At 62.2% G+C, this 115,343-nt stretch carries 103 protein-coding genes, 1 pseudogene and 1 riboswitch (2 of these 105 only partly in view); of the genes and pseudogenes, 48 read left to right on the top strand and 56 right to left on the bottom strand.

Annotation, left to right across the window (positions count from 1 at the left end):
• From QMN23_RS14290 to QMN23_RS14365, 16 genes are all read right to left on the bottom strand, one after another.
• Positions 1–3,997, bottom strand: partial view of a CxxxxCH/CxxCH domain c-type cytochrome gene (locus tag QMN23_RS14290; protein ID WP_282000007.1) — the 5' portion only. It extends 1,052 nt beyond the left edge of the window; the window shows 3,997 of its 5,049 coding nt (coding positions 1–3,997); it begins with the start codon at positions 3,995–3,997; its stop codon lies off the left edge, out of view.
• A 440-nt stretch (positions 3,998–4,437) separates the two neighbouring features.
• The gene (lpxC, locus tag QMN23_RS14295) at positions 4,438–5,352 is read right to left on the bottom strand and encodes a UDP-3-O-acyl-N-acetylglucosamine deacetylase (protein WP_282000008.1); all 915 of its coding nucleotides are present in this window, start codon (positions 5,350–5,352) and stop codon (positions 4,438–4,440) included.
• 215 nt (positions 5,353–5,567) lie between these two features.
• Positions 5,568–7,253, bottom strand: coding sequence for a 2-polyprenylphenol 6-hydroxylase (ubiB, locus tag QMN23_RS14300; protein WP_282000009.1), 1,686 nt, complete (start codon positions 7,251–7,253; stop codon positions 5,568–5,570).
• Positions 7,247–7,564 (bottom strand): phasin family protein, encoded by a 318-nt coding sequence (locus QMN23_RS14305; RefSeq protein WP_282000010.1) that lies wholly within the window; start codon positions 7,562–7,564, stop codon positions 7,247–7,249. Before QMN23_RS14305 ends, ubiB begins: the two co-directional genes overlap by 7 nt.
• A gap of 96 nt (positions 7,565–7,660) precedes the next feature.
• Complete coding sequence (locus tag QMN23_RS14310; protein WP_282000011.1) at positions 7,661–8,311, bottom strand: hypothetical protein; 651 nt, start codon at positions 8,309–8,311, stop codon at positions 7,661–7,663.
• Entirely contained in the window at positions 8,304–9,281 is a 978-nt protein-coding gene (locus tag QMN23_RS14315) for a hypothetical protein (RefSeq protein ID WP_282000012.1), read from the bottom strand. Before QMN23_RS14315 ends, QMN23_RS14310 begins: the two co-directional genes overlap by 8 nt.
• On the bottom strand, positions 9,282–10,001 hold the full coding sequence (locus tag QMN23_RS14320; RefSeq protein WP_282000013.1) for a hypothetical protein: 720 nt from the start codon (positions 9,999–10,001) through the stop codon (positions 9,282–9,284).
• Positions 10,002–10,005: 4 nt separating this feature from the next.
• On the bottom strand, positions 10,006–11,058 hold the full coding sequence (locus QMN23_RS14325) for an SPFH domain-containing protein (protein WP_282000014.1): 1,053 nt from the start codon (positions 11,056–11,058) through the stop codon (positions 10,006–10,008).
• A 94-nt stretch (positions 11,059–11,152) separates the two neighbouring features.
• Positions 11,153–11,365: a DUF2905 domain-containing protein gene (locus tag QMN23_RS14330; protein ID WP_282000015.1), complete on the bottom strand. Its 213-nt coding sequence runs from the start codon at positions 11,363–11,365 to the stop codon at positions 11,153–11,155.
• Positions 11,362–11,907 (bottom strand): epoxyqueuosine reductase QueH, encoded by a 546-nt coding sequence (locus QMN23_RS14335; protein WP_282000016.1) that lies wholly within the window; start codon positions 11,905–11,907, stop codon positions 11,362–11,364. Before QMN23_RS14335 ends, QMN23_RS14330 begins: the two co-directional genes overlap by 4 nt.
• 179 nt (positions 11,908–12,086) lie before the next feature.
• Entirely contained in the window at positions 12,087–12,881 is a 795-nt protein-coding gene (locus tag QMN23_RS14340) for a choice-of-anchor N protein (RefSeq protein ID WP_282000017.1), read from the bottom strand.
• Between the two features lie 179 nt (positions 12,882–13,060).
• Complete coding sequence (locus tag QMN23_RS14345; RefSeq protein ID WP_282000018.1) at positions 13,061–13,801, bottom strand: DnaA/Hda family protein; 741 nt, start codon at positions 13,799–13,801, stop codon at positions 13,061–13,063.
• Positions 13,802–13,803: 2 nt separating this feature from the next.
• Positions 13,804–14,820: a Holliday junction branch migration DNA helicase RuvB gene (ruvB, locus tag QMN23_RS14350; protein WP_282000019.1), complete on the bottom strand. Its 1,017-nt coding sequence runs from the start codon at positions 14,818–14,820 to the stop codon at positions 13,804–13,806.
• A gap of 37 nt (positions 14,821–14,857) precedes the next feature.
• Entirely contained in the window at positions 14,858–15,460 is a 603-nt protein-coding gene (gene ruvA / locus QMN23_RS14355) for a Holliday junction branch migration protein RuvA (RefSeq protein WP_282000020.1), read from the bottom strand.
• Entirely contained in the window at positions 15,457–15,951 is a 495-nt protein-coding gene (gene ruvC, locus QMN23_RS14360) for a crossover junction endodeoxyribonuclease RuvC (protein WP_282000021.1), read from the bottom strand. Before ruvC ends, ruvA begins: the two co-directional genes overlap by 4 nt.
• Before the next feature lie 72 nt (positions 15,952–16,023).
• Positions 16,024–16,767 carry a YebC/PmpR family DNA-binding transcriptional regulator gene (locus QMN23_RS14365; RefSeq protein WP_282000022.1) on the bottom strand — a complete coding sequence of 248 codons (744 nt, stop codon included), beginning with the start codon at positions 16,765–16,767 and terminating at the stop codon, positions 16,024–16,026.
• A 152-nt stretch (positions 16,768–16,919) separates the two neighbouring features.
• Between QMN23_RS14365 and QMN23_RS14370 the strand changes: the two genes are divergently transcribed.
• The 10 genes from QMN23_RS14370 (at position 16,920) to QMN23_RS14415 (ending at position 27,508) form a co-directional block, all read left to right on the top strand.
• The gene (locus QMN23_RS14370; protein ID WP_282000023.1) at positions 16,920–17,291 is read left to right on the top strand and encodes a hypothetical protein; all 372 of its coding nucleotides are present in this window, start codon (positions 16,920–16,922) and stop codon (positions 17,289–17,291) included.
• Positions 17,292–17,632: 341 nt separating this feature from the next.
• Positions 17,633–18,403, top strand: coding sequence for an IclR family transcriptional regulator (locus tag QMN23_RS14375; RefSeq protein WP_282000024.1), 771 nt, complete (start codon positions 17,633–17,635; stop codon positions 18,401–18,403).
• A 118-nt stretch (positions 18,404–18,521) separates the two neighbouring features.
• A complete protein-coding gene (locus QMN23_RS14380; RefSeq protein WP_282000025.1) occupies positions 18,522–18,830 on the top strand; it encodes a DUF485 domain-containing protein in 309 nt (102 codons plus the stop codon).
• 12 nt (positions 18,831–18,842) lie between these two features.
• Positions 18,843–20,813 carry a solute symporter family protein gene (locus QMN23_RS14385; RefSeq protein ID WP_282000026.1) on the top strand — a complete coding sequence of 657 codons (1,971 nt, stop codon included), beginning with the start codon at positions 18,843–18,845 and terminating at the stop codon, positions 20,811–20,813.
• Positions 20,814–21,193: 380 nt separating this feature from the next.
• Positions 21,194–21,511, top strand: coding sequence for a hypothetical protein (locus tag QMN23_RS14390; protein ID WP_282000027.1), 318 nt, complete (start codon positions 21,194–21,196; stop codon positions 21,509–21,511).
• Positions 21,512–21,708: 197 nt separating this feature from the next.
• On the top strand, positions 21,709–22,476 hold the full coding sequence (locus QMN23_RS14395) for an IclR family transcriptional regulator (RefSeq protein WP_282003910.1): 768 nt from the start codon (positions 21,709–21,711) through the stop codon (positions 22,474–22,476).
• 114 nt (positions 22,477–22,590) lie between these two features.
• Positions 22,591–22,899: a DUF485 domain-containing protein gene (locus QMN23_RS14400; protein ID WP_282000025.1), complete on the top strand. Its 309-nt coding sequence runs from the start codon at positions 22,591–22,593 to the stop codon at positions 22,897–22,899.
• Between the two features lie 12 nt (positions 22,900–22,911).
• A complete protein-coding gene (locus QMN23_RS14405; RefSeq protein ID WP_282000026.1) occupies positions 22,912–24,882 on the top strand; it encodes a solute symporter family protein in 1,971 nt (656 codons plus the stop codon).
• Between the two features lie 104 nt (positions 24,883–24,986).
• Positions 24,987–26,198, top strand: coding sequence for a putative nucleotidyltransferase substrate binding domain-containing protein (locus QMN23_RS14410; protein WP_282000028.1), 1,212 nt, complete (start codon positions 24,987–24,989; stop codon positions 26,196–26,198).
• Positions 26,199–26,314: 116 nt separating this feature from the next.
• A complete protein-coding gene (locus QMN23_RS14415; RefSeq protein WP_282000029.1) occupies positions 26,315–27,508 on the top strand; it encodes a pyridoxal phosphate-dependent aminotransferase in 1,194 nt (397 codons plus the stop codon).
• Positions 27,509–27,512: 4 nt separating this feature from the next.
• On the opposite strand, the gene QMN23_RS14420 is transcribed toward QMN23_RS14415, so the two are convergent.
• The 3 genes from QMN23_RS14420 to sucC all read right to left on the bottom strand — a co-directional run bounded on the left by QMN23_RS14420 (position 27,513) and on the right by sucC (position 30,970).
• Positions 27,513–28,838: a glycerate kinase type-2 family protein gene (locus QMN23_RS14420; protein ID WP_282000030.1), complete on the bottom strand. Its 1,326-nt coding sequence runs from the start codon at positions 28,836–28,838 to the stop codon at positions 27,513–27,515.
• Between the two features lie 66 nt (positions 28,839–28,904).
• The gene (sucD, locus tag QMN23_RS14425) at positions 28,905–29,777 is read right to left on the bottom strand and encodes a succinate--CoA ligase subunit alpha (protein ID WP_282000031.1); all 873 of its coding nucleotides are present in this window, start codon (positions 29,775–29,777) and stop codon (positions 28,905–28,907) included.
• Positions 29,778–29,812: 35 nt separating this feature from the next.
• A complete protein-coding gene (gene sucC / locus QMN23_RS14430; protein WP_282000032.1) occupies positions 29,813–30,970 on the bottom strand; it encodes an ADP-forming succinate--CoA ligase subunit beta in 1,158 nt (385 codons plus the stop codon).
• A 195-nt stretch (positions 30,971–31,165) separates the two neighbouring features.
• On the opposite strand from sucC, the gene QMN23_RS14435 reads away from it, so the two are divergent.
• The 6 genes from QMN23_RS14435 to QMN23_RS14460 all read left to right on the top strand — a co-directional run bounded on the left by QMN23_RS14435 (position 31,166) and on the right by QMN23_RS14460 (position 35,618).
• Positions 31,166–31,609 (top strand): tetratricopeptide repeat protein, encoded by a 444-nt coding sequence (locus QMN23_RS14435; RefSeq protein ID WP_282000033.1) that lies wholly within the window; start codon positions 31,166–31,168, stop codon positions 31,607–31,609.
• Positions 31,610–31,633: 24 nt separating this feature from the next.
• Complete coding sequence (locus tag QMN23_RS14440) at positions 31,634–32,035, top strand: secondary thiamine-phosphate synthase enzyme YjbQ (protein WP_282000034.1); 402 nt, start codon at positions 31,634–31,636, stop codon at positions 32,033–32,035.
• A gap of 132 nt (positions 32,036–32,167) precedes the next feature.
• Positions 32,168–33,286, top strand: a complete 1,119-nt coding sequence (locus QMN23_RS14445; protein WP_282000035.1) for a YeeE/YedE family protein — start codon at positions 32,168–32,170, stop codon at positions 33,284–33,286.
• A gap of 93 nt (positions 33,287–33,379) precedes the next feature.
• Positions 33,380–33,619: a sulfurtransferase TusA family protein gene (locus QMN23_RS14450; protein WP_282000036.1), complete on the top strand. Its 240-nt coding sequence runs from the start codon at positions 33,380–33,382 to the stop codon at positions 33,617–33,619.
• 28 nt (positions 33,620–33,647) lie between these two features.
• The gene (locus QMN23_RS14455) at positions 33,648–34,703 is read left to right on the top strand and encodes a PAS domain-containing protein (protein WP_282000037.1); all 1,056 of its coding nucleotides are present in this window, start codon (positions 33,648–33,650) and stop codon (positions 34,701–34,703) included.
• 9 nt (positions 34,704–34,712) lie between these two features.
• A complete protein-coding gene (locus QMN23_RS14460) occupies positions 34,713–35,618 on the top strand; it encodes an alpha/beta fold hydrolase (RefSeq protein ID WP_282000038.1) in 906 nt (301 codons plus the stop codon).
• A gap of 3 nt (positions 35,619–35,621) precedes the next feature.
• Here QMN23_RS14460 and QMN23_RS14465 read toward each other — a convergent pair whose 3' ends face one another.
• Positions 35,622–35,963, bottom strand: a complete 342-nt coding sequence (locus tag QMN23_RS14465; protein ID WP_282000039.1) for a PilZ domain-containing protein — start codon at positions 35,961–35,963, stop codon at positions 35,622–35,624.
• A 125-nt stretch (positions 35,964–36,088) separates the two neighbouring features.
• Here QMN23_RS14465 and QMN23_RS14470 point away from each other — a divergent pair, with 125 nt between their 5' ends.
• Positions 36,089–36,880 (top strand): NRDE family protein, encoded by a 792-nt coding sequence (locus QMN23_RS14470; RefSeq protein ID WP_282000040.1) that lies wholly within the window; start codon positions 36,089–36,091, stop codon positions 36,878–36,880.
• 15 nt (positions 36,881–36,895) lie between these two features.
• Here QMN23_RS14470 and QMN23_RS14475 read toward each other — a convergent pair.
• Positions 36,896–38,617 (bottom strand): annotated as a pseudogene (locus QMN23_RS14475) (sensor histidine kinase); the annotation flags it as partial.
• Between QMN23_RS14475 and QMN23_RS14480 the strand changes: the two are divergent.
• Positions 38,616–39,683 (top strand): ribonuclease Z, encoded by a 1,068-nt coding sequence (locus tag QMN23_RS14480; protein ID WP_282000041.1) that lies wholly within the window; start codon positions 38,616–38,618, stop codon positions 39,681–39,683. The pseudogene QMN23_RS14475 and the gene QMN23_RS14480 overlap by 2 nt on opposite strands.
• Here QMN23_RS14480 and QMN23_RS14485 read toward each other — a convergent pair.
• The 7 genes from QMN23_RS14485 to QMN23_RS14515 form a co-directional block, all read right to left on the bottom strand.
• Positions 39,643–40,041, bottom strand: a complete 399-nt coding sequence (locus QMN23_RS14485; protein WP_282000042.1) for a DUF309 domain-containing protein — start codon at positions 40,039–40,041, stop codon at positions 39,643–39,645. The two genes, QMN23_RS14480 and QMN23_RS14485, sit on opposite strands and share 41 nt — an antisense overlap.
• Positions 40,042–40,126: 85 nt before the next feature.
• Positions 40,127–40,612: a YchJ family protein gene (locus QMN23_RS14490; protein ID WP_282000043.1), complete on the bottom strand. Its 486-nt coding sequence runs from the start codon at positions 40,610–40,612 to the stop codon at positions 40,127–40,129.
• 119 nt (positions 40,613–40,731) lie between these two features.
• Positions 40,732–41,817, bottom strand: a complete 1,086-nt coding sequence (locus tag QMN23_RS14495; RefSeq protein ID WP_282000044.1) for a class I SAM-dependent methyltransferase — start codon at positions 41,815–41,817, stop codon at positions 40,732–40,734.
• A gap of 37 nt (positions 41,818–41,854) precedes the next feature.
• A complete protein-coding gene (locus tag QMN23_RS14500; protein ID WP_282000045.1) occupies positions 41,855–42,736 on the bottom strand; it encodes a DUF2156 domain-containing protein in 882 nt (293 codons plus the stop codon).
• Between the two features lie 212 nt (positions 42,737–42,948).
• A complete protein-coding gene (locus tag QMN23_RS14505; RefSeq protein WP_282000046.1) occupies positions 42,949–44,364 on the bottom strand; it encodes a tetratricopeptide repeat protein in 1,416 nt (471 codons plus the stop codon).
• A 417-nt stretch (positions 44,365–44,781) separates the two neighbouring features.
• Positions 44,782–46,146, bottom strand: a complete 1,365-nt coding sequence (locus QMN23_RS14510; RefSeq protein ID WP_282000047.1) for a multiheme c-type cytochrome — start codon at positions 46,144–46,146, stop codon at positions 44,782–44,784.
• Positions 46,147–46,557: 411 nt separating this feature from the next.
• Positions 46,558–48,561 (bottom strand): hypothetical protein, encoded by a 2,004-nt coding sequence (locus QMN23_RS14515; protein ID WP_282000048.1) that lies wholly within the window; start codon positions 48,559–48,561, stop codon positions 46,558–46,560.
• Positions 48,562–48,984: 423 nt separating this feature from the next.
• Positions 48,985–49,083, top strand: a riboswitch (cyclic di-GMP riboswitch).
• Between the two features lie 176 nt (positions 49,084–49,259).
• Here QMN23_RS14515 and QMN23_RS14520 point away from each other — a divergent pair.
• Positions 49,260–49,808 carry a hypothetical protein gene (locus tag QMN23_RS14520; RefSeq protein WP_282000049.1) on the top strand — a complete coding sequence of 183 codons (549 nt, stop codon included), beginning with the start codon at positions 49,260–49,262 and terminating at the stop codon, positions 49,806–49,808.
• Positions 49,809–49,983: 175 nt separating this feature from the next.
• On the opposite strand, the gene QMN23_RS14525 is transcribed toward QMN23_RS14520, so the two are convergent.
• The 25 genes from QMN23_RS14525 to QMN23_RS14645 all read right to left on the bottom strand — a co-directional run bounded on the left by QMN23_RS14525 (position 49,984) and on the right by QMN23_RS14645 (position 84,015).
• Positions 49,984–50,886, bottom strand: coding sequence for an SLATT domain-containing protein (locus QMN23_RS14525; RefSeq protein WP_282000050.1), 903 nt, complete (start codon positions 50,884–50,886; stop codon positions 49,984–49,986).
• 368 nt (positions 50,887–51,254) lie between these two features.
• Positions 51,255–53,120 (bottom strand): hypothetical protein, encoded by a 1,866-nt coding sequence (locus tag QMN23_RS14530; RefSeq protein WP_282000051.1) that lies wholly within the window; start codon positions 53,118–53,120, stop codon positions 51,255–51,257.
• A gap of 401 nt (positions 53,121–53,521) precedes the next feature.
• Positions 53,522–53,962, bottom strand: a complete 441-nt coding sequence (locus QMN23_RS14535) for a DUF4149 domain-containing protein (RefSeq protein ID WP_282000052.1) — start codon at positions 53,960–53,962, stop codon at positions 53,522–53,524.
• Entirely contained in the window at positions 53,959–54,825 is an 867-nt protein-coding gene (gene nudC, locus QMN23_RS14540; RefSeq protein ID WP_282000053.1) for an NAD(+) diphosphatase, read from the bottom strand. The genes QMN23_RS14535 and nudC overlap by 4 nt, the downstream gene beginning before the upstream one ends.
• A 173-nt stretch (positions 54,826–54,998) precedes the next feature.
• Positions 54,999–55,448, bottom strand: a complete 450-nt coding sequence (locus QMN23_RS14545; protein ID WP_282000054.1) for a hemerythrin family protein — start codon at positions 55,446–55,448, stop codon at positions 54,999–55,001.
• A 181-nt stretch (positions 55,449–55,629) separates the two neighbouring features.
• On the bottom strand, positions 55,630–57,237 hold the full coding sequence (locus tag QMN23_RS14550; protein ID WP_282003912.1) for a methyl-accepting chemotaxis protein: 1,608 nt from the start codon (positions 57,235–57,237) through the stop codon (positions 55,630–55,632).
• A gap of 234 nt (positions 57,238–57,471) precedes the next feature.
• A complete protein-coding gene (locus QMN23_RS14555) occupies positions 57,472–59,103 on the bottom strand; it encodes a methyl-accepting chemotaxis protein (RefSeq protein ID WP_282000055.1) in 1,632 nt (543 codons plus the stop codon).
• 234 nt (positions 59,104–59,337) lie between these two features.
• The gene (locus QMN23_RS14560; RefSeq protein ID WP_282000056.1) at positions 59,338–61,563 is read right to left on the bottom strand and encodes a sensor domain-containing protein; all 2,226 of its coding nucleotides are present in this window, start codon (positions 61,561–61,563) and stop codon (positions 59,338–59,340) included.
• Positions 61,564–61,644: 81 nt separating this feature from the next.
• Positions 61,645–63,606, bottom strand: a complete 1,962-nt coding sequence (locus QMN23_RS14565) for a methyl-accepting chemotaxis protein (protein ID WP_282000057.1) — start codon at positions 63,604–63,606, stop codon at positions 61,645–61,647.
• A gap of 267 nt (positions 63,607–63,873) precedes the next feature.
• On the bottom strand, positions 63,874–66,237 hold the full coding sequence (locus QMN23_RS14570; RefSeq protein WP_282000058.1) for a cytochrome c3 family protein: 2,364 nt from the start codon (positions 66,235–66,237) through the stop codon (positions 63,874–63,876).
• Positions 66,238–66,267: 30 nt separating this feature from the next.
• The gene (locus QMN23_RS14575; RefSeq protein ID WP_282000059.1) at positions 66,268–66,969 is read right to left on the bottom strand and encodes a cytochrome C; all 702 of its coding nucleotides are present in this window, start codon (positions 66,967–66,969) and stop codon (positions 66,268–66,270) included.
• Positions 66,970–66,984: 15 nt separating this feature from the next.
• Positions 66,985–68,196 carry a hypothetical protein gene (locus QMN23_RS14580; protein ID WP_282000060.1) on the bottom strand — a complete coding sequence of 404 codons (1,212 nt, stop codon included), beginning with the start codon at positions 68,194–68,196 and terminating at the stop codon, positions 66,985–66,987.
• A 602-nt stretch (positions 68,197–68,798) separates the two neighbouring features.
• Positions 68,799–69,941, bottom strand: a complete 1,143-nt coding sequence (locus tag QMN23_RS14585) for a DUF3108 domain-containing protein (RefSeq protein ID WP_282000061.1) — start codon at positions 69,939–69,941, stop codon at positions 68,799–68,801.
• A 114-nt stretch (positions 69,942–70,055) separates the two neighbouring features.
• Complete coding sequence (locus QMN23_RS14590) at positions 70,056–72,275, bottom strand: multiheme c-type cytochrome (RefSeq protein WP_282000062.1); 2,220 nt, start codon at positions 72,273–72,275, stop codon at positions 70,056–70,058.
• 30 nt (positions 72,276–72,305) lie between these two features.
• Complete coding sequence (locus QMN23_RS14595; protein ID WP_282000059.1) at positions 72,306–73,007, bottom strand: cytochrome C; 702 nt, start codon at positions 73,005–73,007, stop codon at positions 72,306–72,308.
• A 15-nt stretch (positions 73,008–73,022) separates the two neighbouring features.
• Positions 73,023–74,237 carry a hypothetical protein gene (locus QMN23_RS14600; RefSeq protein WP_282000063.1) on the bottom strand — a complete coding sequence of 405 codons (1,215 nt, stop codon included), beginning with the start codon at positions 74,235–74,237 and terminating at the stop codon, positions 73,023–73,025.
• Positions 74,238–74,347: 110 nt separating this feature from the next.
• Complete coding sequence (locus QMN23_RS14605; RefSeq protein ID WP_282000064.1) at positions 74,348–74,995, bottom strand: TetR/AcrR family transcriptional regulator; 648 nt, start codon at positions 74,993–74,995, stop codon at positions 74,348–74,350.
• Between the two features lie 1,086 nt (positions 74,996–76,081).
• Entirely contained in the window at positions 76,082–77,536 is a 1,455-nt protein-coding gene (locus QMN23_RS14610) for an OmpA family protein (protein ID WP_282000065.1), read from the bottom strand.
• An 82-nt stretch (positions 77,537–77,618) separates the two neighbouring features.
• Positions 77,619–78,011 carry a hypothetical protein gene (locus QMN23_RS14615; RefSeq protein WP_282000066.1) on the bottom strand — a complete coding sequence of 131 codons (393 nt, stop codon included), beginning with the start codon at positions 78,009–78,011 and terminating at the stop codon, positions 77,619–77,621.
• Positions 78,012–78,152: 141 nt separating this feature from the next.
• Positions 78,153–79,130, bottom strand: a complete 978-nt coding sequence (locus QMN23_RS14620) for a methyltransferase (protein WP_282000067.1) — start codon at positions 79,128–79,130, stop codon at positions 78,153–78,155.
• Positions 79,131–79,161: 31 nt separating this feature from the next.
• Positions 79,162–79,602: a surface-adhesin E family protein gene (locus tag QMN23_RS14625; protein WP_282000068.1), complete on the bottom strand. Its 441-nt coding sequence runs from the start codon at positions 79,600–79,602 to the stop codon at positions 79,162–79,164.
• A gap of 115 nt (positions 79,603–79,717) precedes the next feature.
• Positions 79,718–80,047, bottom strand: a complete 330-nt coding sequence (locus QMN23_RS14630) for a c-type cytochrome (RefSeq protein WP_282000069.1) — start codon at positions 80,045–80,047, stop codon at positions 79,718–79,720.
• Positions 80,048–80,143: 96 nt separating this feature from the next.
• The gene (locus tag QMN23_RS14635) at positions 80,144–81,328 is read right to left on the bottom strand and encodes an MFS transporter (protein ID WP_282003914.1); all 1,185 of its coding nucleotides are present in this window, start codon (positions 81,326–81,328) and stop codon (positions 80,144–80,146) included.
• Between the two features lie 85 nt (positions 81,329–81,413).
• The gene (locus QMN23_RS14640; protein ID WP_282000070.1) at positions 81,414–82,907 is read right to left on the bottom strand and encodes an AAA family ATPase; all 1,494 of its coding nucleotides are present in this window, start codon (positions 82,905–82,907) and stop codon (positions 81,414–81,416) included.
• Positions 82,908–83,253: 346 nt separating this feature from the next.
• Positions 83,254–84,015, bottom strand: a complete 762-nt coding sequence (locus tag QMN23_RS14645; protein ID WP_282000071.1) for a DUF5131 family protein — start codon at positions 84,013–84,015, stop codon at positions 83,254–83,256.
• Between the two features lie 212 nt (positions 84,016–84,227).
• Between QMN23_RS14645 and QMN23_RS14650 the strand changes: the two genes are divergently transcribed.
• From QMN23_RS14650 to QMN23_RS14685, 8 genes are all read left to right on the top strand, one after another.
• Complete coding sequence (locus QMN23_RS14650) at positions 84,228–84,851, top strand: TetR/AcrR family transcriptional regulator (RefSeq protein ID WP_282000072.1); 624 nt, start codon at positions 84,228–84,230, stop codon at positions 84,849–84,851.
• Positions 84,848–85,444 carry a DNA-3-methyladenine glycosylase I gene (locus QMN23_RS14655; protein ID WP_282000073.1) on the top strand — a complete coding sequence of 199 codons (597 nt, stop codon included), beginning with the start codon at positions 84,848–84,850 and terminating at the stop codon, positions 85,442–85,444. Before QMN23_RS14650 ends, QMN23_RS14655 begins: the two co-directional genes overlap by 4 nt.
• 59 nt (positions 85,445–85,503) lie before the next feature.
• On the top strand, positions 85,504–87,129 hold the full coding sequence (locus QMN23_RS14660) for an NADP-dependent glyceraldehyde-3-phosphate dehydrogenase (RefSeq protein ID WP_282000074.1): 1,626 nt from the start codon (positions 85,504–85,506) through the stop codon (positions 87,127–87,129).
• Positions 87,130–87,225: 96 nt separating this feature from the next.
• On the top strand, positions 87,226–87,999 hold the full coding sequence (locus tag QMN23_RS14665; RefSeq protein WP_282000075.1) for an MlaE family ABC transporter permease: 774 nt from the start codon (positions 87,226–87,228) through the stop codon (positions 87,997–87,999).
• Between the two features lie 27 nt (positions 88,000–88,026).
• Positions 88,027–88,773, top strand: a complete 747-nt coding sequence (locus QMN23_RS14670) for an ABC transporter ATP-binding protein (RefSeq protein ID WP_282000076.1) — start codon at positions 88,027–88,029, stop codon at positions 88,771–88,773.
• A 57-nt stretch (positions 88,774–88,830) separates the two neighbouring features.
• On the top strand, positions 88,831–89,280 hold the full coding sequence (mlaD, locus tag QMN23_RS14675) for an outer membrane lipid asymmetry maintenance protein MlaD (RefSeq protein WP_282000077.1): 450 nt from the start codon (positions 88,831–88,833) through the stop codon (positions 89,278–89,280).
• A gap of 83 nt (positions 89,281–89,363) precedes the next feature.
• A complete protein-coding gene (locus QMN23_RS14680) occupies positions 89,364–90,728 on the top strand; it encodes a TolC family protein (protein ID WP_282000078.1) in 1,365 nt (454 codons plus the stop codon).
• Between the two features lie 15 nt (positions 90,729–90,743).
• Entirely contained in the window at positions 90,744–91,346 is a 603-nt protein-coding gene (locus tag QMN23_RS14685; protein ID WP_282000079.1) for an MlaC/ttg2D family ABC transporter substrate-binding protein, read from the top strand.
• A 95-nt stretch (positions 91,347–91,441) separates the two neighbouring features.
• Here QMN23_RS14685 and QMN23_RS14690 read toward each other — a convergent pair whose 3' ends face one another.
• The gene (locus QMN23_RS14690) at positions 91,442–93,070 is read right to left on the bottom strand and encodes a TIGR00341 family protein (RefSeq protein ID WP_282000080.1); all 1,629 of its coding nucleotides are present in this window, start codon (positions 93,068–93,070) and stop codon (positions 91,442–91,444) included.
• A gap of 257 nt (positions 93,071–93,327) precedes the next feature.
• Here QMN23_RS14690 and QMN23_RS14695 point away from each other — a divergent pair, with 257 nt between their 5' ends.
• Positions 93,328–93,771, top strand: coding sequence for a cohesin domain-containing protein (locus tag QMN23_RS14695; RefSeq protein WP_282000081.1), 444 nt, complete (start codon positions 93,328–93,330; stop codon positions 93,769–93,771).
• Positions 93,772–93,845: 74 nt separating this feature from the next.
• Positions 93,846–94,742, top strand: coding sequence for a PhzF family phenazine biosynthesis protein (locus QMN23_RS14700; RefSeq protein WP_282000082.1), 897 nt, complete (start codon positions 93,846–93,848; stop codon positions 94,740–94,742).
• Between the two features lie 14 nt (positions 94,743–94,756).
• On the opposite strand, the gene QMN23_RS14705 is transcribed toward QMN23_RS14700, so the two are convergent.
• Positions 94,757–95,611 (bottom strand): 4Fe-4S dicluster domain-containing protein, encoded by an 855-nt coding sequence (locus tag QMN23_RS14705; RefSeq protein WP_282000083.1) that lies wholly within the window; start codon positions 95,609–95,611, stop codon positions 94,757–94,759.
• 318 nt (positions 95,612–95,929) lie between these two features.
• On the opposite strand from QMN23_RS14705, the gene QMN23_RS14710 reads away from it, so the two are divergent.
• The 9 genes from QMN23_RS14710 (at position 95,930) to QMN23_RS14750 (ending at position 104,504) form a co-directional block, all read left to right on the top strand.
• Positions 95,930–96,496 (top strand): RNA polymerase sigma factor, encoded by a 567-nt coding sequence (locus QMN23_RS14710; protein ID WP_282000084.1) that lies wholly within the window; start codon positions 95,930–95,932, stop codon positions 96,494–96,496.
• Positions 96,480–96,659 carry a hypothetical protein gene (locus tag QMN23_RS14715; RefSeq protein WP_282000085.1) on the top strand — a complete coding sequence of 60 codons (180 nt, stop codon included), beginning with the start codon at positions 96,480–96,482 and terminating at the stop codon, positions 96,657–96,659. Before QMN23_RS14710 ends, QMN23_RS14715 begins: the two co-directional genes overlap by 17 nt.
• A gap of 43 nt (positions 96,660–96,702) precedes the next feature.
• A complete protein-coding gene (lepB, locus tag QMN23_RS14720) occupies positions 96,703–97,353 on the top strand; it encodes a signal peptidase I (protein WP_282000086.1) in 651 nt (216 codons plus the stop codon).
• A 259-nt stretch (positions 97,354–97,612) separates the two neighbouring features.
• Positions 97,613–98,224, top strand: coding sequence for a tetratricopeptide repeat protein (locus QMN23_RS14725; protein ID WP_282000087.1), 612 nt, complete (start codon positions 97,613–97,615; stop codon positions 98,222–98,224).
• A 119-nt stretch (positions 98,225–98,343) separates the two neighbouring features.
• Positions 98,344–98,745 (top strand): SET domain-containing protein-lysine N-methyltransferase, encoded by a 402-nt coding sequence (locus tag QMN23_RS14730; protein ID WP_282000088.1) that lies wholly within the window; start codon positions 98,344–98,346, stop codon positions 98,743–98,745.
• A 164-nt stretch (positions 98,746–98,909) separates the two neighbouring features.
• On the top strand, positions 98,910–99,815 hold the full coding sequence (locus tag QMN23_RS14735; protein ID WP_282000089.1) for an MBL fold metallo-hydrolase: 906 nt from the start codon (positions 98,910–98,912) through the stop codon (positions 99,813–99,815).
• Positions 99,812–100,336 (top strand): aminoacyl-tRNA deacylase, encoded by a 525-nt coding sequence (locus QMN23_RS14740; RefSeq protein WP_282000090.1) that lies wholly within the window; start codon positions 99,812–99,814, stop codon positions 100,334–100,336. The genes QMN23_RS14735 and QMN23_RS14740 overlap by 4 nt, the downstream gene beginning before the upstream one ends.
• Before the next feature lie 147 nt (positions 100,337–100,483).
• Positions 100,484–101,281 (top strand): 4Fe-4S binding protein, encoded by a 798-nt coding sequence (locus QMN23_RS14745; protein WP_282000091.1) that lies wholly within the window; start codon positions 100,484–100,486, stop codon positions 101,279–101,281.
• Between the two features lie 442 nt (positions 101,282–101,723).
• A complete protein-coding gene (locus QMN23_RS14750; protein ID WP_282000092.1) occupies positions 101,724–104,504 on the top strand; it encodes a CxxxxCH/CxxCH domain c-type cytochrome in 2,781 nt (926 codons plus the stop codon).
• A gap of 270 nt (positions 104,505–104,774) precedes the next feature.
• On the opposite strand, the gene QMN23_RS14755 is transcribed toward QMN23_RS14750, so the two are convergent.
• A complete protein-coding gene (locus tag QMN23_RS14755; RefSeq protein ID WP_348835282.1) occupies positions 104,775–105,146 on the bottom strand; it encodes a pyridoxamine 5'-phosphate oxidase family protein in 372 nt (123 codons plus the stop codon).
• 60 nt (positions 105,147–105,206) lie between these two features.
• On the opposite strand from QMN23_RS14755, the gene QMN23_RS14760 reads away from it, so the two are divergent.
• From QMN23_RS14760 to QMN23_RS14805, 10 genes are all read left to right on the top strand, one after another.
• Entirely contained in the window at positions 105,207–106,601 is a 1,395-nt protein-coding gene (locus tag QMN23_RS14760; protein ID WP_282000094.1) for a PLP-dependent aminotransferase family protein, read from the top strand.
• 501 nt (positions 106,602–107,102) lie between these two features.
• Complete coding sequence (locus QMN23_RS14765; RefSeq protein WP_282000095.1) at positions 107,103–107,741, top strand: SatD family protein; 639 nt, start codon at positions 107,103–107,105, stop codon at positions 107,739–107,741.
• A complete protein-coding gene (locus tag QMN23_RS14770; protein ID WP_282000096.1) occupies positions 107,738–108,079 on the top strand; it encodes a hypothetical protein in 342 nt (113 codons plus the stop codon). Before QMN23_RS14765 ends, QMN23_RS14770 begins: the two co-directional genes overlap by 4 nt.
• Positions 108,080–108,131: 52 nt before the next feature.
• Complete coding sequence (locus QMN23_RS14775) at positions 108,132–108,449, top strand: hypothetical protein (protein ID WP_282000097.1); 318 nt, start codon at positions 108,132–108,134, stop codon at positions 108,447–108,449.
• Positions 108,450–109,218: 769 nt separating this feature from the next.
• On the top strand, positions 109,219–109,491 hold the full coding sequence (locus QMN23_RS14780) for a transposase (RefSeq protein ID WP_282000098.1): 273 nt from the start codon (positions 109,219–109,221) through the stop codon (positions 109,489–109,491).
• Between the two features lie 571 nt (positions 109,492–110,062).
• Positions 110,063–111,490, top strand: a complete 1,428-nt coding sequence (locus QMN23_RS14785) for a hypothetical protein (protein ID WP_282000099.1) — start codon at positions 110,063–110,065, stop codon at positions 111,488–111,490.
• A gap of 104 nt (positions 111,491–111,594) precedes the next feature.
• Complete coding sequence (locus tag QMN23_RS14790; RefSeq protein ID WP_282000100.1) at positions 111,595–112,341, top strand: SAM-dependent methyltransferase; 747 nt, start codon at positions 111,595–111,597, stop codon at positions 112,339–112,341.
• Between the two features lie 141 nt (positions 112,342–112,482).
• Positions 112,483–113,568, top strand: a complete 1,086-nt coding sequence (gene rsgA, locus QMN23_RS14795; RefSeq protein WP_282000101.1) for a ribosome small subunit-dependent GTPase A — start codon at positions 112,483–112,485, stop codon at positions 113,566–113,568.
• A 100-nt stretch (positions 113,569–113,668) separates the two neighbouring features.
• Positions 113,669–114,955 (top strand): DUF4403 family protein, encoded by a 1,287-nt coding sequence (locus QMN23_RS14800; RefSeq protein ID WP_282000102.1) that lies wholly within the window; start codon positions 113,669–113,671, stop codon positions 114,953–114,955.
• 38 nt (positions 114,956–114,993) lie between these two features.
• On the top strand, positions 114,994–115,343 hold the 5' end (the start) of the coding sequence (locus QMN23_RS14805; RefSeq protein ID WP_282000103.1) for a class I SAM-dependent methyltransferase. It continues 379 nt past the right edge of the window; 350 of the gene's 729 nt are visible here — the first part of the coding sequence; the start codon lies at positions 114,994–114,996; its stop codon lies beyond the right edge, outside the window.

Here is a 115,343-nt window from a genome sequence, read left to right on the forward strand (position 1 = left end):
CGGTCACCGCGGCGAGGACATCCCGCCCGTCCCGGTCGCGGGCACTCAGCGGCAGCAGCGGCTCCTTCACCGTGTAAATCCGGAACGGCTCGGCATAACCGTAGGGATAGGTATTTTCCGCCCCCGAGCTGACAATGGCGTAACCGGCCGGGTAATCGACCACCAGCAGTTTAAGCTCGTCGGCATAGGTGATCTCGGGGAGCGGTTCGCGGATCTTCAGGCGGTAGTGCCCCCGCTTGTCGGCCCGCAGCCGGTCGAGGACGACATGTCCCGCCTGGTAGTGGGGAATCCCCTTGATCAGCGCCCGGTGGGTCGGGATGCCGATGAAGGTCCCGGCGATGTCCGTTTGATAGCGGTAGCCGCTGCCGTCCCAGACGAAGATGTAGGGGCAGCTGCTCTGGTAGCACATCCCCAGATCCTGGAAGGTGTCGACCGCCGACCAGCCCGATTCGGCATCGGGGTGGACCGCATCCCGCGCCTTGACCTGCCAGGTGTAGTAGCCGTCGGGAACGGTCGTGGCGTTCCAGCTCGTCCCGCTGATCCAGCCGGAGGTGACGCCGTTGATGGTGACGTAGTACTGGAGCGCGTCGCCGTCCGGCGCCATCGCCGCCTGCCACTGGAGGGTGGCCGTGCCGTTGTTGATGCAGTCGCTCGTGTAGTCGGGCTGGGCGAGCAGCGTCGGCGCCGCCGGCGGCGAGGCGGTGGTCAGGCGGAAGGAATCGATCGTCGACCAGGCGGAAACCGCCTCCGGATGATTGGCATCCCGGGAACGGACCCGCCAGTTCCAGGTGGTGGCGGTCGGCAGGGTCACCTGCCAGCTGGCGGCGCTCATCCAGCCGGAGCTGTAATTGGGGCTGCCGAAGGCGGCATCGTCGTCGACCTCGACGGAATACTCCACCGGACCGCCGTCCGGATCGGTGACGGCGCTCCAGGCGAGAGTGACGGCCAGCGGCGCGGCGCTGGCGGCATCGGGTTCCGCGGTGGGCGTCGGCACCGGCGGCGCCACCGAAATGGCAAACGTCGCATCGCCGGAAACCATCTCGGTATTGAACGAGCCGAGCGAGCGGACACGATAATGGTAGGTGGTGTGGTTCACCAGGCCGGTCAGCAGTACGCTGTGGCTGATCACCTTGGCGGCGGAACCGGCGGTGGCACCGTAGGCGGTGGTGGCGCCGTAATCGACAGAGGAGCTGCTCAGATCGGTGCCGGTGCTCCAGGTGATCGTCGCCCGGACGTCGCTCCCCACCGCCGTGAAACTGCCGGCGGCCGGCCCGGCCGAGATGGCCTGGACGTCGTCCGACCACTGGGTGACCACGTTCCAGCTCTGGTCGGCGGCATTGCTCTCGTGACAGGCCAGGATGTTGCTGCCGGCGGAGACGCCGGGAGGCGGGTAGTCGGCGATATTGTTCGCCCAGCTGCCGGGGAAGGTCCCCCACCCCGAGCCCACTTCCGAATAGCTGGTCCCGAGCCGGGGAGACGGGTTGTAGGCCACCCGCCCCTTGTGCACCGGGTTGAGACAGTTGCAGATCATCAGCCGCGGCAGGTTGGAGTTGTGCGGCGCGTGACACTTGGAGCAGCTGTAATTGTGCTTGATGGTTGCGTCGGCGGTCTTCCACCCCTTGACCGCCTCGTGAATCCGGTTCTTCCCTTTCCAGGTATGGGTAACGCCGTCGGTCAGCCGCTCCTTCGGATGGCAGCCGAGACAGAGGCCGGCAAACTGGCTGTCGGTTTCGGTGATCCCGCCGGCGGTGAAAGTATTCTGGTCGATATGATAGCCAACCCCTTCGCCGCCGTTGTTGGTGTAATAGGCGTTGACCGCCGGGGCCGCGTCTTCCCGGTAGGGGGACGACAGCCAGGTTCCCTTGAGCAGCGGCACCCCGTACTTCATGTTCGTGCCGAGGGTCGGGCTGACGCCATGGGGGTCGTGGCAGGGCGTACAGAGGCCGTTGATCGCCCCGGTGGCGCCGGAGGCAAGCGGCGACGACACCCCGAAGTGTCCCCCCTTGTTCGGCAGGGTCTTGTACGGGTAGCGAAGCTGGGGACCGAAGGCACCGGCGCCGAAGTGATCCGAATCCCAGTATCCCATGATCGGCTGCGTTTCGCCGTAGGTGCCGGCATACCCCCAGGGGGTCGTGCCGGCATTCGCCGTCAGATGGCAGTCGAAGCAGAGACCGGCACCGGCATTGTAACTGTTCTTGTCGGCCGGCGCGCCGCCGGACGCCGGGCGGTAGCTCATCCCGTAACCGCCGGCCCCCGCCTGGGTATCCTTGAGGATGCCGCCGTTGGTCGTGGCGCTGGCGTAGCTGGTAGTCGTGCCGACCGCCCCGGAGCCGTGAGCGTTGTGGCAGTCGAAGCAGAGCACCGCCTCGCTGCCGTTGCGGGTATTGCTCCAGGTTTCGGCGGTATCCCAGCCGCCCTGGTTGGCAGTGGCGTTGCCGTGGGCCGAATACGCCTTGCGCTGGGCGTACTTGCGGGTAACCCGCCCGCCGCTGTAATTCTCCCAGCGGGTGGTGAGCAGGCTGCCGTATTTCTCGGCGACACTGGTCGCGTCCCAGGCGTACTGGCGGGGGGTCTTGCCGTCGCCGAACGGCATTGTGGCGTTGTTCTGCGCGCTATGACAGCCGAGGCAGTGATCGTTGATCTTCCGCAGCTCCGAGCGGCTGCCGTCGGCCGTATAGGCGACGGCGGTGCTGCCGGCGGCGTAGGCGGCCGGCCGGCTCCCGGCACCGTAAATCACCAGGTCGACCACCGCCCCGGGCGAGGCGGCGCCGCCATGGTAGAGGGGATTGATGGTACCGTCGGCATTGGCCTCCCAATGGCACTGGTAGCACTGGCCGTCGGAAAGCGTCCCCTGGATGTGGTGGGAATTGGCGCCGAACTGGGGAGTGATCGCCGCCCGGCTCCCCTGGACGGAGGCGTGACAGCCGAGGCAGGAAGTCGACCCCCAGCGGGCGGACGAGCCGCCGTGGCAGCTGATGCCGCTGCAGGTGCCGCCGCCGGCGTCATAGCTGTAGCTGAACGAAATCCCGCTGCCGGGGGCAAGATCGTAGCTCCGGTTAAGATGGAGCGAGCGGTCGGCGATGGTCGATCCGTTGGCCGTCGTCCCGGCATGGCACTTGGCGCAGGCGTTGGGATGCCGGGCGTGGCTGTTCGCCTTGGGGGCGCCGTTGGCATAGGCCGGCGGATAGCCGTGGCAGGACGAGCAGGACGAAACGCCCGCGCCCCAGCTGTCGGAGGCGACGGCCGGCACCGTTCCGGTGGCCACCGCCGTGCCGTCACTGTGGCAGTAGACGCCCGAACAGCTACCGTTGCGCGGCGGATTGGCGCTCGGCAGGTAGGCCGGGTAGCCGACGGTGCCCGAATAGCTGCCGCCGCCGTTCGGCGCACCGGTAAAGCCGACGGCCAGCGAACGTTTGCCAACGCTGGTGGCATGGGCGAACGGCGCCGCCTCGGCGGTATGGTCGGGGTGGCACCGCCCGCATGAACCGGTACCGGTGCCGTAGTAATCGCCATGTCCTTTGCCCGGACCGGCGACCGCCGCCGGATGGCTGCCGTCGGCCGGCGGCGCGCCATGGCAGGTGGCACAGCCGGTGGCTGCGGGATCGCTCCCCCAGGTGGGGGTGGCGCTCTCGAAGTGGCAGTTGACATTGCTGCAACCGCCGAGAGCCGGTGCCGGCGACCAGGGAAGGGAGGTAACGTTCCGGTAGCGGGCAGTCAACGGTGAATTGTTGAGCGACGAGACGAAATCGACCCGGCGGTTCAGGTGGGCGACGGAGGCGTTGGGCTTGTGGCAGGCGGTGCAGTTGACCGCCGTGGCATGGGTGGAGTGGCTGCCGGGAAAACGGCCGGTGGAGATGTTGCGGTAGACGGCATCCTGCGGCGGGTCGCCATGGCAACTGTTGCAGGTCAGCGCCAGGCAGCGGGGGGCAAGCGCCAGCAGGACCAGGAGCGGGGCCAGAACCGGTTTCAGCGGAATTCTCCTCGTGAGACGCACCATTGCCACCTCGAATTCGGGAGTTCACCACAGCTAAAGCACCTGCTCAGAGCCTGTCCGGCACATTCCCGACACGGCTTGCACTGTGTCCGTCCGGAGCTTCCAGATGAGATTCTTCTAAGCACAAGCGATGCCAGATGCGGTATACCGTTCGGCAGGGGACGACCCATGCCGCACCAAGACCGCCCCACGCCGGCAACAGCAGCGCAACGTTTCTGAATAAATCAATAATTATCGGTGCCTGGGGAAAAGAGTGTCAGTCCGGCTCGACGGGAGCCGGTTGCCGGCGGCCGGCAGCGGCTTGGCGGAAACGTGATTAATTAAAAATGTGTTGGCTATTTGGCGGAACGGCACGACAAATCTGGTCAATTGCCTGAAAAACAAACAAAAAAAGAGGGCGGTCGCCATGACCGCCCTCTTCCGGCAGCTATTTCCGTCGTCGTTCAGGCTTTCGCCCAGGCCAGCTCGGGAGCAGCCAGCGGCAGCCGCTCGGGCCGCCCCTCGCGGTCGCCCGCCTCCACCAGCTCCCAGCAGTCGCGACGGGCCAGCAGTTCCTGGACGAAACGGTGGTTGAGCTCGTGCCCCGACTTACGGGACTTGACGTGACCGATGATCGGTATCCCGGCCAGGGTGAGGTCGCCGATGGTATCAAGGATCTTGTGCCGGACGAACTCGTCGGCATAGCGCAGCCCCTCCGGATTGAGCACCCCCTCGTCGCCGATCACCACCACGTTCTCCAGCGAGCCGCCCCGGGCGAGCCCGTTGGCCTTGAGGGTTTCCACCTCGGCCAGGAAGCCGAAGGTCCGGGCCGGGGCGAAGCCGCCGATGAACTCCTCCTCGCTGAACCTGATCGTCTGCGACTGGCTGCTGACCGCCGGATGGCTGAACTGCAGGTCGAAGGAAATGCGGAAGGAGCGGGACGGCACCACGGTAACCTGCTTGTCGCCGTCGCTGACCGTGAAGGATTTTTTCACCACCAGGCATTTCCGCGGCCGACCGAGCGATTGGCGGCCGGCCTGCAGCAGTCCCGCAACGAAGGGGGCGGCGCTGCCGTCCATGATCGGCACTTCGGGACCGTCGATGTCGATGTGGGCGTTGTCGATGCCGAGGCCGCGCAACGCCGCCACCAGGTGTTCGATCGTCGAGACGGTCGCCCCGGCCCGGCCGATGGTGGTGGAGAGGCGGGTATTGACCACCGTCGCGGCGTTCGCTTCGATGGAAACAGGCGGCACAAGGTCGATCCGGTGAAAGACGATGCCGGTCCCCGCCGCAGCCGGCCGGATAGTGACCGAGGTTTCGCGGCCGGTATGGACGCCGACGCCGGTGAAGGATATTTTGCTATTCAGGGTCTGTTGCATGGCTGGCTTGTCCTCCAAAAAAACTCATCAGTACACAGATAATCATTCTAGTGAGCAATTTGCAGGCCAAACCGGGCGACGTCGCAATATTGTGTAAATTCGGCTAGTTACAACAGAGCAACGAACAGCTACCCCGGCCAGACTGTAGCGGATTCGTTACAACGGCGCAAAAACTGTGGCAAACGCGCAACAGTCAGTACCCAGCGGGACGGCGGTCAGAGCCGGCCGGAGCGGATGATGGCGATCACCCACCAGAAGCCGATCAGCCCGGCGATGGTGTAGCCAAGGAAGGCGAAAACGGGGAAATCGAGGAGCTTCGGCCCTTTGTCGGTCTGCATGACAATCGAGGAACCGACGATCAGCGCAGCGACGATCAGGCTGGAGGAGAGGCGATTGATCGACCGGTCGAAGTCGCGGAGCGCCCGGTCGAGCCCCCGGTGCTCCAGGTCGATCTTGAACTTGTTCCGGTTGACCCGGTTGATGAACTCCTTCAGGTCCCGCGGCAGGTTGCGGGCCAGGGTGATGTACGACATGACGTTGCCGCCCATGTCCCGAAACAGCTGGCGGGGCGAGAAGCGGTCGCGGAGCGCCTTCTGCATGAACGGGCGCAGGTGTTCGACCATGTCGAAGGAAGGGTCCAGTTCCCGCCCCATCCCCTCGATCGCCACCAGTGCCTTGGCCAGGAGCATCAGGTCGGGCTGGAACTTGATGTGGTAGGTGGTGATGATCTCCAGGAATTCGAGGAGCATCCGCCCGACCTCGATCTCCTGCAGCGGCAGTTCGTAATAGCTGTCGATGAAGCTGGAGAGGTCGCGGCGCAACGCCCGGGTATCGAGGGTGTCGGCGATCTCCCCCGAGTAGAGGAGGAGCGAGATCACCTCGTCAACGTCCCGCTGGACGATGGCCAGGAGGATGTCGGTCAGGTAACCCTTGAGCTGGTTGTCGAGCCGACCGACCATTCCGTAGTCGAGCAGGCAGATTATGTTGTCCGGCAGGATCAGCACGTTCCCCGGATGGGGATCACCATGGAAGAAGCCGTGGTTGAGCACCATCTGGAGAAAAGCATCGGCGCCGCGGCGGGCAATCAGCTGCCGGTCGAGGCCTGCCGCCTCCAGCGCCGGCAGATCGGAAACCTTGATCCCGTCGATGTATTCCAGGGTCAGGACGCCGCGGGCGGTATAATCCCAGTAGACCTTGGGGAAATAGAGCGTCGGGTCGCCGGCGAAATTTTCGGCGAACTTCTCGATGGTATGCCCTTCGCGGGAAAAATCCATCTCCCGGCGGATGGTCCGGGCAAACTCCTTGACCAGTCCCACCGGATCATAGATGTCACTGCCCGGCAGATGGCGATCGGCAAGGATCGCCAGCCCCATCATCGCGTCGATATCGGTCTCCACCAGTTCGACGACGCCGGGACGGCGCACCTTGATCACCACCTCATCCCCCGACAGCAGCCGGGCACGGTGAACCTGGGCAATGGAGGCAGCGGCCAGCGGCTCGGGGTCGATGAACGAGAAGCACTCCTCGGCATCCCGTTCGAGTTCGGCCAGCACCTGCTCGCGCACCCCCTCGAAGGGGAACGACGGCACCCGGTCCTGGAGCTTGGCGAACTCGTGGATGAATGTCCGCGGGATCACGTCGGGGCGGGTGGAGAGGATCTGGCCGAGCTTGACGAAGGTCGGGCCGAGTTCCTCCAGGGCCAGGCGCATCCGCTCCGCCGGCGACAGGAAGGCCAGGGCCGGCTCGGGGCGGCGGAACAGCTTCCGCCCCCGGGCCACCATCTGCGACAACCCCATCAGCTCCAGCACATGCTCGAAGCCATACTTGATCAGCACCCGGATGATTTGCCGGTAGCGCCGCAGGCTTCTGATGTTGCGGTTGATCTGCCAGAAACTCAGCATTCGGTCCCCGGGTCGGTGACGTTGAGTTTCGCTTCCAGCGCCTCCACCCGCTTGAGCAGCCGGTCGTACTCGTCGCGGGGAACCAGGCCGAACCGGTCGATGGCCTTCTTCACTTCCTCGTCTGCCATCTCCTGGACCCGCTCCCGCGTCTCGCTGGCCATTTTCTGCAGCTTCTCCAACAAGGCCTTCCCCTCGTCCTCGCCGACCTTGTATTTGTCCTTGAGATCGGCGACGAACTCCTCGGCCTTCTTCTGGGACAGGGAAACCACCCCGAGGCCGGTCAGGAACGCTTTTTCGAACAGTTCGATCATGGTGCATCCTCCTTGGACAATGAAATATCCGCCTTTTAAGTAGTAGCAGGAAACCGGGAAAAGACAAGGGATCACGCCGGGATGGCCGGGGCGAGATCAGAACTCCAGGTTGAGCTCGGGGAGCAGGAATCGCCCCTCCAGCGCCTGCAGGGGGACCGTCAGCAGCCGCCCCGGACCGGTCCGGACCGAAAAGGCATCGAGAAACTGGGGCGACAGCCGGCGCTCCTCGGTGACCGTCGCCAGAACGATCGTCTCGGCCAGCACCCGGGCATCCTCCTCGCGAAAGACGACGGGCGCCAGTCGCGGCGGCAGGCCGGTCCCGGGCCGGAAGGCCGCCCCGCGGATGGTCAGCAGGCGCCCGGCCCGCAGGAGTTGGGCCGGCAACAGGGCAAAGGCCGGCACGAACACCAGCGGCGGTTTTTCCCCGCCGCCGGCGGTGAATTGCCGCGGATTGCCGACCAGGGTGAAATAATCGGCCATGGTCCGTACCTCGCCGGCCGCGGTGGCGGCGCGGAACGGAAAGACCCAGAAAGCAACCCGCCGGAACGGCTCGCCCGGCGACATCCCGCTCAGGTCGGCGCCCGCCCCGTGCAGCATCGGCCGTTCGGTCAGCCGGTCGCCGGTCAGCTCCCAGAGCGCCCCGCAAGGGGGGCAGTGGTAGAGAACGGCGTCGCCGGCAACCGGCATCGCGGCGCCGCAGCGGGGACAGCGGAGGGGGATGACCCAGAGGTCGCGGCGGTCAGCCAATCTCCACCTCCTTTCCCGGCTCCACCAGGAGAAAGAACCAAGCGAGGAGCCGCTCCGCCGACAGGCCGCCGTTGCCGGCCAGCCAGCCGAAGAAGGCAAGGAGCGCCGTGACCCCGACTGCGGCATGGAGAGAAAAGGCGAAAACGAGCAGCGTCACCGTCAGGAGCGGTTCGAGCAGTCGGAAGCGGACAGTGCCGGGAAAACGCCCCTTCAGCACCCGGCCGTTCACCCCGTCGATCGTCAGCGGATAGAGCCGTTCCCCACGACTGAAGGTCAGGCTCCAGACCGGGTAGGAGATCAGCGCCAGCTGCTCGCCGCAAAGGTCAAGCCGCCCCGCCTGCCGCAACACGCCGTTGCCGCCGAGCCGGCCGCGGGCCTGGGCGAGGGCCTCCTGGCGCACCTGGGCCGGCTCCTTGGTCGGATCGAACACCGTCCCCCGCTTCGCCAGGGCGGCAAAGTCCATCCCCCGAAGCGGCAGCACGGCGCTGACCGTGGCGATCCCCGCCAGCCCGAACCGGGCCACGTCGCAGGCCGGCAGGCTGTAGTCGACCCGATTCATGACGCTCTCCATCAACCGCTCGTTGGGGCCGCGCACCTCCCGCACCTGCTTCAGTCCATTGTCGTCGTAATACTCTTCCTTGACCACCGTTTCCCGCTCGCTCCAGAACCAGCCGGCCGCATATCCCCGCAGCCGCCAGAACGGCAGGAAACAGAGCTCGCCCTGTTCGAAACGGAGGGATTCGGCCAGTTGCCGCGCCACCCCTGCCGTGGCGAGGAACTTGCGGGCGGCGGTGCGGGCCTGGGGCAGGTCGAGCCGCTCCGCCAGAAAGAACCGGCTGATCCCCGCCTCGCCCGAAATGGCCAGGGCGGTGCCGCAGGCGGGGCAGCAGGCGTTCCGCTCCCCCTCCCGGAAGTTGAACGGGCTACCGCACTGCGGACAGCTGACCGCAACCGAGCATTCGTCCGCCATCTACGCCTCCCGCTGCAAAACGAGCCGCAGCAGCAGGTAGCTGCCGGCGAGGGTCGCGGCAAAGGCCGCCGCCCGGAACGGAATCCGCCGGAGCAGCAGCGCCTCGGCGACCAGCACGGCGGCAAAGGCGCCGATCAGCGCGACATGGGCAAGGGGAACCGCCTGCCGACGCGGGGCCGGCGCGTCGTCCAGCAGGTATGCTTTGCGGTCGACGCCGCAGACCACCGCCCGGCCGGGGATGCCGACGCAAGAGTAGTCGAGGAAATAGAGCGGCAGATAGACGAGGCTCTGCCTGGCCGGCGGCTCGGTCCCGGGCGGCAGGGCCGTGGCCAGCGGGATCTCCGGCGGCGGGAAACCGGCCTCCGCCGGGACGAACAGGAGGTCCCCCCCCGGCAGGGTCAGCGGCGGCAACGGCCCCCAGGAAAGGCTGAGAGCCGGAACCAGCCGGCGGCCGCCGTTGGCGAAACTGAACAACCAGCAGGGGACCTGGCGAAAATCGCCGCCGACCCGCTCCGGCGCGGCAGCGCTTCCCCTGGCCTCCAGAACCCCCTCCAGGGCGCTCCAGGCAAGGCGGTCATCCCGCCGGTGGGCAAAACAGTATTCGAGCAGTCCCGTCCCTTCCTGGACGGTAAAGGAGGAACTGCAGAAGGGGCAACGATAGAAGCGGGTCTCGGTCAGCGCCTCGTGGGGCGCGCCGCACTGGGGGCAGGAAACCGTCACCGGGCTAGGCTCCGGACGGCTTGCCGCACCCCGGGCAGAAGCGGGCCTCCGCCGGCAACGGCTTGCCGCACTCGGCGCAGAAGCGGGCGGCCAGCGCCACGCCGCAGCGGGGACAGAACCGGGCATCGACCGGCAGCGGCGCGCTGCAGGCGGCACAGTTGCCGGCGGACGGCGCCGTTTTCCCTGCCGCCGCAATCATCCCCGGGATCATCATCCCGAGGCCAGCGCCGACACCGAGGCCGAACCCCTGCCCCGCTTCGCCGCCCCCCCCCTCCCCGCCGCCGGCCGTGGCAGCCGCTTCCAGGCTGTGAGCCGCCTTGAAGCGGAGGTAGCGGTCCACGTCGCCGACCGCCTCCATGGCGCTCCGCTCGTCGATATGCTTCTGCACCTCGGGGGGCGGGGTGATGGCGTTGACGTAGAGGTTGGCCAACTCGATGCCGTAGATGCCGAAATCGGCGACCAGCCGTTTCTTCAGCTCGGCGGAAAGCTCGTCGTAGCGGGCCGGCAGATCGAGGACCGTTCCTCCCGCTTCGCCGAGCAGGTCATTGAGCCGGGCAACGATGATGTCGCGAAAGAAATCCTCCAGTTCGCCGGTGGTGAAGAGTCCCCGGGTGCCGACCAGGCTGTTGATCAGCCGCACCGGCTCCACCACCCGGAAGGTGTAGGCACCGAAGGCGCGCAGCCGCACCATCCCGAACCGGCTGTCATTGAACGGCACCGGCTCCTTGGTCCCCCAGCGGAGGTCGGTGATGGTCTGCATCCCGACGAAGCAGATCTCGCAGCGGAAGGGGGAGGTAAAGCCCCAGGGAAGGGCCAGGAGCTTGGTGAGGATCGGCAGGTTGGCGCTGGTGAGGGTGTGGCGCCCGGCGGCGAACACGTCGGCAGCCTGGCCGCTTTTGAAAAAGACCGCCCGCTGGCTCTCCCGGACCACCAGTTGGGAACCGAACTTGATCTCCGCCGAACCGGTGGGGGGAATCCGGTGAACCAGTTCCTGGCCGCTCTCGTCGAACCACTCGATAACCTCGAGCAAAACCGCATTCATGCTGTTGATCGCCACGGGGACCTCCGCAGGGGTGAGTGAACTGCCACGGTAGTTTCATCGGCAGTTACGGGGCAAAACTTGAAGAATTTTAACCGGCGGGAACCGGTCGCTACTTTCGGAGCAGCCAGAGGATCAGGGAAATGACGACCGACAGGATGATGCTCGTCGCCAGGGGGAAATAGAAGGTAAAGTTGTCCCGCTTGATGTAGATGTCGCCGGGGAGCCGGCCGAGCCAGGGGATTCGCCCGGCGAAGGTCAGCAGGACGCCGACCGCGGTAATGAGCAGGCCGAAGACAATGAGCGCTTTGCCGAGTCCGGTCATCGGCCCCCCTCCTCCCGGGGCGCGTAGCGGTCCCGTTCACTGTAGATGCAGCCGCAGTATTGCTGGCGATAGAGGCCCAGTTCCTTCGACAGGCGGATCCCCTCCTGCCAGCCGCGGCGGTAATCGTCATAGAGAAAGACGACGCCATGGCGGACGGCGGCCTGTTCGGCGAGCGCGCGGATTTCGTCGTGTTTCTGGTAACGGCTGTAGAGGAGTGAGGAGCTGAACGCAGGAAAGCCGAGCGCCGCGGCCGCCGCGGCAACCGCTTCGAGCCGGGAAGCGTAGCAGTAGCTGCAGCGCCCGGCCGGCCGGTCGGCCACCGCGCCGAGGAATTCGTCGAGACGGTATTCATCCCGCCAGACCAGCGGCAGTCCCGTCCGCTCGCCGTATTCGCGCACCGTATCGCGGCGGCGGACATACTCCTGATAGGGATGGATGTTGTGGTTGAAAAAGAAGCCGGTCACCTCGTGGCCGCCGGCGCGCAGCTCGTTGACCGGATAGATGGCGCACGGGGCGCAACAGATGTGGAGCAAAACATTCATGCGACGAATCCTGGCTTACGGGCGGAATGGTATCAGCTGCATGGTATACCAAGGGACAGGGCCACTGCAAGCCCTTCCGGCGCGGCCGGTCGCGACGACGGCACTGCCCGGCTGAATGCGCAACGACAAAGGGGGTGACCGTGGCCACCCCCCCTTTCATCGCCAACCGCCGCTCCCGCTCAACGGGAACGCATTTTCCGCCGGTACAGCCCGACCACCAGCAGTCCCGTCCCCAGCAGGAACAGCGTCCCCGGTTCGGGAACCGGCTCGCCGCCGTTCCCCACCGTAACGTCGTGGGAATTGGGATTGCTGACGTCGCCGGTGATGATTTCCGACCGCTTGTCGCTGGTCAGGAGCGCCATCACGTCGAAGTGAACCCACGTCCCGTCATAGCCGGTAAGGTCGAGATAGATATCCTTGATCTCGCCCAGTTTCCCGCCCGGGTCGGGGTCAGCGGCATTCCCCTCCTCGTCCAGGTTCGGTACGGAGAGCAGTCGGGCAAAATTGCCGATGTCAAAGTAGAGGTACTTGACATCGCCGTTGAGCGGTGCGTGCTGATTGGCGAAAAGGTTGTTCGTCGACGAGGCGCCGGCCGCCGCAAACAGTGAAGAATCGCCCGTCTTGATCCTGATATCGCCGTTGGTCGAAACAGGGACGGTCACGACCAGCACGGCGCCCATCCCGTTCAGGATGGAGTACTGCGAATCGACCGCCCCCCAGTCGCTACCGCCGGCGAACCGGCCGCCGAGATTCAGGTATGTCTTGCCGCCGGCGTCATCGGGGTAGATGCCGGCTACCAGCAGGTGACTGCCGGTCGTGAAGGCCGTCTCCTCATCGGCACCGATCGTCCGGTAGTCGGCATAGAGGCCGCTGTCGCCAGCGCCAGCCGGCGCGCCGATCTGCAGCAATGGCACTGCCAGGACCGGTGTCGCACCGGCGAACGCGAGCATGAGAGCTGCCAGGAACTTTTTCATCGGAAGCCCCCTCCGTGACAGTGATATACTTCCACCCCCATGTGATATCAAGGATTGTGCCATATTGTAACAATCCGTAACCATTGGCGAACCCGGAGCGGAACGTCGACAAACCCATTGATTTTGTAAGAGAATTCGACAGTCCTTGTCGGGGATGGCAACAGTGACGGGTAAGGCGGTCAGCCGAGCGGATTCGTTAACGCCAGCGCCTCGCGGGCCAGCCGGAGGGAAATGCGTCGCTTGCTGGCGAGGGCGAACCGCTCGATGCTGTCGAGTGCCGCCACGAGCGACGGCACGTCGCGCCGGACGTGGAGCAGCAGGTAGTCGATCACCTCGGCGGGGAGAAGGATCTGCCGGTCGTCGGCCAGTTTTTTCATGATCAGCCGGCGGGAGTCGTCGTCGGAGATATCGAGTCGGGCCACCAGCCCCCAGAGGAGACGGGAAATCAGGTGACCGTCCAGGTGGGGCAGCTCCTTGGGCGGCTGCAGGCCGGTAACGGCGATCGGCCGCCCCGCCTGATGGAAATCGTTGAACAGCTGCCACAGCTCGATCCGGACGCTCTGCTGGTCGGGAATCAGGTGGATGTCGTCCACCAGGAGCGCCGGGGCGTCGCGGAACCGGGCGGCCAGTTTCGGCAGCTCCTCGGCCGGATACTCGCCACCGTAAATTTCGTCGACATCCTTGAACGAGATGCAGGGGACGGTGGTCAGGCCGGCCCGTTCGCTGAAAATCGTCCCGCAGGCCATCAAGAGGTGGGTCTTGCCGGCCCCCGGCGGGCCGTAGAGATAGAGAAGCCCTTCGGTACCGCTGGGGTCAGTGAGGCGCCGGACGAACTGAAAAGCGGTGGCGTTGCCGCTGCAGACGACGAAATTGTCCAGGCTGTAGCGGGGGGTAACCGGAAAGTCGAAGATCAGCTGCATGCTCAGAAGAGGCTCCCCTGCCCCACATCCGGCGGGACCCGGCCGAAATGCCGGAAGGCAAGCCGGGTGGCGACCCGGCCGCGGGGGGTCCGGTTGATGAAGCCGTGCTGGATCAGGAAGGGCTCGTAGACGTCTTCGATGGTGTCCCGTTCCTCGCCGATGGCGGCAGCGATGGTGTCGAGGCCGACCGGTCCGCCGCCGAACTTGTCGATGATCGTCAGCATGATGGTGCGGTCCATCTGGTCGAAGCCCATCGCGTCGATTTCGAGCAGCGCCAAGGCGTCGTCAACCACCTGGGCGGTAATCACCCCGTCGGCCCGCACCTGGGCAAAGTCGCGCACCCGCCGGAGCAGCCGGTTGGCGATCCGCGGCGTGCCGCGGCTCCGCCGGGCCAGCTCCCGCCCCCCCTCGGGCTCGATGCCGATGCCGAGAATCCGGGCCGAGCGGGTGACGATCACCGCCAGTTCCTCGTCGGTATAGAATTCGAGCCGGGAGATGACCCCGAAGCGGTCGCGCAGTGGCGAAGAGAGGAGTCCCGCCCGGGTGGTGGCGCCAACCAGGGTGAAACGGGGGAGATCGAGCTTGATGGTGCGGGCGCTCGGCCCCTGGCCGATGATGATGTCGAGCTGGAAGTCCTCCATCGCCGGATAGAGGATCTCCTCCACCACGTGGGAAAGGCGGTGGATTTCGTCGATGAAGAGCACGTCGTGGGGTTCGAGATTGGTGAGGATCGCCGCCAGGTCGCCGGGCCGCTCAATGACCGGCCCGGAGGTGGACTTGATGTTCACCCCCATCTCGCTGGCGATGATGTTGGCGAGGGTGGTCTTCCCCAACCCCGGCGGGCCGTAGAGGAGCACGTGATCGAGGGCCTCGCTCCGCTGCCGGGCCGCGTCGATGAAGACCCGCAGGTTCCCCTTGGCCTTTTCCTGGCCGATGTAGTCGTCAAGCGAGCCGGGGCGCAGGGTCGATTCGAACAGGTCGTCTTCGGTTTTGTCCGGGGTAATCGTCCGGGTCGTCATGGTCTTTTCCGTCGCGGCAGTGCGGGCCGCGTCCCGATCATTTCATCAGTACCTTTAGCGCCAGGCGGAGCACCGTCTCGGTCGAAGCGTCCGGAGCGATCTCCAGCTCCGCCAGCGTCTTCCGCACCACCGCTTCCTTGTAGCCGAGGTTGACGAGCGCCGAGGCGACATCGTCGGTGACCTCTATCGCCGGCGGCGCGGCGGCCGCTTCCCGGGCCGAAGCGGCGACGACGTCCATTTTCCGCGCCTTCTCCTTCAGTTCCAGCACCAGCCGCTCGGAGGTCTTCCTGCCGATCCCCGGGATGGCCGACAGCCGGGCCAGGTCCCCCTGGACGAGAGCGCGGGCGAGTTCGTCGGGCTGGATGTTGGAGAGAATGTCCCGGGCCAGTTTCGGGCCGATCCCCGACACCGAAATGAGCAGCTGGAAAAATTCCTTCTCGCCCATCGTCCGGAACCCGTACAGATTGATGGCATCTTCCTTGACGTGGGTATAGATATGCAGCGCCACGGCGCCCCCCTCGTCGGGCAGCTCGTAGTAGGTCGAGAAGGGGATCTGTACCCGGTAGCCGACGCCACCGACATCGAGGATAATGAAATCGGGGGATTTGTGGGCGAGCCGCCCGGTCAGCAGGGCAATCATTTCGCACTCCGCAGGATGCGGTTCATGCCGGCGGAATTGGCATGGCAGACCGCCACCGCCAGGGCGTCCGAAGCGTCCGCCTGGGCGATCTCGGGCAGATTGAGGAGGGCCTTGACCATCTGCTGGACCTGCTCCTTGGCGGCCCGGCCGTGGCCGACCACCGCCTGCTTCACCTGCAGGGCGGTATATTCGAACACCGGCAGCCCGCTGTTGACCCCGGCGACAAGGGCCGCACCGCGGGCCTGGCCGAGCTTGAGGGCGCTCTGGGCGTTGTTGGCGAGAAAGACCTGTTCCACCGCCATCGCGTCGGGGTGGTAGGTAGCGATGACCTCCGCCAGCCCCTGGTAGATCTTCTGCAGCCGGGCAGCGAAATCCCGGCTGCTGTCGGTGAAGATCGCCCCATTGTCCACGTGGTGGAGCCGGTTGCCGGTCTTGTCGATGATGCCGTAACCGGTAATGCGCGATCCGGGATCGATGCCGAGGACTCTCATATGCTCTCCGAAACTCGGAAGGGCGGGTCACGGACCCGCCCCTCCAGACACCTCGACCCGTCAGGGGCCTTTCTACATCAGCTTTTCCATCTCTTCCATGGAAATATCGAAGTTCGCGTAGACGTTCTGGACATCGTCATTGTCTTCCAGGCGGTCCATCAGCTTGAGCATGTTCTCGGCGTTTTTCCCTTCCAGTTTGACCATGGTCTGGGGCAGCATGGTGATCTCCGCCGACTCATTGGCAAAGCCGGCCGCCGCCAGCGCCTCGCGCACCTCGATGAAGGAGGAGGGATCGGTCAGGACCTCGTACTGTTCCTCTTCGTCGGTGACATCCTCGGCGCCGGCTTCGAGAGCCGTTTCGAAGAGCTTCTCGAAATCGACCGACTTGGCGAAAACGATCAGGCCTTTTTTGTCGAACATCCAGGAAACGCAGCCGGTCTCGCCCATGTTGCCGTTGCACTTGGTGAAGACGCTGCGGACTTCGGAGACGGTCCGGTTGCGGTTATCGGTCATGCATTCGACCAGAACGGCGACGCCGCCGGGACCGTACCCTTCGTAGGTGATCTCCTCGTAACTGACCCCATCCAGTTCGCCGGTCCCCTTCTTGATCGCCCGGTCAATATTGTCCTTGGGCATGTTCTCCGCCTTCGCCTTGTCGACGGCGGTGCGGAGCCGCGGGTTGCCGTTCGGGTCACCGCCGCCGATCTTGGCAGCTACGGTGATTTCCTTGATCAGCTTGGTGAAGACCTTCCCCCGCTTGGCGTCGGCGGCCCCCTTCTTGTGCTTGATGGTACTCCATTTATTATGTCCCGACATTCCCCCTACTCCTTCTCGTCACGTGCGTTCCCTGCCTGAAAATTTGCTGATACTAGCATGGGAAAAACGGGCTTGTAAAGGGCGAAAGTTCATGTAAAATAGATGCCTGCAGCCAATTCCACGGCAACGACGCCACCTTTCGAGGTACCCGCATGCAGCTCTTCAAACGCTTCTCCACGCTCCGCACCATCCTCTGCTCCGCCTGCCTGCTGCTGCTCCTTGCCGCCTGCGCCGGCCTCACCCCCACCCCCAGCGGACAACTGCCGCCGATTCTCGCCCAGGACGAGCTTTTCCGCCCCTACGTCAAAGTCGGCACCGTCGAAGTCAGTCGGGAACGGCTCGGCCACCTCGACGACCTGCAGGACGAAGCCGACGACTGGGCCAACGACGCACTTGCCAGCGAAGCCGCCAAAATGGGCGCGGACGCGGTCATCCTGCCGGAGATCCACGCCGAGAAAAGCTACTACCTCTTTTTCCCCACCACCGAAATCAAGGCCAAGGGAATCGCCATCCGGTTCCGCTAACCCCCCTATCCCGCCGCATTCCACCCTGCCACGCCCTCGCCATTTTTCCGTCTTGCGCACCGCAATCAACCTCAGTATTTAAAAACTCAACATACACTCCTTTTACCCTCTACATATCCGCCGTTTTTAAACCTATTTATAATTAAATTTTACGGCCATTCTTTACACAAACGCACAGCACTGTACACTTATAACAAATTGATAATTCACATTTTTTAGTTGCTACACAAACTATTAAAAATATTTTCTTGACTATAATAAAACAGCGTGTTAGATGGATAACTATAATATAACATTGTTTATAAAACAGCAGCTCAACAACAATGGATACGGTGGAGATCATGACCAGGGAAAAGAGCTCATACGCGGTACAGACCGTTGAAAAGGCCCTGGATATTCTTGAGGCCCTCACCGAGGAGGGACGCCCCGCCACACTCCCCTACCTGGCCGAACGGCTCTCCTTAAGCCGCAACAAGGCTTTTCGCCTGCTGGCGACCCTCGAAAGCAAGGGCCTCGTCGAACGCGACGAGGCCTCGGGCATTTACCGGCTGGGCATTTCGTCGGTGGAACTGGCCCAGCGGCTGCTCAACAGCACCAGCATCATCAAGCACGCCCACCCGGTTATGGAACGGTTGGCCCGCAAGCATGACGAGGCGGTCTACATCACGGTCCTCAAAGGAGACGAAATCCTCTTCGTCGACATGGTCGACTGCGAACAGGTGGTCAAGACCGCACCGCTCGTCGGCAAGCGCTTCCCCTTCTTTACCAACGCCGCCGGCAAAGCCATCAAGGCCCTCGAGTCGGCCGACTTTCTCGACAAACTCTCCCCGAAGCGGCACCGGAACCTGGGCATTCCCGACCCGGCCGCCCTGCAGACCGAGCTACGGGCGACCCGCGAACGGGGATTCGCCGTCGACTTCGGCGGTCTGGGCGACGGTATCGTCACAGTGGCGGTGGCGGTCCGCGATTACGCCGGCAAGGTGGTCGGCGCCCTGACCATGCTCGGCCCATCATTCAGGATGATCACCTCGCGCCTGGAAAACGAGATTATCCCCTCCCTCATGGAAGGGGCGGAAATACTCTCCATGAAATTCGGTTACGCCAAACACTGACCGACGCATCAACAGTGAACGACCACAGAAAGGGGTGAGACAACAGAAACCATGCAGGACCAACGGGCGGGACGCCGCCCATCACCGGCTTCATTTTACGAAGAAAGGAGTAATGATCATGGCAGAAAAACAATATGACTGGTCGGCGATCGCCAAGAACCCCAAATTCGTCGAACTGCACCGCAAGAAAACAACATTCCTGGTCGGCTGGTGGGTCTTTTCCACCGTCTTCTACTTCCTCCTCCCGATCGGGGCCGCCTTCGCACCGGGGCTCTTCAAGATCAAGATCTTCGGCAGGATCAATTTCGGCTACCTCTTCGCTCTCTCCCAGTTCTTCGTCTCCTGGGGGATCGCCATGTACTACGCCCACGTGGCCAACAAAGATTTCGACCGGCTCACCCGCGAGCTGGTGGAAGAACTCAAGTAAAGGAGGACTAACATGAGAAAACTGATCACCGCTCTGACCTTAGCCCTCTCCCTGGGCTCTTTCGCCTTCGCCGCCGAGCCGGCCAAGCAGGCGACCGGCACCGCCGCGGCGCCGGCAATGACCGCCCCCGCCGCCACCCAGGCTGCCCCGGCCGTCCCCGCCGCCCCCATGACCGCCAAGGCCGCCACCACGGCCCCTGAGCAGAAGAAGAGCTTCAAGGCCAACCCGGTCGTCACCATCCCGATCTTCCTGATCATTATCGGCGTGACGATGATGGTCGTCGTCTGGTCGGCCAAGCGGACCAAGTCGGCCGCCGACTTCTACACCGCCGGCGGCGGCATCACCGGCACCCAGAACGGCTGGGCGATCGCCGGCGACTACATGTCGGCCGCCTCCTTCCTCGGTATTTCCGGTCTGATCGCCCTCTACGGCTATGACGGCTTCATGTACTCGGTCGGCTGGCTGGTCGCCTACATCACGGTGCTGCTGATCGTCGCCGAACCGTGCCGCAACGCCGGCAAGTACACCCTCGGCGACATCCTCTCCTTCCGCACCGAGCCGAAACCGGTCCGCGCCGTCGCCGCCCTGTCGACGGTTACCGTCTCCACTTTCTACCTGACCGCCCAGATGGTCGGGGCCGGCAAGCTGATGCAGCTCTTGATCGGCATCCCCTACAAGACCGCCATCATCGGCGTCGGCATCCTGATGGTCGGCTACGTCGTCTTCGGCGGCATGACCGCTACCACCTGGGTCCAGATCATCAAGGCCGGCCTGCTGATGACCGGCGCGTTCCTCCTTTCGGTGCTGGTCGCCGCCAAGTCCGGCTTCAGCCCGTTGCGCTTCTTCAACGACATCGCCACCAGCCCGAACATCATCGAACACGTCCAGAAGGTGGTCCTGAAAGACCCGCTGCCGGTCCCGGGCTTCGATTACGGCCAGCGCTTCCTGGAGCCGGGCCTCTTCCTCAAGCAGCCCCTTGACCAGATCTCCCTCGGGATGGCCCTGGTGCTCGGCACCGCCGGCATGCCCCACATCCTGATGCGCTTCTTCACCGTCCCGACCGCCCAGGCCGCCCGCAAGTCCGTCATCGTCGCCATGTTCATCATCGGCTTTTTCTACATCCTGACGACCCTGCTCGGCTTCGGCGCCGCACTGCACGTCACCCCGCAGGAAATCAGCAAGGTCGGTAAAGGCGGCAACATGGCGGCCATGATGCTGGCCCAGCAGCTGGGCGGCGACGTTTCGCCGTTCCTCGGCGACCTGCTCCTCGCCTTCCTCTGCGCCGTCGCCTTCGCCACCATCCTCGCCGTCGTCTCCGGCCTGGTGCTGGCGGCCTCCGCGGCCATCGCCCACGACATCTACGTCAACGTCATCAAGGACGGCCACGCCGACCAGCACGAGCAGGTCATGGCCGCCCGCGTTACCTCGCTCTGCGTCGGTGCCGCCGGCATCATGATCGGGATCGCCGCCGAGAAGTCCAACGTCGCCCACCTGGTGGCGCTGGCCTTCGCCGTCGCCTCCTCCGGCAACCTGCCGGTCGTCGTCATGTCGCTCTTCTGGAAGAAGTTCAACACCGCCGGCGTCATCTCCGGTCTGGTGGTCGGCACCGTCGCTTCGATCGCCCTGGTGATGGTCTCGCCGAACATGACCTATCCGAAGAAGGTCGCCGCCGACGCCCAGAAGACCGTGACCGTCCTGGAGAAGAAACAGGCGGAAGGCGGTTCGCTTACCGACAAGGAGATGAAGGATCTGGCCAAGGCCAAGGCCGACTATGCGGCCAACAAGGACGGCAAATCGATGCTCGGCCTCGACGCGCCGCTCTTCCCGCTGAAGAACCCCGGCATCCTCTCCATCCCGCTCGGCTTCCTCGCCGCCATCATCGGCTGCCTGGCCTTCCCGAGCCGGCGTTCCGAGGAGATGTTCGACGAAATCTACGTCCGCCAGAATACCGGTATCGGGATTGCCAAGGCCGTCGATCACTAGCCGGTCAGAAGCATTGCAATGCAGGTCGGGGGGAAAGGGTTAACCTTTCCCCCTTTTTTCGTGCCAGCCACTCGCCAGCTCCGCCCTCTCGCCCACCTTCTGCAAACCATTTTTATCAACCCTGTCAAAAGCATTATAAAACGCCGGATTATGTAGCTTTGTGCAACCGCAAACACACCTACTATATAGACAGCTATTATATGTTTAACTATTTGTTTTTATTTGTATTTATATTTTTATAAAAATATTTCTTGCAATTCAATCAAAAGCTGTTATATTTCCGCCATACATCGTAATCTAATCGAGAAAGCAACAGCAAATTTCAACAACTATTTTATACAGCTCTCCCGCACTGGTACCCTCATGGGAAGGAACAGGAAATGGCCGGGCGTTATCTCAGACTGACAATCATGATCGTGTCGTTCTTCCTGGTAGTCCTGGGAGCCAGAAACCCGTACATCCAGGGGGGGAGCACGCCGAAACAACGCCCGCGCGCAGTAGTGGAAACCGTTGCCAAGCAGGTCCACAAGGCAGTCGGCCTGAACCAGACCATCGTCAGCGCCCTGCCGCCCGTCACCGAAACCGCCAACACTTCTTTCGCAGCCACATACATCATTGCGGATACTCACCCGGCCGCGACCTCACTAATTCTCACCTCACAACTTCCCGCACGAGCACCTCCTGTCAGCCTTGGCTAAGCCGCTCCTCTTCCCGTCCGGCAACAACGCCGCTCCGTAGCCCGGCCGGCTGCCGCGCCTGAACAAGGTCACGGCGCCAAAGGCTGCGCGGATAACGCGCTGCACCGGAACCGGTGAACAGGGACCTTCATCGCCACGATTCGACAAAGACCTTGATCCGTATAAGGTCGCATCACCGTGTTGAGAGGTCTGACATGATCCATGACAGGAAATCATCATATTCAGTACAGACCGTGGAAATGGCGCTCGAAATCATCGAGCTGCTCGCCGACGGCACCGCGGAGTACTCCATTTCCCAGCTGGCGCAGAAAATGGGCATCAATCGGAACAAGGCCTTCCGCCTCCTTTCAACCCTGGAAAGCCGCGGGATGGTGGAACGGGAGGAATCGAGCGGCTGCTTCCGGCTCGGGCTGACCGCCCTGGAGCTTTCCCAGAAGATCCTCCGCACCGCCAGCCTGATCAAGCATGCCCATCCGGTTATGGAAGGTCTGGCGCGCAAGCACGATGAAGCGGTCTACATGACGGTCATCAAGGGGGACGAGGTGGTTTTCCTCGACATGGTCGATTGCGAGCAGCACATCAAGGCCGCGCCGCTGGTCGGGCAACGCTTCCCGTTTTTCACCAATGCCGCCGGGAAAGTGATCAAGGCTCTCGAATCGCGTGATCTGCTGGAGCGGCTGTTCAAGAAAAAGAAGCGGAAAGAGGGGCTTCCCGACCTGCAGCAACTAGAAAGCGAACTCGATCAGATCAGAAAGCAGGGGGTCGCCGTCGACTCCGGCGGGCTGGGCGAAGGAATCATCAGCGTGGCGGTCGCCGTCCGCGATTACGCCGGCAAGGTGGTCGGCGCCATTACCCTGCTCGGCCCCTCGTTCAGAATGCTGACAGATCGGCTGGAAAACGAGATCATCCCGTCGTTGCAGGAAGGAGCGGAACTACTCTCGGCAAAGTTTGGTTATGCCAGGTAGCCGAAGACACCATATTGAGGAAAGGAGGTAAACGGCAGACACATTTCACTCTGCAGCACGAAGCGGGACGCCGCTTCCGACTCTGCAATCCACTCGAAGAAAGGAGTAATGATCATGGCAGAAAAACAATATGACTGGTCGGCGATCGCCAAGAACCCCAAATTCGTCGAACTGCACCGCAAGAAAACAACATTCCTGGTCGGCTGGTGGGTCTTTTCCACCGTCTTCTACTTCCTCCTCCCGATCGGGGCCGCCTTCGCACCGGGGCTCTTCAAGATCAAGATCTTCGGCAGGATCAATTTCGGCTACCTCTTCGCTCTCTCCCAGTTCTTCGTCTCCTGGGGGATCGCCATGTACTACGCCCACGTGGCCAACAAAGATTTCGACCGGCTCACCCGCGAGCTGGTGGAAGAACTCAAGTAAAGGAGGACTAACATGAGAAAACTGATCACCGCTCTGACCTTAGCCCTCTCCCTGGGCTCTTTCGCCTTCGCCGCCGAGCCGGCCAAGCAGGCGACCGGCACCGCCGCGGCGCCGGCAATGACCGCCCCCGCCGCCACCCAGGCTGCCCCGGCCGTCCCCGCCGCCCCCATGACCGCCAAGGCCGCCACCACGGCCCCTGAGCAGAAGAAGAGCTTCAAGGCCAACCCGGTCGTCACCATCCCGATCTTCCTGATCATTATCGGCGTGACGATGATGGTCGTCGTCTGGTCGGCCAAGCGGACCAAGTCGGCCGCCGACTTCTACACCGCCGGCGGCGGCATCACCGGCACCCAGAACGGCTGGGCGATCGCCGGCGACTACATGTCGGCCGCCTCCTTCCTCGGTATTTCCGGTCTGATCGCCCTCTACGGCTATGACGGCTTCATGTACTCGGTCGGCTGGCTGGTCGCCTACATCACGGTGCTGCTGATCGTCGCCGAACCGTGCCGCAACGCCGGCAAGTACACCCTCGGCGACATCCTCTCCTTCCGCACCGAGCCGAAACCGGTCCGCGCCGTCGCCGCCCTGTCGACGGTTACCGTCTCCACTTTCTACCTGACCGCCCAGATGGTCGGGGCCGGCAAGCTGATGCAGCTCTTGATCGGCATCCCCTACAAGACCGCCATCATCGGCGTCGGCATCCTGATGGTCGGCTACGTCGTCTTCGGCGGCATGACCGCTACCACCTGGGTCCAGATCATCAAGGCCGGCCTGCTGATGACCGGCGCGTTCCTCCTTTCGGTGCTGGTCGCCGCCAAGTCCGGCTTCAGCCCGTTGCGCTTCTTCAACGACATCGCCACCAGCCCGAACATCATCGAACACGTCCAGAAGGTGGTCCTGAAAGACCCGCTGCCGGTCCCGGGCTTCGATTACGGCCAGCGCTTCCTGGAGCCGGGCCTCTTCCTCAAGCAGCCCCTTGACCAGATCTCCCTCGGGATGGCCCTGGTGCTCGGCACCGCCGGCATGCCCCACATCCTGATGCGCTTCTTCACCGTCCCGACCGCCCAGGCCGCCCGCAAGTCCGTCATCGTCGCCATGTTCATCATCGGCTTTTTCTACATCCTGACGACCCTGCTCGGCTTCGGCGCCGCACTGCACGTCACCCCGCAGGAAATCAGCAAGGTCGGTAAAGGCGGCAACATGGCGGCCATGATGCTGGCCCAGCAGCTGGGCGGCGACGTTTCGCCGTTCCTCGGCGACCTGCTCCTCGCCTTCCTCTGCGCCGTCGCCTTCGCCACCATCCTCGCCGTCGTCTCCGGCCTGGTGCTGGCGGCCTCCGCGGCCATCGCCCACGACATCTACGTCAACGTCATCAAGGACGGCCACGCCGACCAGCACGAGCAGGTCATGGCCGCCCGCGTTACCTCGCTCTGCGTCGGTGCCGCCGGCATCATGATCGGGATCGCCGCCGAGAAGTCCAACGTCGCCCACCTGGTGGCGCTGGCCTTCGCCGTCGCCTCCTCCGGCAACCTGCCGGTCGTCGTCATGTCGCTCTTCTGGAAGAAGTTCAACACCGCCGGCGTCATCTCCGGTCTGGTGGTCGGCACCGTCGCTTCGATCGCCCTGGTGATGGTCTCGCCGAACATGACCTATCCGAAGAAGGTCGCCGCCGACGCCCAGAAGACCGTGACCGTCCTGGAGAAGAAACAGGCGGAAGGCGGTTCGCTTACCGACAAGGAGATGAAGGATCTGGCCAAGGCCAAGGCCGACTATGCGGCCAACAAGGACGGCAAATCGATGCTCGGCCTCGACGCGCCGCTCTTCCCGCTGAAGAACCCCGGCATCCTCTCCATCCCGCTCGGCTTCCTCGCCGCCATCATCGGCTGCCTGGCCTTCCCGAGCCGGCGTTCCGAGGAGATGTTCGACGAAATCTACGTCCGCCAGAATACCGGTATCGGGATTGCCAAGGCCGTCGATCACTAGCCGGTCATTTAGCGGCTAAAAAACTGTTTTAAATTGTGTTACAATCGGGGAAGGTTCGCCTTCCCCTTTTTTTATCCGTCACCGGCACCCAGGAACAGGAACCGATGCCGCAGGAACACGTTCAACAGACAATCGCCGATATCTTGAACGAGGTGCGCGCCTTTGTCCGCTACCTGGACGAAGACGATATCGCCCGCGTCCTGATCACCGTCCGGGAGGAGATTTCCCGGGAAATCGCCGCCACTGCCGCCCTCGGCGAACGGCAGGAGGCGCTCACCGCCCGGATCGCCGTCGAACGGGACTACGATCTGCTGCGGGAAATCCACGACCAGCTCAACACTCTTGAGCTGGACCGGTTTCTCAAGATTCGCTCGGTGCCGGCCCTGCACGCCGCCTGCACGGCCTATCGCGACCGGTTGGTGGGACGGGCGCTGGAGCTGGCGGAGGACGAGCTGCGAGCGGCCGGCAAGGGGGGCCCACCCTGTCCTTACGCGCTCTGCAGCATGGGGAGCGACGGCCGGGAAGAGCAGACGCTGATCACCGACCAGGATTACCTGATCGTTTACGGCGACGGTGGCGGCAAAGAGGCTGACGCCTGGTTCGGCGAATTTTCCGCCACCCTCGTCGAACGGCTGGCCCTGATCGGCTTCAAGAAATGCACCGGCGACATCATGCCCTCCAACCCGACCTGGCGCGGCAGCCTCAGCCAGTGGAAGCGCAAGCTCCAGGCCATCGTTCGCTACGAATACACCGACTACGCCAAGAACCTGATGGACCTGATTGTCCTCTCCGACGCCCGCTTCGTCGCCGGGGACCAGGAGCTGGCCGCCACTCTCGTGGCGATCATCCGGGGACTGGAGCAGGATTATTTCCAGGTGTTGTGGGGAATGGCCAAGGCCGCCACCGAAATGAAGCTGGCGCTCGGCTTTCTCAAGCGGCTCTGGACCGAGGGATCGGGCGAACACAAGGGGGAGTTCAACCTCAAGCTGCTGGCCTGGGCGCCACTGGTGATGAACGTGCGCATCCTGGCAATCAACCAGGGCATCCCCGCCACCAACACCGTTCGGCGGATCGAGCTGCTCGAACGGGAGGGAAGCTTCTCCGCCTCCTTTGCCCAAGGGCTGATCGACGCCTACCACGTGCTGACCTGCCACCGGATCCTCTTGCAGATCAAGGAGATCAAGGGAATCCAGGACAATTCCTACTACCTGAACCCCTACACCCTGGCCGCCGATGAACGGGAGCAGATTCGCCAGGCGCTGCTCCGGATCGAAGACCTCCAGCGGACCATCCATACCAATTTCTCGATCATGTGACAGGTTTCGCGGCGCTGGTCGCGGCGGGCCGGCCGCCGGTGCCGCGTTGCGGGCTTGCCCCCCTCCCCGCTCTGTGATACAACAGTGAATCCTTTCACTTTTCCGAGGAGCATACCATGCCCATCGCCACCAAGATTGCCGGCCATATCGCCAAATCGTCATGGATCAGAAAGATGTTCGAAGAAGGGGAACAGCTGCGACAGGTCCACGGCGCCGACAACGTCTTCGACTTCACCATCGGCAACCCGGACACCGAGCCGCCGGCCCAATTCCAGCAGGAGTTCCTGGAGCTTGCCCACCGGCCGATCACCGGGATGCACCGCTACATGAGCAACGCCGGCTACCAGGAGACCCGGGCCGCCGTGGCCGAAGTCCTTGCCGAGGCGGCGGGTTTCCCGGTCGGGGCCGAGCACGTTATCATGACCTGCGGCGCCGGCGGCGCCCTCAACGTCGTATTGAAAACGATCCTCAATCCCGGCGAAGAGGTGATCATCCTTGCCCCCTACTTCGTCGAGTACAAATTCTACATCGACAACCACGGCGGTGTGCCGAAGGAAGTCTGGACCGACCGGACGACCTTCCAGCTGGATATCGCCGCCATCGAGGCGGCCATCACCCGCAAAACCCGGGCAATCATCATCTGTTCGCCCAACAACCCGACCGGGGTCATCTACCCCGCCGCCAGCCTCGACGAGCTCGGCGCCATGCTGGCCCGCAAGGAACAGGAACTGGACCGGCAGATTTACGTCATTTCCGACGAACCGTACGCCCGGATCGTCTATGACGGCAAAGAGGTGCCGAACATCTTCCGCCACGTGCGAAGTTCGATAATTGTCACCTCCCACAGCAAGGATCTGGCGCTCCCCGGCGAACGGATCGGCTACCTGGCGGCCAACCCCCGGGCACACAAGGTCGAGCAGTTCATGGAAGGGGCGATCTTCAGCAACCGGGTCCTCGGCTTCGTCAACGCACCGGCGCTGATGCAGCGGCTGGTCGCCAAGCTGCAGCGCGCCTCGGTCGACATCGACCTCTACCGGCAGAAGCGCGATCTCCTCTACGACAACCTCACCGCCATGGGCTTCGAAATGGTCAAGCCCGACGGCGCCTTCTACCTCTTCCCGAAGTCACCGCTGGCCGACGACATCGAATTCGTCAAATTGGCCCAGCAGCACCTCATCCTGCTCGTTCCCGGCGCCGGCTTCGGCGCTCCCGGCTATTTCCGGATCGCCTACTGCGTGGACAAGGGGATGATCGAGCGGAGCCTCCCCGCCTGGCGGGAACTGGCCCGCGCCGCCGGCCTGGCGGGCTGATCCCTCAATCGAGCAGCACGATCTGCAGGTCCATCACGTTGGTACCGGTCGGCCCGGTAATGAACAGTCCGCCGGTCCGGGCGAAAAATCCGTAGGAATCGTTGTCGGCCAGGCAGGCGACGGGATCGAGCCCCAGCGCCTTCGCCCGGCTGACGGTGCTGCCGTCCGCCATGGCGCCGGCGGCATCGGTCGGACCGTCGCTGCCATCGGTGCCGGCGGAGAGGAGCGAGATACCGGACCGGCCGGCGATCTCCCGGGCAAAGGCAAGGGCAAGCTCCATATTCCGCCCGCCGCGGCCGGCACCGGTGACGGTGACGGTCGTCTCGCCGCCGGCCAGAAGGCAGAGTTTCGTCCCGGGGCTGCCAAGTCGGAAGGACCTCGCCTGCTCCGCCAGCCAGCGACCGGCCGTCACCGCCTCGCCGGCCAGCGCATCGCTGACGATGACCGGCCGGTAGCCGAGCTGTTCGGCCCGGCGCCGGGCGGCGGCGAGCGCCAAGCGATTGCTGCCGATGATCCGGTTGCTGACGGCAGCAAAGAGCGGCTCGCCGGGCTTGGGGGTCTCGGAGAGCCGGCCGGCAGCCCCGGCGGACAGGTGGGCACTGACGGCGACGGGAACCTGCCCCGTCAAACGATAGCGGTCGAGCACCGCCAGGGCATCGTGGTAAGTGGTCGGATCGGGGGCGGTCGGCCCAGAGGCAATAACATCGAGCCGGTCGCCGATCACGTCGGAAAGAATCAGGGCGGAAAGCGCCGCCGGCCGGGCCAGCGCCGCCAGTCGCCCCCCCTTGACCAGCGACAGGTGTTTCCGGACGGCGTTGAGTTCGTCGATGGCGGCACCGGCGCGGAGCAACAGCGCCGTGGTCTGCAGCTTGTCGGCCAGGGAAAGCCCGGCCGCCGGGGCCACCAGCAGCGCCGAACCGCCCCCGGAAATGAGCGTCACCAGCAGAGTCCCGGCAGCGGCGCCGGCAACGAGCGCCTGCAACCGGCGGGTCGCGGCGACACCGGCTGCATCGGGGAGGGGATGGCCCGCCTCAGCGCACGCCAACCGGCTCAACGGCCGGCCGCCATGACCGTAACGGGTGATGAGCAACCCGTCGCTAACCAGCTCGCCCAACTGCTCTTCGATGGCTCGCCCCATCGCCGGCGCCGCCTTGCCGAAGCCGACCACCACCAGCCGGGTGAAGCCCCCAGACCGGTAGCGCTCCCGCACGACGGCCGCCTCCCGGCCGACCGCGACCGCGGGATCAACGGCCGCCAGTGCCGCGGCAAAGATCTCCCGCAGCGCTGGTGCGCCGGCAACGCCCTCACCGCCGGCCGTTTCGTCGATCATCCCGTCCTCCCGATATAAAAAGGGCCATAGCCGCCCGGCCATGGCCCTGTCGCTGCCGCAGCGCCCCTACAGGCCGAGCGCCTCCAGCATCGCCGCGCCCATCCTGGTCGGGCTGGTGGCAACAGCCACGCCGCATTCGGCAAGGGTGCGGATCTTGTCCTCAGCCCTCCCCTTCCCGCCGGTAATGATCGCCCCGGCATGGCCCATCCGTTTTCCCGGCGGCGCGGTAACCCCGGCGATGAACGCTGCCACCGGCTTCTTCATCTTTTCCCGGATCCAGTGGGCGGCATCCTCTTCGGCGGTACCGCCGATCTCGCCGATCATGAAGACCCCGTCGGTATCCGGATCGTCGTTGAACATACCGAGCACGTCGATAAACTTCATGCCGATGATCGGGTCGCCGCCGATGCCGACGCAGGTGGACTGGCCGAGTCCGGCGTCGGTGATCTGCTTGACCGCTTCGTAGGTCAGGGTACCGCTGCGGGAAACGACGCCGATCCGTCCCGGCTTGTGGATATAGCCGGGCATGATCCCGACCTTGCATTCGCCGGGGGTGATCAGCCCCGGGCAGTTGGGGCCGATCAGCAGCGTGCTGCTCCCCTCGATGGCCCGCTTGGCCAGCACCATGTCCTGCACCGGAATCCCTTCGGTAATGCAGACCGCCACTTCGATGCCGGCATCGGCCGCTTCGAGGATGGCATCGGCGGCCCCCGGCGGCGGGACGAAGATCATCGAGACGTTGGCGTTGGTATAATGGACCGCTTCTTCGACGGTATTGAAGACCGGAATCCCCTCGATGTGAATCCCTCCCTTGCCGGGGGTAACGCCGGCCACGATCTTGGTGCCGTAATCGCGGCACTTCTGGGTATGGAACAGACCGCTCCGGCCGGTGATCCCCTGGACGACGACTTTCGATTCTTTATTGATCAGAATGGACATATGATTTCTCCGTGGACGCGAATTGGGGGAGTGGTTCAGCCCAGCATGGCGACGATCCGGGCAGCACCGTCGCCCAGGCTGTCCGCCGTCTGCACGTTGAGCCCCGACCCGGCGAGCAGTTGCTTCCCTTCCTCAACCTGGCTGCCGTCCATCCGCACGACGATCGGCAGGGTGCAGTTCACCTCGGAAGCAGCCTCGATAATCCCGTGGGCAATGACGTCGCAGCGCATGATCCCACCGAAGATGTTGACGAACACCCCCCTGACGTCCGGGTCCTGGAGGATGATCTTGAATGCCTCCGCTACCTTCTCGCGGGTCGCGCCGCCACCGACGTCGAGGAAGTTCGCCGGTTCGCCGCCGAACTCCTTGAGCACGTCGAGGGTGGCCATCGCCAGCCCGGCGCCGTTGACCATGCAGCCGATGCTCCCCTGGAGCTTGATATAGGAGAGGTCGAATTTGCTGGCGGTAATCTCCAGCGGATCGAGCTGCGAATAGTCGAGCATGTCGGGATATTCCAGATGGCGGAACAGCGCATTGTCGTCGAAATTGATCTTCGCATCCATCGCCAGCAGCCACCCCGCCTTGGTCACCACCAGCGGGTTGATCTCCACCAGCGAGCAGTCCTTTTCCTGGCAGAGCTTGTAGAGGTTGAGGATCAACTGGACACAGTCCTCGCAGATTCCCCCGGCGAGGCCGAGGGCCAGGGCGATCTTCCGGGCCTGGAACGGCCGCAGGCCGGTAAACGGGTCGACGGTCAGCTTGTGGATCTTCTCCGGCGAGCGGCGGGCCACCTCCTCGATCTCCACCCCCCCTTCCGCCGAAGCGATCAGGCAGTAGCGGGAACTGTTCCGGTCCAGGGTGATGGAGAGGTAGAATTCCCGGGAGATCTCCACCGCCTCTTCGACCAGTATCCGCCGGACCTTGAGTCCTTCCGGGCCGGTCTGGGGCGTCACCAGCCGCCGGCCGAACAGCTCCTTGCCCAGTTCCTGGGCCTGTTCCGGGTGGTGGACCAGCTGCACGCCCCCCGCTTTCCCCCGGCCACCGGCATAGATCTGGGCCTTGACCACGCACCGCCCCCCCATCATCTTCGCCGCCCGTTCCACCTGGTCCGAAGTCAGAGCAACCCGCCCCCGCGGCACCGGGATGTCGTAGGCGTTGAGGATTTCCTTGGCCTGATACTCATGAATGTTCATAAGCCGCTCCATTTAGTTTTAATAAATTTTTTTATCTATACCATAATCCAGAAAAAGATCAACGGGCGGCGCAACGCCCGGCAACCCGTGCGCATTTCCCCCTTCCTCCCCGCTCGGCGCGGGGAGACGCGAAATGTGTTTACTTGGCTGGCTAAGACTCTATAATAATAGCAGAAAATTTTTGGAGAATCGTCCGTGGCCACCACCTACAACGAAGAGCTCATCGCCAGGGGAATCAGCGCCATCAAGAGCGGCAATACGGCTGAAGCCCTCAACTGCTTCGAAGAAGCGGTCAAAATCCACAGTACCCCGGCCAACTGGTCGTACCTGGCTTTCTGCCTTGCCCGGGAGCGGCGGCAGTTCGACTACGCCATCCGGCTCTGCCGGGAAGCGATCACCCGGGATCCCCACAGTTCGATCCACTACCTGAACCTCGGCAAAGTCTATCTGCTGGCCGGACGGAAGGACGATGCGATCCGCACGTTCCGCCAGGGACTCCTCTACGAAGGGAGCCCAGCCATCATCGGCGAGCTGAAACGGCTCGGCCTGCGCAAGCAACCGGTCATCGGCTTTCTCCGCCGGGAAAACCCGCTTAATAAATATCTCGGCATCGCCCTGAAAAAGTTGAGGCTTTGTTAATTAATTTTGCAGAAGGGGCGTGCCATGCTCAGGAAGCTGGAAGTCAGGAGCAGAGCCAGAAGCGAGCTGATCGACATTACCGCTCTCGTTAAGGAGCAGGTCAGGCAATCTGCCGTCAAAAACGGCAGCTGCCAGCTGCTCGTCCTCCACACCACTGCCGGCATTACCGTCAACGAGGGAGCAGATCCGGCGGTCCGGCACGATATCGTCGCCTTTCTCGACCGGCTGGTGCCGAAAGAAGCTTACTTTACCCACCGTGAGGGGAATTCCGACGCTCACATCAAGAGCACCCTCACCGGGACGGACCTCTCCCTCTTGATAACCGATGGCGCGCTGCTTCTCGGCACCTGGCAATCGATCTACCTGTGCGAATTCGACGGGCCACGGCTGCGACAGATCGCCCTAAAAATCGTCCCGGACCCCTGACCCGCCGGCAGCACCCTTTTTTGCCGTAGCTTAATTAACTTTACTAAAGCCGGCAGCAAAAATGCCGATAAGTGGTAACAGGGATGTCCTCAACACCTTCGGCTGCTGCCAATTTGTACAGGAACACGCCTTATGTCCGGCAACCCTTACTCGCTCGCCGCATTTAACCTGGCCCTCGGCATCGTCGCGGGATATGTCATGCACCGTTCCGATTTCTGCATCGCCGGGATGTTCCGCGACATGTTCCTGTTCCGCCGTTTTACCATGCTCCGCTCCCTGCTGCTGTTGGTCGTAGTGAGTATGGTGCTGTTCGAGGCGGCCCGCCTGGCCGGCCTGCTCGTCCGCTACCCCTTTCCCCTGTTGGCCCCGCCTTCGCTGGCCAACATTGTCGGCGGAAGCCTGTTCGGCGTCGGGATGGTCCTGGCAGGCGGTTGTGTCGTCGGAACCCTTTACCGGGTTGGCGCGGGGAATGCTGCCAGCGTCGTCGCCCTGTTCGGGCTGGTCGGCGGCAGCGCCCTCTATGCCGATCTGGCACCGTGGTGGAGCGCCTTCACCAGGGCAACCGCACTTCCCGGCGCCACCGTCACGGTCCCCGAACTGCTCGGCATCGCGCCGACAATCCCGGTGCTGATCCTGGCCGGCGGCGCAGGCGGGTTCTTTTGGCTCTGGTACCGTGACGGCTCCTGGGCGAGGAACGCCGCCGCCGAAGGATACCTGCAACCGTGGAAAGCGGCGCTGGCCCTCGGCGGGATCGGTCTCCTTTCGGTCGTCACCTCCACCATGCCGCTGGGAATCACCACCTCCTACGCCAAGGTAGGGGGATGGCTGGAATCGTTACTGCTGCCGGGAAGAGTCGACGGACTTGCCTATTTTCACTCGTTGCCGTTGCAGCTGCCGGCCGTGACCCCGCTCGGCGGCGTGCCGCTCAGCGGTGGGCCGGCACCGGCCGTCGACGCCATAGCGATCATCCAGCTGCCGGTAATTGTCGGTATCATGGCCGGCAGCATGCTCTCGGCCCTGCTGCTGAGGGAGTTCCGGATTTACCTGCGGCTGCCGGTGCGCCAGTATCTGTCGGCGCTTACCGGCGGAGTGCTGATGGGTCTCGCCGCCCGCATGGCCCCGGCCTGCAACGTCTGGCACCTAGCGGGGGGATTGCCGATTCTGGCCTGGCAGAGTATTTTCTTTACCGTTGGGCTCCTGCCGGGCGCCTGGCTCGGCAGCATCCTGCTCGCGCGGGTTGTTGCCCGATGAGAGGAACCGCAACCGGAGTACCGGGACGAAGTGGCAAATTCGGCGCAGTCGTGACAGGAACCGCCCGCCGCGTATGAGCACATAGGACAGACCATGGAAACGATCGAATTCGACATCAGAGGGCAGATCTGCCCATCGACCCTGCTGACGACGCTTCGCGAAATCAACCGCCACAAGAGCGAGCTCAAGCAGGGGATGTGCCAGTTGCTCTTCAAGACCGACAATCGTGACGCCACCATTACCATCCCGGAAACGGTGCGGAACATGGGCTATGCCAGTGAGATCGTCAAACAGGACGGCTACTACGTGCTGACCGTCTTTCGGGCCGACTAGGAACCCGCACGGGACACAGGGGACGAGCATGGGATTTTGGAATAAGCTCGGCGAGCAGTATCGCGATCTGATGGGAACCGGCGAACAGCGCCGCCTGGTAGAGGAGAACGAAGCCCTCTACGAACGGGAGCGCAAGGCCATTTCCTACATCAGGGAGAAGACCAACCAGTTGCTGACCACCATCGGCACGCTGCCGTTGCGCCACGAGGAGCTCGACGACGAGCTGCTGCTCGACACCGACCCGATCGGCATCGTCTGCGAATCGTTCGAACAGATTTTGAACCACCTCAACGAGGTCAACCATGACCTCCGGCTCGCCCACGAAGAAATCCAGGGAATCTTCGACTGTGCCGACGCCATAATCCTGGTCCTGGACCGGGAGATGAAGATCCAGGCGTGCAACTCGCGGGCTCGGGAGTACTTCGCGCTCAACGGCGAGCCCAAGACCTGTGCCGAAGCGATCTGCAAGGTCCAACCGCCGCCGGAAGGCTGTATCTTCCGCCGGATGATGGCTTCGAAGCGGCCGGAAAGCCATCGCGAATGGGAATGCGCGAACCGCTTCTTCAACGTCAGCGGCACCCCGATCAAGGACCGCTTCGGCGACGTTGAACAGGTGGTGCTGGTCTATGCCGACATCAGCGATGAAAAAAGGCTGCTTGAGGCGCTTCGCGAAAAAGAGGGGCTCTACCAGCTGATCCTCGACAGCGCCAGCGACCTCTTCCAGAGCATCGCCCCCGACGGCAGGTTCTATTTCGTCAACCGGGCCTGGAAAGACGCCCTCGGCTACAGCGACAGCGATCTCGAATCGCTGACGGTTTTCGATATCATCCACCCCGACTCCCACGCCCACTGCCGGGAGCTGTTCGTCAAGCTGCTTCACGGCGGCCGTACCGGTCCGGTTTCTTTCTCTTTCATCGCCAAGGACGGCCGTCAGGTGCCGGTCAGCGGCTCGGTCTCCTGCAGCTTCCGCGGCGGAAAGCCGTACGCCACCTGTGGTATCCTCCACATCGTCCCGGTACGGCAGGCCGGCGACAACGAGCACGGTCCGGGGAACGTCATCCCCATCCAGCGCCATACCCCCTGACGCCGTACCATGCCCCCGCTCTCGGAATCGCGGTTTCTTGACCTTCACCACGGCATCAGGATTCACTATCGGACCGCCGGACACGGCCCGACGGCCATGGTTTTTCTCCACGGGTTCGCCGCCGCCCTGACGACCTGGGAGGAACTCGTCCCCCGGCTGCCGGCGGAAGAGTTCACCCTCTACCTGCTCGACCTGAAGGGCTTCGGCTTCTCCTCGAAGCCGTATCGCGGCTCCTACGCCGTGGAAGAACAGGCGGCAGTGGTGACCGCCTTCATCGCCGCGCTCGGGCTACAACGGGTGGTGCTGGTCGGCCACTCGCTGGGCGGCGGCATCGCGCTGCTCGTGGCCATCGACGCCGTTGCCCGCGGGGCACGGGAACGGCTCGCCGCCCTGGTCCTCATCGACAGTGCCGCCTACCCTCAGCCGCTGCCCAGGATGATGCGCTGGCTGCAACTGCCGCTATTGAGCCGGCTTGCCCTGGCGGTGATCCCGGTCCGCCGGCTGGTGGTGATGACCCTCGCCAAGGTCTATTACAGCGCGACGGCAATCACCCCGGAACGAATCGCCCGCTACGAAAACTGCTTCGGCGGCCGGGGGATGGCCCGAGTGCTGATCCGCACCGCCCGAGCCATCGAACCGGCCCGTTACGGCCAAATGGCGATGCATTACCGGAAGCTCGGCCTGCCGGCCCTGATCATCTGGGGAGCGAATGACCGGATCGTCAGATGCGAGGCTGGCCGGCGGCTGGCCGGTGACATCCCGGGAGCGCGACTGACGGTGTTCGAACAGTGCGGGCATAACCCCCACGAAGAACGACCGGCGGAGACCGCCGCGGCGATCATCGACTTTTTGAAGGGAATTAACGGGAGACCGGCACGGGAAGCCGGGGGAGAACAGAGCGACCCGGAACGATAGCGGCTACGGCTTCCCGGGGATGTTGCTGACGAAGGTACGGTAAGTCTCCTCGCCGGCGATGAAGCGGAGAATCTTGACCCCCATACCGCTTTTGCGCACCAGGTGGATCATCTGTGGCGGAACCTTTTTGGTCCAGCGGACCATTCCCTCGATGAAGACCGAATCGTTGTCGCTCAAGGTCAGCTCAATCTGCAGCCTGGTCCCCGGCGGACAGATATTGGTGGTCTTGATGAAGAGGCCATGGTCGGAAATGTCTTCCGTAAAGGCAAGCCTGGTGGGGCTTTCGATCCCGAATCTGAGAGAAAGGCGTTTGCGATGTCTGCCAATATTCCGTTTTTCGGCCATGGGGCAGTTCCTTTTCAACAAGACATGAAATCATCGACATTACAATGCACAGACTGCGCCCAACGGTTGACCGGCGGCGGCAGAACCGCTCCGGCAACGGATACCGCCGGAGAAGAGTGTCCGCAATGTGCCTGATTCTCTTCGCCTGGCAGACCGACCCCCGCTATCCGCTGATCCTGGCCGCCAATCGGGACGAATTCTATTCCCGCCCCACCGAGCGGGCGGCTTTCTGGCCCGATGCGCCGAACATTCTGGCCGGCCGCGACCTGCAGGGGGGAGGGACCTGGCTCGGGCTGACCCGCACCGGCCGGTTCGCCGCCCTGACCAATTACCGCGACTTCCGTCACCCGCAGCACGGCGAGCGGTCACGGGGATTGCTGGTGAGCGATTTTCTGCAGAGCGACGCGCCACCGGCCGACTATCTCGACCGGCTCAGCCGCTCGGGAGCGAAGCTGGGCGACTTCAACCTGCTGGTCGGCGACCGGCACCAACTCTGGTACTACTCCAATCGGGGCACGCCGCCGCTGGAAGTCCCGCCCGGCATCCACGGACTCTCCAACCACCTCCTCGACACCCCTTGGCCCAAAGTGGCGGAAGGGAGCGCCGCCCTGGCGGCTCTTCTCCGCCGCGGCCCCGACCGTTCGCCAACGGACATCTTTCTCATCCTGGCCAACCGCCAGCCGGCAGCGGATCGCTTGTTGCCCGACACCGGGGTCGGTCGCGAGCGGGAACGGTTGCTCTCCTCCGCCTTCATCGCCTCCCCGGAGTACGGAACCCGGTCATCGACCCTGCTGTTCTTCAGCAGCAGCGACATGGCTACCTTCATCGAGCGGACCTTCGATGCGCCCGACGTCTATCGGGACTGCGCATTCCGCTTCCCGCTCCTCGCTCCGCCCCCGGCAAGAGGTGGAATATAGGTTCGCCGGCGGCAGGATGAAGGAGAAGGTCGCCCCGCCGCCGGGCGTCCCTTCCGCCCAAATCCGCCCGCCGTGGCGCTCGATGACCCGCTGGACGATTGCCAGCCCGACGCCGCTCCCCGGGAAATCGTTCTGGCGGTGCAGCCGTTCGAAGACGGTGAAGAGCCGTGCCGCATCCTTCATGGCAAAGCCGACACCGTTGTCGCGGACGAAAACCGCCTCTCCCCCCGCCAACGCGAACGCCCCGACCTCGATCCGGGCCACCGCCCGCTGCCGGGTATACTTCCAGGCATTTCCCAGCAGGTTTTCCATCACCACGGCCAGCAGATTGCGATCGCCGAACGAGGTCAGCCCCGGAGCAATGGCAAATTCGACCTGCCGGGCCGGCTCGCTCTCCCGCAACTCCCCGGCGATCCGTTGCGCCAAGCGGGTTAGATCGACCGTTTCGTGGCGCATTTCGTCATTGCCGACCCGGCAAAGCACCAGCATCGCCTCAACCAGGCTTTCGATCCGCTCAACCCCCTCGGCGATGCTGCCGACCAGGTAATTCCCCTGTTCGTCCAGACTGTTGGTGTAGAGGTCCGCAAGCGTCTGGGTGGCACAGGAGATTCGGGTCAACGGCGTAGTCAGGTCGTGGGAAAGCGAATAGCCGAACGAGGCCAACTCGTCGTTTTTAGCCGCCAGTTCGTCGGCCCGCTGCCCAAGATCGCGGTTGAGTTTGCGAATCTCGCTCTCCGAGCGTCTGATCTCGCTGATGTCGTTGAATACCCCCACCACCCCCGACGCATTCCCTCCCCGGTCAAGGATGGTCGCCTTGGTGATAAGAACCTGCCGCGGCTGACCGTCCGCCCCCCGCAAAGCTGTTTCGACAGTTCTTCGCCCCGGCGCAAGCAGCATCTCCCGGTCGCTGGCATCGCAAACCCGGGCAGGTTCCTCGGGAGCCAGGTCGAAGATCGTCCGGCCAAGAATCTCTTCCCGCGGCAGTCCGTGGAAGGCAGCAAACGCCTCGTTGCAAAGTACATAACGGCAAGCCGCATTCTTGTAGAAGACCGGCGTCGGCAGCGCATTGAGCAGTTGCTGAAAAAAAGCGGCCTCGGACCTGACGGCAGTCGCCGCATGCCGCTGTTCGGCGACATCCCGCGCCATGGCGGCCTCCACTTCGCGCTGGAGCTGCTGCCGTTGCCGGAACAGCCGCCGGACGTAGAGGATCAGTACCAGTTGCAGGAGCAACATCACGAGATGACCGAGATAGACGATCAGCAGGGAGGGGTGAACACTGCCGCGGGAATAACGGGCCATCGCCTCGATAACGGTATCGGCGATCCAGAAGGCCGACATCAGGATCAAAGCCCAGAAGACCAGTCGTTCGGTCCGGCTGTATGGTTTTTCACCGCGATTTGGCATGCTGCCGGCTCTCCACCGCCACGGCACCGGTGCGGCGCAGCAGCGGCAAATACCGTGGTCCGCGGCGACCGGCACCAAAAAGTTAACGCTAGCCCATGAATCTTTTTTGCAAATAGAATGCCGTTCGTCCGCATCTGCGGCAAAAATGGTCAGGCGATGACTTCGGCCGGCGCCATGATAAACTTGGTTGAACAGTGCGTTACGCCAATCGGCCATTCGTCGCCCAGAGAACAATCGTGGGATCGGACGAAGTGGTCCGCTCGTGAATTCAGCCAGGCACCCGCCGGGGGAGGCGGATACCAATCGGCAGACCTGGAGGGAGGGACGCTTCATGCCCCCGCTGTTCCATCCCGCGCTCGTCAACGGCCCCTTCGACGACCCGGCGGTCTACATCGACTTTCTCTTCGAGCGGCGGGCGATCCTCTTCGACCTGGGAGATCTGGCGCCGCTGCCGCCGCGCAAGCTGCTCCGCCTGTCGCACGTTTTCGTTTCCCACACGCACATCGATCACTTCGTCGGTTTCGACCGGCTGGTGCGGCTCACCCTCGGCCGGGAAAAGCGCCTCCGGCTGTTCGGCCCTCCCGGCTTCGTCAGCCAGGTAGCCAACCGGCTGGCCGGCTACAGCTGGAACCTGGTGGAAAACTATCCCACCGATTTCACCATCATCGCGGCGGAAGTCGCGGCGGAGGGAGAACTGCTGACGGCGGAGTTCCATTGTCGGAAGGAGTTCGTTCGGGAGGGGGAACGGCGGGAACGGCTGCGGGAAGGGGTGCTGGTCGACGAAGAAGAGTTTCTGGTCCGGACCGCGCCCCTCGACCACGGCATCCCGAGCCTCGCCTTCGCTCTGGAGGAGAAAAACCACGTTCAGATCATGAAGAGCCGGTTGCTGGAGCTGGAGCTGCCGACCGGGCCGTGGCTCACCGAGCTGAAACGGGCGATCCTCGGCGATGTCGACCCGGCCGCCCCTTTCCGGGTCCAGTGGCGCGACGGCGCAACCCGCCACGAGCGCAGCTACCCGCTGGGCTGGCTGCGGGACAACCTTACCCGGCTCGTCCCGGGGCAGAAGGTCGTCTACGTCACCGACGCCGCCTTTACCCCCGCCAACGCGGCAAAGATCGTGGCCCTCGCCCGGAGCGCCGACTACCTGTTCATCGAGACGACCTTTCTCGATGCCGAGGCCGAGCGCGCCCGGGAACGGGGACACCTGACCGCCCGCCAGGCGGGGGAACTGGCGCGGCTGGCCGGCGTGGAACGGGTAGTGCCGTTCCACTTTTCGCCGAAGCACCGTCATCAGGAAGAGTTGTTGCGCCGGGAACTGGCGACCGCCCGGCGGGAAGGAACGGCACCGGCCGCCGGGCTTACGGTGTCCGATCGGGACAGGGATGAAGCCTGGGGATAAGTGCCGCCGACAGGGCGGCCATCCCTGCCGGACCGGCCGCCGCCAGCGCCGCGCCGAAGCGGGCCGTATCGCCGATCAGCCGGGTCACGTCCACCCCGCCGCAGCATGGCTCTGCCCGGTGGAGCAGCTGCTGGGCCGACGCGCAGAGGTGAAGCGCGCCGCGGTAATTCCCCTCGCGCCAGTGGTGCAGCGCCACCGCTACCTGCAGCACCCCCTGGTAGAAGCTTCGCTCCGCCCCGCCGGCGCCCACCCAGAGTTCCTCGAAAGTCTCGTGGCACTGGAACCAGGCGCCGCGGTTGAATTCCACGATCCCCCGGCGGAGCTCTTCGCCCGCCGGATCGTTGTCGCTGCGCTGCATCGCTGCCCCTCGCCGGCGCGGCCGGCACCCTCCCCCCTCCCCATCGGGTGGGAGGAAAAATGGCGGGAAAGCACCCTTTCCGGAACTATTTACCACAGCATTTTTTATACTTCTGCCCGCTGCCGCAGGGGCACGGTTCGTTGCGGCCGACCTTGTCGCTCTTGAGCGGCTCGGGCTTGATGCCGACACCGTCGACGAAGTACCAGCTGCCGCCTTCCTTCTTAAATTCGGCCAGTTCGTGATGGGTCCGCCGCACCCCCTTGTCGCGGTATGTGGCGATAAATTCGACCTTCCCTTCACTCTCTTCGGCGCTGCCACCCCAGGTATTGCGGATTTCCAGCCCCTCCCAGACGGAGTTCTCCGCCCATTCGCGGCTTCCCTTCTCGTCGAAATCGCCGCGGTGGTTCGGGTGAGTGGTGTTCAGGATATAGGCAATTTCCGCCTTGGTATACGCCGAATAGCGGGAGCGCATCAACTCTTCGGCAGTGGTCGCCGGGCGGCTGCCGTTGATGAGCGGTTCGCAGCAGTCGTCGTAGGGGCGGCCCGAGCCGCACGGACAGGTTGTTGTCATCTAACTGCTCCTTTTTTCGTTGAAAAATTGCACCCTCCTCGCACAAGGGGGGCGCCGGGAGGTAATACATACCGCGGCTACGGCTCGCCTGTCAACCGTTTCCCGCCGACGCCGACGGTTCAGCCGCGAAAGGGGATAAGAAACAGCGCCTCGACAAACGGTTGCGCCCGCTCCCGCTCCGCGGCAGTGAGCCCAGCGACGGCCACCGGCCGGACAAAGCGCCGGAGGAAGCGCCGGGCAGGACGGTCGAGCCGGGGATTCTCCCGGCCGAGCCGCGGCGGCATCGCCAGCGACACTAACCGCCATGGGACGACGGCGCCCCGAAGCGCCGGATTGAGCAGCAGCCGTGCGTCCGGCGCCAGGCCGCAGCCGCCGGCGGTCTGCCGGCCGAGGTAGAGAATGAAGTTCGGCTCTTCGAGTCGCTGCACCTCCAGCTCCCGCAACCGCGCCGCCTCGGCGGCCGGCTCCGTCAGCGCCCCGGCATGGGCGAAGAGCAGCGGCTGCAGCCCGGTTGACGCCACCAGCGCCAGCAGTTCGTCGATCCGGTAGGTCCGGGCCCGGGGATGGAGGAAGGCGTCGGCAATACCGGAAGGGAATCGGGTTTCGCCGGAAGCGTCGGCATAGCGGCGGAAGCGGGAATCGGGATCGGCACGGCGGAGCAGGCGTTTCACCGCCGCTACCTCATCGACGCCGAGAAGCCGGAGTGCCTTGCGGATCGACTCCGCTCCCCGCCGCCCACCGCGGCTGTAGACCATCAGCCGGAGAATCCCCCCCGGCGCCAGCCGCCGCTCCAGTGCCCGCAGTCCCGCCAGCGGGTCGGCCAAATGGTGCAGCACCCCGAAACAGTCGATGAAACCGTAGCTTTCCGCTGCCGCCGCCGGATCGAGCAGATCGCCCCGCTCGAAGGTGATGCCGCGGCAGCCGTGCAGCAGGGCATGAAGCCGGGCCCGGCGGAGATTGGCCCCCGATAGATCGAGGGCGGTCAGCGGGATGCCCGGGTTGGCCAGCGCCGTCGGATAGGGGGAGAAGCTGCCGCAGCCAGCCAGGAGGATCCGCCGGGCATCTGCGGCAGGCAGCACGCCGTTGAACCGGGCGTAAAGGGCGTCGAGGCTGAGCGCGTAGGTATCCCAGGGGCGGACCGCCGCCAGGAGGGGATAGTGGGGATAGGGCCACCGCTCGTAGTGGCGCCGGACCGGATCGGTCATCGCCCCCCCCTCCCCCGCCCGCTGCCGGTCGCCCGCTTCACGGTCGGGTCACCCGGAATTTCCGTACCAGCTCCACCGGCTGGTAGGAAAGTTTCGATTTGCGCAGGTTCGGCTCGCCGAGGTCCTGCTCGCGGTTGACATAGGTGCAGTCGGGAAAGGCCAGCCGGCAGAACTCCCGGTCCACCAGTTGGTAAAGGCCATCCATGAACGGGTCGGCCTTCTCGAAATGACAGACCGCCGTCTCGTCGTTCAGCCGCTCGCCGAGGGCAAAGGCCTTCACCACCCCCTCGACGGTCACCACCACCCCGGCCAGCCCGAGCTGGTCCGCCAGCTGCAGCGCCTCCGCCGTCGCCGCCGTCTCCAGGCGGAGCGACGGACTGTCGAGGTCGCCCCGCACCCGCCGCCACTCCTCGGTCAGGGCGAGGCAACCGTCCCGGTAGCCGGCCGCGTAACGGTCGACCCGGTAGGCATGGCGGGCCTCGAAGTAGCTGATCCGGTTCCGCTTCTTGTGGAAACGGTTGCCGGGAAGCTCGGCCAGTTCCCGGCGCAGGTAGAGATAGTCGAAATTGTCCCGGTCCTCGGTCAGTTCCACCGCCAGACCGGTCAGCTGCCGTTCGACAAAGCGGTCGTCGGCGCCGTACAAGGCCAGACCGTCGGCCAGTAGTCGCGCCACCGCCCCCCGGACGTCGCCGCCCAACGGTGGCAGCACGTACGGATCGCCGCCGTAGCCGCTACCGAAGATCAGCAGCGTATCGCCCAGGGCGGCCAGCCGGTAGTCGTGGGCATGGCGGAACAGGTAGAGGCCGGCGAACGTCAGCTCGGAGACCCGCGGCTGCAGTGCGGCAAACCGGCCGGCGAACAACTCGCGGTCGGCCAGTTCGAGAGGGCGACAGCCAGGATAGGCAGGGAGTGCGGTCATGGTTGTTCCTTCCTCCGCTTGGCGGAGGGGCTTGATCGTTTCACGGCAGTCTTAACCTATTCTTCGCCGCGAGACAATCTAACAAACGGCAGCGGCAGGACATGCACGACACGATGGCGAGCGAAGCCGGTCCGCCGCAAGGCAGTGCCGCGCCGGCGGCGAAAGGGGGGCGCACGCCCGGGAGTGACGAGAGGAACCGAGGGGGTAACCGATCAACGCCGCCTGTCGGCGCCGCCAGCCGCCGCGACGAACGCCCGCAACGCCCCGTCGACCTCGGCAATCACCGCCGCCCAGTCCCCCATGCGAGGCTGGCGAAAAAGACGCATCACGCCGGGATACCACGGAGAATCGTTACGTCCAGCCAGCCAGCGCCAGTCGGTTTTATAATCGGGCAGCAGCACCCAGCAATCCTTCGCCAGCGCCCCGGCCAGATGGGCCATGGCGGTATCGACGGCAATGACCAGGTCCAGGTTGACCGTTATCGCGGCGGCATCGGCAAAGGTTGCGATCTGCGGCCCGAGGTCCACGAGCGGCAAGCCGGCGGGAGGAGCGGCCGCTTCGTCTTCGCCGGCCCCCTTTTGCAGGCTGAAAAACCGTACCCCCGGAATTGCGCCCAGACGCGCCAAGGTCTGCAGTTGGGGCAGCGAGCGGTCGGCATCGTTCTCGAACTCCGGATTCCCCTTCCAGACCAAGCCGACCCGGACGTCGCCGGCTGCACACGCATCGGCCACTACGGATGCCCACTGGCCAACCAACTGCCGGTCGGGGTGGAGATAGGGGATGGGGGCCGGGATCGAGTCGAGCCGGGTCTGGCAGTAACCGGGGATGCTCATCGGCGGCGTCCAGAAATCCCAAGCCGCGCCCGGAAAGGTCTCGGCAAAGGAAAACACGGCATCGACCCCTTCGAGGGCGGCAAAGAGATCTTTCAATGCCGGATGGCAGATCAGGGTGATCTGCGCCGCCCCCCGCTCTTTAAGGATCGCGGCGTAGCGGCAGAACTGGATCATATCGCCGTGTCCCGCCTCGAAACCGATCAGCAGCGAGCGGCCCCGCACATCCTCGCCACGCCAGCGGGGACAGGAGAGCATTTCGTCCAGCCGCCGGTGCCAATGCCAGTTCCGATGCTCCAGACAGCGCCACCCCTCATCGAACCGGCCCTGGCGCAACAGCAGATAACTGAGATTGAAGTAGGCCCGGTGATACTCCGGGTCCAGCCGGATTGCCGTCCGATAGCTTTCTTCCGCCTCCTGTTCCTGCTTGCGGCAGGCCTGCAGTGCGCCGAGATTGGACCAGGCGCCGGGGCTGCCGGGAGCCAGCGCCAGCGCCCGCCGGTAGGCCTGTTCGGCCTCGGCGAACCGTTTCCGGGTGGCCAGCAGCGCCCCCAGATTGACAAGGGTCCTGCTCAAGCCGGGATTGAGCGCCAGCGCCTGCCGGTAATACTGCTCGGCCTCGGCCGCCATCCCTTCCTCGTCCCGCAACAGGCCGAGATTGGCATAGGCCTCGGCAAAGTCCGGGTTACAGCCGATCGCTTCGCGGAAACGGGCCGCGGCGGCCCGGGAATCACCGGCAGCCAAGAGCCGGTTCCCTTCGATAAACAGCGCTTCGGCAGATGTGGACTCACTGCTCATGGATACGCCTTCCGGTTCTCGCCACTCCACCCTACGGTGCAGCGAGCGCGAACGACGTGACGGCACTCTCCGACGTGGGCAGATCCTTGTAAAATAATCCTGTCGGAAAGCATTGTAAAGGATGAGGTAGAGCCCCCCCGGCGATAAACCTTAGCAGCGGCGACGATAGCCCCCGCTCGTGCCGGCTCCTTTTACGGCCGCCCCTACAAGCAGCTCCTCAATCCAGCCGCGTTCACGATGCCCATGGGGACCTTCGAAAGTGCCGCATCTCCGGGAAGTATAGGCGGTGTTCCCGGCATTGCAACAGACCTGAGAAGCCGCATGGCAAGCGGCAGCGCAGCGGTATTTCCGGCAAGGGCATAAAAAAAGGGGGGTGGTTGAACCCACCCCCCGTCTGTTGTGAAGGAACCGCAGCGATTACCAGTCTTCCTGCTGCTTCTTGACCATGAAGTCGAAGTAGATTTCCGGATTGGTCAGTTTCTCGACCTCTTTCTCCGAATAGCCGAGTTCCTTGAAGTTGAGCACGCCGTTGATCCCGTGGCAGTTGATGCAGTTCAGCGCCTTGCTCTTGGTGACCATGTGGTTACTGCCGAAGTAGATGGTTTGCCAACCGGGGACCGGCTTGTAATCCTTGATGCCCAGCGTCTTGGCGGCGGAAGCTACGCCGGCAAGGGTGTCGCCGGTTGCCATCGGCGGCGCGAAATCCATGGAGAGCAGCTGGCCGTCCTTCTCGTTATAGTAGGCCTTGCCGATGTAAATCTTGAACGGATAAATCTTGCTCGTCTTGTCGTTGCGGTTCCCTTTGGGGCCGATAAAGTGCGGGAGATTGCTGACGGTGTTGTTGTACCAGGCATAGACCGGCGTCGTTTCGTTGGCTTCTTTTCGCAGCGTGGTCGGCTCGTAGAAACCGTCGGACCCCTTCTCCCACTTGGTGAAATCCTTGGCGACGGCGCCGCCGGTCCGGGGGATGTGGCAGGTCTGGCAGGCGATGCGCGCGGTATGGCGATTGTAGGCCTCATCCTTGTGCGGCGTTTCGGTGTGGCAGTCGACGCAACTGAGCCGGACGCCGTCGTTGGCCCAGTTGTTCGGGTCGTAGCCGGTCGGGATCTTGTGATCCTTGGCCTTGTGGCAGTCGACGCAGACCATCCCTTTGGCGGCATGGACGTCGGTATCGGCGGTGAAGGCAAAGCCGCGCTTGACCAGCACGCCGCCGCCCGCCGACTCGTGGCAGACCATGCAGTTTTTCACCGTCGGCGTGGAGATGGTAAGGGCCGCCTTGGTGCTGCGGTCTTGCCCCATGACAATCCGGCCCTGCTCGTCTTTATACGGCTTGCGCTGCCGGAAGTCGTAGCTGCTGGAATGGCAGACCAGGCAGTCGATGGCGTTTTCCGCTTCCTTGCCGGTGCTGCCGACGTCGGAGATGTGGTTACCGGGGTGGCAGGTGTTGCAGCCGGAGAACTTCGATTTCCCTTCGGCGTTTTTCGGGATTTCCTTGAGGTTGTTGACGATGTCGTTGCCATTGCACATGGTGTAGATCCGGTTTTTCATCCCGTATTCCTGATTCGGATCCAGGTTGTCGACATTCGTCACCTTGGAAGCATGCTTCCAGTGGACAGTATCGAGGAATTTCCGGGCCGTGCCGGGATGGCACTCCTCGCAGGTAGCAGGGCCGTTGTAGCCGCTTTTCTCGATGGAATCTTTGCCGGGGTGTTCCGCAGCCTGGGCGGTCAGCGCCGACAGCGCTCCGGCAACCAGGGTGACGAAAAGGGTTTTCTTGTTCATGTGCACCTCGCTGGATAGTAGTAAGCCGACTAATTTAAAAACACTAACATATTATGGGATTATCGTCCACTAAGATGTCTGCACCGACTTTCGCTGCAAGGATATACAATGACCGTCAGCCGATATTTCAGGCCACGGGAGAAGCATGAGCCAAGACGTGGATCATGAAATATTATTCGTCTGCATCGTCACCTCCTTATCGCGTAACGGCCTCGAACGGTGACCTGTTGCAGGAAAGCGGTGACATCTCATCGGGCGGTGCGTGGCATGGCGGGCAGACTAGATGAGGGGATGGTATCAGTCGAAGAGAGCAGGACGCCCCCACGTGGCCATAAGTTGCCCGTGGTTGCCGGACACCGACCCAGCCTCCTCCGGAAACCGGAAGGAGGCTGGGTCGTCATGCCGTCCAGGTTATTGTACGGCTATCTGATCCAGGATCAAAGTGCCGTTGCCAACGGTCAGCGGAGCGGTAACCGAGGTGAGGTCCGTTGCCGAGCGGCTGCTGAAGGCGTCGTCGGTATAGCCGCCCTGCAGCACCACCGTGACGCCGGTCTGGTCGAAGGTAGCGTTGTTGGCCGGGTCGGGCAGGAGCATCATCCGGGCGAGGATGACATCGCCGGAGACGGCATCGGCAAACGCCGATTTCAGAGTGCCGTAGTAGCTGTAAGTCGGACCGGCACCTTTCCTCAGGTTCTGCTGCAGGGTGAAGGTGGCGGTGACCGACTGGTCGCCGTCCAGGGCGAAACTGCAGGGTGAACCGCTACAGGCGCCGCTCCACCCGCCAAACGTCGACCCCAGGCTGGCCGTCTCCGCCAGGGTGACGGTCGTGCCGGAGGTGGCACTGGCCGTGCAGCTCGTGGCGGGACTGGCGCAGGAAAGGGTCAAGCCGCTGGTGGCGGTGACCGTGCCGCTGCCGGTTCCGCTCAGGTTGACCGTCAGGGTGGCCGTGGGGGCGAGGATAGTAAAGGTGCTGCTGGTGGCCGTCCCGCCCGCCGTGACGAGCTTGACCGGACCGGTGGTGGCCCCGGCGGGGACGTATGCCGTCAGATGTCCCGAGTCCGTGACGGTAACGTCGGTGCTGAGCGTACCGTTGAATGAAACCGTGGTGCCCCCGCCGACGAAGTTCGTGCCAGAAATCATCACGGCGCTGCCGGTCGCCCCGCTGGAAGGACTGAGCGAAGCGATGGTCGGCGCCCCCGGCAGGGCCACGGGCGTCAGGAACAGACCGTAGACCCCTTCCACGGTGGAAATACCGTTTGCCCCCATGACGACACCGTTGTTGATCAGGGCCAGATAGCTGCCGTTGACAAAGCCCGCGCCGCCCATCTGGTTGCCGGTGTCCGTGTCGATCGCAAATTTGCTCCCGACGAGCGCGCCGCTCGCGCCGATGTACTGACCGTACAGGTTCCAGTCGGTCTGGTTCGTCATATCGACCCAGGTGGCCAGGTAGTTGGTACCGTCGAAGGCGACGGTGGTGCCCATCTGGGGGCCCGCTTCGTTGGTGACGGTAATCACCCCGCCGACCAGCGTACCGGCAGTGCTCACCCGCTGGCCGAACACGTCCCAGGTGTAGGTGCCGGCGCCGCCGACCTCATCGTTCCAGATCACCAGATAGTTGGTGCCGTCGAAGGTGACCGACTTGGGATTGTCGCTGGGGGCGGTGCTGGCATTCACCGAGAGCTCCGTGCCGGCAACGCCGGCGGGGCTCACGAAGCGGCCCCGGATCTCGTAATCGTACTGGTCCTCGGTCCAGACCGCGAAGAAGTTGGTCCCGTCGAAGGCAACGTCGCTCGCGTCCCCGTAGCCGCTGCTGATCCTGAATTCGCTGCCCAGGCTGCCGTCGGGGCTGACGATCCGGCCGGCGATGTAGCGGTTGGTCGAGTCAGCCCCCAGATCCGGGTTGATCAACCGGGTGTAGGTCACCAGGTACTTCCCGCCGCCGAAGGCCATGGTTTTCACCCCGTCGAACCAGATGCCGGCGGTGCTGATGGCAAAGGAGGAACCGACCAGCGTCCCTGCCGGGCTGATGAACTGGCCGTAGATCTGGAAACGGCCGGCACCCGTTCCGCCCGGATCGTATTCCCAGATGAGCAGGTAGTTGGTGCCGTCGAAGGCAACGTTGGTCGAGATACCGGTGTTGGATGAAGGCGAAATGAGGCCGCCCACCTTGGCGCCGGCGGCATCGAGCAGCTGGGCACCGATGGTGGTCGGGCTTGTCTGGTGGTTTTCCACCCCCACCAGGTAGTTGGTGCCGTCGAAGGCGAAATTCATCGAGGCACCGCCGGTGGCGATGGGAAACGGCGCGGCCGGTACCGCGGACACGGCAGAAACCCCGCCCAGGACAAGGAATAGCGAGACGAGCAGTGTCATCGCCCGGCAGCCTTGCCATCCTCTCACGTCAGATGCAGCCCCCATAATGAGCCTCCTTTTGCCTGTCATTCGTTATGATTGCAGAAACGACCTGTCTCGCTGGTGTTCGCCCGCGACGATTGGCGGCAGGAGACCACCACGAAAAAAGCCGCTCCATCAGCTTACCGGCTGACCAAGCGGCTATTCCGAACCCCTTCTCCGTCCCATTGGCCCCTCACGCGCATCGCATAAGAAAATACTAACATACATACACCGAGGGGAAGGAATGTGTCAACAGACTTACGTTTCGTATCGCCTTTAGAATTAAGCCCCCCCACTTGACATGGGGATGCCTCCTTTTATAGTTAAACAAAATTAACAAATTGGTTCTTGCAAACTCCTGCGGGGACAGTCGACAAGACGGCGGGCAAACCTCGCTTCTTCCCTCACCTGCGCTTTTCATGGCCCTCGCCACATCGTGCAAGTGCCTCTCGCCAAAGCCAAACCCGGGGATAACCCGGGGACGGAAAGCCACGGAACTTACGCCTCTGCACACCGCGTGATGCAAGAGTTGGCCGGGCTGCCGGATGCCTCCACCGCATGGAGATAACCGAGCAGACCGGCCTTTTCGTATTCAGCGCTTGCCCGGGGCCAACCAGTGCCGGTTCGCCGAAAAACAGCCGATCTCCGTGCCGGCAGTGGTTGTCCTTCCGGAGATCAGGCAGGAGCGGAACTCGGGAGAGTTCTGAGAAACGGAGGAATGCATGGACGCGCGCAAAGGAAAACGAGGAATCGTGATGTGCCTGTTTGTTATTGCAATGGCCGCAAACAGTGCATGGGGGGACGGCAAGGCGGTAACTAATCTTGAGGGATACGGAACGGGAAATGTTGTGGCAATGAACGCGGTCAATGATACGGGGTTTGTCACCGTAACCTATGCCGGTAAAGGCAATGCATCGGTACTCGGCAAATTCACGTTCGATGCAAATCTCGCTGTCCGCTGGGATACCCCCTTACCAAACGGCTCCGGCGGCTATTGCGCCCCGGCAAGCGGCTATGCGACGCACAGCCTCAGTCAGGGGGATACGTTGGTCATGAACTTCTGCGGCATCTTTTGCGAAGTCAACCACGATGCCTTTGGGGAGGAAACGATACCCCATGTGCCGGCACCGCCTTTTGCCTTTACCGGGACCTTTTTCATTGTCGAGGGGACCGGCCGGCTCAGCGGAATTTCCGGTTCCGGCAGCATGACCGGCACCACAGACGAGAATCTGAAATTAACGGTCATCGTCGATGGCAAGATAGTTCATTGAAGCGGGGAAAATCATCGGCCATGACCGGCCATTGGCCGTGAGCAGGTCACCGGTGAAGCGTAACGGGCGGGGGGAATCCCGCCCGTTACGTAGTTAGAGGGGGACGTTCCAATTAAACAGCGTCCCGTTGCGGTCCTCGTTCCTAATAGAAAGAAACGTCCCCCAAGCAGCTCCATTATCCCGTTATACCTGCTGTATGACGCAACAAACTGTAGGCCTGGCAAACTAGCCTTCGGGACTCTTTGAACTTGAGACTATCCATGGCTTCATTGAAGTTCAGCCACTGTCTCTCTCGCCCTTCGCGGGGCGGGCTCTCCCTCACCATCTCCATCAGAAAGAATTGAGCCTTCACTCGTCCATTAGGAGCCGAAAACTCGACTATGTCCAGCACATCTCGCACCGCAGTTTCAACGCCGGTCTCTTCTAAGACTTCCCTTCGGGCAGCTTGCTCCGTCGATTCCCCGCGTTCAATATGCCCTTTTGGCAACACCCATTCATGCGGCTCATTTTTGGTTTGAACAACTAAGTACTGTATTGTACTGTTATTGCTACGTACCACCACCCCGCCGGCATGAGTCGGTGCGATTGTAAAATACTCTTGATGCATGTCATCGAATGTTTTGGCCGCAGGTTTGTAAATGCTGTCAGGCAACGCTCTTGTCTTCTTGGCTAGACAAGACAGGTCCTCCCCGATCTTTTCCAACTCCTCAAATCCCATTTTTCTTTCAACATCACCTCCTTCGAGGCGCAACCGGAACATGTCTGCTCGACGGCGTAATCGCCCGTACTCGGCTCCCGCCGCTCGGTGAGCCTCGGCTCGTTCGTCCAGTTTAGATGTGCGTTGCACTGCACTTAAGGCGGCAGCGACGATTGCCGCGAGCCCAAACCCGAATTGAAGCGGATATGTCTTAATCCAGTCTGAAAAGATCGAGGTGCCTACTATCGCACTAAGCGCCGTACTCGCCCAACTCAACCAGCGGGCAAAGCGGTCGGCTCTCTCCGCAGCACGATACTGGCCTTCCCCGGTGCGGCCTGCGCTTACCGCGTATTTATTGGCTCGTGCAATTAGATCGTCCATGACTTAGCATCCTCTTTTATAGGGCTGATGTCGCTGACGAAGAAAGACCTCCGAGGTAGGAATGCCGGTTATCTGATCTGGCAGTTCATGGAGAGTGAAAATGGAGCTTCGGTAAAGTTTGTCGGTAATTTCCCCCCACCGCATCACGGCTTGTTCGCTGCCTGGGGGCCTGGATTGTCATACCACTGGAAATAGTTCTCCCCCCTGCGCTCCTGGAACCGACAAGCTTCTGCTTGGTGGCATTAAACCATACGGACAACAGCCCGAAGATAATTGCTGCCATCAACGACACGAAGCACATGAGCCGCATTGACGAATAGGTACCGTTGTCCTCTTGAAAATACCCGGCACTCTCTCTCGGCCACCCCCTACAATTCCTCCGCCATGATCTCAACCTGCTGGGGCGGATAATCGAGCAGCTTTTCGCGGTCTTTCGGCACGAAGTCGAATTCATAGACGACCGGCAGTTCATTGCGGTTTGCGCTCGCAGCCGGCTGCTTGTAGCCGAAGCGCCATGCGGCAAGTTTGTAGGCGGCGGCGTTGACGAGCTTTTTCATGGCCTCTTGCTGGGCGCGGTCATAGGGCTTGATCGCGACCTGCTCCTGGGTCAGCGCCGTCTGTCTCCAGGCACGGGCCGCCGCCAGCACTTCGCCGCTGGGGGCCAGGGTGACGGAGACTTGGCCGCCGGTCCCCAGGACGTCGATGGTCTGGTCGCCGTTGCGGACCCGCTGGATGATGCTGACAACGACATCCCGTTTGCCGTGCACGATCGGGCTTTTTGTGCCGGTGTCCGCCATGCTGGCGCTCAACATCTGGGTAACCTGCACCGCGCCGGCGTCCTTGTCGAGCCAACCGATCCGGCGGACAAACTCCAGGGCCGTTTTACGCTGGTCGGCCACCGTCCTGACGCTGCGCGCCGTTTCTCGGGGCGCTTTGCCGATCGCCCGCAGGCTGACGGCGCCACCCTCCGCGTTCCGCTTGATGATGGCCGAAGCGCCGGCCAGTTGGGGGTCGCGGAGCTGTTCAACCTTGTCCCTGATCACCAACCGGCGCTTGAATTCCACCGGGTCGCCCGGCGGCAGGATGCGCACCCGCCAGAGCTTGCGGGGAATCAAATCCGGTCGCCAGACGAGCAGGGGAGGGTCGGTCTGGGTGCCACCGGAGTAGAGGATGTGCAGATAGCCGCTGCCGGAGCTGTTGCGGCGATTGGTGAAGGTCAGGTCATAGAGCGGCGTATCGGCAATGTTCGCGCCGCCCCGCGTCATGCAGATCGGTTTGACGCTGCTGCTCCCCAGGCCGAGGATGAACGATTCCGCCACCGAGCGCCCCTCGTTGTTGAACTTGTTCCAGATGGCGTTGACGTTCCCCTCGTGACAATAAGCGAGGGTCGACACGCCGCAGGCCATCCTGAGATCGTCGCCGATGACCGGTCCCCAGCGTTCGAATACGTTGCGCATGGCGGCCGAATCCGCCGAGCCGTCGAAGTTCTCGGGCTCGGAATAGTCGCAGTCGCCGCCGCTGCAGACCCGCGGCCCATGGGCAAAGGTTTCGCAGGAGCATTGCCAGAAGTAGCGCAACTGGCCATTGCCAAGGATGTTGCCGAGGAGCAGGTTGGTCTGGTGGCCGTTGTCGCCCAGAGTGTTCCAGGTGGTCGGGTTGCCGTGGCCCGCGTAGAAAAAGAGCATCGGCTTGTCGATGCCGTTGCCGGCATCGGTGTCGTTGCCGGTGGCGATACGGGCCTTGTCGTTGTAATAGGTGGCGGTATTGGTCAGCCCGACGTGGATATGGTTCTTGGTCCAGCCGGCCGGAGCGCAGTTGCTCGTGGTGGTGCTGCCGGCCATGTCCTGGCAGAACAGGAACTCGTTGGCGGTGTCGATATGCCAGTCGGTGTTGCCGTGGGCCGCCTTGGCGCTATTGGCCGGCGGATCGCAATAGACCTCGAAGTCGGCATGCTTCGACGTCAAGGGATTCGGGGAGAGGATCTTGATCGCCTGCCACCCCTTGTAGTTGGGGAGCGTGGCCCCGCCGAGAGTCCAGGTGGTGGAGACCGATTTGCTGCCGGCCGCGCGGAATAAGAGCTTCTTGATGCGGGTATCGGTGGCGCCGTCGCTGCGGGTGAAGATATAGCTTACGGTGCCCGGCCTGTTCACGGTGATGGTGCCGTTGAAGACGATCTTGCCGGGGCAGTCGCCCGAATAGACCTTCTGGGCGGCTTTCAGGGTTGCTTTGGTCACCGCTGCCCATGTGCCCTGGCTTGAGCACAGGATCATGACGATCGTAACCGTTGCCCAACGGGCGGTTCGTGCCAATCTGTCGGACCACTTCTGACTGCTTCGCCTCATAGTTTAGCCTCCTTGCTAATTCGCGTTCATCCTGAACCCCGAATAAGGCACTGCACACATTAAAGCTAAGCATACAATATCATTTACAGTTTTCAATTAATATCAACACATAAATTAACCTGATCGATAGGGATCATCTGCCGCCAGCGGTTTACCCCCCTTTGTCAAAGGGGGACGCATTCTCATTACGGGCGACGGAGCCTGGCTGCCAACATTCGGCAAGGAAAAGCGCGTTGAAATAGAGGAGAGAACAGCCGGCCGGGGCGGACGCCCCGGCCGTGAAGGAGTAAGTCCTACAGCAGCACCACCAGCACCACCCCACCACCGAACACCGCCAGATTGCAGACGGCGGAAACGGCATGGAGTCGGGAGAACTGTTGGCGGAGCGGATGGTCCTTGGGGGTCGTCTCGAAGGAGGGAATCTGCGCCTTGAGGGCAGCGGCCCGGGGTTCGATGTAGAACGCCTGGAACAGCGTGGCGGCAAGCATCACCACCAGCAGCGCGACGGCCGGAATCCAGTTCCGCCCCCGGACGGCGAGCAGAGTCAGCAGGGCAACGGCGCCGCAGGCAACCCCCCAGCGGAAGTAGCCGGGAAAGAGGTAGCCGACGATCCGGCCGGCAACGTCGCGGGTCTCGGTGCGGAAGATGGTCGGGGTGAGGACGAAGGTGAAGATGGCGACGCCGCCAACCCAGAAGGCGACGGCCAGCCGACAGATAGTGGCCAGGATATTCATGGGCGGACTCCTGCATAGTTGTCGATAATCCAACGGGCAATACTGCGGCGGGACGGCAGCGAATCGGGCATCCGCCCGGCGCTGAACCAGCGGACATCCTCGATCTCGCCGGGATCGGCGCGCAGCTCACCACCGACGTAGTCGGCGACGAAGCCGGCCATCAGCTGGCTCGGGAAGGGCCAACACTGGCTGCCGAGATAGCGGATGTTGGTCACCTCGACGCCGGCTTCTTCCCGCACCTCGCGGCGGGCGCACTCTTCCAGCGACTCGCCAAAATCGACGAAGCCGGCAACTAGGCTGAAGCGGCCCGGCGGCCATTCCGGCTTGCGGATCAGCAGGAACTCGTCGCCCCGGCGCACCAGGACGATGGCGCAGGGATGGATGTGGGGGAAATGTTCGCTGCCGCAGCCGAGGCAGCGCTTCCCCCAACTGCCGGCGAGCGGCTCGGTGGCGGTACCGCAGCGGGGACAACAGGCGCTGTTCCGCTGCCAGTGAAGAATCTGCTGGGCAACGCCCCCCAGGGTGAGGGTAACGTCGTCAAGCCGCTCCTCGGCGGCATTGAACGGTTCGGCGCGAAGCGGCGCCGGCAGCGGTGCCTGGCCGGAGATGCGCAGGGCGCGAAGCGGCTGGCCGCGCCAGCGGCCGATCAGAAGCGGTGCCTGGTCGCCGGCCAGGCCGGCGGCAATATCGCCGCAGGGGAGCGCCAGGCTGTCGCCCTGCGCCTCGACCACCAGGGCGTTGCCGCGGAGGATCGCCCAGTAGCCCGGCTCGCCGGGATCGGCGGCGCCGGCGGCGAGCGGGACGAAATCGCGCTGGATGACGGCGGCGTTGAAGGGAAGATTGACCGTATCGGGGTAGGACATGCGGACCTCCGGGGAGCTAGACCAATGAGCCTCCAATCATAGCGCGTTGTCCGGACGATGCAACAGGGAATTCGCCCCCCAGCGGTGAAAGAGAGGCAACGGCAGGATACGGCGAGGAAAGCGCCGGGCGAGCCGGCGCGGCAGAAGGTGGAGGGAGAAACCGGTTCGGCCGATCAGTGACCGACGGCGGCGACGCCGGTGCCACTACCGCTCCAGGCAGAGCGGCCGGTCAGGAGAAAGGTGCCGATATCGCGGTCCATGCCGCAGACGTGGTCGGTCAGCCAGCGGAGGAGCATCCGGCCGGTCTGGGTCACCAGCTGGGGTGATGCCCCCTTTTCGCCGATCATCGCCACGAGGCTGCCGAGCCGTTCGCGGAAGGCCTGGTGTGCCTCCCGGTGGAACGCCAACAGCGGGTAATGGCAGGAACGCATCAATGCTTCCTCCTCGCGAAAATGGTTGAGGGCGTACTCTTCGAGGAAGCCGAGCAACCGCTGCAGTTCCTTGGCCCCCTCGCCGGCGCCGATGGCGACCATCAGGCCGTCGAAGCGGGCGAACAGCTCCCGATGCTGCCGGTCGATCTGCTCTACCCCGATTTCGTACGATTTGTCCCAGACGACGATCATGGCGACCTCTCCTTACGGCAGCGGCAAGCCTCGGCCCGTTGCAGGATTCCCTTTCTTTTTATCGGTAATTTCCGGATTTTCTTGAGTAAAATTTCCGTGCCGGCATCACCGGCCGGCGCGGTACCGGGACAAAAAAAGCCGGCCCGGGGGCCGGCTTTGCGCGAGGGATCGCTGGGCAGGATCAGGCGGCCAGGCGAAAGCGCCCGACGAGCCGTTGCAGATCCGTCGCCAGATGGTTAAGCCGGATCGCGGCGGCAACCGACTCCTGGGCACTGCGCGCCGTCCCCTGCACCACCTCGGTGATCTGCGTCATGTTGCCGCTGATCTCCATCGTTGTCGCCGTCTGCTGCTCGGCGGCGGTGGCGATCTGCTGTACCTGCAGGGCAACGGCGTTGATCTGTTCCTGGATCTCGTGGAGCGCCGAGCCCGAACGGCCCGCTTCGGTGGTACCGTTCTCCACGTCGCGCACCCCTTCCTCCATGGAGCTGACCGCGCCCCGGGTCTCCGCCTGAATCGCCCGGATCATCGTCCCGATCTCGTGGGTCGCCTTGGTGGTCCGCTCGGCCAGCGCCCGCACCTCGTCGGCAACGACGGCGAAACCGCGCCCCTGTTCGCCGGCCCGGGCCGCCTCGATGGCCGCATTGAGCGCCAGCAGGTTGGTCTGGTCGGCGATATCCTGGATCGTGCCGACAATCTCGCCGATCTGGTCGCCGCGGGCGCCGAGACTCTCGACGGTGCCGGCGGTCGCCTTGACCCGGCCGGAAATCCGCTCCATGACGGTGATCGTCTGGTCCACCACGGAAGCCCCGGTAACCGCCGAATCGTTGGCCTGCAGCGCTTCGGAAGACGCCAGGGAACAGCTCTGGGCGATCTCAGCCGAGGTAGCCGCCATCTCTTCGCCGGCCGTGGCGACCGTTCCGGCCTGGGCCGCCACTTCTTCGGCGCCGGTGGCGATCTGCTCGGCAGAACTCTGCACCTGGGAGGCGGCCGCCGCCAGCTGCTCCACAGTCTGGGCCAAGTGGGAAATGATCCCGTGCAGCCGCTCGATGAAAGTATTGAATGAGCGCCCCATCTCCCCCACCTCGTCATCCTTCAGGTAATCGAGCCGCTGGGTCAGGTCCCCTTCCCCCTCGGCGATGTCCCGCAGCAGGTCGTGCATCCGGTTGAGCGGGACAAACAGCCGTCGGACGAACAGCCAGCCGAAGAACGCGGCAATGCCGAGGATCAGCAGGGCGATCGAGGCGGTGATCAGCATCAGTCGCTCGTAGGAAGCAAAGAAGTCGCTCTTCTTGACGCCGACGTAGAGGGCGCCGATCACCTTGCCTGCGGCGTCCTTAAGCGGGTCGTAGGCGGTAAAGTACGCAGAGCCGAGAATCTTGGCCTCGCCGCGGTACGGCTTGCCGTCGCGGATCACCGCGTCGTAGGCGGGTCCCTGCAGCTTCGTGCCGACCGCCCGGCTGCCGTCGGACTTCAGCACGTTGGTCGACACCCGGGTGTCCCCCATGAAGATCGTCGCCGTGCCGCCAGTCAGGTCCTTCAACCGGTCGGGAAGCTCGTAGTTGTCGTTCAGCACCGCGTCGCCGGCCAGCAGCTTGCCGTCGACGATCCGGCACGAATCCCCCTTCTGCCGTACCAGCTCCCAGAACGTCTTGAGGCGTTGTTCCTGGGAGATCAACGCCTGGCGCTGCAGTTCCCGGGCAAATTCGACGAGACAGACGGTGGTCACCGCGCCGAGCGCCAGGGTTACGAGCAGAATATTCACCACCACGAACTTCGTCCTGATAGTCAGCCGCATTCCTTCCTCCCTCCTTGGTCATCGCAATGTAGTGTATTCGAGCCGGCAATCCGCCGGGACGGTAACAGTATGTCAACGCACTAATTGTTTCTATCGGTAGGAAGGTCTGGCCACTTTACCGTATACCGCGAAACATAACCGCGTTTACCGTATACGAGCAAAAACGCATAAAAAAAAGCCGGTCAAACGACCGGCCCAACAACGACAATTCATCGCAAGCGTGGGAAATTACGCCAACTTGAAGTGACCGACCAGCCGCTGCAGATCCGTCGCCAGGTGCGCCAGTTCGCCGGCAGCGCTGGCCGAATCGTGGGAGCCGCGGGTGCTGTTGCGGATCACCTCCGTCATCTGCTGGATATTGCCGGTGATCTCGCTGGTGGTGGCAGTCTGCTCCTCGGCGGCGGTGGCAATCTGATTCACCTGGCCGGTGACCTCGCCGATCTGGCGGAGGATATTTTCCAGCGCTTCACCCGACCGGCCGGCATCGGTGGTGCCGTTTTCCACCTCCTTCACCCCTTCTTCCATGGAGATGACGGCACTCTTGGTCTCCTGCTGGACCGCCTTGATCATCTCGCCGATCTCCTTGGTCGCCTTGGTGGTCCGCTCGGCCAACGCCCGCACCTCATCGGCGACGACGGCGAAGCCGCGCCCCTGTTCACCGGCGCGTGCCGCCTCGATGGCCGCGTTCAGCGCCAACAGGTTGGTCTGGTCGGCGATATCCTGGATCGTGCCGACGATCTCGCCGATCTGCTCGCCGCGCGAGCCGAGACTGGCGACGGTCCGGGCGGACACCTGCACCCGGTCGGCGATCCGGTGCATCACCTCCAAGGTCCGCTGGACCACCTCGGCACCTTTCAGTGCCGTATTGTTCGCCTCCTGCGAGCTTTCCGCCGCCCGGATACAGTTCTGGGCGATCTCGGTGGAAGTCGCCGCCATCTGTTCGCTGGCAGTGGCGACGGTGCCGGCCTGGGCCGCCACTTCTTCGGCACCGGTGGCGATCTGCTCGGTGACGGTGCTGATTGCGTCGGCGGAAGCGGTCACCTGTCGGCTGTTCTGCGCCACCTGGCTGATGATCTCGTGGAGCGTGCCGACGAACTCGTTGAACAGCCGGCTCACCTCGCCGAATTCACACTTGCTGGTGACCGGCATCCGGCGGGTCAGATCCCCCTCGCCGCTGGCGATGTCGCGCAACCGCTCCAGCAGATGGCCGACCATCCTTTTCTGCGACAGGCCGAAGGAGGTGAACAGCAGCACCACCAGCAGGATGGTCAGCACCATCAGGACGATCGACTTGGCCACGACACCGCTGGCAAAGCTCTCCACCTCCCGCCGCTCGGCTCCCATCTCTTTTTTCACCCCCGCGAGCATCGTCAGCAGCGTCCCCTTGCACTCGCGCCACTTGGGCGTTTCCTGCTTGATCAGCAGGTCAAGGGCCGCCGGGCCCTGCCCGGCACCGGCCATGGTCTGAATCTGCCGGCGCAACTGATCCCCTTCCTGCCACGTCGTGTGGAGCACACCCAGTTGCTTGATCGTCTCCTCCCGGTCCTTGACCAGAGCGACGGAATTGTCGTAAGCCTTGGCAAAATCGGCCAGCGCCTTGTCGTAATTCTTTCGCGCCTTGTCATCAGAGGGATTGAGCAGGATATTGCGGGTCGCCTGCTCCGCCTGCAACCCCTGGGCGTACATCTCGCTCAGGTCGAAGGCGAATGCCTGGTCCTTGTCGACGAACGACTGGAACTTGCCGGTCAGGGTATGCATCCAGAGATTGAACAGGGCAAACGACAGTACCAGGAAGATGCCGACCACAACGCTCACTACGGCAAATTTCTTCATGATCGCGAGATCTCTGAACCACCCCATTGAGGTACCTCCTTAACGTTCGGTTGATTGGCGCATGAATCGGCACGCCGGACGGACGGTCGCCGACCCCTATGAACCGTATCGGCGGGAGAGCGGCGGACTTGAATTAGTTTCCTCACAGAATTCGACAGTTGCCGATTTCGGCACCGCAACCGGCCCGGCAAGTTTCCATAAAGAGCCCTGCCGGCGATGGGGAGCTGCGGGACGGGAGAAAGGGAGTGCCGCCGGGAAAGGTTAGCGGGAGGGGTGCCGGGCCAGCCAGTTTTCGGCAAAGCGGGGCGCCGGTTCGGGACGGCTGAAGTAGTACCCTTGGGCGTAATCGCAGCCGAGCTGCCGAAGCGCCGCCAGATGGCCGTCGTCCTCGACCCCCTCGGCAACGAGGGTCAGGCCGAGATGGCGGGCCATGGCAATGATCGTCGTCACGATGGCGTAATCGCTCTGGTCGGCCAGCATATTCCTGACGAACAGCTGATCGATCTTCAGGGTATCGACCGGGAACCGTTTGAGGTAGACCAGCGACGAATAGCCAGTGCCGAAGTCGTCGATCGCCAGCGAGAATCCCTGCCGTTTCAGCTCGCCCAGGATGTCGATCACCCGCGCCGGATCGCTCATGATGGCGCTTTCGGTCAGCTCCAGCTCCAGGTCGGCGGGAGAAATACCGGCCGCCGTTACGGCCCGCGCCAGGAGCGGCACGAAATTGGGGTCGTCGAGCTGTCGGGATGAGACGTTGACGGCAATCCGGCCGCTGACCGGAAAGCCGGCCTGTCGCCACGCCCGGACCTGGCGGCAGGCGGCATTGAGCACCCATTCCCCCAGTTCAACCATCATCCCCCGCTCTTCGGCGACGGGGATGAATTCGGCGGGGGGCACCGGGCCAAGGAGCGGATCGTTCCAGCGAAGCAGCGCCTCGGCACCGGCCAGCGCGCCGCTGGCCAGGTCCACTTTCGGCTGATAGTAGAGTTCCAGCCCCCCCTCCGCCAACGCCCGCTCCAGGCGGTGGGCCAGTTCCATTTTCCGGCTGAGGTGCTGGCTCATCTCCGCCCGGTAGAAACGGTAGCCGCCGCTGTCGGCCTTAGCGCGGTACATGGCCAGATCGGCCTGGGAGAGTAGTTCCTGGGGGGTGGAGCCATCGCCGGGGTAGAGAGAGATGCCGACGCTGCCGCCGATCGTGAAGTGCGCCTCTCCCGCCGGGACGGGCACCGACACCGCCGCCAGCACCTGCCCGGCCAGTGCCGTGGCCGTGGTTTGATCCGCCGCCGGGCAAATCATCACGAAATCGTTCCCTTCGAAGCGGGCAAGCGTTTCCTCGCCAGGGAACAGCTCCCGCAGCCGGCGGGCCACCGTTGCCAGCACTTGGTCGCCGACCGGATGACCATAGCTCTCATTAATCTCACGCAGATGCTCAAGGTCGAGCAACAGAAGCGCCAGTTGCTGCCGGGAGCTGGCGGCGACGGCGAGAAACCGGTTGAAATGCTCCATGAAGAGCGCCCGGTTGGGAAGACCGGTGAGAGGATCATAGAACGCGAGCCGGTGGAGCCGGTCCTGGGCATGGTCATGGGCAACCCGCAGCCGGGTCGTCTGGATGCCGAAGGAGAGGTCGTCAGCCAGTTCGGCCAACAGCGCCACCTCCTCGGAGTGGAACGCATCGGGCTCGGGAGCGTAGATGGCAAGGGCACCGAGCGTCTCCTCGCCGACCCGGAGCGGCAGGGCGACAGCCGACTGGTAGTTGCGCCGGCAGGCATCGTCATGCCAGGGGGCAAGGCGGGGGTCGGCCAACACGTGTTGCCGGAGTGTCGTTCGGCCGGTGCGGATGGCGGTACTCATCGCCGAGCGGCCCCGCTCCCCCTCGCCCCAGCTCATCTCCGCCACGGCGAGAAAGCCGTCTTCGAAACCGAAATGAGCCACCGGCCGGACGCGGCGCCGTTCGTCATGTTCGGCATAACCGACCCAGGCCAGGCGATACCCGCCGATTTCCACGGCAATCCGGCAGACATGGGCCAAGAGGTCCTGCTCGTCGTTGCTGCGCAACAGCGTCCGGTTACTGGCACTCAACAGGCGAAGCGCCCGGTTGGTCTGCCGCAGGGTAATAGCCGCCCGCTGCCGCTCGCTCACGTCGCGGATGGTGGCCAGCACCACCAGTTCGTGCCCCTCGACGATCGGCCCAAGGGTGATGTCGGCGGGAAACAGGCCGCCATCCCGGCGCTGCCCCGTGAAGACGGTCATCGTCCCCTCGGGGCGGCTGACCGGGCGCATCATGTAGCCGCGGACCCGTTCGGCATGCCACGACCGCTTCGCTTCGGGGACGAGAAGATCGACCGGCAGGCCGGCAAGTTCGCCGTCGTCGTAGCGAAACAGCTCTTCCGCCCGGCGATTGGCCTCGATGATGATCCCTTCCCGATCGACCAAAAGCGCCGCGTCGGGAATATAGCGCACCAGTGCTGCGTGAAAATGATCCTGCAAAAATCCGCTCCTTAAACGGCTGAACCCCCATCGTTCAGCACAACGTCCCGCGACGCGACGGCAGCAGCCGGCGCGCCCCGCCTAGCGATGCGCTTCGAACTCGCGGCGGAGATCGTCGAGCAGTTTGACGATTTCCTGCGACAGCGTCTGCAACTGCGGGTAGAGCGTCTGGCCGCGCGCCAGGTCGCCGGCGTTGACGGCCGCCACCACCTCCCGCGCCACGGAGTGGATCCGTTCGTGGGGTCCCCTGATTGCCCGGAAGCTCGGCAGTTGGCCGCACAACTGCTGCCCCTCGCCCTCGTACCACTTGCCGAACCGGCAGCTCAGGTGAGTCGAAACCTTGGCGGCTTCGAGCCGTTCCCGGCCGGCCAGCACCAGGCCAATGGTTTCGACGAAGGCGCTGTGGTCGCTCTTCGCCAGTTCGAGGATGAACAGCTCGCTGCCGGTGGTCTTGAACCGCCGGACTTCGCCCTGCAGGTCACCGGCCAGTCGTGCCAGGGACGAAGCGGACTGGGCGCTTTCGGTGGCATCCTGGGCGGTCTGGCCGACCACCTCGGTAATCTGCTGGATATTGTTGGTGATCTCGTTAGTGGTCGCCGTCTGCTGTTCGGCGGCGGTGGCGATCTGGGCGACCTGGCTCGTCACCTGCTGGATCTGCTCCAGGATCGTCTCCAGGGACTCGCCCGACCGGACCGCATCGGCACTCCCCTTTTCAACCTCGGTGACCCCCTCCCCCATGGACGCGACCGCCCCGCGGGTTTCCTGCTGGATCGCCTTGATCATCTCGCCGATCTCCCGGGTCGCCTTGGTGGTCCGCTCGGCCAGCGCCCGCACCTCATCGGCGACGACGGCGAAGCCGCGCCCCTGTTCGCCGGCCCGCGCCGCCTCGATGGCCGCATTGAGCGCCAACAGGTTGGTCTGGTCGGCGATATCCTGGATCGTGCCGACAATCTCGCCAATCTGATCGCTACGCGAGCCGAGCGCTTCGACGGTGGCCGCCGTCGAGCGGACCCGCTCGGCAATCCGCTGCATGCCGTTGACGGTCTGCTGTACCACCTCGGCGCCGGCCAGGGCACTGTCGCTGGCCAGTTTCGCTCCATCCGCCGCCAGCGAACAGTTGCTGGCAATCTCCATCGAAGTCGCCGCCATCTCTTCGCTGGCCGTCGCCACCGTCCCGGCCTGAGCCGCCATCTCCTCCGCCCCGGTGGCAATCTGTTCGGAAGTGCCGCTCAGCCGATGGCTCGCTTCGGACAGCTCCAGCACCGCATTCTGAATGGAGTTGAGCATCGCCTCCATATTGGTCATCATCCGGTTGAAATTCTTCCCCATGTCTCCCAACTCGTCGTTGGCGTGAATGGTCACCCGGGCAGTGAGATCGTTGTCGGCAACTGTGCCGATAATGGATGAAAAACGCTGCAGCCGGAGCACGAGCCGGCGGGCCACCGCGATGCCGAACCCCGCCGCCAGCAGGGCAACCAGCGTGGAGACGACCACCTGGACGATCAACAGCCGGCGGGACGCGGCAGCGAGTTCCTGGCGGTTTTGCCGGTAGTTCTCCCGGGCAACCTTTTCCATCTCCGTCACCGCCGTGCCGAGCGCCCGATCGATCCCCCGGGCGAGAGTGCGGTCGATGCCGGTCACGTCGTCGCTTGCCTGCCGTGCGGCCACCAGTTCGTCGAGCCGCCCGCGATAGGTGCCCAGTTCGCTCGTCGCCTTGTCGGCCGCCGCCTTCTCCTCCGCCGCATTGGCCAGCCGGGCGAATTCGCCGATATTCTTTTCCAGCGCGGTGACGCTTTCGTGGAAAATGGCCACCTGCTTATCGTCTTTGCGGATCAGGTAGTTCTTGTAGGCACGCACCGCCTCGGCCAGGTTGACCTGGGACTTCATGGCGAAATCGACCTGGGCGGCATCCCCCTGGACCATCGCTTCGCTGGCATTCACCTGATGGTTGATGATGTAGAGGGAAAGGGCCGTGACCAGTGCCAGCCCTACGACCGTCAGGGCCGAGATGGTGTACAGTTTCAGCGATAGGGTCATTCTCATGATTCGTCTCCGTAGAGGCAGTCCGGATAGTCATCCGAACCGGTTACGGCCCGTCAAATTGGTCTGACAAGCGTCACAAAACAGTTCACAGTACGAATCGACGATTATTACAAATTCTTTACCTGAAAAATGATTATTTCTGGTTAACCGGGCAAAAAACACCAGCAAATCAAATAGTTTACCGACACCACCCCGGCGACAGACGAAAATAAAAAAGCCGGGCTCCGTGGGGAGCCCGGCAAAAGGGCAACACTACAGCAGGGATAACTACGGCCTGGTCGCCGTCACGGTGCCGCTGGTCCCGGAGGCGTTGAACCAGGCGGCCGCGGCCGGGTAGGTGGTTGCATCGATGCTGATCGTCCCGTTGAGCACCCCATTGTCCATCCAGTCGATGGAGTCGAAGATCAGCCGTTTGATGTAGAACCGGTTGTGCACGTAGGCACACGGTTCGTCCCCGTTAACGGGAGCAATCACCGTCGTGCCGAAGGTACCGCCCAGCGTCCCGCCGATTTTACCGTTCTGGTAGGCGCCGTAGGCATTGTTGGGCACCGCGGTGGTATCGCTGTAGTTGCTGCTGGTAATAGCCAGGCTCAGGTAGTTGGTGTACCCGGTCACGTTGGCAACGTAGTTGTTCAGGATCGTCGAAGCCTGGGCATAGCCGTCGGACTCTTCTTCGAGTTTGGCCGGCGTCATTTCGAACTGACCGCCAGGCGTATGGCAGGTGTTGCAGAGCGCCTGGTTGTTGATCGCGGTAATAACGCCGGTGGTCGGATCGGTGGTAACCGGCAGGAAGGTATGGCTCGGCTTGCCATCGGAGGCGGCTGGCCCCATGTGACAGGAGGCGCAGGGGCCAGCGTCATTCAGGCCGATCTTGTCATGTGCGAAGAAGCTCGGATTGGCATAACTCAGCCCGGCATATTCATAGCCGATATGCGTCTGGGCGCTGTAGAGAATGCCCGCCGTCGGAGCATGGTGGCCATTGAAGCGGGAGCTCCGCTGATCGTTGGCCGCCGCTTCACCGGCGCTGCCCCGACCGCCGTGGCAGACGACGCAGACGGAAGAGTTGCCGGCACCGGTGATGATGACCGGCTGGCTGTTGAGCGTGAACGAGAGGATGGCCTGGCTGGTATTCCGCAGCGCGCCCGTCCCCGCATCCTTGTGGCAGCCCCAGCAGTAGAGCAGTTCATTCTGCCGCTTGGACCCACCCTTCTGGTTCCAGCCCAAAAGGTGCGAGAAGTTGTTCTGGACCGCGTTATACCCATCCAGGGCAGCATTCTGCTTCATCATGTAGTTGGAAATGCCGGTGGCGGTGTGGCACATCTGACAGGAACCGCGGTCATCCGCGCCGGCGGAGGTCAGGGTGGAATCCCAGTTGTAGTGGCTCCAGACGCTGGTGGTGGTATCGGTGTAGGCCTGGATAACCGAGTCAACTTCGGCGGCAGTGCGGAGATTGGCCTTGGCGGTGGAATATTTGGCCTGGAGGATGCCGCCGGCATGGGCCGACTGGGCCCAGTCGGTGTAAATGGTCGTCTGGGTCGGGTCGTAGGAGGTCTGGTAAGGATTATTGTTGGTATTCGTCTTGGCCTCGTGACCGTGGCAGTCGAAGCAGGGCCCCTTGTAGGACGGATCGGTGTTGTAGTTGACGCCGGTAACGGTGGTCGCCGAGGTAGCCGGCTTGGTGGTGCGGATAACGTAACCGGTGATCCGGGTATTGCTGCTGTCGGCGGCCGAGGTCATGTTGGCGTACGGCAGGGTCAAGAGCGTCGCCATCCCTTTTTCCTTGTGGGTGGTAACGGGAATCCGGTTCCAGCGGGTATTGTGCTCGTAGGATAGTGTCCCCGAGGCTGTTGTACCGGAGGCGATCACCGCCGTCTGGTTGTAGTTGTACAGGTTGTGGCAGCTGGTGCAGAGGTTGAACTGGTCGGTCTTGTTCTGCTTGTCCGGATTCCAGAGGACCAGGTTGCCGGAGGCATCCCGCCCTTTCACGCCGCGCAGCCCGCCGCCGTGCTGGTGGCAGGTATCGCAGGTGAAGGCGGTGTAACCGGTGGTCACCACCGGCGGTCCATAGGCCGCATTGCCGAGGATGGTGGCATCGCCGGTGAAGCCGGACTGGTTGGAGAGGACGGCACCTTCGTGGGTGTGGCAGCGGATGCAGAGCCCGCTGGTGTGCGACGGGGTACCTTCGACATGGTTGGAGGTGGCGAAGGCGGTATTGGCGTTGGTGGCAAAAGGCACCACGGTGGTCAGGTTGCCAAATGCGCTGGTAAACGGCACGGCCTGCGAACCGCTATGGCAGGTGGCACAGCGATTGGCGTCAGGAAGAGGATACGGGATCGGGCCGACGCCGTTATGCTGGGCGCCGCCGCCATGGCAGCTCTCGCAACCGAGACCCTGCTCGTTGTGGGGAGAATTCTGCTGATACTGGGCAACGATCCCTTCGCCGGTCAACGGGTCGGTTACGGCGCTGTGGCACTGGATACAGGCCGTATCCCCCACCGTCGCCACGTTGCCGAACAGAGGCGATGCCGCCTGGTTCGACCCCTCCTTGTTGCCGGAGCCGCAGCCGGCGAGTGCTGCCGTCATGACGAACGCGGCCAGTAGCGCTGCATACTTCGACACTCTTCTCCTCATGCTGTTTCCTCCTTGGTTGGTGTGTGCTTGCTAATAGGTACCCGGCAGGTGGCACTTCGTACAGACCTTGCTCCCCGCCCGATCACGATAGTTGTCGCTGATGCTCCCCCAGTTCCGCGGATGGGGATTGGTCCCGCCCAGCTTCGCACTGTGGCACTGCACGCAGACGTCGCCATCGGGATGGCACGCCTGGCACGACTGCAGGTTACGCCGCGCTTCCGTCGCATGTTCGAACAACGCCGGCGCGTACTTCTGGTGGTTCGGGCCGAGCATCAGGTGCGATTTGATCCGCAACGACCCTTTCGGGAACCGGCTGTGGCACTCCGAGCAGTACGATGCGTCATGGCACCGGTTGCAGCTCTGCGGGTTGTCCAGCGCCTTCACCGGATGCAGGCTCAAAAAGTTGCTCCGGTGGCTCTTCGGTACGTAGTCGTTGTGGTAGTTCCGCGTGCTCAGGTCACGGTCGATACCCCCGCCGGAATGGCAGTCCAGGCAGAACGACTGGTCATGGCACTGGGAGCAGTTGCTCCCCGCCTTGCTCGCCAGCACCCGGTGCCCCCGGACCCAGTCCCCTTCGTGATTCGGCGCCACACCTTCGCTCTTGTGACAGCTGTTGCAGTCACTGATCGCCGTTGTGGCGTACTCCTTGTGGGACATTTTCTCGGCAAGGGCCATCTGTACGGAGAAGGTTGTCACGGTTATCAGCAGTGTTGCTAGGAACCATTTCTTCACAGATTTCCCCCCTTTCTAAAAGTCGTAGTCAAAGACGAAGCGTCCTTGGACGTTGCTCGAGAACTGATCGGTCACCGTGTTCTCTACCCGCAGCGACGCGGTCATGCTCTTGTTCAGCTTGTACTTCCCACCCAGCCAGTAGGTCCGGGCGATTTCGTCCTGCAGCAGCGAGTCCCGCTGGTAGACGTCGTAGGCGATCCCACCCGAAACCTGCAACGCCTTGGTCAGGTCGTAGTAGGCGTCGACGATGATCCCGTTGGTGCTGCCGTTGTAACCCTGGTTGTTGTCGTACTCGACATTCAGCTGCAGCGGGTCGATCGGCCGCAGGATGCACCCCAGGTGGTAGATGTGGCCCTTGCCACCCTCCTGGAAGAACTGCGCCGTGTAGCCGCCGTTCAGGGTGATCATCTCGTTGATCGTGTAGTCGACCCGGAAGGCCGCTTCACGATACCGGTCCACGGCAAACACCGAGTAGATCGAGGTGCTGTCGAAGGTCGGATAGCTCTGGTAATATTCACCGGTGAAGATCAGGTTCGCCAGCGGGAAGTACTTGATCCCTCCCAGCAACTCGTTGAACGTCTCGGCGGTCAGATCGTACCGCCCGTTACCGTAAATCTTGATGTTGTTGAACAGGTACTGCTTGAACGTCGCCCCCAGCATATCCTGGGCGATATCCCAGTCGTCCCACTTCCGGAACCAGCTGAACTCGAAGTCCGTCGCCTTGAACCCCTGCAGATAGGCCGAAACGCCCAGCGCCAGGTTCCCGCCGTGGCCCCCTTCGTTGTCCAGATCGAAGATCACGTTCCGACCGCCGAACGCCGAGAAGGCGACCGGCCCGACGTTCTTCAACGTCACCTGGGCACCGTCGACGATTGCCGTCCCGGCTTCTTCGTTGACGAACTGCCGCCCCAGCCGGAAGTCGACCTTGTCGAACAGGTCGCGATATTCGCCGTAGAGGTAGTACAGCCTGCTGTTGAACCCGTTCCCGTTGTTCAGGTCCTGCGTCATCCGTCCGTAACCGTAGATGGATGCCTTCCCCGCCTTGTCGAGGTTCGTCACCGACAACCGCAGGTACTCCGCCAGGTCCGTTTCACGACGACTGTTGTAATCGTTGTTGAACCACAGGAGCTGGGTCGAGCTTCTGCCGTGGATCTCCGCCGACCACGCCGCCGGCGCCACCAGGAGCGTTCCCAGCAGAAGAACCCCTGTTAACCCTTTCATTCCCATTCAGTGGACCTCCTTTCGCAAAAAATACAATTAAACGTCCGCTCAATTCCGGAGAAAGCGGCCCCGGCTTACGTTCCGGCACAGACGGATCGGCTGGGCCAGCTCCGCTAAACCCTGTTTAATTGTCGTCGCAACGGCAATGCACATCCTGCCGGCCCGAATTTGAACCGGAAACTTCGCTTCACCTCCTTCGCACGGTAATCGGGAAATGGCGGATGGGTAAAAAAAGCTGACAGGATGACGAGAAAGAAGACGGTAAGGTGGGAAGCGCCATAGCGGATGCCCCGGGAAGCGGAAACGGGCTGGCGAGCTGCGGAAACATGGCGGTTGGGGAGAATGCGGCAAACGGCTCCCCCGCTCGGAAGATACTGCAACAGTGGCATGTTTTCACCCACATCGTCCCTGACGTAGCTGGAAAAGCAAACTGCATGGCCCTGTTCCTCCCGGGCGGGTGTAGCTCCGCTGATACCTATCAGTTAGCTAAATTTAACGCGTATTTTGTCATGTGCAAGCGATTAATTTTCTAGCTGGCGGTTATTTTACGGTGGGCGTCGGAAACTTTTACGGAAGGGAGCGAAGCGGGGGCGTCACGGCAGCAAGACTTACGGCTGGTGGGCCGGCGGGAGCGGGTCCGTTTCGGCGGCGACCAGTTCCGCGGTGACGCTGCCGAGGGGAACCTGCGTTTCCAGCTTGACCGGCACCTTCTTGTCGTCGTCGGTGAGCCAGACCAGCATATCGCCGGTCCGACGGAAGAATCCGGCCGTCTTGAGCAGCGGGTGCACCACCAGGGTATCGACTTCGCGGAACCCGGGAAGCCGCAGGTGTTCCCGCCGCAGGACCTCGACGGTGGTCGGGGCGTACTCGTTGCTGTCGAACAGCTGCAGCAGCACCGGCTTGCCGACCGCCAGCGGTTGGCTGCGCAGATAGTAAAACCCGGAGATCATATCCATCACGTCGCCGCGGGGCAGTTGGTGATTGGCATAACGTTTGTTAAGCCGGTCAACCCAGAAGGCGTTCCGTTCGCGCAGCATCAGGGTGAAACCGGTATCGCCGACGAAATTCCCCTCGTGCTGGCGGATTCGGGTCAGCAGGTAGTTCCCCTTGATCAGCCGGGTATCGACGAAATCATTGACCGGATAAAACGTCGAGGTGAACTCGTTGGAGGTAATTTTCGTGGTGATCCGGACCTCGCCGTTACTGTTGGTCGCTTCCATTACCGCCGTGCCGACCGGCATGCCGAGGAGAACGATCCGGTAGGTGAGCTTTTCCCGGGCAACGGGGACAAATTCGGCACCACTGCGCACCGGCCCCTGCTTCAGGACCGCGGGGGGCCAGCCGGGGACCGTCGAGTGAACGGGAACGGGGATCGGCGGTTCCGGGGGAACGGCCGCCTGCTTGTCAGCAGCGACCGCTGGCGACTCGGTGGCGGCCGGCGGCTCCGCAGGGACTTTTGCCATGGCGGCCGGCTGATTGTCCTGACGGGGGGGCGGTTCGGGACGGACCGGCGGCGGCTGTTCCTCCGTAGCGGCAGGTTCTGCGGCCGGCGCCGGCTTGGCGACCGGCGGGGCGGCAGGGGCCGGGGTATCCGCCTGCAAGGCAACGGTAATCGCCGGCAGGAGCGGAATCGGTGCCCGGAGGGCGAAGGGGCCGAACCAGCTCATCATCAGGCCACCGAGCAGGTGCGCCAGCAGGGAGAGGAGGACGAAGGCGGCAAGGGAACCGGTTTTATTGAAATGGGCAATCATGGTGGAATCTAGTTTAGCACGATCCCTGCCGGCCGCGAAACAATCCGGCGCGGGCAGAAAAAAAGCCGGGCTCCCTGGGGAGCCCGGCGGATGACTGCATAACAACCTGTGCTGCTACGGACGTGTTGCCGTGAAGGTACCGGTGGTCCCGGAGGCAGCGCCGTACCATACTGCTGCGTCAGGATACGCCGTCGCATCGATGGTGATGCTGCCGGTCAACTGACCGTGCTGCATCCAGTCGATACCGTCGAAGATCAGCCGCTTGGTATAGTACCGGTTGTGGGCATAGGCACCAGCCTCGTTGTCGATCAGCTGCGAGTTCTGGAAGGCGCCGTAGGCCCCGTCGGGTACCGTGGTGGTGTTGCTGTAGTTGCTGCCGGTGATGGCGATGCCCAGGTAGTTGGTGATGGTGTTCGCCACATAGGCCTTCAGGAGAGCCGAAGCATTGGCGTAACCCGCCTGCTCTTCGTCGAGAATGGCCTTGCTCATCGGATGGGTGGTATGGCAAGCATCGCAGAGCGCCTGGCTCCGGATCGCCGTACCGTCATCCGTCAGCACGTTGTAGGTGTGGCTGCTGCCCGACATGTGGCAGGCAACGCAGGGACCGTTGGTGCCGGTGCCGGGAACGGCAGCGGTACCGATCTTGTCATGCTCGAAGTACGACTTGTTGGTGTAGTCGGCACCCGGGTATTCCCAGCCGATGTGGGTCTGGGCGCTGAACAGCGTTCCGGCGGCCGGCGCGTGGTGACCGGCGAACCGGGAAGAACGGGCCGACTGGGTGTTGCCGCGACCGGCGTGGCAGACGACGCAGACGTTGGATTTGCTGACGTTAGGCAGGGTGATCGCCGCGCTGTTGTAAGTGTAGTCGACGGTGATGGCCCCAGGGTTGCGGAGCGCGCCGGTACCGGCATCCTTGTGGCAGCCCCAGCAGTAAAGCAGCTCGTTCTGCCGCTTGGATCCGCCCTTCTGGTTCCAGCCAATGAGGTGCGAGAAGCTGTTGTTGAGCGGATCGTAGGTGGTCGGCGAATTCAGGTAGTTGGACAGACCAGTGGCAGTATGGCACTTCTGGCAGGAACCACGGTCGTCGGTACCGTCGGACTTCAGCGTAGAATCCCAGTTGTAGTGGCTCCAGGTGCTGGTGTTGGTATCGACATAGGCCTGGGTAACCGCATCCAGTTCGGCGGCAGTGCGGAGGTTAGCAGCAGCGGCAGCATACTTGGCGTTCAGCAGGCCGCCGGCATGGCCCGAACGACCCCAGTCGGTGTGGATCGTGGCCTGGGTCGGATCGTTGGTGGTATTGCTGGTGTTGGTCTTGGCTTCGTGACCGTGGCAGTCGAAGCAGGGGCCCTTGTAGTTCGGGTCGGTCGTGTTGGTCAGCCGGATGACGTAGCCGGTGATCCAGGTATTGCTGCTGTCGGCGGCCGAAGTCATGTTGGCGAACGGCAGGGTCAAGAGCGAAGCCATCCCCTTCTCACGGTGCGTGGAAAGGATGGTTCTGTTCCAGCGGGTGTTGTGCTCGTACTTCAGCGTCCCGGAAGCGGCCGTGTTCGAACCGATCACCCGGGTCTGGTTGTAGTTGTACAGGTTGTGGCAGCTGGTGCAGAGGTTGAACTGGTCGGTCTTGCCGCTCTTGCTCGGGTTCCAGAGCACCAGGTTACCGTTGTTGTCGCGCCCTTTCACGCCGCGCAGCCCGCCGCCATGCTGATGGCAGGTTTCGCACTTGAAGGCGGTGTAACCGCTGGTTACCACCGGCGGTCCGTAGGCGGCGTTATCCAGCACACCCGGATAGGTGGTGGTGCCGATGGTCCCGGAAGCCAGTTCGCCGGTGAAGCCGGACTGGTTGGAGAGGACGGCCCCTTCATGGGTATGGCAGCGGATGCAGAGCCCGCTGGTGTGCGACGGGGTACCTTCGACGTGATTGGAGGTATCGAAGGCGGTGTTCGCATTGGTCGACGGAGCTACCGTCGCCACGCCACCGACCGTGAAGCTCTGAGTGCCGTCATGACACGCGGCACAACGGTTGGCATCGGGGGTGGGATACGGGATCGGGCCGACGCCGTTATGCTGGGCGCCGCCGCCGTGGCAGCTCTCGCAACCGAGGCCATCCTGGTTGTGGGGAGAATTCTGCTGATACTGGGCAACGATCCCTTCGCCGGTCAACGGATCGGTTACGGCGCTGTGGCACTGGATACAGGCGGTATCGCCCACCGAAGCCACGCCACCGAAACCGGTGGTATTCGACCCTTCCTTGTTGCCGGAGCCGCAGCCAGCGAGTGCTGCCGTCATGACGAACGCGGCCAGCAGCGCTGCATACTTTGATGCTGTTCTACTCATGCTGTTTCCTCCTTGGTTGGTGTGTGCTTGCTAATAGGTACCCGGCAGGTGGCACTTCGTACAGACCTTGCTCCCCGCCCGATCACGATAGTTGTCGCTGATGCTCCCCCAGTTCCGCGGATGGGGATTGGTCCCGCCCAGCTTCGCACTGTGGCACTGCACGCAGACGTCGCCATCGGGATGGCACGCCTGGCACGATTGCAGGTTACGCCGCGCTTCCGTCGCATGTTCGAACAACGCCGGCGCGTACTTCTGGTGGTTCGGGCCGAGCATCAGGTGCGATTTGATCCGCAACGACCCTTTCGGGAACCGGCTGTGGCACTCCGAGCAGTACGATGCGTCATGGCACCGGTTGCAGCTCTGCGGGTTGTCCAGCGCCTTCACCGGATGCAGGCTCAAAAAGTTGCTCCGGTGGCTCTTCGGTACGTAGTCGTTGTGGTAGTTCCGCGTGCTCAGGTCACGGTCGATACCCCCGCCGGAATGGCAGTCCAGGCAGAACGACTGGTCATGGCACTGGGAGCAGTTGCTCCCCGCCTTGCTCGCCAGCACCCGGTGCCCCCGGACCCAGTCCCCTTCGTGATTCGGCGCCACACCTTCGCTCTTGTGACAGCTGTTGCAGTCACTGATCGCCGTTGTGGCGTACTCCTTGTGGGACATTTTCTCGGCAAGGGCCATCTGTACGGAGAAGGTTGTCACGGTTATCAGCAGTGTTGCTAGGAACCATTTCTTCACAGATTTCCCCCCTTTCTAAAAGTCGTAGTCAAAGACGAAGCGTCCTTGGACGTTGCTCGAGAACTGATCGGTCACCGTGTTCTCTACCCGCAGCGACGCGGTCATGCTCTTGTTCAGCTTGTACTTCCCACCCAGCCAGTAGGTCCGGGCGATTTCGTCCTGCAGCAGCGAGTCCCGCTGGTAGACGTCGTAGGCGATCCCACCCGAAACCTGCAACGCCTTGGTCAGGTCGTAGTAGGCGTCGACGATGATCCCGTTGGTGCTGCCGTTGTAACCCTGGTTGTTGTCGTACTCGACATTCAGCTGCAGCGGGTCGATCGGCCGCAGGATGCACCCCAGGTGGTAGATGTGGCCCTTGCCACCCTCCTGGAAGAACTGCGCCGTGTAGCCGCCGTTCAGGGTGATCATCTCGTTGATCGTGTAGTCGACCCGGAAGGCCGCTTCACGATACCGGTCCACGGCAAACACCGAGTAGATCGAGGTGCTGTCGAAGGTCGGATAGCTCTGGTAATATTCACCGGTGAAGATCAGGTTCGCCAGCGGGAAGTACTTGATCCCTCCCAGCAACTCGTTGAACGTCTCGGCGGTCAGATCGTACCGCCCGTTACCGTAAATCTTGATGTTGTTGAACAGGTACTGCTTGAACGTCGCCCCCAGCATATCCTGGGCGATATCCCAGTCGTCCCACTTCCGGAACCAGCTGAACTCGAAGTCCGTCGCCTTGAACCCCTGCAGATAGGCCGAAACGCCCAGCGCCAGGTTCCCGCCGTGCCCCCCTTCGTTGTCCAGATCGAAGATCACGTTCCGACCGCCGAACGCCGAGAAGGCGACCGGCCCGACGTTCTTCAACGTCACCTGGGCACCGTCGACGATTGCCGTCCCGGCTTCTTCGTTGACGAACTGCCGCCCCAGCCGGAAGTCGACCTTGTCGAACAGGTCGCGATATTCGCCGTAGAGGTAGTACAGCCTGCTGTTGAACCCGTTCCCGTTGTCCAGGTCCTGCGTCATCCGTCCGTAACCGTAGATGGATGCCTTCCCCGCCTTGTCGAGGTTCGTCACCGACAACCGCAGGTACTCCGCCAGGTCCGTTTCACGACGATTATTGGTGTAATCGTTGTTGAACCACAGGAGCTGGGTCGAGCTTCTGCCGTGGATCTCCGCCGACCACGCCGCCGGCGCCGCCAGGAGCGTTCCCAGCAGAAGAACCCCTGTTAACCCTTTCATTCCCATTCAGTGGACCTCCTTTCGCAAAATGAACAAAACACTTACATTGCCGGCCTCTGGCCGGCCGAGCCAGCTCACCTCCCCCATTCGTGCGTTAAAAAAACCGTGGCCGGGCTTCAGCGCTCTCCGGCAACTGCCGCTGAAGGTCCGGACACCGTACCGTTGGCAAAAATATCGACGAAGGAACGGATCGCCCGTTCCCGGTCGATCGTCCGAATCCGCTTCCCTTCGAGCAGTTCTTCGACGGTGAAGAAGCAGTAGAAAATCCCGTGGAACACCCGCGCCGCCATCTCCGGGTCGACGTCCCGCAGCCCCCCGCGCCCCTGCAGCTCCCGGAAATAGGAGGCAAGCACCTCGAACAGGTTGTCGAGAAAGGAGTGAAAGACCTTGACCAGCTTATCCGGCGAGCGCTGCAACTCCGCCTGGACGATTCGCACCCAGTCCTTGAGCTGGATCAGGACGTCAAAGAAGAGGGTGGCAATCTCATGCAACGCCTCTTCGTAGGGCATCTCGACAACTTTCGGCAAAATCCCCTTGAAAGCGGGGATGAAAGAGAAGTGGGTTATCACTTCTTCCAACAGCTGTTCCTTGGAATTGAAATGGCGGAAGATCGTCACCTCGGCCACCCCGGCCTGGCGGGCGATCTCGCGAGTCGATGCCCCGAGATACCCCTTGGTGGAAAAGAGCCCGATGGCAGTCTCGAGAATCCGCTCCCGGGTTTCCAGGGGCATGTGCTGAGTCTGGTTTGCCGTCTGCCGTGCCACGCTTCCTCCCCCTGATGTCATTTCCAGGTGTAAGCGCTTACTAACATGTCACTTTAAAAAATTTTGCAACAATGGTGTACGAGGAAGGACCGTCAAACGTCGTCTCCTCCGACACCGACGGCTACCAGAGAAAAACGGTAAACATACTTCTTTCGTTTTCGGCAGCCCGCCGCTCAACTTTAATATTTTTTATTACAACAGGTTCAACAAGTGATTTCACTGACACCGTGACAAGAATTGTCGATCCCGTTTTTCACAATCTGCGGCAGGCGATCCCCCTGCAACTTTAGACACTTACACCACTGCGCTTCCGGCAGGGCCAGCGATAGCACCACAGCCCAAGCCATTTAACGGGATCCCGACCACTACACTCAACACCAGTTGCCAAACTCGGCCAGAAATGAATCTTCGCTGTTTCGGCTATGTAGCCATCATTAAGCAGAGACCGGCGGTACCCAACCCAAGCCGTAGCCTTCATTAAGAGCAAAATCGGTACCAGATAAACGTTTATCAGGAATTTCCCTACACAACCAATAAACAATATATTCAAATAGTTGCTAACTAAAAAATCGGTCAACTGACCGGCGTTGCGAGAGAATCACCGGCATGCTCCCAGCACAGCCCTGCCTGCGGGCGCGAAATCGGCTGACCGGAGCGCTGCTGAATGGGCCAGCGTACCGGTGCCGCACAGTGTAGACTGCCGCGTTTCGTCCAGACGGCTTCGTCATATCACCACCCGGAACCAGCCTCTCCCTGGCTACACCGCAGGCGGCAACGCAATGAACGTTGTAACTTGCCGGACGGCCGTACTCGTCTGCGGCGCAAATCGCCGGATTCGCTGTTTGTGCCTCGCCCGGCTTTATCGCGCTATCACTGCTGACAAGGGATAATGCGCCGGGACACGGAGACAGGCCGACGGCATTGCCGACGATTCTCCCGGCTGACGGTTGGCGGCGGTGCAAGCACCCGGGGAAAAAACAACAAAGCCGCTCCTGTCGGACAGGAGCGGCTTTGTAACTACTGTTTCAATCTGTAACTATGCGCGGAAGACGGTCAGTAAAAAAAGCGCCGTCCCCTCCCGCTTGGTTACTTGCTGATGATGACGCAATCGAAGGTTGCCTCGATTCGCCGGTTCTTCTGCCTGCCGGCCTTCGTCTTGTTGCTGGCGACCGGCTTGGTGTAACCGTAGCCCTTGGCGGTGAGCCGATCAGGGGCAATGCCGAACTTCTCGATCAGATAATTTCTGACGCTGGCGGCCCGCCGCTCGGAGAGCTTCATATTATAGTCATAGCCGCCGACGTTGTCGGTGTGACCTTCGATGACCCCGTTGGCTTCGGGATATTTTTTCATGAATTCAGCAACCTTACCGATTTCGGCATGGTATTTCGGCTTGATGTCGGCCTTGCCGGTGTCGAACTCGATCTTCAGGTCGATGCAGACCTTTTCTTTTTTCGGAGGAGGTTGCGGAGCAGCCACCTGGATGTTCCCCGCACTGCTCGTCGTGCCGCCGGCACCGGTACAGGTAAGGGTGTAGGCCGTATCAGCCGCCGGAGTGATCGTCATCGACCCCTGTGGCTTGACGGCACCTATCTCAGGCTGGATCGTGCAGTCGGTGGCATTTTCCGAGGTCCAGGCGAGCGTGGCCGTTTCGCCTTTGGTGATCGAAGCAGGCGTAACCGTCAGGCTGCTGGTCGGGGCCGGGGGAACCGGCGGGGCGGGCGGGGCGGTAACGGCAATGCTTGCGGTGCTGCCGGTCGTACCGCCCGGGCCACTGCACGACAAGGAATAGACGGTATCGGCCGCCGGGGTGATGGTAGTGCTCCCCGCAGTGCTGACCGAGCCGATCGCCGGGGTGATGCCGCAGTCCGTCGTATTCCGGGAAGACCAGCTGAGGGTAGCCGACTCTCCCTTGGTGATCGTGGCGGGCGTAACCGTCAGGTTGCTCGTCGGGGCCGGGGGCGGCTCCGGAACAGCCACAGGAGCGGCGGCGGCCGTCTTGCCGCCGAAGAGGAAGGTAAGCCCCGCCGTGTACTCCCAGTTGTACATGACGCTGTTGTGCTCCTCGAAGAGGAACAACTGGCGGGCATCGGCTCGCAAGGCCACGGAGTCGGTCACGTAATACTTGAGTCCCAGGCCGGCATTGGCAGTAGCATCGGTATTGCTCCCCGACTCGAAGCTCGAACCATGACCGACGGTTATGCCGCCGCCACCGACGGCCAGATACGGTACCAGCGGGCCGTCGGGCATCAGGTTATAGAGAACGTCCAGACCGTAGGAGAGGGCATTGACGCTCCGATCCGAACGGGTCCCCTCCGTAGAGAGGTAGGAACCGACCAGTTCGAATCCCCAGTTTTTGGTCAGGTCATAGCCGAGGCGCAATCCGTAAAGGGGAGCTGTTTTCAGATGCTGATCCCCGTCAAAGGTATAACCGCCGATAAACGGCGATACGGAAACGGCATGAGCCCGCTCCCCCGCCATAACAGGCGCCGCCATGGCCCCGATGGCAACAGCGGTCAGCAGTGATACGGCAATTTTCTTCATTGTGCTTCCTCCTGTGATTAAATTTACCACCTTAACCCTGCGGAAAAGCCGGTTGGAATATTGGCCACGCAAAGGCGTCCGGTCATTTCATCTCTTGCAGCTGATTCATATCCTTCCGGCTGTCTTCTTTCAGCTGTTCCAGCCGCTTCTGCCGCTCTTCTTTGGCCTTTTTCAGCTGCTCCGTTTTCTGTTCCTTCTTCCCTTTTAACGCCTTGACTTTTGCTGTCCCCTGCTGCCGCTTTGCCTTGACCTTGTCCTCCTGCATTTTTTTCTTCTCTTTCAGCTCCCCCTCCTTCTTGAGGGCCTTTTCCCTGGCAGCGCCCTCCTTTTTAAGCGCCTCGCCTTTAAGGGAATCTTCTTTCTTCAACAGCTCGCCGGCCGGCGAGTAAACAGCCCCCTGATCAGCGGCAAAGACTGCCGTAGCGAAAAGACAGCCAGCAAATAAAGCGGTAATGATCTTCAGTTGGCGAACCATGTCAACCCCCTTGGTTAAAATTTATTAAACAACTATTACACAGCAATTACTACCGGTCAACGTTATCATCGTGGACTCGGCAGAAAGGTCCCGATGATCACAACCATTTAGCCTGGCACCACCCACGCTCGCTCGACACGCCTAACGGCGCTGGCGGCTTCGCGCTCCGGCCACGCCGCTGACCAGAACGGTTTCATCAAGAGATTGGACCTTGATGGCACCGAAGCTGCTCTTTTTCAACCACTCGCCCATTTCATCGGGCGAGTAGCAACGGCCGCGTTCCGTATTGACCAGCATGTTGACGGCAAAAAGCGTCCCCGGCGCCGGCGCGGCCAGCGATTTATCGATCCTGAACTCCTGGATGACCACCCGGCCGCCCGGATTGAGGGCGGCCCGACATTTCTGCAGCACCGCCAGGCACTGGTCGGGACCGAAAGAGTGGAATACCTGACTGATCAGGATCAGGTCGTACCCCTCCCCGAACTCGTCGGTCAGCATATCCCCTTCGCGGAAGAGGATTTCCGGCCCCGCCGTCTCGCGGACCACTTCCCGGGCAACCTTGATGGTATCGGGGAGGTCGAAAAGGGTCGCCCGGACCCCGTGGCGTGCCATGGCCATGGTGTACGTGGCCGGGCCACCGCCGAGGTCGAGGGCCGACTTCACCCCGGCGAGGCCGATCGCCCGGAGCAGGCTGTCGGCCTTCTGCGAGGCGATATTATGCATGCCGCGGATGAACGAGCCATGGTTGCGACCCACCCGGTTCGGCCGGCCGGACCGGACGACCTCGTCCAGCCCTGACCAGTTCTGCCAGAGGGTGTCGGCATGGCGCAGGATATCACCCATGTAGGAAGGGCTTCCCGGAACGAGAAGGCGGCGGGCCAGTGGCGCATTGGCGTAACGGTTCCCCTTCTTGGTCACCAGGCCAAGGCCGGCAAGGGCATTGAGCAGAAGCTCGGTGGCCCGCGGGTCGGTACCGAGGGTTACCGCCACCTCGGCCGCCGGCACGGGGGTTCCGAGCTGGCCGAAAATCTCCAGGTTATTGGCGGTCAAAAGCACCCGCGACGCCCAGAAACCATGCCACAGGTCGCTGAGAAACTTGACTTCATCTTTGCGGGACATCCGGTTCCTCCTTGGCTGGCAGCGAGCGAAACTACTTGCACAGGACGTCGGCCAAAAGACCCAGACGGGTATCGGGGGCAATGGCCTCCCAGTCGGTCTTGCCGGAGAGTTTGAACTCCCGGAGCGGCTCGCCCTTGCTGTCGTAATGGGTCACGTCCTCCAGGCGGCTTTTTTCCCCCGGGCAGTCGATAGTATAGACAAAATTGGTGTAACTCAGGTCATCGAACCCCTTGGGATGGCCCATCACTTCGAGTGCATCGGCTTTCCCCTGCTCCGAGTAAATCGCCTTGGTGGTAACGCTCACCAGTCCGGCCGCGGGTTTGCTCACCGACGCCTGGTCGAAGTAAAAGGCCGAGACCTGCGGATTGTCATCGACCAACACCCAGCCGGATTCGGCAGCTGACGCCGCCCCGCCGGCCAATAGCAAGATCGCCGCCGCCAACGGCAGTACATTCGTCACTCTGATTCCCATAGTCGGTTTCCTTTATGGGCCGGCGCAGAAAGGGGAACCGTTCAACGAACGGTCCCCCCTTGGCCCAGCCGGTTGGTCGCGGACGGCCGGTGCGGCCGGCATCCGGCAGCAGTTATTATTTGAATTCCTTGAGGACATATGCCGCAATCATCTTCGCCTGCCGATCGGGGATCGCCTTGGCGTCGAAGGACTGCATTCCCGGCCCCGGATGACGCATCAGCTTGACGATGTCTTTCTCACCCTTGACTTTGTTCGCTTTCAGATCCGCCCCCTTGAGGGTCTTCTTCGGATTGACGATGTTACCGCCATCGGGATGACAGGAGGCGCAATGCTGCTTGAACAGCTCCTCGCCCTCTTTCATGCTCTTCGATTCCTTGGCGTAGACAACCCCGGCAGCCATCGCCATCACCATCGTCGTCGCCACCACCTTCATCAACTGTTTCATCTTCGGACCTCCCTTTCTCTTAAATGCATCACGCCTGCTGCACGAGCGAATTCGTGCAAGCCATACCGTCAAATGATAGGAGGGATTGACCGGTTGTCAAGGTGAGGAATGGGCGTTCCCGGCTCCGGATGCCGAGGTACCGACCATAGTCAAAAGAAGCAGCACCGCCAGAGCAGCCATGGCGGCGCCGAAGCCGAAGGCGGCGAGCCTGCCTGCCTGCTGCCAGATGGCGCCGAAAAACAGGCTTGCCGGCAGGGCACCGACGCCGACGGCGAAGTTGTACCAGCCGAAAGAGCCACCCCGCTCGGTGGCGGGAACCATGTCGGCCACGAAAGCCTTCTCCACCCCTTCGGTCATGCTGTAGTAGAGGCCGTAAACGGCAAAGAGCAGCCAGCAGGCGAGTTCGGATGTCGCCAGGGCAAACCCGGCGTAGGAGAGCGCATAGACACTCCAGCCGGCGATGATCAGCCGCCGGCGGCCGACGCGGTCGGAGAGAGCACCGAAGGGGGTGGAAAAAAGCATCCTCACCGCCTGGAAGAAAGCCCAGAGCAGCGGGATTTTCACCGGCGAGACGCCAAGCTCGCCCGCCCGGAGAAGGAGGAAGGCATCCGATGAGTTGCCAAGGGTGAAGATGAACAGCACGATCAGGTAGCGGCGAAGCCGCCCCCGGGGAACGTAACGGAGGAAACTGCCGTTGCTTGCCTGCTGCCGGGCCGTCTCGCGGACACTGGTCACGATCAGCAGCACCGCCAAAAAACCCGGAATGGCGGCAAGCCAGAAGACCGTCCGCAGATCCTCGGCGAACAGCGTCATCAGCGCCGTGGCGGCGAGCGGCCCGACCAGTGCGCCACCGTTATCCATCGCCCGATGGAAGCCATAGGCCTTCCCCCGTGCCGTCGGGTCGGTGGAATCGGCAATCAGCGCATCCCGGGGGGAGGTGCGGAGTCCCTTCCCGACCCGGTCGGCAAAGCGAATCGCCAGGACGGCCACCGGTGACGTCGCCGCTGCCACCAGCGGCCGGGCAATGCTTGAAAGCGAATAACCGGCCAGCACCAGCCCCTTGCGCCGCCGCACCCGGTCGGAGACGATCCCCGAAAAGAGCTTGAGCAGGGCGGCGGTCGATTCGGCCACCCCCTCGATCACCCCGAGGAACGCCGGCCCCGCCCCGAGGACCCTGGTCAGGAAGAGCGGCAGCAACGGATAGATCATCTCACTGGAAATGTCGGTAAGGAAACTGACCAGCCCCAGCACGAGCACGTTGAGGGAGATACCGGCAAACATCATGACACCTCGGGAATGGCAGTGAGCTCCGCTCCGGGCGTCCCCTCACCGGCGGGGCGCGGGAACCGGGGGCTGCCCCAGCGGTTCAGGGGTTGAATTTCCCCGCCGCCGGCACCGCCCGCTTGAAGGCCCAGGCCTCGATCTTCTTGATCTGCTCGGCCATGGTGACGGACAGCGGCACCGTCCGGCTGATAGCGGCCATCAGGTCCTGCTGGACCATCGGCCGGCGGTCGGAGAGCGCCTCGAAGGCGGCGGCAAGAACCGCCTGTTCGACTTCGGCCCCGGAAAACCCCTTGGTGGAGCCGGCCAGGAGCGGCAGATCGAAGGGGACGAGCTCGAACCGCTGTTTCTCCAGGTGGATACGGAAAATATCCTCCCGGGCCGCCATATCCGGCAGGCCGACGTAGAAAATCTCGTCGAAGCGCCCTTTGCGGATGATCTCCGCCGGCAGCATCTCGATGGCGTTGGCGGTGGCGGCAACGAAGACCGGCGCCCGCTTCTCCTGCATCCAGGTAAGGAACGAGCCGAGAATGCGCGACGCCGGCCCCCCCTCGGCCTTGAACCCCTGGGTGGAGATTCCCGCTTCGATCTCGTCGATCCAGAGCACGCAGGGGGCCACCGCTTCGGCGGTCTTGAACGCCTTGCGCAGACTCGACTCCGGCGTGCCGTAGCTGCCGTCGTAGACCGCCGCCATGTCGAGCCGGATCAGCGGCAGCCGCCACTGGGCGGCGATCGCCTTGACGAAGAGCGACTTGCCGCAGCCGGCGATCCCCATCATCAGCACCCCCTTGGGGAGATTGCTCCCCGAGGAGATCGCTTCCAGGCCGAAAGCCCGCTCGCGCCGCGCCATCCAGTTCTTCAGGTTCTCCATTCCGCCGACCTGTTCCGGCGAGGCATCGTTGATGACGAACTCCATGATCCCGCTCTTGCGGATGATGGCCCGCTTGGTCTCGAACAGTGCCAGGACCATTTCGTCGCCGCTCGCCCCTTCTGCCAGCCGGGCGGTCCGCATCCCCCGCTCGACGTCGGCGAGGTCGAGCCCCTGGGCCGCCATCACCAGGTCGTCCAACAGCCCCGGCCGCGCCGCGCAGGCGGCAGCCAGCCGCTGATCGCGACCGCGCAGCTGTTCGAGGAATGCCTTGAGCTCGTCGATGGTCGGCAACCCCTGGTGGAGAATAACCAGCTCTTCCCGCAGTTGCGACGGCACTGCCTCTTCCTGGCCGAGAACGATGATGACCTTGCCGCGCCCCCGCCAGGCGAACTCTTTCAATTTGCGGATGAGAAACGGGTTGTCCCGCCAGAACCAGGGGAGATCCTTGAAGACGAAAACCGCCGGTCCGGCCTGGGCCAGGACGAAATCGACGGCGGCCGGCGGGTCGACCAGCGCTTCGACCACCGCGCCGTCGCGGCAGAAACCATCGGTGCAGTTCCAGATCCACGGCGCCCCCGCCCCCTTCACCCGGCTCGTCGCCAGGCCGGCAAGATGCTCGGTGCGCCGCTCGTTGTCGGTTACCACGTAGATCAGGTTGGCCCCGGCACCAATCAGGCGCACCAGTCCCTGGACGTTCAGGTTTTCCATGATCCCTCCCCCATTCGCCGTCATCCGGCGCCCAGCCTTTGTCCAGTGTAGCGCAAAACGGCGCAACCGACACCGGCCCCCCATTTATCGCACACTGCGCCGGCCGGGCCAAGCGAAAGATTGCGTTCGAGATGAAGCAATTCTTACCGATCCAGAAGCGGCGTTGTATCGCTTCGGTGGCCTGACGCCGCCGGCGAGGGAGAGACCGCCGGCACGGTCCAGCAACTCGACCTGGCGGTCCAGGGCGGCAAACCAACCGCTTCGAATAGCATCTTCGCGCCAAAGCGACAAAGCGCCGCCCCCTGACGAGGGGCGGCGCTTTGTCGCTCCATTCTTCCGCAGCCGGCTAGGCTGCCCGGCAGAACTCCCGCCGGCAGTTACTCCGGCAGTTATCGAGGATATGGAGGCGGTTGCGCTCCTTCGGCAAGGGAGGAGTCTCGTCCCAGGTCCGGCCATCCAGAAGCCGCCCCGCTCCCGCACCCCAGCCGGTAAAGAGGAACGGCACGTTGCGCTCCTCGGCCTGGTCCCGCAACCGCCGCACCCACTCCCGATCCGTCGGTCCTCCTTCGCCGCCGTCGCCGCCACAGACCAGCCAGTCGATCCCGCTGAAGCCGTCGACCTCCGGCAGGCCAAGCCGCCAGGGATCGACGGCGCCATGCAACGGTGCCGCCAACACCCCGACCACCGGCCAGTGCACGCCGTCGGCCAGCCAGCAGTTCTTCAGGGTAATGACGGCCGGCATCCGGGCCTCAACCTCCGCCTGATCGGTCATCCGGACAAGAAACCAGAGATTGCCGAGCGAATCTCCCTCCCCCAGCAGCCGGCAGGCACCGTCGTCGGCCGGGCCATAGAGGCGTTTCAGCGCCAGCTCCGGCCATGTGGTAACGGCAATGAACAGATGATGCGGAGCGGAAGCGATCACCGAAAGGACGCAATCCAGGTCCGCGGTGGAAACCTCGGGGTGGAACGGGTCGCCGGCCAGCAGGTAAACCCGGCCGCGCTTTTCGTTGAACGGCCGCCAGAGCACTTCCCGGTAGACCCCGCCGCCGGGGAGCAGCACCCCCCACGCCTCGTCGCCAAACACTCCCTCATCGGTCATTGTGAACATGATCCCTCCCTGGTCAGTTCGCCGGCCGCCGCCGGCAGATGTTTTCCACTCTTATCGGCCGGCATCCGCCAGACTTGATTAAGTTTTTTGCCCAGCGCCCCCACTGTCCCCGTGCCGGCACCGGCCCGACCGACCCGCAATCGCGCCCCCAGCTGGATTACCGGCGGGAAATGTGCAATGATAAACCATCAACGGGAGGAGACGGCGTCACCATGAAAACTCGCGACCGGATCATCGAGGCGGCCATCGCCCTCTTCAACGACAAGGGGACGGCCGCCGTCAGCACCAATCACATTGCCGCGGCGGTCGGCATCAGCCCCGGCAACCTCTATTACCATTTCCGCAACAAGGAGGACATCCTCGGCGCCATCTACGACCAGATGGATGCGGTCGGCTTCGGCGACTACCAGGCGATCATCGCCGAGTCCCCCGCCGGTTCCCTGGAAGCGATGGAGCGGACCTTCCTGATGATCCAGCGTTTCAACTGGCGTTACCGGTTCTTCAAGCGGGAGTTGACCGCACTCATCCTCCAGCATCCGCAGCTGCGGGAGCGCCACATCCGGACCCACCGGGCCCTGCTCAAGCTGGTCCGCCATTCGATCGACAGCAGCATCGACCTCGGCTTGATCAGGCCGATGGACGAAACCGAGCGCCAGCTCTTTACCGACGAGATCTGGCTGTTGGCCCTCTTCTGGCTCAACTACCTGGAGGTCGGCGGCGAAGAAGTGACCGACGAAACGCTGCGGCGAGGCAACGAGGTGGTACGGCAGACGGTCCGCTGCCGGCTCACCGACCGGGCGCTGCACTTGCTGGCAACCATGGAGGGAACGTCATGACCATCAACCGCTGCCCCTGGGCGGAAAGCGACGATTTGTACCGCACCTATCACGACACCGAATGGGGGGTGCCGCAGCACGACGACCGGAGTCTCTTCGAATTCCTGCTGCTCGAAGGAGCCCAGGCCGGCCTGAGCTGGTCGACGATCCTCCGCAAGCGCGACGGCTACCGGCGGGCCTTTGCCGGCTTCGATCCGGCGCTCGTCGCCCGTTTCGACGACCGGCGGCTGGCGGAACTGGCGACGGAGCCGGCCATCGTCAGGAACCGGCTGAAGATCGCCGCCGCCCGGCAGAACGCCCGCGCCTTCCTCGCCGTCCAGGAAGAATTCGGCAGTTTTGCCGCCTGGCTGTGGCGCTTCGTCGACGGCCGCCCCCGGCAGAACGACTGGCGGACCTTGGCCGAGGTACCGGCCACCAGCCGGGAGTCGGACACCCTGAGCAAGGAGCTGAAGAAGCGGGGATTTACCTTCGTCGGCTCGACGATCTGTTACGCCTACATGCAGGCTGTCGGCCTGGTGAACGACCACCTGACTGACTGCTTCCGCCGGCAGGAGGTAGGCCGGCTGGCTTGCCAAGAGGGGGAAAACGGTTAAACTGTGTTCATTATCGGCACCGCCAGGGTGCCCATCACCACAAACGGAGGGAACGGTCCATGAACATCCGGGAGAATCTCGACGCCATCTTCCCGACAGCCGCCGGCGTCCCCGAGCGCCACCGGCTGACAGCACCGATCGAGCAAAGAGCCTACCTGATCAACGGCGAAATCCGCCACTGGGAAGGGCCGACCCAGGATGTCCACTCCCCCATCTGCCTCCGACACGACCACGGTCCGGAACGGGTTCGGATCGGCAGCTTCCCGCTGATGACCGAGGCCGACGCCCTGGCAGCCCTCGACGCCGCTGCCGCGGCCTACGATAACGGCCGGGGCCGTTGGCCGACCATGACCGTCGCCGAACGGATCGGCCACGTCCAGCATTTTGCCACTCAGATGAACCAGCAGCGCGAGGAAGTGGTCCGGCTGTTGATGTGGGAGATCGGTAAGACACTGCTGGATGCGGAAAAGGAGTTCGACCGGACCGCCGCCTACATCGCCGATACCGTCGACGCCCTCAAGGAGCTGGACAGAATCTCCTCCCGCTTCGTCATCGAACAGGGGATCATCGGCCAGATTCGCCGCGCCCCCCTCGGCGTAACTCTCTGCATGGGGCCGTACAACTACCCGCTGAACGAAACCTTTACCACCCTGATCCCGGCGCTGATCATGGGGAACACCGTCCTGCTCAAGCCGCCCCGGCACGGCGTTCTACTCTTCTCGCCGCTTTTGAAGGCGTTCCGCGATTCGTTCCCGCCGGGGGTGGTCAACACCCTCTATGGCGCCGGGCGGACGGTCGCCCCGCCGCTGATGAAAAGCGGCCTCGTAGCGACGCTCGCCTTCATCGGCACCAGCGCCGCCGCCAACGCCCTGCACAAGGAGCATCCCAAACCTCACCGGCTCCGCTCGGTGCTCGGGCTGGAAGCGAAGAACCCGGCCATCATCCTCAACGATGCCGACCTCAACCAGGCGGTCGAAGAGTGCATCGCCGGCAGCCTCGCCTTCAACGGCCAGCGCTGCACCGCCCTGAAGATCATCTTCGTCCACGAGAGCATCGTCGATCATTTCCTCACCCTCTTCTCCGCCACCCTCAACGCCATCGGCCACGGCATGCCCTGGGAGTCGGGAGTAATGATCACCCCGCTGCCGGAGCCGGGCAAGCCGACCTACCTGACCGGACTGATCGAAGACGCCGTCAGGCACGGCGCACGGGTGGTCAACGAAGGGGGCGGCGCATTCTCCGCCACCTTCTTCCGGCCGGCAGTGGTCTACCCGGTAGACGGGCGGATGCGCCTCTACAGCGAGGAACAGTTCGGCCCGGTGATCCCGGTCGTCCCGTTCACCGATACCGCGGCGCCGATCCGTTACATCGAGGAGTCGGAATACGGTCAGCAGGTGAGCATCTTCGGCCGGGATCCGCAGGCGCTGGCCAGCCTGGTCGATCCGCTGGTCAACCAGGTCTCGCGGGTCAACATCAACAGCCAGTGCCAGCGCGGCCCGGACGTCTTCCCCTTCACCGGCCGCAAGGACTCGGCGGTCAGCACCCTGTCGGTTTCCGACGCCCTGCGGGCCTTCTCGATCCGTACCCTGGTGGCGGCCCGGGACGTCGAGCTGAACCGGCAGATCATCAACGATATCGTCAGGGAACACCGGTCGAATTTCCTCTCCACCGACTTCATTCTCTGACCGGCGACAGGGCGGGAACAGTTAAACGGTCTTTACTTCGGGCCTCCCTTTGCCTATACTTGCCTGTCATTCGTCCGGAGAAAGGGAAGCTTTCGCGTGCTGCGCACCGTCATCGAAAAACTGGGGGCCATGACCCTGTTCGTCGTCCGGGAAATGGGGCGGATGCTTATTTTCCTGCTCTACGCCCTCTACATCATCATCCGCGATCCCGGCCGGCCGATCCACATCTTCAAACAGATCCACTTCATCGGCGCCAAGTCACTGTTCGTCATCTTCCTCACCGCCGCCTTCACCGGGATGGTCCTCGGCCTCCAGGGTTACTACACCCTGACCAAGTTCGGCTCCGAGGGGATGCTCGGTTCCGTCGTCGCCCTGTCGCTGATCCGTGAGCTGGGACCGGTGCTGTCGGCACTGATGGTCACCGGCCGGGCCGGCAGCGCCATCACCGCCGAGATCGGCATCAAGAAGATCACCGAACAGATCGATGCCCTGAAGACAATGGCCCTGGAGCCGTTCAAATACCTGATCTCGCCGAAGGTCATCGGCGCGCTGATCGCCCTCCCCCTGCTCTGCGCCATCTTCGACGTGGTCGGGATCTACGGCGGCTACCTGGTCGGGGTCAAACTGCTCGGCGTCAATCCCGGCGCCTATTTTTACGAGATGGAAAAGAGCGTCGAGTTGAAGGACGTCTGGTCCGGCTTCGTCAAATCGGTCTCCTTCGGGATGATCATCTCCTGGATCTGCTGCTATAAAGGCTACACCGCCAGTCATGGCGCCGAAGGGGTTTCCCGCGCCACCACCGAAGCGGTGGTCATGGCGTCGGTACTGGTGCTGGTCTGGGACTACTTCCTGACCTCGGTGATGCTGTAGAACCACTGCCACGGTAACGGGCTTTACATGATCAAATTGGTAGACGTGGAAAAATCATTCGACAGCCAGGTGGTGCTGAACAAGCTCAACCTGGAGATCCCGGCCGGCAAGATCACCGCCATCATCGGCCCGAGCGGCGAAGGGAAAAGTGTCCTGCTCAAGCACATGATCGGCCTGATGAAGCCTGACAGCGGCACGGTCTTCGTCGAGGGGGAGGACATCACGGTGATGCGCCGGCACGTCCTCAACCGGGTGCGGGAAAAGTTCGGCATGCTCTTCCAGAACGCGGCACTGTTCGATTCGATGACCGTTTTCGAAAACGTCGCCTTCCCGCTGGAAGAGAAGACTTCCCTGTCGCGGCTGGAAATCCGCGACAAGGTGCACGAGGCGCTGGAGCACGTGGGACTCAAGGGGGTGGACCGGAAATACCCCGACGAGCTCTCCGGCGGGATGAAAAAGCGGGTCGGCCTTGCCCGGGCGCTGCTCCTCAACCCCCGGATCATCCTGTTCGACGAGCCGACCACCGGTCTCGACCCGATCATCTGCCGGGCTATCCACCAGCTGATCAAGGATACCCACACCCGCTTCGGCTTCACGGCGGTGATCGTCTCCCACGAGATCCCGGAGATTTTCGACATCTCCGACAACGTCGCCATGCTCTACCGCGGCCGGATCATCGAGATGGGAACCCCGGAAGCGATCCAGCGGTCGGAGCAGCCGGTGGTCAAGCAGTTCATCAGCGGCAGCCTGGAAGGGCCGATCCAGTTTGTCTGAACCGCCGCGCCCGGCCTTGCCCGGCGCCGCATTACACCAGATCGACAAGGTGCATCCATGAAGAGAGTCACACTCGAATTGATCGTCGGAGTTTTTGTCATGATCGGCATACTCTGCCTCGCCTACCTCTCCATCAAGCTTGGCAAGATGGAGCTGTTCGGCGGCAACTACTACACCATCACCGCCGATTTCGACTCGGTGTCGGGGCTGAAGGCGGGCGCCTCGGTGGAGATCGCGGGGGTCGAGGTGGGCAGGGTCGACCGGATCGTCCTCGAGCAGCAGACCGACCAGGCACGGGTCTTCCTCCAGATCAGGGACGGCATCAAGCTGCAGAGCGACGTCATCGCCGCCGTCCGCACCAAGGGAATCATCGGCGACAAGTTCATCAAGCTGAAACCGGGCGGTTCCTCGACCATTCTCGCCGCCAACGGCAAAATCCAGGACACCGAATCATCCGTTGACCTGGAAGAGCTGTTGAGCAAATACATTCACGGCTCGGTTGATTAGCCGTCACCTCCTGCTACAATAGATGACCAGAAGCGGCGCCGGCGGTGCCGCCCTTTAATGCATTCAGCCTGGAGGGAGCGACGATGAAATCTTTGCAACGAATGGCGCTGGCCGGGTTGACCACCTTGCTGCTCCTTTCCCCCGCGTGGGGAAGCGACGACCAGAAAAAGGTGGTTCTCAGCCTCGACGACTGCATCCGCGACGCCCTAGCGACCGCCCCGGAACTCGGCGAATCCCAGTCGGACATCGACTATTCCACCTCGCGGCTCGACGAAGCCAAGGCCTACCGCTACCCGCGCATCGACTTCCTCGGCCTGATCGGCCCGGTCCCCCAGGCCCGGGGCAACCAGGTCTGGTCCCCCGACGGGGTCAACGACACCAACCGCTGGACCTGGTTCCAACGCGGCGACGCCACCCTCACCCAGCCGCTTTACACCTTCGGCAAGATCAGCGAAAACATGAAAGCCGCCACCCACGGCATCGAGGTCGACAGGGCGAAAAAAGAGCAGCGGCGCAACGAGGTCGCGCTACAGGTCAAGGAATACTACTACGGCCTGCTGCTGGCCCGGGAACTGAAGGAAGTGATCCTCGACGTCCGGGAAGACTTGGACAAGGCGCGGAAGAAAGCCAAGGAGTACCTGGAAAAGGGCTCGACCAACGTCGACGACTTGGATATCTACAAACTTGACGCTTTCAGCGGCGAAGTGGACAAGTACCTGGAAGAGGCCAAAAAAGGCGAAGCGCTGGCCCTGGCGGCGCTGAAGAGCCGCACCGGCTTCCCTGCCGAGACCAGCCTCGACATCGCCACCGAGCGGCTCACCCCCGACGAAGGACCGGTGGCCGAACTGCCGGTCTACCTCGAAGAGGCCCAGGCCAAGCGCCCCGAGTACCGCCAGATCAAGGAAGGGCTGGTGGCGCGGCAGGCACTGGTTGACGCCGCAAAGGCCGAATACTACCCCGACGTCTTCATCGCCGGTTATCTTTCCGGCGCTTACGCCGACAAGCGGAGCCGGATCGACAACCCGTTCGTCGCCGACGAGTTCAACCATCTTTGGGCCGGGGTCGCCCTCGGCCTGAAGTGGAAGCTCGACTTCGGCATCACCGGCGCCAAGGTCGCCGGCGAACAGGCCCAGTACAACCGGCTGCTCAGCACCAAGAGCTATGCCGAAACCAACATTCCGCTGCAGATCAAGAAGGCCTACCTGGAGATGAAAGAAGCGGAGAAGAGCATCCCTGCCACCGAAGAAGCCTACACCAACGCCAAGAAATGGGTCGTTGCGGCCCTGGCCAACTTCGATTTCGGCATCGGTCCCGCCAAGGAGATCTTCGAAGGGCTGCAGAACTACGCCCGGATGCGGGCCAGTTACTTCCAGTCGGTCTACAACTACAAGATGGCGCTGGCCAACCTCGACTACGCGGTCGGCCAGGCGCCACTCGAAAAACGCTAAGGGGGAAGAAGTACCATGAAATGGCTGATCCTGCCCATCCTGCTCCTCACCTTCGCCGCCTCGGTGCCGGCCTATGCCCAGCCGACGCCGACCGAGACGGTCAAAAAGACCGTCGATGAAGTCGTGCGCATCGTCTCCGACAAGGAGCTGAAAAAACCGCAGAACGAGAAAAAACGCCGGGATTCCCTGAAAAAGGCCATCGGCGCGATCTTCGACTACACCCAGATGTCCGAACGCTCCATGGCCCGCCACTGGCGCGACCTCTCTCCTGCCCAGAAAAAAGACTTCGTCGGGCTGTTCGAAACCCTGCTGGAGAACTCCTACGCCGGCAAGATCGAATCGTATAACCAGGAGAAGATCCTCTACCAGAAAGAGATCATCGACGGCCAGTATGCCGAGGTCCGTTCGAAGGTCGTCACCCCCAAACGGGACCAGTACTCCCTCGACTACCGGCTGATCAACGAAGGTGGCCAGTGGAAGGTCTACGATGTCGTGATCGAGGGGGTCAGTCTCGTTTCCAACTACCGGACCCAGTTCAACCGGATCATCACCGACCAGGGGTATAACGAACTGGTCAAGAAACTGCGCACCAAGAGCCAGGAGATCAAAGGGGCCTGACGCTCGCCCCTCATGTCCGGTTCATCGCACGGGCCGTTCCGTAAGGGACGGCCCTTTTTTTGCGCCCTGGCACCGGATATTGGCCCGGCAGGTGACTAATCGTGACGGCCGGTGATTACCGAGATCCTGACCGTCGGCGGCTGGGGAGGGCTGCTGCCGGAAGCGGTTTTGATCTGCTGCCGCGGGACGCCGCACTCGTTGACCAAAACGGCGACAACGTGTTCGAGCCTCTTTTCTGCGAGCTGTCTTGCTCTTTTGCCACCATGGCCGAAGGTGGCCTCGACCCGCAGGGTGATGGACGGGTCCTGGCGGTAGAGATCCTTAATGGCCATAATCGACCGGTTCATCTCGTCCGACAGGATGTCTTCCTGCGGCTTGAACACCAGCGGCGGGACGAACGGTATCGTCTTCACGGTGAGGTCCACCGGCAGATTCAGGTCGGCGGCGAGCATCCGCTTGATCCAGGTGGTTTGTTCATCGGACAGCGGCGTGTCGCGCCGGATCTCCAAGAGGATCGCCACGGCGGCCGACTTGTCGTTGAAGCCGACCGAAAAATCGCTGATCCTGGACGGCGCAATGATCGTGTCGACCTTGACCGCCGACTGTTTGACGACCGCGATGGCGCTCTGCGCCGAACTCCTGATGATCTCGCCGGGAGGCTTCGGCGGGGCGATGGCCGGGATAGTGGCCTTGGCAATCTCCTGTTTGAGCCCGCCCGCCTGAACTTTCACCTGCTCCACGTTAAGGACGACTTTTCTCCCCAGGGCCCGGCCGATGGAGGTTTCCGCCTTTTTCGTCTCGGCGTCGCTCAGATACCGCACCGTGTTCACCAGGGCATTGATCTCAAGAATGCCCGCGCTGTTGACCGCATAGGCAAAGGTGGCCAGATGGGAGCGCTTTTCCTGCTCCAGCGCCTGCTGCAACGCGTCCTGGATGGCGGTTCGCTGCCGCACTTCCGCGATTGAGGTATGCAGCGTATAGATGAGCGGGATCGAAATCACCACCAGGACGGCAATGAGAAAGGCAAACCGCTTCTTCATCTGCGAGAGTTCGTCAGCGGCCATTTTTCTCCTGAAACCGTAGAAGGAGAAGACCGCACAGGTGGAGAGGACGATGGCGACGAAGTTGGTGAAGAACAGCAGGAAGCCACCATAGAAGATCTTGAGGCTGGCAATTCCGGCACCGAAGCCGGCGACGCTCAAGGGGGGGATGACGGCAGTGGCGATGGCGACCCCCGGAACGATGGTCAGATAGTTTTTCTTGGTGCAGATGGCGCTCGCCCCGGCGGTGCCGGCCAGAAAGGCGATGATCAGGTCGTAGAGGTTCGGCCGGGTGCGGGAGAGAATTTCGGCGGTCACGTCCTTCAGGGGCGAGACGTAGGTTGCCGCCGCCGCGACGGCAATCGACAATGCCACGCTCAGAGAGATCTTCTTGACCGACTTGTTCCAGATGACATTGTCGCCGGTGACGAAGGCAAAGCCGAAGCTGAGGATCGGCCCCATCAGCGGCGAAACGAGCATTGCCCCGATGATCACCGGCGAGCTGTTCATGATCAGGCCGCAGAGGGCGATGAGGTTCGCCACGGTGAGGACGAAAAAATACCCGGCAGTGATCTCGATTTCGGAAAGGATATCCCTGATGACCGCGCCCGGGTTGATGTTCGCCACCTGCTCGCGCAGCCATCCTTTCAGTAATGACGCGAATTTCTCGGCTGTTCGGCTCATAATTCCTTTGCGGTGCTACCGGCCTCTCGACGATGGCTGGAATCTTGCGCGGCACGACTACTGCCGCTCAGCTATAAACTATAACAGGGAATTGCGCCGTTACAGGCTCATGTCCCCTATGCCCCCACACCGCACTATCCGCCGAGGACTCAACAGCACACCATTTTTAATGTGTTGCCACTAAAAAGCACTTTTTCCGGACGCAGCCAATGTGGTATGAAACATGGCCAGCGGCACACTGCACCGGGAGGCGAAAATTGGACTTCAGCTCTGTAAGAAAATATCTGTGGCGGGCGCTACTCGTAACGTTTCTCCTGTTTACGGCAGGCTGCGGCAGCGGCGACGAAAACACCACGCCCGCGGCCACCGGCACGGAGGCTGCGGTGACGCTTATTCCGGTGGGAAACGGGGAGTACACCGTCCAGGGCAACAACCTGGACAATCTCCAGGGAATGCAAGTAGACATTACCTATGATCCGACCGTCATGAGTTCGCCTTCTGTGACCAAGGGGGAATTCATTTCCGACGCATTCATGGAATGCAATACCATCGCTCCCGGGATCATCAAGATTGCCATCATCAGGATGGTGCCACTGTCGGGAAGCGGCCGCATCGCAACCGTCACCTTTGCCAATTATTCGGCGGTCCCCCCGAATGCCATTGCGCTCCAATATTATCTGGTGGGAGCGAGCGCCCTGTAGACGGCAAAACCGTGGACCGCTCCGGGGCAAAGCGGAGATGACATGTTTGCCAATCACCAATCGCGGAGAACGACATGGCACGATTTACCTATCACCTGGTGGACGTCTTCGCCAAAGAGGCGCTGTCGGGCAACGGGCTCGCCGTTTTCCCCGTGGCGGAGCAGCTGCCGACCGACCTCCTGCAACGCATCACCCGGGAAATGCGCCAATTCGAATCCATCTTCCTCGGGGGGACAACAGCGCCGGGAACGTATCGGGCGCGCATCTTCACCATGGAAGAAGAGCTGGCATTCGCCGGGCATCCGATCATCGGCGCGGCTGCTGTACTCCACGCGGCCCACTTCGGCAGCGAGGATGACGTTCAACTCCTCTTCCAGCTGGCGGAACGGACAGTCGCCGTCGTCAGCCGGCGAAACGGTGCCGCGTATCAGGCCGAGATGGATCAAGGCCCCGCCACCTTCGAGCCGCCGCTCGGCGCCGCCGCGCGCGGGGAGCTGCTGGCGGCCCTCAACCTGTCCCCCGAAGATCTGATGGCGGAATTGCCGTTACAGGTGGTCTCCACAGGGCTCCCCTACCTGATCGTCCCGCTCGGGGCCAACTTGGCCAGCGCCCGCATTGTACGGCACGATTTCGCGGCCCTGCTTGCCCGGGTTGGCGCCCGGTTCGCCTATCTCCTCGATGTCCCGGCCCGCGAGGGGCGCACCTGGGACAATGACGGCCGGGTCGAGGACATCGCCACCGGCAGCGCGGCCGGGCCGGCCGGCGCCTATCTGGTGGCACACCACCAGGCCCCGTCGGATCGCCCGCTGACCATCCACCAGGGCCGCTTCCTCGGCCGGCCCAGCGAACTCACCGTTGTCGTTGCCGCGGATATGACGGTGCGGGTAAGCGGCGATGTGGTCTTCGTCGGGCACGGCGAATTGGACCTGCCCGATTCGTTCCGGCAACTACCCGCCGGCAATGGCGCCTGAATCTCACCGCCAGCTCACCACACATGCGCCGCCACCGGCGATTTGGCCCGCTCGCCGAGCTTGATGGCACCGGTGCGGCAGCCGCTGCGGCAGACGCCGCAGCCGTAACAGCCGGTCTGGTCGACCACCGCTTTTTTTGACGTGGCGCTGTAGCTCAGGGCGCCGAACTGGCAGAGCCCCATGCATTGCCGACAGCCGGTGCAGAGAGCCGGCTCGATTGCGGCAACGAACTCGGCGCGGAACATGATCGGCACCGCATGGCTGATGGTAGTGCTCAGCGCCAGGCAGTCGGCGCGGTCGCAGTTGCAGATCGCGCCGATGAAGGGAGCGCGGAAGGTCCAGATGGTATGGCAGAGCCCTTCCCGCTCGTGATCGCGCAGCGCGGCCAGGGCCTCATCCCTGGTGAGGATTTCGTAGCGCCGGTCGCCGGGGGTGCCGGAGGGCTGCCAGCCGAGGTCGCGGAAGATACCGATCAGCTCCCCGCCGTCGGGACCGAGGCTGATCCCGTAGCAGTACCGCTTCTCCACGCCGCGGGTGATCTTGCGGCAGATACAGGCGAGGCGGACGATGGAGTTGGCGAAGGCGAAGATCCGTTCGATCTCCTCGATCGGCACCACCTGGCCGAAATGGAGCTTCTTCATCTTCCGGGTCAAAAGCCGGCCGAACATCGCCCGGAGGAACCAGGGGAGCCGGTCGAGCCGCTCCAGCGCCTGTGCTTCCCCGGCAAACTCCCGCCGGATCGTCTCCGGGTCGGCGAAGGCACCGATCAGCTTGCGCCGGCGCAGATCGCTCAGCATATCCTCGGAATAATTCTTCGCCTGTAGATACCAGCGCTCTCCCTCGCCATGCTTGACGCAGAACTCGCACATCGCGCCGCACCTCCCCGGGACGATATCGCCCCTGCTGCAGCAAGTATATCGCAGCGGCACACGACCGGTACCACCTCTCCTTTCACCCTCTCCCCACCCCTCCCCCATCGAAGGGGGAGGGAGCACTTTGCCGATGGGCACAGGCAATTCCACGCACTATCTCCCCCGCCCTTGATGGGAGGGAGCCGGGGGGAGGGTGCGCCGGAAGCTGGCAGTCCCTTCCTTTTTTTCTCCCCACCATGCTACAATGAATTTTTCCGGGAACCTTTGCGCCGGAACGGCGTATATCCCACCAGTAACGAAGCCCACGGGGAAGCGATGGACGATCAGACCATAATCGAGTGCGTGCTGAACGGCGACGTCAATGCCTATGCCCTGCTCGTCCGGAAATACCACCGCAACCTGCTGGCCTTCATCTTCCGGCTCGTCCGGGACCCGCACCTGGCGGAGGATATCGGCCAGGAGGTCTTCCTGAACGTCTACAAGGAGCTGCCGCGTTTCGACACCGGCCGGGGGACGCCATTCGCCGCCTGGCTGTTCATCGTCGCCCGCAACCAGTGCATCGACGAGTTGCGTCGGCGCCGCCGGGCGGAACCGGCAGCAGTGGAGCAGCTCGAACGGCTGGCCGCCGGCGGCGAATCGGCCGAGGAGGCGCTGCTCCGCCGCGAGGAGTTGGCGGCGCTGGCCGCCACCGTCCGGGACCTCCCCGAGCCGTTCCGCGCCACGATCATCATGAGCCTCAAGGGCGCCACCCTGGACGAAATCGCCCGGAAGTCGGGGGTTCCCCGGGCCACGGTCAAGACGCGGCTTTTCCGCGCCAAAGAGAAGATCGCCCTGGTCCTGAAAGAGCATTTCGGAGGTGTCGGACATGAACGAAGAGTTTGAACCGTCTGCCGATTTCGTCGCCAACGTCATGAAGCGGGTCCGGGCGTACGAGACCGAACAGGTCCCGGTCCTGGAACGGATCATCTGGTCCCGCCAGATGCGCTACATCTTGGCCGGCAGCGGCACCGTCGTCGGCATTCTCAAGGCGCTGCCGGTTTTCTGAGCGCCGGCAGCAGCACCAATCATTGTCAGAGAGGATCTATTCGATGTCTGAAACAACCGCAACCACCGCCCCCAAACAGTTCACCCTCAAAACAAAATCGAAATTCCGCGAGTACACCGAGACCATCATCTGGGCGCTGCTCCTCGCCTTTGCCATCAGGACCTGGGTGATCGAGCCCTTCAAGATCCCGTCCGGCTCCATGGAGAACACCCTGGCGATCGGCGACCACCTGTTCGTCAACCGGTTCCTCTACGGCATCAAGATTCCCTTCACCGACACCCGCATCCTGCGGATTCGCGCCCCGCACCGCGGCGACGTGGTAGTCTTCGAGTACCCGGAAGACCCGAGCAAGGACTTCATCAAGCGGGTGATCGGCGTGCCGGGCGACGTGATCCAGGAAAAGGACAAAGTCGTCTACGTCAACGGCGTCCCCTACCGCAATCCCCACGAAATCCACCGGGACAGCACCATCCTGCCGGCGGAGGCGGGGCCGCGGGATAACTTCGGCCCGGTCACCGTGCCGGCCAACTCCTACTTCATGATGGGTGACAACCGCGACAACTCTTACGACAGCCGCTTCTGGGGCTTCGTCAAGGACAGCGCGCTGAAGGGCAAGGCATTCATCAAGTACTGGTCGTGGGACCAGGATAACTGGCGGGTGCGCTGGGGAAGCATCGGGCAGCCAATCGACTGAGCCGCCCGGCCGACGCAGCCGGCCAACACATCGAGCACCAGCGTTGTCTCCTCCATACAATGGCCGTTCCGCAAGGGACGGCCTTTTTTTGCGCTCGAATGGCGGCTCCGCCGCCGGCAGGTTGGCACATTTAGTAACCTTTCGGATTGTAATGTGTTTTAGAGGAAAAACGGCTTTGCCGGGTGGAAGTTATGTGGTAGAGGATGAGAGGAGGTTTATGTCCCGGATGTTCCCACCAAACTATGGAGGACTGTGAAAAATGCGAAACTCTGCGCAGATGCTCATCTTAACGTTATTGTTTATCTATTTTACCGGATGCGCCCTCACTCCCGGTGACGCAGCCCTGCGAGCAGGGCACCCGGAAGAAGCCGGCATGTTGTATAAGGCCGGGGCAGAACAGGGCGATGCTTCTGCTGCATTAAAACTTGGGCTGTTGCTGGAAGATGGTCGAGTCAGGGAAGAGACCTTTGGCAGCCCTGCCTCATGGTATGAAAAGGCCTGCAAGCTTGGGAGTGACCCTGGCTGTCACAATGCCGGAGTTTCCTATGAGTATGGTAAAAACAGCGTAAGCAAGGACATTACAAAAGCCTACAGCTATTATATGATAGCGGCTGAGCGGGGTTATATGCAGTCGCAATATAACGTGGCAAGCCTGTATTCAAACCACTATGTTCAACCCCAAAATGATGTTGACGGGTTGAAATGGATGCTGTTAGCTCAGGGTGCGGCAAAGAGATGCCAGAATGTTCCTCTCTGCCAATGGATATTGAATGATCCTCCAGGGCACAAAGCGAAACTCAAATCCCGGTTATCGGCCGATCAAATCAAAGCGGCAGAAGCTTTGGCCATCTCATGGAAGCCGAAGGAATAGAGCCAACACACGCAGGCCATGACCGGGCATGCCCCCGGGCACACAGTGAAAAAGGGACAGGCTACTTTCTCAGCAGGCCTCCCCAAAGTAGCCCCTTTGTTCAGTTGGAAGGAGTACCATTGGATATTGAAGTAAGGTTATCTAAAACTCATGGCTTCGGTGTTTTCGCTTTACGCGATTTCAAGCCAGGAGAAGTCGTAATCGCCTGGAACACTTCTGTTCGCCTTTCGCATGAGCAAGCAGAATATGTTGCAGATGCAGAGAAGGTGTATCTCCACCCTTACGACGCACATTCTTATGTTTTAGTTCAGCCCCCAGAAAGGTACGTTAATCATTCGTGCGCCCACAACACCGAAGTCATTGACTTTTGTGATATAGCTGTGCGCCAGATCAGTATTGGTGAAGAAATTCTGAGTAATTATGAAACTGACGGAGCAGGCCTGTCATTCATGTGTAATTGTGGATCACTGCATTGTAGAGGTGCAATTGGCGCAAAAAAAACGAGCGAGATCAGCCCTTGACAAGGAGCAATACTCGACAGAGGACATTTTAGAAATTCGAGGCTCTTGGGTGCCGACCGGGGCAGAGAAACGCCCCCGTGCGGGTCAAGGGTTTTCCAACCCCTACAGATCGCGGTTTTGCGTAACCCCAGCCTGACCATCCCATAGCAACCCAGGAGGAACGCATGAAAAAATTCGTCGTTACCGCCCTCTTCGCCCTGGTAGCTCTCATCGGCGCCGCCATCCCGGGGCACGCGGAGCTGACCAGGCTGGCGGACAACGTCTATGCCTACGTCGGCGCGCAGGACGCTTCGCCGGCCAACAGCTTCGCCGCCAACGCCGGGATCGTTATCGGCCGGGACGGCATCCTGGTGGTCGATACCCTGATCTCCGCCAAGGAAGGGGAACGGTTTCTGGCCGATATCCGCAAGGTGTCCGACAAGCCGATCAAGTATGTGGTCAATACCCATACCCATCTGGACCATGCCTTCGGCAACTGCGTCTTCGCCCGTCAGGGGGCGGTGATCGTCTCCCACCAGGCGGACCGCGCCCTGCTGGAGAAGATCGGCGCGGCGACCCTGAAAAACATCGGCAACTATGGCATGACGCCCGCTGCCATGGTCGGGACGGAGATCGTCTATCCGGCCCTCACCTTCAGCGAGCGGATGACCATCGACCTGGGGGGCGAAACGGTGGAGCTGATCCGCACCGCCCCTTCCCACACGCCGGGGAGCCTAGTGGTCTATCTGCCGGCGAAAAAGCTGCTCTTCAGCGGCGACATCCTCTTCACCGACTTCCACCCCTACCTGGCCGACAGCGACCTCCCCGGCTGGACCAAAACCCTCGACGACCTGCTGGCGATGGACGTGGAGCGGATCGTCCCGGGGCACGGGCCGCTCTCCACCAAGAAGGACCTGCGCGAGATGAAGGCGTACCTGCTCCTCTTCGACGCCAAGGCGCGCGAACTGGCGGCCGGCTCGCAGGATGCGGAGGCGATTGCCGCGGAGCTGAAGAAGGCCCTGCCGAAGCGGACTCTGGCCGAGTGGATGATCCCCACCAACCTGAAGGCCCGCTACCTGCGCCGGCAATGACGCTGCCCCAGACCGCGCACCATGCCGTAGCTGCCGGGGATGGTAAGCCGACGGCTTTCGACCGGCTGCTGGCACTCGTCGGGGAGAGCGGCGTGCCGTTCGTCCTTCACACCCACCCGGCAACGCGGACCATCGAGGAGGCGGAGCGGAACCTGAGCTTCGACACCGGGCGGATCGTCAAGACGGTGGCGTTCCGCACCCGCAGCGGCGAGGTTGTGCTGGCAGCGCTCCGGGGGACGCGGCGGGTCGATTACCCCCACCTGGCGGCGCTGCTCGGCATCAACCGGCGCGACCTGGCCCCGCTGGCGCCGGCGGAGGTCATGGCGCTGCTCGGTGTCGAACCGGGGAGCGTCTCGCCGCTGCCGCTGCGGCAGGAGACGATCATTCTCGTCGATGACGACGTGCTGGCGATCCGGCCGACGGTTTACTGCGGCAGCGGGCGCCCCGACCGGACCCTGGAGCTGGCACCGGCAGATCTCGTCCGGCTGGCCGGCGGGCGGACCGGCGATTTTTCGCGCTGAGTGCGCATTTGCAAAGGCGAAACCTGGCTACTCGGCAATTTCCTCCCCCTTGATGGAGGAGGGCTGGGGAGGGGGAGTAACTACTGTCCATCCGGAAACTCCGGAGGAGATATCATATGTTTCCAATGTGGAAACGAGGGATTACCAATGGATATCGACCGCACCACCCAGCTCTACTTCTCGCCAACCCACACGACCAGAAAGATCGTCGAGGCCATCGCCCGGGGCATCGGCGCTGCCGAAAGCGACCGGATCGACCTGACCCCTCCCTCCGGCACGTGGCAACCGGCGGCCGTGATCGGCGGGCTGGCGATCATCGGCGCCCCGGTCTACGGCGGGCGGCTGCCGGCCGAAGCGATCTCCCGGCTGCGACGGATCAGCGGCAACGGCACCCCGGCAGTGATCGTCGCCGTGTACGGCAACCGAGCCTACGAAGACGCCCTCCTCGAACTGCGGGACGTCGCCCGGGAGATCGGCTTCGCGCCGATTGCCGCCGGGGCCTTCATCGGCGAGCATTCCTACTCCGGCGCCGCCACCCCGATTGCGGCCGGCCGGCCCGACGCGGCCGATCTGCAACTGGCCGAGGAGTTCGGCACGGCAGCGCGGGAGAAGCTGCGCCGGCTGGGGCCGGCCGCCGAATGGCCCCTCCTCCCGGTGCCGGGCACTTTCCCTTACAAGGAGTGGCCGGGTTTGGCCGGCATCGCCCCGCTCACCCGGGAGGCGAGCTGCGTCCGCTGCGGCGTGTGCGTCGCAGCCTGCCCGACCGCGGCGATTACCCTGGGGGAGACGGTGACCACCGACGCGGAACGCTGCATCAAATGCTGCGCCTGCGTCAAAAGCTGCGCCCCCGCGGCACGGCTGATGGATAACCCGCGCCTGCAGCAGGTGGCGGAGATGCTGAGCGCGAACTGCCGGGAACGGAAAGAGCCGGAAACGTTCCTGTGAAGTCGACGCACCATGCCGCACGACGAGCCGTTCCGCCAGGGACGGCTTTTTTGCGGGCGGAGACGAACCAGGACCGCTGAAACGCCCACCTGTCATGCGCCACCTTTTCGGGAATTTCCCTTGCCGCCGGACCAGCCTTTCATTTATTGGCCTTCAATTTGCTCCGTCAATTACGGCCATCTAGCCGATTTATCGCGTGTTTTAGCATCAATCGCCTAAAACGGCCCGTTATCACACAACATTTAATCAAGTCACATCCCGACAATCGACCGCTTATCCTGGCAGAGTATTGATTTTCTCTGCTGTTACCTGGCTGTTTGGCGTAGTTTTGCCGTTATTGAACATGACATCGGATTTCGAGGTGGGCATGTGTCGCAATGAGCAAATAGCGCACGGACGATTGCCGCTGGTAATTGTTCTCAGCGCCCTTCAGGTTCTGATAATGGTCGGCACTGCCCGGGCGGGGATTCAGTGTTACGCATGTCACGGCACGATGGTGTCCGGCGATTACCGGCCGCAAGACAGTACCTTCCGGAACATCTCCACCGGCGGGTTCCCGGGAAATCATCGGACGCACCTGAGCAATGCGGCCACGGGCGACAGCTGCACCGTCTGCCACGGCAACAACGCCTACCTTCCCAGTCACCGCAACGGCTCGATCGACATGGCCGGCAACATCAACTCCTCCCCGGCAACCGGGGCTTACAGCCGGGGGACCTCCTTTGCCCAGAGCAGCACCCCGGCATGGGGGACCTGCGCCAACGTCAACTGCCACTTCGAAAAGACCACGCCACCCTGGGGGAGCAGCGCTTTCACCAGCCCCACCGACTGCAACCGCTGCCACGAAGCGCCGCCGGCCACGCTCGATGCCGGCAGTCATGCCAGGCACGACACCTATTACCCCGGTCCGGCCAACTGCGGAACGTGTCATGCCGATCACCTGGCCGAAGTAAAGCCCTTTGCCCACGCCACCAGCGCGGGGAAGCGGGATCTTGCGGTTTCCCTCCATGATCCGCACAATGTCGCGGCCGGCACCTACAGCGGCTCGGTCAACGAGTATCTCCCCAGCCAGAACAATATCTACGGCACCTGTTCGAATACCTACTGCCACAGCAACGGCACCTCCGTGGCCACCGGCAGCATCCCGGCAAACACGACGGTCACCTGGGGGACCGCCGGCCCCCTGGCCTGCAATGCCTGCCACGGCACTCCGCCGGCCTATGCAAACGGCTCCCCCAAAGCCAACCGGCACGCGGCCCATGCAGCTTACAGCTGCAACAAATGCCACGCGAACACCACCGCGGACGGCACGACCATCAGCAACCCCGCCAACCACGTCAACAAGAGTTACGATGTCGCCCAGGGGAGCGGCGTATCCTTCAGCTATGTCTTCAATACGGCCGGCGGTTCCTGCAGCGCCATCTCCTGCCATGGCTCAACCGGCGCCCAATGGGGAAGCACGTCGTGTCTCGGCTGCCACTCCGTAGCCCAGGGCAACCGGACGGCGGTCGCGGCCCAACTCGGCGGCGGATCGCACCACATCCAGGGGACCCTCACCGACGCCGCCTGCTACCAGTGCCACTGGGAAGCAAACAGCGACGGCAGCATCAATCCGCTCTACCATGGCGGCACGGCGGCGCCCGGCTCGGCGGTGGATCTCGTCATTTACGGTGCCGGCACGAGACCGACAACCTATACGCCGGGAACAACGGCGATCCAGTACCACTACACCTCCAGCGTCAACCGCGCCGGCGTCCGCAACATCACCAGCCACTGCCTGGGCTGCCATAGCGACCAGAACAACGCGACCCAGCCGTTCGGCGACGGCAAGACCCCCAAAGCCTATGCCTGGGACGGAAGCAGCGTTGCGTCCCGGTACGCGCAAAGCGGCACCACGACCTGGGGCAAATACACCTCGGCCTCGTGGCCCAACACCGCGAAAAAGAAGATCACCAAGGCATTTTCGGCCCACGGCAACGCCGCCGCCAACAGCCGGGGCTGGGATACCACCAGCGGCGTGGACGGCACGATCACCAACAGTAGTGGCGCCGTCAATATCGAGTGCTTCGACTGCCACAACTCCCACGGTTCGGGCGTTTCCGGCATCACCAGCCGCTACTCAAGCGCCACCGGCCGCAACAAGGGGGGAATTCTCAAGGATACGCTGGCGGGCAGAGGCGGCTATAGTGTTACCTACCAGCCTTACACCACCGGTTCGGTAGCCGGCAAGAACCGGCTCAACCCGGGCGGCAGCCTGTGCCTCGACTGTCACCTGACAGCGGCGGCAGGGACGACCCCCTGGGGATACGGCGCCACCTTTGGCGCCAGCCAGGCGATCACCGGCTACTGGGATGTGCCGGCATACAAGGGGTACACCACCGCCGGCGCCGAGCGGCGATATCCGTACAAGAGATTGCACGCGGTAAGCGGCGGCCACTTCGGCGCCTCGTCGCCCCTTACCGGCACCCCGATGTCGACCATTAACGGCCTCTGCACCCCGTGTCACGACCCGCACGGCGTCAGTCCGACCCTGGGGGCCAAGCAGCAGTATGCGGTACCGTTGCTCAAGGGTACCTGGCTCACCTCGCCCTACAAAGAGGACGTGGCGCCGGCCACCAATGCTTCCGGGACCATCCGGACCGATTTCGGCAAAGAGGGGATCAAGTTCCAGATTGACCAGAACACCTTCACGGCGGATCTCCGGGGAGGGGCGGTAAGCAACCTCGCTTTCAGCAACATCAGCACGGCCGCGGGGCTGTGCGTCGGATGCCACACCCGGAGCAGCCTGACCAACGGCACGAACCACACCTGGAAGAGCAAGGACCGCATCCATGAAGCGGTGAAGGGCTGGAAGACTGCCGGCGGGGCCGTCAAGCACAACTATACCTGTTCGAAATGTCACAGTCCCCATTCCAACGCAACCTTGCCGCGCCTCATGGTAACCAACTGCCTGGACGGCAAGCACAAAGGGCGGGTTGCCAATAATCCCGCGGCGGCAATTACCGGCGACGGGTCCGGTGATGAGCGCGGATGTTACGGCATGGCAACCTCCAGCCCGACCTGTACCACTACTTACAGCTATTTATTTGCATCCGGAAGCGGGCGGATACCGGGCTACTACTATGGCGGCGACAACAGCAATTACCAGATAAGCTGTCACGAAACGGATACCGGCAGCGGTACCGATCAGGGCTGGAACAACGTCACGCCATGGAGCAATTAGCCGCTTCGTGCCCCGACCGGGGGCGAGAGCCTCCGGCATTACCAGGGCCGTTCCGCAAGGGACGGCCTTTTTTTGCGGCCGGAAGGAACGTTTAATAACGCGATCCCATATTTAAACTGCGCCGCCCATCGGCCCTAATGCCGACAGGCTACTACATTGAGTAACCTTTTGATTTTCATGTTTTTTACGCGTGAAACGCCTTTGTCAGACGGCAGTGTTGTGGTATGAGGATGGGAGATAGAACAAAACTCCCTGCCGCCGCTTTCCGAGCTACCAGGTTTGCGTTATCGAATCGGGCGTAACGGCCAGGGTGGCGCGCAGCCAGTCGAATTTCGACTTCAGCAGCTCAAAATCCGGCCCGGAGGTTACGAAGGACGCTGTGCCCCTGATCAGAAAACCGGCGCCCGGGCCGTGCAACCCCTGCACCTTGCTGCTTCCCACGGTAATCAGGACTTCGGGGTTAAAAGCGACGTTCGCTTCGGTACGGTGCATGTAACCGGCAGGAATCAGCAACCGGCCTTCGGCGGATATCCGGACGTAACTGTTCCAGGTGTTGACCAGATGGGGCCCGTCCTGGCCCAAGGTGGCGATGGCCACGACACCATCCTGTTTCAGAATTTCGAGCAGTTTTTCGGGAATCATGTGCGTTTTCTCCTCTATGTCGAGCGGTTGTACAGCCATGGGCTGTGATTGGAAATTCTCATGTTCATCCTGAATCATACCGACACGGTTCCTTTATACAAGCAGCTCTACCAACAGATCAGGGCGCAGGTGCTGTCGGGTAAACTGCCTGCCCATACCAGGCTCCCGTCCGTCAGGGACCTGGCCGCCGAACTGTCGACCAGCCGCAATACGGTGGATGGCGCCTACCAGGAGCTGGCCGCGGAAGGCTACATTTACAGCAAAGAGCGGAGCGGCTATTTTGTCTCGGCGCTCGATCATGAGGTCGCGCCTCACGCACCGGCCGATAAACCTTCCCAACAGAGCCGTCCCCCACGAATATCGCCACACTGCACCTATGATTTCCATCCTGCCCGGCTCGACCCGGCAAGCTTTCCTGCGGCACGGTGGCGGGCCTGCTTTCTGGAATGCCTCCGCGGGTGTTCCCGCGAGCTCACCCACTACGGCGATCCCCAGGGAGACTGGGGATTACGCAGCGCCATCCGCCAGTACCTGGAGCGTTCCCGGGGCGTCATCTGCGAACCGGAACAGATCGTCATCTGCTCCGGACTGCAACAGGGGCTGGAGATCGTCGCCCAGCTGCTGCAAGAGAGCCATTCATCGGTGGCGGTCGAAGATCCCGGGTACCACCTGCCGCGCGCGGTCTTCCGGAACCATATGTTCCGCATCGTGCCGATTGCCGTCGGAGCGAGCGGAATCGACCTGGAAGCGCTACGAGCCAGCGACAGCACCATTGCCTATGTCACCCCTTCCCACCAGCTCCCCCTGGGCTGCGTGATGCCCATCGCCAACCGGCTGAACCTGATCGATTGGGCCCAGGCGGGCGGGAAGCTGATCATCGAAGACGATTACGACAGCGAGCTCCGCTACCACGGCAAACCGATCCCCTCGCTGCAGGGGTTGCGCCCCGACGGGAACATCATCTACACGGGGACATTTTCCAAGATTCTCTCTCCGGCCCTGCGCCTGAGCTACATGGTGCTGCCTCGCCTGCTGCTCGCCCCATTTCACGCCCTGTACCGTGATTATTTTTCCACCGTTTCGCTGCTCGAACAGAAAACCATGGCGCGGTTCATAGAGTTGGGATACTGGGAGCGCCATGTCCGGCGCATGCGCACGGTGTACAAGAAAAAGCATGATGCCCTGCTCCAGGCCGTCGAGCGCTCTTTCGGCGACAGGGCCACCATCGTTGGCCAGGGTGCCGGCCTTCATGTGGTTTTACTCCTGCGCGAAAAGAATCCGGGTGAAGCCGCAATCCTTCAGCGCGCCACGCACCAGGGAATCAATCTGTTTCCGTTCAGCGCTACCTGCGCCACAGGCAAGCCCGTCCCGACAAGCCTGCTGCTCGGTTTCGGCGGAATGACCGTAGCCGAGATAGAGCAGGGTGTAAAGGTTCTGTCCGGACTGTGCTTTTGAATGTCGGGGACCGGCAGCTTCGTGACCTCAATGAAACGATAGTAAAATTTTGCCCCCACGAATAGGTGCAGTTGTAAATAAAATCATGGGGCCAGATTTCAGCGGCAAGAGGGGACCCGAAACCAGCCCATGGCGGCCCCGGCCCATGGCAGTCCATTTTCAGATTTTGCAGCACACCGCCCCGAAATCACCGACAGGTTACTACATTTAGTAACCTTTTGATTTTAATGTTTTTTGGAAGCGAAACGGCTTTGCCGGGCGGGGGTTGTGTGGTATGAGGATGAGAGGATGTTTAGGGGGGCGGGATGAGTGGGTTGAGGCCGTCGGCCATCTGGAGAAATGTTCCATTTGGGGGATGAGCGGTTCATGCGCACGCGTGAACCCTCAATAGGGAGTCAGTGCTTACTTTGCCACTTCACATGTAGTCCAAAATTTTGGTTCATATATTTTGAATTGTCTGTTATTTTTCACAAAAAATGAAACAAACAAGGATACACTCATATGTCCCAACATTACATCGTCATGGCTGATGTCATTCGTAGCAGGTCATTCGACGGCAACGACCTTATGCATGAGTTCACGAGGATTGTTGCGGAGTGCAACGCCGCTCATAAGGGCGGTTTGCTGTCTCCCTATACAATTACTTTAGGTGATGAGTTTCAGGGGATCGCGGGATCTCTTAAGAGTACTGTTGATTCGATTTTATTTTTGGAAGACCGCCTCCTGACGGTTCATCCAGCTTTTAAGCTCCGTTACGTTATTGTCTATGGTGAAATCGACACTCCAATAAACCCGCTGATAGCTCATGGAATGATGGGTACCGGTCTTGTCACTGCAAGAGAAATGTTGACTAAAAAACAGCGGGGGAAAAAGCGATTTCAATTAAATATGCCTAACCTGCCTTACACTGATGATCTCGACATGCTCTTTCGGCTACTGGAGTTGCTATCAGGACACTGGAAAGGAAAAGATTACGAATTGATCCGTGAACTCATTTGGAATAATGATGCTGTCGTCGCGACACGCTTTGGAAAGACAAAGTCGCAAATATGGAAGCGCAGAAAAACACTGCAAATCGAGGAGTACGTAACAGTAAAGGAGCTTCTCTGCCGGACAGTCTCCTACAGAGAGGATATATGAGACAATTCTTTGTTTATCCAGTTATATTCATTGTTGGCGAGATCTTGGCGATTTTAATTTTTATGACTCTTCGTAAGTCGGTGGCTAACACGTCGGCGATCAAAAAACCTGATGTTGAAACTTTTAAAGGCATATTGGAGCGACTTGTTATTTTTTGCGGCCTGACAGGTGGGTACTCGACTGTTCTTGTAATGTTCGGAGCACTGAAACTTGGGACTCGATTGCATGACGAACATGATAAGAACGTGTCTAACAACTATTTTCTCATAGGAAACCTACTGTCGGCATTTATTGCCATAGCTGATGCCATTGCCTGTGGAGTTTTACTTAAGAGGTAAAGATTATTCAGTTGAAGCTTTCAACCTGAATCTAGGAGAAATACCCAATCGGGTGGCCACGGAGCAACCGGAATCACCCTGGGAAAAACTGTGCGGGCAGGTCATTCTCGGTACGGAGGCGTTTGTGGCGCAGGTGCGGGAGCGACTCGGCGGGAAGGGGGCGATCAAGGAGATTCCGCGACATCAGCGGTATGCGGGTCGACCTGCCCTTGCCGAGATGTTTCCGGCGGGCGGCACATTGCCCAGGCAGGAGCGTAACCGCCTCATTCGGATCGCCCACGGTCAGCACGGCTACACGCTTACGGACATCGCCCGGGCGCTGGACATCCATTACACTACAGTCAGCAAAGTGATTAATGCGAAAAAGTGATATTTCAAGACTTGACCCCCGGAATGCTTTCGCAACATAGGAACATTCTCTGGAGTTATTGGCGATGTCACGAGTTCAAGTCTTCAGTTCGGAGACTACAATAGCATACATCCAGAATTGAAACGCCGAGGAGTGTCGCAAGACGAGCGTAATCAACTTGAGGAAATCCTCGATGAGCTTCCAGAAGCCAAAGGCCCCAAAAAAGAAGCATTGCTGAAACGAGGAATTTCTTGGGTCACGAGAAATGCAAAGGAACTCGGAGCGTTATCGTCTGCCATTAGGGCGTGGTTCGAGTGAGACATGTTCAACCAGACAGGTGGACACCGCCCCGCCCGGAAAACCGACCGGGCGATTCGGGTCACCTGCCGAGCCGTTGGAAAATGATGACAAAAACAAGAAAAGTAATATTGATATATGGCGTATGGTCCTTACTCTTGCTCTGCATTGCATTGTATGGAGCCATTTTCACCACTCATGGCGAATTTGGAGTTAGCACTCATCTTTGGCTCACCATTACGGGATTGCCTCTTTCATTGCTGTCGTGGCTCATTAAACCAAATGGTACGGTTTTAGGTACGCTGGTAGCAGGTGTAATTGGTCTTTTGCAATGGAGTGCTGTTGCTGAAGTCAGCACTCGGTGGGACGAGTGGAGAAAGTCTAAAAGAAAAAGTAACTAATAGGCGAACAAGGCGGAATCTAGGGGGACGGGAATCTAGGGGGACGCCCATAAATTTATAAGTTTCTATTGAAGCAAGAAGGATGAAAAGAGATGCCCCGTCAGGCTCGGATCGATGGAGCTGGCACGCTCCACCACATCATTTGTCGCGGCATTGAGCGCCGTGAAATTTTCACCGATGACTCGGACAGGGATGATTTTGTCTTGCGGATGGGGACGATCCTCGCCGAAACCTCGACGCGGTGCTATGCATGGGCTTTGATCCCAAACCATTTCCACTTGCTGCTACAGACCGGAACTGTTCCCGTCGCCACCGTCATGCGTCGCCTTTTGACTGCAACATGGGGGTCAAGTCTTGAAATATAAGATTTTGAGGAAAAGAGTTGGAAAAGTGATATTTCAAGACCTGACCCCCCTGAGCTTTCATTTCTGTTGGAATATATCCTTATTTTAGAAGTGTTGTTCCAGTTAAATATTTCTATATGCTTACTGTTGGTTATCCTGAAGATGAATTAATGTTAGAATTTATTTGGAAATCTATCGTTGGATACTTCATTGGAAAAGAAGTTGAACAACTAGACATAGCTAAACTTCCATTTGATAAGTATACAACATATTTGCAGTCAGAGCTTCCATACGAAAACATAGTTAGTACACTGCAAATAGAAAAGAAAGGAGCAACTGGAGGGTCAGGTCTACATTCCACACTTTATGTAGAATGTAGACCTGACCCTTAAAGATGTTTCCGTGGGGAAAGGTTCGCTGCCGAGAGAGGGTGGCGTCTTGATGATTTTCTGAGCAAAGCTTTGGAGGATGCAGGAAGTAACTTATAAATTTATGTGCGTCCCCCTTGATTGTCTTTGTCTCCTTGATTGTCTCACCCTCAGCCCCGTTATGAAATCTGAGCCATAGAATCGCTTCAAAATTGGGGAATACCATGAACAGAAGCGTATTAAATCTCCTGAAATCAGTGCTGGTAGGCTTCATGCTCCTATCAGGTTGTGCATCAATGCCTCAAACCGTAAGCGATATAATCCTGAAAAACCCACGATTGACAGAACGAACCAAACAATCGGGGGGAGTTCTTAAATCATTTGCGATTGGCGGAAAGGGACGGGACGCCGGGACGAGCATCACGTGCACGCCGGACGGTTCATGTCTGATTTTCGGCGAATCCATCGCGAGCTTCGGTAATACTACCGACTACCTGGCAGTTAGGATATCTCCCGACCAGCAAATTGTGTGGGCAAAAATCTATGACGGAAGTGGTCCTGACCATGCCCTCTATGCTGTTGCTACATCGGATGGCGGCTTTCTACTGGTGGGGCTGAGCAAAAGCGTGCTTGCCACGCCTATGAAATACCCAGACAAGCCCCTGTACCCTCTCATCATCAAAACGGACACGTCAGGCAACGTACAATGGGCACGGACAATTCAATATCTTAGTAATACGGATTTTTCCCTTTACAACGTGATTCAGGCCTCGGATGGCGGCTACATATTTTCCGGATATCAAGAAGGAAAGGATCCGTTACTGTTCAAGCTGTCAAAGCAGGGCGACTATCTTTGGGGGTATTACTATGGACTCTCCAACGGCATGGAAATTCATCAGTTCCGCCTGACTGAATTATCCGACCGTCAATTGGCGATCATGTTTAATGGCAAAGACTCACTAGGTTTGTTTGTAGCTGATCCGCATGGCAACCCGCTCTGGGCAAGGACCTATAAAGATGAAGAAACCTCTTTAATTCGAGCGGAAGGTGTAGTTGGTGACGGGAAAGGCGGCTTTGTCATGGTTGCCACGAATGTGATCGGCTCTGGGGCCAAGGTAACAGCTGCCGTAGCCGTAGCAAGATTAACTGGGCATGGGGACGTCTCATGGGGCCATCAATACTCTGTGGGCATGCTAAATGTCCCGACGATGATTTTGAGGGGAAACAACAACGATTTCGTCATTACAGGAATCACTGGCGATGGCGTTTTAGCATTTCGTTATTTAAATCAGTTATCTGATAGACCTGTAAATGCATTTGCGCTTTTAATTGACGATAATGGCTATGAGAAGTCATCGTTTGTCTCTTTTGGCCCCCCTTGGGATTACATCAATGCCGTGTCAAAGGCGCAAAACAGCTATATTCTGCTGGGCGCCGTACCGTTGGCAGACCACAAGGTAAACTTTCTTTTGTCGGAATGGCAGCCGCAACGAAAGACTCCGGATCGAAGCAACCAAGGTCTTTTTTCAGCAAAAACCTTCAAGATGCGGCAAGAAACCGTGTTGATCAAAGCAAAACCCGTCGAGCTGCCTACTATCGAGGTAAGCAATTATCTGTCGATTCATGAGCTAAAAAGCCCTGTGATGCAATAAATTGGCAAAAGCCTTCATAACCATCTGACCGAAAGCTTGTCAGGTGATCTTCCGAGCTGTTACGCCGTGACCGCTCTACTCACACCACAAGGAGATTTCCCGCATTGGACATTCCACGGATCTTCAACATCACCGAAAGTGCTCATCGCATTCATAACCCACTAACACCCGAAAAGCTCGCCACGCTCGGCGCGGCGCTGCGGCTGGAAAGGGGAACCCGCGTGCTCGACCTCGGCAGCGGTTCGGGGGAGATGCTGTGCACCTGGGCTCGCGATTACGGTGTCATCGGCACCGGCATCGACATGAGCCAGTTGTTCACCGGGCAAGCGAAACTCCGCGCTGAAGAACTCGGCGTCGCCGATCAAGTCACGTTCATCCATGGCGATGCCGCTGGCTACGTCGCTGCCGACAAGGTCGGCGTGGCAGCCTGTGTCGGGGCCACGTGGATCGGCGGGGGGGTCGCCGGCACCATCGAGCTTCTGGCGCGGAGCCTCCGCCCCGGAGGGATCATCCTCATCGGCGAGCCCTACTGGCGGCAGCTACCGCCGACAGAAGAGGTCGCCAGGGGGTGCCTTGCCGGCTCAATCGCCGACTTCCTCCCGCTTCCGGAACTTATCGCGTCGTTCGGCCACCTCGGCTACGACGTCGTCGAAATGGTTCTGGCAGACCAGGACAGCTGGGACCGATACGAGGCGGCCAAGTGGCTCACCATGCGCCGCTGGCTTGCAGCCAATCCCGACGACGAGCTGGCGCAGGAGGTTCGGGCTCAATTGACCTCGGAACCCGGGCGCTACGCCGCTTACACGCGGGAATACCTGGGCTGGGGCGTGTTCGCGCTGATGCCGCGCTGAGAAGGCTACACGTACAAAGGCGAAACCTGACTACTCGACACCCTCCCCCTTGCCCCCTCCCGTCAAAGGAGGGGGATGTTATGTCGGATAGTCAATGCACTTCGTAGTAACATAAAACCACGCAGCTTCGAGGTATCTCACATGCCCCCCACTATTGCGCATCTGCAGCACCTCGGCTGGGATGAATGGTTTGCGGCCCAGGCAGAGGAAAAGGGCCTGACCGGGCACCGCGTTGCCCGGGTCGTTGCCGTGGACCGCGAGCAGCTACTGGTGATGGATGAATCCGGGGAATTCCGCGCCCGGCTTGCCGGCCGGTTCCTCTTCATGACCGAGCAGTCGGTCGATTTCCCCTGCGTCGGCGATTGGGTGTGCGTGCAGCACGACAGCGCGGACCGCTTCGGCATCATCCACGACGTCATCCCCCGGCGGTCGTTTCTCCGCCGCAAGGCAGCGGGCGACACCATCGAACACCAGATGATCGCGGCGAATATCGACGTGGCCCTGATCGTCCAGTCCTGCCAGTTCGACTTCAACGTCAACCGGCTCGAGCGCTACCTGGTGATGGTCAGAAACGGGCGGGTAGCTCCCGTGGTATTGCTGACGAAAACCGATCTGGTCACCCCCGTAACGCTCCAGCAGCTGAGAGACGACATCGGCAATGCCGGGATAACCGCGGCGGTGATCGCCCTGAGCAACGTCACCGGCGCCGGGGTCGAGACGGTGCGCGACATGCTGCAACCGGGAAAAACTTACTGCCTGCTCGGTTCATCGGGGGTCGGCAAGAGCACCCTGATCAACCGGCTGCTCGGCCGGCAGCACCTGGAAACCGGCGGGGTGAGCGGGACGGGCGAGGGGCGCCATACGACGGTGCGCCGCGAACTCGTGCGCCTCGACAACGGGGCGATGCTGATCGATAACCCGGGGATGCGGGAATTCGGCATCCTGGGGGCCGAGGAGGGGCTGGGCGACAGCTTTGCCGACATCTATGCCCTGGCGGCGCACTGCAAATATGCCGACTGCGCCCACGCCAACGAACCGGGCTGCGCCGTTTTGCGGGCCGTCGCGGACGGCAGCCTCCCGCAGGGACACTACCGGAACTTTCTCAAACTCCGCAACGAGGCGGAGTTCCACGATCTGTCGTATCTGGAGAAGCGGCAGAAGGATAAGGACTTTGGCCGCTTCCTCAAGTCGGCCAGGAAAGATCCGGGATTCAGGCGGAAATCCTGAAGAGGTTGCGGGACAGGGATTGGCGACAAGGGGCTATACCTGCCCCGGAATTTCTGGCAGAATCCATCCCAGTATCAAACCGAAGGAGGATCTCGCCATTATGTCCCGGTTTGTCATCGTTGTTCTGCTTCTGGCGCTCAGCCCCCTCTGCGCCGCCGCAGCCGTCCCCCCCTCGTCGCTCAACCTGAGCGTGGAGGCTTCCGCCGCCGATCTCGCCGCCATCATCAACCGCTCGCTCCCCCAACAGCTCTACAAGGGCCAGGGTGCACTGGGGACCTCGGTCACCGTGCTCCGGACCGGCCCGGTGGCCGTAGCGGCAGCCGACAATTTCGTCTATTTCACCCTGCCGGTGCAGCTAACCTTCGGCTACTCGTTCTACGAGAGCTATCCGCTCCGGGCGGGACTCAGGTTCAAGGCGCGGATCGGCGTCACTCCGGACTGGCGCCTCAGGACCGAGCTGTACTACACCGGCCTGTCGGACAACCTCGCCGACAAATTCAGTCTCGGACCGCTGTCGCTGAATCCGAAAAGCATGGTCGAGAGCATCACCCAGCCGGTCCAGCGGCTGCTCGAGCCGCTCATCGACGCCAAGGTCAACGACGCCGTCCAGCTCCGGGCCAAGGTCGCGCCGCTCTGGCAGCGGGCGTTTACCCCGACGCTGGTGAGCAAGGAATTCAGCGCCTGGCTGAAGCTGACCCCGGAAAAGATCGTCATGAGCCCGCTCTTGGCGGCGAACAACCGGATCCAGCTCTCCCTCGGCGTCATTACCGGCGCCGAGATCACCGTCGGCCCGGAACCGACGGCAGCACCGGCGGCGCCGCTGCCGCCGCTGCAGCTCCTCCCCTCCTTCGACCGGCAGTTTCATCTCCAGCTCGCCAGCGACATCTATTTCGCCGATCTCGTCACGGCGCTGAACCCCGTGCTGATCGACAAGACCTTCGGCGACGAGCGGAAGATTACCGTCAAAAGCTTCAGCCTCAAGGGCGAGGAGGGCCGCTTGGTGATCACCCTCACCGCGACCGGCGATTTCGACGGTGAGCTGACGATCCTGGCCAAGCCGGTGTACAACCCGCAGCACAATACCCTGACCTTCGAAGAGGTCGATTTCGATACCCGGCACGCCGGCTTGCTGATCAGCGCGGGGAGCTGGCTGTTCAGCAGCAGCATTCGCAGCACCATCAAGACGAAGCTCGACGCCGCCGTCGTCGAGCAGTTGGAGAAGGCCCGCGGAAAGGCCTGCGCAGCGCTCACCGCCGTGCGCCTGGCCGACCACCTGAACCTGACCGGTGCCGTAACGGCGCTGTCGCTCGGCGAGGCGACGGTGCAAAACGACCGGCTGTCGGTCGAGGTGGTCGCCCAGGGGGAGACGAGCGTCCGGCTGCAGTGACGCCCCCCCCGAACAATACGGCAGGAAGGAAAACGAAGATGCGAAGCTGGCAGTACGACGAGTTCCGGCATTGTGGGGTTGATTACTCGCAGGTCGAGCAGGCTGAAGCGTATGACGAACAGCATCAGCAGTTCCGCGACTATGGGAAAGAGTTCCGGGGCATGCTGGAGTTCCTCGACCTTCGCGACCCGACGGATAAGACCGTCATAGATCTGGGGTGCGGGACCGGCGCCACGGCATTGTTGGCGGCAGCCATGTTCAAGACGGTCTATGCCGTCGACGTCTCACACGCCATGCTTGAGCGGGCACGGGCGAAAGCGGACCGGAACACCCGGAACATCACCTTCGTAAAAGCGGGCTTTCTGACCTATGACCATGGTGGCGAGGC

This window comes from Geotalea uraniireducens, assembly GCF_027943965.1.
GTDB lineage: Bacteria > Desulfobacterota > Desulfuromonadia > Geobacterales > Geobacteraceae > Geobacter > Geobacter uraniireducens.

What these genes read in the sequence shown, in the direction of transcription:
- lpxC (WP_282000008.1), bottom strand. Translation starts at nt 5,352, where the DNA reads ATGCAACAGACCCTGAATAGCAAAATATCCTTCACCGGCGTCGGCGTC.
- ubiB (WP_282000009.1), bottom strand. Translation starts at nt 7,253, where the DNA reads ATGCTGAGTTTCTGGCAGATCAACCGCAACATCAGAAGCCTGCGGCGC.
- QMN23_RS14305 (WP_282000010.1), bottom strand. Translation starts at nt 7,564, where the DNA reads ATGATCGAACTGTTCGAAAAAGCGTTCCTGACCGGCCTCGGGGTGGTT.
- QMN23_RS14315 (WP_282000012.1), bottom strand. Translation starts at nt 9,281, where the DNA reads ATGGCGGACGAATGCTCGGTTGCGGTCAGCTGTCCGCAGTGCGGTAGC.
- QMN23_RS14330 (WP_282000015.1), bottom strand. Translation starts at nt 11,365, where the DNA reads ATGACCGGACTCGGCAAAGCGCTCATTGTCTTCGGCCTGCTCATTACC.
- QMN23_RS14335 (WP_282000016.1), bottom strand. Translation starts at nt 11,907, where the DNA reads ATGAATGTTTTGCTCCACATCTGTTGCGCCCCGTGCGCCATCTATCCG.
- QMN23_RS14340 (WP_282000017.1), bottom strand. Translation starts at nt 12,881, where the DNA reads ATGAAAAAGTTCCTGGCAGCTCTCATGCTCGCGTTCGCCGGTGCGACA.
- QMN23_RS14345 (WP_282000018.1), bottom strand. Translation starts at nt 13,801, where the DNA reads ATGCAGCTGATCTTCGACTTTCCGGTTACCCCCCGCTACAGCCTGGAC.
- ruvB (WP_282000019.1), bottom strand. Translation starts at nt 14,820, where the DNA reads ATGACGACCCGGACGATTACCCCGGACAAAACCGAAGACGACCTGTTC.
- ruvA (WP_282000020.1), bottom strand. Translation starts at nt 15,460, where the DNA reads ATGATTGCCCTGCTGACCGGGCGGCTCGCCCACAAATCCCCCGATTTC.
- ruvC (WP_282000021.1), bottom strand. Translation starts at nt 15,951, where the DNA reads ATGAGAGTCCTCGGCATCGATCCCGGATCGCGCATTACCGGTTACGGC.
- QMN23_RS14365 (WP_282000022.1), bottom strand. Translation starts at nt 16,767, where the DNA reads ATGTCGGGACATAATAAATGGAGTACCATCAAGCACAAGAAGGGGGCC.
- QMN23_RS14370 (WP_282000023.1), top strand. Translation starts at nt 16,920, where the DNA reads ATGCAGCTCTTCAAACGCTTCTCCACGCTCCGCACCATCCTCTGCTCC.
- QMN23_RS14375 (WP_282000024.1), top strand. Translation starts at nt 17,633, where the DNA reads ATGACCAGGGAAAAGAGCTCATACGCGGTACAGACCGTTGAAAAGGCC.
- QMN23_RS14380 (WP_282000025.1), top strand. Translation starts at nt 18,522, where the DNA reads ATGGCAGAAAAACAATATGACTGGTCGGCGATCGCCAAGAACCCCAAA.
- QMN23_RS14385 (WP_282000026.1), top strand. Translation starts at nt 18,843, where the DNA reads ATGAGAAAACTGATCACCGCTCTGACCTTAGCCCTCTCCCTGGGCTCT.
- QMN23_RS14390 (WP_282000027.1), top strand. Translation starts at nt 21,194, where the DNA reads ATGGCCGGGCGTTATCTCAGACTGACAATCATGATCGTGTCGTTCTTC.
- QMN23_RS14400 (WP_282000025.1), top strand. Translation starts at nt 22,591, where the DNA reads ATGGCAGAAAAACAATATGACTGGTCGGCGATCGCCAAGAACCCCAAA.
- QMN23_RS14405 (WP_282000026.1), top strand. Translation starts at nt 22,912, where the DNA reads ATGAGAAAACTGATCACCGCTCTGACCTTAGCCCTCTCCCTGGGCTCT.
- QMN23_RS14410 (WP_282000028.1), top strand. Translation starts at nt 24,987, where the DNA reads ATGCCGCAGGAACACGTTCAACAGACAATCGCCGATATCTTGAACGAG.
- QMN23_RS14415 (WP_282000029.1), top strand. Translation starts at nt 26,315, where the DNA reads ATGCCCATCGCCACCAAGATTGCCGGCCATATCGCCAAATCGTCATGG.
- QMN23_RS14420 (WP_282000030.1), bottom strand. Translation starts at nt 28,838, where the DNA reads ATGATCGACGAAACGGCCGGCGGTGAGGGCGTTGCCGGCGCACCAGCG.
- sucD (WP_282000031.1), bottom strand. Translation starts at nt 29,777, where the DNA reads ATGTCCATTCTGATCAATAAAGAATCGAAAGTCGTCGTCCAGGGGATC.
- sucC (WP_282000032.1), bottom strand. Translation starts at nt 30,970, where the DNA reads ATGAACATTCATGAGTATCAGGCCAAGGAAATCCTCAACGCCTACGAC.
- QMN23_RS14440 (WP_282000034.1), top strand. Translation starts at nt 31,634, where the DNA reads ATGCTCAGGAAGCTGGAAGTCAGGAGCAGAGCCAGAAGCGAGCTGATC.
- QMN23_RS14445 (WP_282000035.1), top strand. Translation starts at nt 32,168, where the DNA reads ATGTCCGGCAACCCTTACTCGCTCGCCGCATTTAACCTGGCCCTCGGC.
- QMN23_RS14450 (WP_282000036.1), top strand. Translation starts at nt 33,380, where the DNA reads ATGGAAACGATCGAATTCGACATCAGAGGGCAGATCTGCCCATCGACC.
- QMN23_RS14455 (WP_282000037.1), top strand. Translation starts at nt 33,648, where the DNA reads ATGGGATTTTGGAATAAGCTCGGCGAGCAGTATCGCGATCTGATGGGA.
- QMN23_RS14460 (WP_282000038.1), top strand. Translation starts at nt 34,713, where the DNA reads ATGCCCCCGCTCTCGGAATCGCGGTTTCTTGACCTTCACCACGGCATC.
- QMN23_RS14465 (WP_282000039.1), bottom strand. Translation starts at nt 35,963, where the DNA reads ATGGCCGAAAAACGGAATATTGGCAGACATCGCAAACGCCTTTCTCTC.
- QMN23_RS14470 (WP_282000040.1), top strand. Translation starts at nt 36,089, where the DNA reads ATGTGCCTGATTCTCTTCGCCTGGCAGACCGACCCCCGCTATCCGCTG.
- QMN23_RS14480 (WP_282000041.1), top strand. Translation starts at nt 38,616, where the DNA reads ATGCCCCCGCTGTTCCATCCCGCGCTCGTCAACGGCCCCTTCGACGAC.
- QMN23_RS14485 (WP_282000042.1), bottom strand. Translation starts at nt 40,041, where the DNA reads ATGCAGCGCAGCGACAACGATCCGGCGGGCGAAGAGCTCCGCCGGGGG.
- QMN23_RS14490 (WP_282000043.1), bottom strand. Translation starts at nt 40,612, where the DNA reads ATGACAACAACCTGTCCGTGCGGCTCGGGCCGCCCCTACGACGACTGC.
- QMN23_RS14495 (WP_282000044.1), bottom strand. Translation starts at nt 41,817, where the DNA reads ATGACCGATCCGGTCCGGCGCCACTACGAGCGGTGGCCCTATCCCCAC.
- QMN23_RS14500 (WP_282000045.1), bottom strand. Translation starts at nt 42,736, where the DNA reads ATGACCGCACTCCCTGCCTATCCTGGCTGTCGCCCTCTCGAACTGGCC.
- QMN23_RS14505 (WP_282000046.1), bottom strand. Translation starts at nt 44,364, where the DNA reads ATGAGCAGTGAGTCCACATCTGCCGAAGCGCTGTTTATCGAAGGGAAC.
- QMN23_RS14510 (WP_282000047.1), bottom strand. Translation starts at nt 46,146, where the DNA reads ATGAACAAGAAAACCCTTTTCGTCACCCTGGTTGCCGGAGCGCTGTCG.
- QMN23_RS14515 (WP_282000048.1), bottom strand. Translation starts at nt 48,561, where the DNA reads ATGGGGGCTGCATCTGACGTGAGAGGATGGCAAGGCTGCCGGGCGATG.
- QMN23_RS14520 (WP_282000049.1), top strand. Translation starts at nt 49,260, where the DNA reads ATGGACGCGCGCAAAGGAAAACGAGGAATCGTGATGTGCCTGTTTGTT.
- QMN23_RS14525 (WP_282000050.1), bottom strand. Translation starts at nt 50,886, where the DNA reads ATGGACGATCTAATTGCACGAGCCAATAAATACGCGGTAAGCGCAGGC.
- QMN23_RS14535 (WP_282000052.1), bottom strand. Translation starts at nt 53,962, where the DNA reads ATGAATATCCTGGCCACTATCTGTCGGCTGGCCGTCGCCTTCTGGGTT.
- nudC (WP_282000053.1), bottom strand. Translation starts at nt 54,825, where the DNA reads ATGTCCTACCCCGATACGGTCAATCTTCCCTTCAACGCCGCCGTCATC.
- QMN23_RS14545 (WP_282000054.1), bottom strand. Translation starts at nt 55,448, where the DNA reads ATGATCGTCGTCTGGGACAAATCGTACGAAATCGGGGTAGAGCAGATC.
- QMN23_RS14555 (WP_282000055.1), bottom strand. Translation starts at nt 59,103, where the DNA reads ATGGGGTGGTTCAGAGATCTCGCGATCATGAAGAAATTTGCCGTAGTG.
- QMN23_RS14565 (WP_282000057.1), bottom strand. Translation starts at nt 63,606, where the DNA reads ATGAGAATGACCCTATCGCTGAAACTGTACACCATCTCGGCCCTGACG.
- QMN23_RS14570 (WP_282000058.1), bottom strand. Translation starts at nt 66,237, where the DNA reads ATGAGGAGAAGAGTGTCGAAGTATGCAGCGCTACTGGCCGCGTTCGTC.
- QMN23_RS14580 (WP_282000060.1), bottom strand. Translation starts at nt 68,196, where the DNA reads ATGGGAATGAAAGGGTTAACAGGGGTTCTTCTGCTGGGAACGCTCCTG.
- QMN23_RS14585 (WP_282000061.1), bottom strand. Translation starts at nt 69,941, where the DNA reads ATGATTGCCCATTTCAATAAAACCGGTTCCCTTGCCGCCTTCGTCCTC.
- QMN23_RS14590 (WP_282000062.1), bottom strand. Translation starts at nt 72,275, where the DNA reads ATGAGTAGAACAGCATCAAAGTATGCAGCGCTGCTGGCCGCGTTCGTC.
- QMN23_RS14600 (WP_282000063.1), bottom strand. Translation starts at nt 74,237, where the DNA reads ATGGGAATGAAAGGGTTAACAGGGGTTCTTCTGCTGGGAACGCTCCTG.
- QMN23_RS14610 (WP_282000065.1), bottom strand. Translation starts at nt 77,536, where the DNA reads ATGAAGAAAATTGCCGTATCACTGCTGACCGCTGTTGCCATCGGGGCC.
- QMN23_RS14615 (WP_282000066.1), bottom strand. Translation starts at nt 78,011, where the DNA reads ATGGTTCGCCAACTGAAGATCATTACCGCTTTATTTGCTGGCTGTCTT.
- QMN23_RS14620 (WP_282000067.1), bottom strand. Translation starts at nt 79,130, where the DNA reads ATGTCCCGCAAAGATGAAGTCAAGTTTCTCAGCGACCTGTGGCATGGT.
- QMN23_RS14625 (WP_282000068.1), bottom strand. Translation starts at nt 79,602, where the DNA reads ATGGGAATCAGAGTGACGAATGTACTGCCGTTGGCGGCGGCGATCTTG.
- QMN23_RS14630 (WP_282000069.1), bottom strand. Translation starts at nt 80,047, where the DNA reads ATGAAACAGTTGATGAAGGTGGTGGCGACGACGATGGTGATGGCGATG.
- QMN23_RS14635 (WP_282003914.1), bottom strand. Translation starts at nt 81,328, where the DNA reads ATGTTTGCCGGTATCTCCCTCAACGTGCTCGTGCTGGGGCTGGTCAGT.
- QMN23_RS14640 (WP_282000070.1), bottom strand. Translation starts at nt 82,907, where the DNA reads ATGGAAAACCTGAACGTCCAGGGACTGGTGCGCCTGATTGGTGCCGGG.
- QMN23_RS14645 (WP_282000071.1), bottom strand. Translation starts at nt 84,015, where the DNA reads ATGTTCACAATGACCGATGAGGGAGTGTTTGGCGACGAGGCGTGGGGG.
- QMN23_RS14650 (WP_282000072.1), top strand. Translation starts at nt 84,228, where the DNA reads ATGAAAACTCGCGACCGGATCATCGAGGCGGCCATCGCCCTCTTCAAC.
- QMN23_RS14655 (WP_282000073.1), top strand. Translation starts at nt 84,848, where the DNA reads ATGACCATCAACCGCTGCCCCTGGGCGGAAAGCGACGATTTGTACCGC.
- QMN23_RS14660 (WP_282000074.1), top strand. Translation starts at nt 85,504, where the DNA reads ATGAACATCCGGGAGAATCTCGACGCCATCTTCCCGACAGCCGCCGGC.
- QMN23_RS14670 (WP_282000076.1), top strand. Translation starts at nt 88,027, where the DNA reads ATGATCAAATTGGTAGACGTGGAAAAATCATTCGACAGCCAGGTGGTG.
- mlaD (WP_282000077.1), top strand. Translation starts at nt 88,831, where the DNA reads ATGAAGAGAGTCACACTCGAATTGATCGTCGGAGTTTTTGTCATGATC.
- QMN23_RS14680 (WP_282000078.1), top strand. Translation starts at nt 89,364, where the DNA reads ATGAAATCTTTGCAACGAATGGCGCTGGCCGGGTTGACCACCTTGCTG.
- QMN23_RS14685 (WP_282000079.1), top strand. Translation starts at nt 90,744, where the DNA reads ATGAAATGGCTGATCCTGCCCATCCTGCTCCTCACCTTCGCCGCCTCG.
- QMN23_RS14690 (WP_282000080.1), bottom strand. Translation starts at nt 93,070, where the DNA reads ATGAGCCGAACAGCCGAGAAATTCGCGTCATTACTGAAAGGATGGCTG.
- QMN23_RS14700 (WP_282000082.1), top strand. Translation starts at nt 93,846, where the DNA reads ATGGCACGATTTACCTATCACCTGGTGGACGTCTTCGCCAAAGAGGCG.
- QMN23_RS14705 (WP_282000083.1), bottom strand. Translation starts at nt 95,611, where the DNA reads ATGTGCGAGTTCTGCGTCAAGCATGGCGAGGGAGAGCGCTGGTATCTA.
- QMN23_RS14710 (WP_282000084.1), top strand. Translation starts at nt 95,930, where the DNA reads ATGGACGATCAGACCATAATCGAGTGCGTGCTGAACGGCGACGTCAAT.
- QMN23_RS14715 (WP_282000085.1), top strand. Translation starts at nt 96,480, where the DNA reads ATGAACGAAGAGTTTGAACCGTCTGCCGATTTCGTCGCCAACGTCATG.
- lepB (WP_282000086.1), top strand. Translation starts at nt 96,703, where the DNA reads ATGTCTGAAACAACCGCAACCACCGCCCCCAAACAGTTCACCCTCAAA.
- QMN23_RS14725 (WP_282000087.1), top strand. Translation starts at nt 97,613, where the DNA reads ATGCGAAACTCTGCGCAGATGCTCATCTTAACGTTATTGTTTATCTAT.
- QMN23_RS14735 (WP_282000089.1), top strand. Translation starts at nt 98,910, where the DNA reads ATGAAAAAATTCGTCGTTACCGCCCTCTTCGCCCTGGTAGCTCTCATC.
- QMN23_RS14740 (WP_282000090.1), top strand. Translation starts at nt 99,812, where the DNA reads ATGACGCTGCCCCAGACCGCGCACCATGCCGTAGCTGCCGGGGATGGT.
- QMN23_RS14745 (WP_282000091.1), top strand. Translation starts at nt 100,484, where the DNA reads ATGGATATCGACCGCACCACCCAGCTCTACTTCTCGCCAACCCACACG.
- QMN23_RS14750 (WP_282000092.1), top strand. Translation starts at nt 101,724, where the DNA reads ATGGTCGGCACTGCCCGGGCGGGGATTCAGTGTTACGCATGTCACGGC.
- QMN23_RS14755 (WP_348835282.1), bottom strand. Translation starts at nt 105,146, where the DNA reads ATGATTCCCGAAAAACTGCTCGAAATTCTGAAACAGGATGGTGTCGTG.
- QMN23_RS14760 (WP_282000094.1), top strand. Translation starts at nt 105,207, where the DNA reads ATGTTCATCCTGAATCATACCGACACGGTTCCTTTATACAAGCAGCTC.
- QMN23_RS14765 (WP_282000095.1), top strand. Translation starts at nt 107,103, where the DNA reads ATGTCCCAACATTACATCGTCATGGCTGATGTCATTCGTAGCAGGTCA.
- QMN23_RS14770 (WP_282000096.1), top strand. Translation starts at nt 107,738, where the DNA reads ATGAGACAATTCTTTGTTTATCCAGTTATATTCATTGTTGGCGAGATC.
- QMN23_RS14780 (WP_282000098.1), top strand. Translation starts at nt 109,219, where the DNA reads ATGCCCCGTCAGGCTCGGATCGATGGAGCTGGCACGCTCCACCACATC.
- QMN23_RS14785 (WP_282000099.1), top strand. Translation starts at nt 110,063, where the DNA reads ATGAACAGAAGCGTATTAAATCTCCTGAAATCAGTGCTGGTAGGCTTC.
- rsgA (WP_282000101.1), top strand. Translation starts at nt 112,483, where the DNA reads ATGCCCCCCACTATTGCGCATCTGCAGCACCTCGGCTGGGATGAATGG.
- QMN23_RS14800 (WP_282000102.1), top strand. Translation starts at nt 113,669, where the DNA reads ATGTCCCGGTTTGTCATCGTTGTTCTGCTTCTGGCGCTCAGCCCCCTC.